This window comes from Halpernia sp. (genome assembly GCF_048269545.1).
GTDB lineage: Bacteria > Bacteroidota > Bacteroidia > Flavobacteriales > Weeksellaceae > Halpernia.
Window position 1 is genome coordinate 230,686 of the sequence record NZ_JBLXIJ010000002.1, and the last position, 115,343, is coordinate 346,028.

Annotated in this window: 113 protein-coding genes and 2 tRNA genes (2 of these 115 only partly in view); 55 read left to right on the top strand and 60 right to left on the bottom strand. The window is 30.7% G+C overall.

Annotated elements, in window-relative coordinates; genetic code table 11:
* The 12 genes from ACN0WB_RS04255 to ACN0WB_RS04310 all read right to left on the bottom strand — a co-directional run.
* On the bottom strand, window positions 1–287 hold the 5' end (the start) of the coding sequence (locus ACN0WB_RS04255; protein WP_417429178.1) for a glycosyltransferase family 2 protein. 643 nt of this gene lie to the left of the window's left edge; only the first 287 of its 930 coding nucleotides appear in the window; its start codon is at window positions 285–287; the stop codon falls past the left edge of the window.
* Window positions 288–304: 17 nt separating this feature from the next.
* On the bottom strand, window positions 305–1,474 hold the full coding sequence (locus ACN0WB_RS04260) for a glycosyltransferase family 87 protein (protein WP_417429180.1): 1,170 nt from the start codon (window positions 1,472–1,474) through the stop codon (window positions 305–307).
* 12 nt (window positions 1,475–1,486) lie between these two features.
* Entirely contained in the window at window positions 1,487–2,299 is an 813-nt protein-coding gene (locus ACN0WB_RS04265) for a 2,3,4,5-tetrahydropyridine-2,6-dicarboxylate N-succinyltransferase (RefSeq protein WP_417429182.1), read from the bottom strand.
* 26 nt (window positions 2,300–2,325) lie between these two features.
* Window positions 2,326–2,859: a C40 family peptidase gene (locus tag ACN0WB_RS04270; RefSeq protein WP_417429184.1), complete on the bottom strand. Its 534-nt coding sequence runs from the start codon at window positions 2,857–2,859 to the stop codon at window positions 2,326–2,328.
* A gap of 137 nt (window positions 2,860–2,996) precedes the next feature.
* Window positions 2,997–3,070: transfer RNA gene (locus tag ACN0WB_RS04275), tRNA-Ala, on the bottom strand.
* Between the two features lie 114 nt (window positions 3,071–3,184).
* Entirely contained in the window at window positions 3,185–4,594 is a 1,410-nt protein-coding gene (locus tag ACN0WB_RS04280; protein ID WP_417429186.1) for a TolC family protein, read from the bottom strand.
* 16 nt (window positions 4,595–4,610) lie between these two features.
* Window positions 4,611–7,757 carry an efflux RND transporter permease subunit gene (locus ACN0WB_RS04285; RefSeq protein WP_417429188.1) on the bottom strand — a complete coding sequence of 1,049 codons (3,147 nt, stop codon included), beginning with the start codon at window positions 7,755–7,757 and terminating at the stop codon, window positions 4,611–4,613.
* Window positions 7,757–8,983, bottom strand: a complete 1,227-nt coding sequence (locus tag ACN0WB_RS04290) for an efflux RND transporter periplasmic adaptor subunit (protein WP_417429189.1) — start codon at window positions 8,981–8,983, stop codon at window positions 7,757–7,759. Before ACN0WB_RS04290 ends, ACN0WB_RS04285 begins: the two co-directional genes overlap by 1 nt.
* Before the next feature lie 86 nt (window positions 8,984–9,069).
* Window positions 9,070–9,546 (bottom strand): GbsR/MarR family transcriptional regulator, encoded by a 477-nt coding sequence (locus tag ACN0WB_RS04295; RefSeq protein ID WP_417429192.1) that lies wholly within the window; start codon window positions 9,544–9,546, stop codon window positions 9,070–9,072.
* 109 nt (window positions 9,547–9,655) lie between these two features.
* Window positions 9,656–9,895, bottom strand: a complete 240-nt coding sequence (locus tag ACN0WB_RS04300) for a DUF2007 domain-containing protein (RefSeq protein WP_417429740.1) — start codon at window positions 9,893–9,895, stop codon at window positions 9,656–9,658.
* 52 nt (window positions 9,896–9,947) lie between these two features.
* Window positions 9,948–11,282, bottom strand: coding sequence for an L-lysine 6-transaminase (lat, locus tag ACN0WB_RS04305; protein WP_417429194.1), 1,335 nt, complete (start codon window positions 11,280–11,282; stop codon window positions 9,948–9,950).
* Window positions 11,283–11,450: 168 nt separating this feature from the next.
* Entirely contained in the window at window positions 11,451–13,001 is a 1,551-nt protein-coding gene (locus ACN0WB_RS04310; protein WP_417429195.1) for an aldehyde dehydrogenase family protein, read from the bottom strand.
* A gap of 331 nt (window positions 13,002–13,332) precedes the next feature.
* On the opposite strand from ACN0WB_RS04310, the gene ACN0WB_RS04315 reads away from it, so the two are divergent.
* Entirely contained in the window at window positions 13,333–13,488 is a 156-nt protein-coding gene (locus ACN0WB_RS04315) for a hypothetical protein (protein WP_417429197.1), read from the top strand.
* 72 nt (window positions 13,489–13,560) lie between these two features.
* Window positions 13,561–14,352, top strand: a complete 792-nt coding sequence (locus tag ACN0WB_RS04320; RefSeq protein WP_417429199.1) for an HNH endonuclease — start codon at window positions 13,561–13,563, stop codon at window positions 14,350–14,352.
* A gap of 46 nt (window positions 14,353–14,398) precedes the next feature.
* Here the strand turns inward: ACN0WB_RS04320 and ACN0WB_RS04325 are convergent, their stop codons facing one another.
* From ACN0WB_RS04325 to acs, 10 genes are all read right to left on the bottom strand, one after another.
* A complete protein-coding gene (locus ACN0WB_RS04325; RefSeq protein ID WP_417429201.1) occupies window positions 14,399–14,926 on the bottom strand; it encodes a GNAT family N-acetyltransferase in 528 nt (175 codons plus the stop codon).
* 116 nt (window positions 14,927–15,042) lie between these two features.
* Window positions 15,043–15,474 (bottom strand): hypothetical protein, encoded by a 432-nt coding sequence (locus ACN0WB_RS04330; RefSeq protein ID WP_417429203.1) that lies wholly within the window; start codon window positions 15,472–15,474, stop codon window positions 15,043–15,045.
* A 184-nt stretch (window positions 15,475–15,658) separates the two neighbouring features.
* Complete coding sequence (locus ACN0WB_RS04335) at window positions 15,659–15,913, bottom strand: acyl carrier protein (RefSeq protein ID WP_417429205.1); 255 nt, start codon at window positions 15,911–15,913, stop codon at window positions 15,659–15,661.
* Between the two features lie 6 nt (window positions 15,914–15,919).
* Entirely contained in the window at window positions 15,920–17,194 is a 1,275-nt protein-coding gene (locus ACN0WB_RS04340; protein WP_417429207.1) for a beta-ketoacyl-[acyl-carrier-protein] synthase family protein, read from the bottom strand.
* Entirely contained in the window at window positions 17,184–17,627 is a 444-nt protein-coding gene (locus tag ACN0WB_RS04345; RefSeq protein WP_417429209.1) for a 3-hydroxyacyl-ACP dehydratase FabZ family protein, read from the bottom strand. Before ACN0WB_RS04345 ends, ACN0WB_RS04340 begins: the two co-directional genes overlap by 11 nt.
* Entirely contained in the window at window positions 17,628–18,419 is a 792-nt protein-coding gene (locus ACN0WB_RS04350) for an SDR family oxidoreductase (RefSeq protein ID WP_417429212.1), read from the bottom strand.
* Complete coding sequence (locus ACN0WB_RS04355; protein ID WP_417429214.1) at window positions 18,413–19,465, bottom strand: type III polyketide synthase; 1,053 nt, start codon at window positions 19,463–19,465, stop codon at window positions 18,413–18,415. Before ACN0WB_RS04355 ends, ACN0WB_RS04350 begins: the two co-directional genes overlap by 7 nt.
* Window positions 19,462–20,175 carry a methyltransferase domain-containing protein gene (locus ACN0WB_RS04360; protein WP_417429216.1) on the bottom strand — a complete coding sequence of 238 codons (714 nt, stop codon included), beginning with the start codon at window positions 20,173–20,175 and terminating at the stop codon, window positions 19,462–19,464. The genes ACN0WB_RS04355 and ACN0WB_RS04360 overlap by 4 nt, the downstream gene beginning before the upstream one ends.
* A complete protein-coding gene (locus ACN0WB_RS04365; RefSeq protein WP_417429218.1) occupies window positions 20,175–21,314 on the bottom strand; it encodes an NAD(P)/FAD-dependent oxidoreductase in 1,140 nt (379 codons plus the stop codon). Before ACN0WB_RS04365 ends, ACN0WB_RS04360 begins: the two co-directional genes overlap by 1 nt.
* 26 nt (window positions 21,315–21,340) lie before the next feature.
* Window positions 21,341–23,248, bottom strand: coding sequence for an acetate--CoA ligase (gene acs / locus ACN0WB_RS04370; RefSeq protein ID WP_417429220.1), 1,908 nt, complete (start codon window positions 23,246–23,248; stop codon window positions 21,341–21,343).
* Window positions 23,249–23,489: 241 nt separating this feature from the next.
* Between acs and ACN0WB_RS04375 the strand changes: the two genes are divergently transcribed.
* From ACN0WB_RS04375 to pheA, 9 genes are all read left to right on the top strand, one after another.
* Window positions 23,490–24,377, top strand: a complete 888-nt coding sequence (locus tag ACN0WB_RS04375) for an aspartate carbamoyltransferase catalytic subunit (RefSeq protein WP_417429222.1) — start codon at window positions 23,490–23,492, stop codon at window positions 24,375–24,377.
* 29 nt (window positions 24,378–24,406) lie between these two features.
* Entirely contained in the window at window positions 24,407–25,495 is a 1,089-nt protein-coding gene (locus ACN0WB_RS04380) for a carbamoyl phosphate synthase small subunit (RefSeq protein ID WP_417429224.1), read from the top strand.
* Window positions 25,496–25,497: 2 nt separating this feature from the next.
* The gene (gene carB / locus ACN0WB_RS04385) at window positions 25,498–28,683 is read left to right on the top strand and encodes a carbamoyl-phosphate synthase large subunit (protein WP_417429225.1); all 3,186 of its coding nucleotides are present in this window, start codon (window positions 25,498–25,500) and stop codon (window positions 28,681–28,683) included.
* 134 nt (window positions 28,684–28,817) lie between these two features.
* Window positions 28,818–30,359 carry an ABC transporter permease/substrate-binding protein gene (locus tag ACN0WB_RS04390; protein ID WP_417429227.1) on the top strand — a complete coding sequence of 514 codons (1,542 nt, stop codon included), beginning with the start codon at window positions 28,818–28,820 and terminating at the stop codon, window positions 30,357–30,359.
* Between the two features lies 1 nt (window position 30,360).
* A complete protein-coding gene (locus tag ACN0WB_RS04395) occupies window positions 30,361–31,002 on the top strand; it encodes an ABC transporter ATP-binding protein (protein WP_417429229.1) in 642 nt (213 codons plus the stop codon).
* Between the two features lie 101 nt (window positions 31,003–31,103).
* Complete coding sequence (locus tag ACN0WB_RS04400; RefSeq protein WP_417429231.1) at window positions 31,104–32,147, top strand: bifunctional transcriptional activator/DNA repair enzyme AdaA; 1,044 nt, start codon at window positions 31,104–31,106, stop codon at window positions 32,145–32,147.
* A 209-nt stretch (window positions 32,148–32,356) separates the two neighbouring features.
* Entirely contained in the window at window positions 32,357–32,719 is a 363-nt protein-coding gene (locus ACN0WB_RS04405; protein ID WP_417429233.1) for a nuclear transport factor 2 family protein, read from the top strand.
* Between the two features lie 63 nt (window positions 32,720–32,782).
* On the top strand, window positions 32,783–33,385 hold the full coding sequence (locus tag ACN0WB_RS04410; protein ID WP_417429235.1) for a DUF2911 domain-containing protein: 603 nt from the start codon (window positions 32,783–32,785) through the stop codon (window positions 33,383–33,385).
* Between the two features lie 46 nt (window positions 33,386–33,431).
* The gene (gene pheA / locus ACN0WB_RS04415; protein WP_417429237.1) at window positions 33,432–34,271 is read left to right on the top strand and encodes a prephenate dehydratase; all 840 of its coding nucleotides are present in this window, start codon (window positions 33,432–33,434) and stop codon (window positions 34,269–34,271) included.
* A gap of 35 nt (window positions 34,272–34,306) precedes the next feature.
* Here the strand turns inward: pheA and ACN0WB_RS04420 are convergent, their stop codons facing one another.
* Window positions 34,307–35,584, bottom strand: a complete 1,278-nt coding sequence (locus tag ACN0WB_RS04420) for a replication-associated recombination protein A (protein WP_417429239.1) — start codon at window positions 35,582–35,584, stop codon at window positions 34,307–34,309.
* A gap of 114 nt (window positions 35,585–35,698) precedes the next feature.
* Here ACN0WB_RS04420 and yidD point away from each other — a divergent pair, with 114 nt between their 5' ends.
* From yidD to ACN0WB_RS04435, 3 genes are all read left to right on the top strand, one after another.
* On the top strand, window positions 35,699–35,920 hold the full coding sequence (gene yidD, locus ACN0WB_RS04425) for a membrane protein insertion efficiency factor YidD (RefSeq protein WP_417429241.1): 222 nt from the start codon (window positions 35,699–35,701) through the stop codon (window positions 35,918–35,920).
* A gap of 15 nt (window positions 35,921–35,935) precedes the next feature.
* Window positions 35,936–36,805 (top strand): prolipoprotein diacylglyceryl transferase, encoded by an 870-nt coding sequence (gene lgt / locus ACN0WB_RS04430; protein ID WP_417429243.1) that lies wholly within the window; start codon window positions 35,936–35,938, stop codon window positions 36,803–36,805.
* A 73-nt stretch (window positions 36,806–36,878) separates the two neighbouring features.
* The gene (locus ACN0WB_RS04435; protein WP_417429245.1) at window positions 36,879–37,865 is read left to right on the top strand and encodes a DNA topoisomerase IB; all 987 of its coding nucleotides are present in this window, start codon (window positions 36,879–36,881) and stop codon (window positions 37,863–37,865) included.
* Here the strand turns inward: ACN0WB_RS04435 and ACN0WB_RS04440 are convergent.
* On the bottom strand, window positions 37,862–39,361 hold the full coding sequence (locus ACN0WB_RS04440) for an NAD(P)H-hydrate dehydratase (RefSeq protein WP_417429247.1): 1,500 nt from the start codon (window positions 39,359–39,361) through the stop codon (window positions 37,862–37,864). The genes ACN0WB_RS04435 and ACN0WB_RS04440 overlap by 4 nt on opposite strands.
* A 217-nt stretch (window positions 39,362–39,578) precedes the next feature.
* Here ACN0WB_RS04440 and mscL point away from each other — a divergent pair, with 217 nt between their 5' ends.
* A complete protein-coding gene (gene mscL / locus ACN0WB_RS04445) occupies window positions 39,579–39,953 on the top strand; it encodes a large conductance mechanosensitive channel protein MscL (RefSeq protein WP_417429249.1) in 375 nt (124 codons plus the stop codon).
* A 70-nt stretch (window positions 39,954–40,023) separates the two neighbouring features.
* Here the strand turns inward: mscL and ACN0WB_RS04450 are convergent, their stop codons facing one another.
* The gene (locus ACN0WB_RS04450; protein ID WP_417429251.1) at window positions 40,024–40,983 is read right to left on the bottom strand and encodes a D-2-hydroxyacid dehydrogenase; all 960 of its coding nucleotides are present in this window, start codon (window positions 40,981–40,983) and stop codon (window positions 40,024–40,026) included.
* A 20-nt stretch (window positions 40,984–41,003) separates the two neighbouring features.
* Entirely contained in the window at window positions 41,004–41,405 is a 402-nt protein-coding gene (locus ACN0WB_RS04455) for a phosphoheptose isomerase (RefSeq protein ID WP_417429253.1), read from the bottom strand.
* Window positions 41,406–41,576: 171 nt separating this feature from the next.
* Here ACN0WB_RS04455 and idi point away from each other — a divergent pair, with 171 nt between their 5' ends.
* Window positions 41,577–42,086 carry an isopentenyl-diphosphate Delta-isomerase gene (idi, locus tag ACN0WB_RS04460; RefSeq protein WP_417429255.1) on the top strand — a complete coding sequence of 170 codons (510 nt, stop codon included), beginning with the start codon at window positions 41,577–41,579 and terminating at the stop codon, window positions 42,084–42,086.
* 9 nt (window positions 42,087–42,095) lie between these two features.
* Window positions 42,096–43,175 carry a glycine cleavage system aminomethyltransferase GcvT gene (gene gcvT / locus ACN0WB_RS04465; RefSeq protein ID WP_417429257.1) on the top strand — a complete coding sequence of 360 codons (1,080 nt, stop codon included), beginning with the start codon at window positions 42,096–42,098 and terminating at the stop codon, window positions 43,173–43,175.
* A 63-nt stretch (window positions 43,176–43,238) separates the two neighbouring features.
* Here gcvT and ACN0WB_RS04470 read toward each other — a convergent pair whose 3' ends face one another.
* Window positions 43,239–43,589, bottom strand: coding sequence for an arsenate reductase family protein (locus tag ACN0WB_RS04470; protein ID WP_417429259.1), 351 nt, complete (start codon window positions 43,587–43,589; stop codon window positions 43,239–43,241).
* A gap of 8 nt (window positions 43,590–43,597) precedes the next feature.
* Window positions 43,598–44,620 carry a Holliday junction branch migration DNA helicase RuvB gene (ruvB, locus tag ACN0WB_RS04475; RefSeq protein WP_417429261.1) on the bottom strand — a complete coding sequence of 341 codons (1,023 nt, stop codon included), beginning with the start codon at window positions 44,618–44,620 and terminating at the stop codon, window positions 43,598–43,600.
* A gap of 83 nt (window positions 44,621–44,703) precedes the next feature.
* On the opposite strand from ruvB, the gene hutI reads away from it, so the two are divergent.
* The 8 genes from hutI to ACN0WB_RS04515 all read left to right on the top strand — a co-directional run bounded on the left by hutI (window position 44,704) and on the right by ACN0WB_RS04515 (window position 50,455).
* On the top strand, window positions 44,704–45,930 hold the full coding sequence (gene hutI / locus ACN0WB_RS04480) for an imidazolonepropionase (protein WP_417429263.1): 1,227 nt from the start codon (window positions 44,704–44,706) through the stop codon (window positions 45,928–45,930).
* Window positions 45,931–45,935: 5 nt separating this feature from the next.
* Window positions 45,936–46,217 (top strand): 1,2-phenylacetyl-CoA epoxidase subunit PaaB, encoded by a 282-nt coding sequence (paaB, locus tag ACN0WB_RS04485; RefSeq protein WP_417429265.1) that lies wholly within the window; start codon window positions 45,936–45,938, stop codon window positions 46,215–46,217.
* Between the two features lie 94 nt (window positions 46,218–46,311).
* On the top strand, window positions 46,312–47,061 hold the full coding sequence (paaC, locus tag ACN0WB_RS04490; RefSeq protein WP_417429267.1) for a 1,2-phenylacetyl-CoA epoxidase subunit PaaC: 750 nt from the start codon (window positions 46,312–46,314) through the stop codon (window positions 47,059–47,061).
* Window positions 47,062–47,186: 125 nt separating this feature from the next.
* Entirely contained in the window at window positions 47,187–47,663 is a 477-nt protein-coding gene (gene paaD, locus ACN0WB_RS04495) for a 1,2-phenylacetyl-CoA epoxidase subunit PaaD (RefSeq protein WP_417429269.1), read from the top strand.
* A 62-nt stretch (window positions 47,664–47,725) separates the two neighbouring features.
* The gene (locus ACN0WB_RS04500) at window positions 47,726–48,526 is read left to right on the top strand and encodes an enoyl-CoA hydratase/isomerase family protein (protein WP_417429271.1); all 801 of its coding nucleotides are present in this window, start codon (window positions 47,726–47,728) and stop codon (window positions 48,524–48,526) included.
* A gap of 98 nt (window positions 48,527–48,624) precedes the next feature.
* Window positions 48,625–49,755, top strand: a complete 1,131-nt coding sequence (locus ACN0WB_RS04505) for a 3-hydroxyacyl-CoA dehydrogenase NAD-binding domain-containing protein (RefSeq protein WP_417429273.1) — start codon at window positions 48,625–48,627, stop codon at window positions 49,753–49,755.
* Window positions 49,756–50,013 (top strand): hypothetical protein, encoded by a 258-nt coding sequence (locus ACN0WB_RS04510; RefSeq protein WP_417429275.1) that lies wholly within the window; start codon window positions 49,756–49,758, stop codon window positions 50,011–50,013. It begins immediately after the preceding gene.
* Window positions 50,014–50,041: 28 nt separating this feature from the next.
* The gene (locus ACN0WB_RS04515) at window positions 50,042–50,455 is read left to right on the top strand and encodes a PaaI family thioesterase (RefSeq protein ID WP_417429277.1); all 414 of its coding nucleotides are present in this window, start codon (window positions 50,042–50,044) and stop codon (window positions 50,453–50,455) included.
* Between the two features lie 62 nt (window positions 50,456–50,517).
* On the opposite strand, the gene rny is transcribed toward ACN0WB_RS04515, so the two are convergent.
* The 6 genes from rny to ACN0WB_RS04545 form a co-directional block, all read right to left on the bottom strand.
* Entirely contained in the window at window positions 50,518–52,083 is a 1,566-nt protein-coding gene (rny, locus tag ACN0WB_RS04520; RefSeq protein ID WP_417429279.1) for a ribonuclease Y, read from the bottom strand.
* Window positions 52,084–52,332: 249 nt separating this feature from the next.
* Window positions 52,333–52,620, bottom strand: coding sequence for a cell division protein ZapA (locus ACN0WB_RS04525; RefSeq protein WP_417429281.1), 288 nt, complete (start codon window positions 52,618–52,620; stop codon window positions 52,333–52,335).
* Entirely contained in the window at window positions 52,620–52,922 is a 303-nt protein-coding gene (locus tag ACN0WB_RS04530; protein ID WP_417429283.1) for a hypothetical protein, read from the bottom strand. Before ACN0WB_RS04530 ends, ACN0WB_RS04525 begins: the two co-directional genes overlap by 1 nt.
* A gap of 140 nt (window positions 52,923–53,062) precedes the next feature.
* Window positions 53,063–53,848: a porin family protein gene (locus ACN0WB_RS04535; RefSeq protein WP_417429285.1), complete on the bottom strand. Its 786-nt coding sequence runs from the start codon at window positions 53,846–53,848 to the stop codon at window positions 53,063–53,065.
* Window positions 53,848–54,573 carry a bifunctional demethylmenaquinone methyltransferase/2-methoxy-6-polyprenyl-1,4-benzoquinol methylase UbiE gene (ubiE, locus tag ACN0WB_RS04540; protein ID WP_417429741.1) on the bottom strand — a complete coding sequence of 242 codons (726 nt, stop codon included), beginning with the start codon at window positions 54,571–54,573 and terminating at the stop codon, window positions 53,848–53,850. Before ubiE ends, ACN0WB_RS04535 begins: the two co-directional genes overlap by 1 nt.
* Before the next feature lie 141 nt (window positions 54,574–54,714).
* Window positions 54,715–55,284 (bottom strand): hypothetical protein, encoded by a 570-nt coding sequence (locus ACN0WB_RS04545; protein WP_417429287.1) that lies wholly within the window; start codon window positions 55,282–55,284, stop codon window positions 54,715–54,717.
* A 182-nt stretch (window positions 55,285–55,466) separates the two neighbouring features.
* Between ACN0WB_RS04545 and ACN0WB_RS04550 the strand changes: the two genes are divergently transcribed.
* Together ACN0WB_RS04550 and ACN0WB_RS04555 are read left to right on the top strand one after the other, a co-directional pair.
* Window positions 55,467–56,543 (top strand): 3-oxoacyl-ACP synthase III family protein, encoded by a 1,077-nt coding sequence (locus tag ACN0WB_RS04550; protein WP_417429289.1) that lies wholly within the window; start codon window positions 55,467–55,469, stop codon window positions 56,541–56,543.
* Window positions 56,543–57,748, top strand: a complete 1,206-nt coding sequence (locus ACN0WB_RS04555) for a metallophosphoesterase (RefSeq protein WP_417429291.1) — start codon at window positions 56,543–56,545, stop codon at window positions 57,746–57,748. Before ACN0WB_RS04550 ends, ACN0WB_RS04555 begins: the two co-directional genes overlap by 1 nt.
* A gap of 294 nt (window positions 57,749–58,042) precedes the next feature.
* Here ACN0WB_RS04555 and ACN0WB_RS04560 read toward each other — a convergent pair whose 3' ends face one another.
* Window positions 58,043–58,999, bottom strand: coding sequence for an NAD-dependent epimerase/dehydratase family protein (locus ACN0WB_RS04560; RefSeq protein ID WP_417429293.1), 957 nt, complete (start codon window positions 58,997–58,999; stop codon window positions 58,043–58,045).
* A 130-nt stretch (window positions 59,000–59,129) separates the two neighbouring features.
* Between ACN0WB_RS04560 and ACN0WB_RS04565 the strand changes: the two genes are divergently transcribed.
* From ACN0WB_RS04565 to ACN0WB_RS04600, 8 genes are all read left to right on the top strand, one after another.
* Complete coding sequence (locus ACN0WB_RS04565; protein WP_417429295.1) at window positions 59,130–59,615, top strand: GNAT family N-acetyltransferase; 486 nt, start codon at window positions 59,130–59,132, stop codon at window positions 59,613–59,615.
* Window positions 59,616–59,742: 127 nt separating this feature from the next.
* Window positions 59,743–60,084: a 30S ribosomal protein S6 gene (gene rpsF, locus ACN0WB_RS04570; protein WP_417429297.1), complete on the top strand. Its 342-nt coding sequence runs from the start codon at window positions 59,743–59,745 to the stop codon at window positions 60,082–60,084.
* Between the two features lie 26 nt (window positions 60,085–60,110).
* Window positions 60,111–60,413, top strand: coding sequence for a 30S ribosomal protein S18 (gene rpsR, locus ACN0WB_RS04575; RefSeq protein ID WP_090078945.1), 303 nt, complete (start codon window positions 60,111–60,113; stop codon window positions 60,411–60,413).
* Window positions 60,414–60,478: 65 nt separating this feature from the next.
* A complete protein-coding gene (rplI, locus tag ACN0WB_RS04580; protein ID WP_417429299.1) occupies window positions 60,479–61,009 on the top strand; it encodes a 50S ribosomal protein L9 in 531 nt (176 codons plus the stop codon).
* A gap of 153 nt (window positions 61,010–61,162) precedes the next feature.
* Window positions 61,163–61,849: a DUF4197 family protein gene (locus ACN0WB_RS04585; protein WP_417429300.1), complete on the top strand. Its 687-nt coding sequence runs from the start codon at window positions 61,163–61,165 to the stop codon at window positions 61,847–61,849.
* A gap of 21 nt (window positions 61,850–61,870) precedes the next feature.
* Entirely contained in the window at window positions 61,871–62,422 is a 552-nt protein-coding gene (locus ACN0WB_RS04590; protein ID WP_417429302.1) for a ferritin, read from the top strand.
* 45 nt (window positions 62,423–62,467) lie between these two features.
* A complete protein-coding gene (locus ACN0WB_RS04595) occupies window positions 62,468–62,773 on the top strand; it encodes a DUF493 family protein (protein ID WP_417429304.1) in 306 nt (101 codons plus the stop codon).
* A 9-nt stretch (window positions 62,774–62,782) separates the two neighbouring features.
* Entirely contained in the window at window positions 62,783–63,676 is an 894-nt protein-coding gene (locus ACN0WB_RS04600; RefSeq protein ID WP_417429307.1) for a TIGR01777 family oxidoreductase, read from the top strand.
* Window positions 63,677–63,688: 12 nt separating this feature from the next.
* Here the strand turns inward: ACN0WB_RS04600 and arsC are convergent, their stop codons facing one another.
* From arsC to ACN0WB_RS04620, 4 genes are read right to left on the bottom strand one after another with little or no spacing between them, the layout of a single operon-like run.
* On the bottom strand, window positions 63,689–64,039 hold the full coding sequence (gene arsC, locus ACN0WB_RS04605; protein WP_417429309.1) for an arsenate reductase (glutaredoxin): 351 nt from the start codon (window positions 64,037–64,039) through the stop codon (window positions 63,689–63,691).
* Window positions 64,040–64,044: 5 nt separating this feature from the next.
* Window positions 64,045–64,659, bottom strand: a complete 615-nt coding sequence (locus ACN0WB_RS04610) for a deoxynucleoside kinase (protein ID WP_417429311.1) — start codon at window positions 64,657–64,659, stop codon at window positions 64,045–64,047.
* Between the two features lie 35 nt (window positions 64,660–64,694).
* Entirely contained in the window at window positions 64,695–65,453 is a 759-nt protein-coding gene (locus ACN0WB_RS04615) for a hypothetical protein (protein ID WP_417429313.1), read from the bottom strand.
* Window positions 65,454–65,483: 30 nt separating this feature from the next.
* A complete protein-coding gene (locus ACN0WB_RS04620; protein WP_417429315.1) occupies window positions 65,484–66,506 on the bottom strand; it encodes a glutaminyl-peptide cyclotransferase in 1,023 nt (340 codons plus the stop codon).
* A 112-nt stretch (window positions 66,507–66,618) separates the two neighbouring features.
* Between ACN0WB_RS04620 and ACN0WB_RS04625 the strand changes: the two genes are divergently transcribed.
* Entirely contained in the window at window positions 66,619–67,833 is a 1,215-nt protein-coding gene (locus tag ACN0WB_RS04625; RefSeq protein WP_417429317.1) for an acetyl-CoA C-acyltransferase, read from the top strand.
* A 21-nt stretch (window positions 67,834–67,854) separates the two neighbouring features.
* Here the strand turns inward: ACN0WB_RS04625 and ACN0WB_RS04630 are convergent, their stop codons facing one another.
* The 5 genes from ACN0WB_RS04630 to ACN0WB_RS04650 all read right to left on the bottom strand — a co-directional run bounded on the left by ACN0WB_RS04630 (window position 67,855) and on the right by ACN0WB_RS04650 (window position 75,848).
* On the bottom strand, window positions 67,855–68,241 hold the full coding sequence (locus ACN0WB_RS04630; protein ID WP_417429319.1) for a DUF1398 domain-containing protein: 387 nt from the start codon (window positions 68,239–68,241) through the stop codon (window positions 67,855–67,857).
* 194 nt (window positions 68,242–68,435) lie between these two features.
* On the bottom strand, window positions 68,436–68,876 hold the full coding sequence (locus ACN0WB_RS04635; RefSeq protein WP_417429321.1) for a VOC family protein: 441 nt from the start codon (window positions 68,874–68,876) through the stop codon (window positions 68,436–68,438).
* A 40-nt stretch (window positions 68,877–68,916) separates the two neighbouring features.
* Entirely contained in the window at window positions 68,917–69,441 is a 525-nt protein-coding gene (locus ACN0WB_RS04640) for a hypothetical protein (protein ID WP_417429323.1), read from the bottom strand.
* Window positions 69,442–69,445: 4 nt separating this feature from the next.
* Complete coding sequence (locus tag ACN0WB_RS04645) at window positions 69,446–69,901, bottom strand: DUF1569 domain-containing protein (RefSeq protein ID WP_417429324.1); 456 nt, start codon at window positions 69,899–69,901, stop codon at window positions 69,446–69,448.
* Window positions 69,902–69,950: 49 nt separating this feature from the next.
* Window positions 69,951–75,848, bottom strand: coding sequence for an alpha-2-macroglobulin family protein (locus ACN0WB_RS04650; RefSeq protein ID WP_417429325.1), 5,898 nt, complete (start codon window positions 75,846–75,848; stop codon window positions 69,951–69,953).
* Between the two features lie 18 nt (window positions 75,849–75,866).
* On the opposite strand from ACN0WB_RS04650, the gene ACN0WB_RS04655 reads away from it, so the two are divergent.
* Genes ACN0WB_RS04655 through ACN0WB_RS04665 form a run of 3 tightly spaced genes read left to right on the top strand, consistent with a single transcriptional unit; the run spans window position 75,867 to window position 77,998 of the window.
* Window positions 75,867–76,628 carry a hypothetical protein gene (locus tag ACN0WB_RS04655; RefSeq protein WP_417429327.1) on the top strand — a complete coding sequence of 254 codons (762 nt, stop codon included), beginning with the start codon at window positions 75,867–75,869 and terminating at the stop codon, window positions 76,626–76,628.
* Window positions 76,629–77,708, top strand: a complete 1,080-nt coding sequence (recF, locus tag ACN0WB_RS04660) for a DNA replication/repair protein RecF (RefSeq protein WP_417429328.1) — start codon at window positions 76,629–76,631, stop codon at window positions 77,706–77,708. It begins immediately after the preceding gene.
* Window positions 77,705–77,998, top strand: a complete 294-nt coding sequence (locus tag ACN0WB_RS04665) for a hypothetical protein (protein WP_417429330.1) — start codon at window positions 77,705–77,707, stop codon at window positions 77,996–77,998. Before recF ends, ACN0WB_RS04665 begins: the two co-directional genes overlap by 4 nt.
* Before the next feature lie 9 nt (window positions 77,999–78,007).
* Here the strand turns inward: ACN0WB_RS04665 and mtgA are convergent, their stop codons facing one another.
* Together mtgA and ACN0WB_RS04675 are read right to left on the bottom strand one after the other, a co-directional pair.
* A complete protein-coding gene (gene mtgA / locus ACN0WB_RS04670) occupies window positions 78,008–78,652 on the bottom strand; it encodes a monofunctional biosynthetic peptidoglycan transglycosylase (protein WP_417429332.1) in 645 nt (214 codons plus the stop codon).
* A gap of 61 nt (window positions 78,653–78,713) precedes the next feature.
* A complete protein-coding gene (locus ACN0WB_RS04675) occupies window positions 78,714–79,760 on the bottom strand; it encodes an ABC transporter substrate-binding protein (protein WP_417429334.1) in 1,047 nt (348 codons plus the stop codon).
* Between the two features lie 47 nt (window positions 79,761–79,807).
* Here ACN0WB_RS04675 and ACN0WB_RS04680 point away from each other — a divergent pair.
* From ACN0WB_RS04680 to ACN0WB_RS04690, 3 genes are all read left to right on the top strand, one after another.
* Window positions 79,808–79,881: transfer RNA gene (locus ACN0WB_RS04680), tRNA-Arg, on the top strand.
* A gap of 76 nt (window positions 79,882–79,957) precedes the next feature.
* The gene (locus ACN0WB_RS04685; RefSeq protein ID WP_417429336.1) at window positions 79,958–80,113 is read left to right on the top strand and encodes a hypothetical protein; all 156 of its coding nucleotides are present in this window, start codon (window positions 79,958–79,960) and stop codon (window positions 80,111–80,113) included.
* 14 nt (window positions 80,114–80,127) lie between these two features.
* Window positions 80,128–80,829 carry an ABC transporter ATP-binding protein gene (locus ACN0WB_RS04690; protein ID WP_417429338.1) on the top strand — a complete coding sequence of 234 codons (702 nt, stop codon included), beginning with the start codon at window positions 80,128–80,130 and terminating at the stop codon, window positions 80,827–80,829.
* 138 nt (window positions 80,830–80,967) lie between these two features.
* Here ACN0WB_RS04690 and purF read toward each other — a convergent pair whose 3' ends face one another.
* The 6 genes from purF to purB form a co-directional block, all read right to left on the bottom strand.
* Window positions 80,968–82,449 (bottom strand): amidophosphoribosyltransferase, encoded by a 1,482-nt coding sequence (gene purF, locus ACN0WB_RS04695; protein ID WP_417429340.1) that lies wholly within the window; start codon window positions 82,447–82,449, stop codon window positions 80,968–80,970.
* A 37-nt stretch (window positions 82,450–82,486) separates the two neighbouring features.
* Complete coding sequence (purC, locus tag ACN0WB_RS04700; RefSeq protein WP_417429342.1) at window positions 82,487–83,206, bottom strand: phosphoribosylaminoimidazolesuccinocarboxamide synthase; 720 nt, start codon at window positions 83,204–83,206, stop codon at window positions 82,487–82,489.
* Between the two features lie 18 nt (window positions 83,207–83,224).
* Window positions 83,225–83,926, bottom strand: coding sequence for a DUF3307 domain-containing protein (locus ACN0WB_RS04705; protein WP_417429344.1), 702 nt, complete (start codon window positions 83,924–83,926; stop codon window positions 83,225–83,227).
* Window positions 83,923–84,531, bottom strand: a complete 609-nt coding sequence (locus ACN0WB_RS04710; RefSeq protein ID WP_417429346.1) for a SatD family protein — start codon at window positions 84,529–84,531, stop codon at window positions 83,923–83,925. The genes ACN0WB_RS04705 and ACN0WB_RS04710 overlap by 4 nt, the downstream gene beginning before the upstream one ends.
* Before the next feature lie 117 nt (window positions 84,532–84,648).
* Entirely contained in the window at window positions 84,649–88,338 is a 3,690-nt protein-coding gene (locus ACN0WB_RS04715) for a phosphoribosylformylglycinamidine synthase (RefSeq protein WP_417429347.1), read from the bottom strand.
* 55 nt (window positions 88,339–88,393) lie between these two features.
* Window positions 88,394–89,821 carry an adenylosuccinate lyase gene (purB, locus tag ACN0WB_RS04720; protein ID WP_417429349.1) on the bottom strand — a complete coding sequence of 476 codons (1,428 nt, stop codon included), beginning with the start codon at window positions 89,819–89,821 and terminating at the stop codon, window positions 88,394–88,396.
* 165 nt (window positions 89,822–89,986) lie between these two features.
* On the opposite strand from purB, the gene ACN0WB_RS04725 reads away from it, so the two are divergent.
* Together ACN0WB_RS04725 and ACN0WB_RS04730 are read left to right on the top strand one after the other, a co-directional pair.
* Window positions 89,987–91,576 (top strand): GMC family oxidoreductase, encoded by a 1,590-nt coding sequence (locus ACN0WB_RS04725; protein ID WP_417429351.1) that lies wholly within the window; start codon window positions 89,987–89,989, stop codon window positions 91,574–91,576.
* Between the two features lie 67 nt (window positions 91,577–91,643).
* A complete protein-coding gene (locus ACN0WB_RS04730; RefSeq protein WP_417429353.1) occupies window positions 91,644–93,005 on the top strand; it encodes an aldehyde dehydrogenase in 1,362 nt (453 codons plus the stop codon).
* A gap of 235 nt (window positions 93,006–93,240) precedes the next feature.
* On the opposite strand, the gene ACN0WB_RS04735 is transcribed toward ACN0WB_RS04730, so the two are convergent.
* The gene (locus ACN0WB_RS04735) at window positions 93,241–93,825 is read right to left on the bottom strand and encodes a thioredoxin family protein (protein WP_417429355.1); all 585 of its coding nucleotides are present in this window, start codon (window positions 93,823–93,825) and stop codon (window positions 93,241–93,243) included.
* A 72-nt stretch (window positions 93,826–93,897) separates the two neighbouring features.
* On the opposite strand from ACN0WB_RS04735, the gene ACN0WB_RS04740 reads away from it, so the two are divergent.
* Genes ACN0WB_RS04740 through ACN0WB_RS04750 form a run of 3 tightly spaced genes read left to right on the top strand, consistent with a single transcriptional unit; the run spans window position 93,898 to window position 96,304 of the window.
* Complete coding sequence (locus ACN0WB_RS04740) at window positions 93,898–94,773, top strand: lysophospholipid acyltransferase family protein (protein WP_417429357.1); 876 nt, start codon at window positions 93,898–93,900, stop codon at window positions 94,771–94,773.
* 4 nt (window positions 94,774–94,777) lie between these two features.
* Entirely contained in the window at window positions 94,778–95,740 is a 963-nt protein-coding gene (locus ACN0WB_RS04745) for a glycosyltransferase family 2 protein (RefSeq protein ID WP_417429359.1), read from the top strand.
* Between the two features lie 6 nt (window positions 95,741–95,746).
* Complete coding sequence (locus ACN0WB_RS04750) at window positions 95,747–96,304, top strand: 3'-5' exonuclease (RefSeq protein WP_417429361.1); 558 nt, start codon at window positions 95,747–95,749, stop codon at window positions 96,302–96,304.
* 63 nt (window positions 96,305–96,367) lie between these two features.
* Here ACN0WB_RS04750 and apaG read toward each other — a convergent pair whose 3' ends face one another.
* The 7 genes from apaG to glgB all read right to left on the bottom strand — a co-directional run bounded on the left by apaG (window position 96,368) and on the right by glgB (window position 107,076).
* Window positions 96,368–96,757, bottom strand: coding sequence for a Co2+/Mg2+ efflux protein ApaG (gene apaG / locus ACN0WB_RS04755; protein ID WP_417429363.1), 390 nt, complete (start codon window positions 96,755–96,757; stop codon window positions 96,368–96,370).
* 94 nt (window positions 96,758–96,851) lie between these two features.
* Entirely contained in the window at window positions 96,852–98,087 is a 1,236-nt protein-coding gene (odhB, locus tag ACN0WB_RS04760) for a 2-oxoglutarate dehydrogenase complex dihydrolipoyllysine-residue succinyltransferase (protein ID WP_417429365.1), read from the bottom strand.
* A 58-nt stretch (window positions 98,088–98,145) separates the two neighbouring features.
* Window positions 98,146–100,944 (bottom strand): 2-oxoglutarate dehydrogenase E1 component, encoded by a 2,799-nt coding sequence (locus ACN0WB_RS04765; RefSeq protein ID WP_417429367.1) that lies wholly within the window; start codon window positions 100,942–100,944, stop codon window positions 98,146–98,148.
* 239 nt (window positions 100,945–101,183) lie between these two features.
* Window positions 101,184–102,218, bottom strand: coding sequence for a polyketide cyclase (locus tag ACN0WB_RS04770; protein WP_417429369.1), 1,035 nt, complete (start codon window positions 102,216–102,218; stop codon window positions 101,184–101,186).
* A 116-nt stretch (window positions 102,219–102,334) separates the two neighbouring features.
* Window positions 102,335–103,603 carry a glucose-1-phosphate adenylyltransferase gene (locus ACN0WB_RS04775; RefSeq protein WP_417429371.1) on the bottom strand — a complete coding sequence of 423 codons (1,269 nt, stop codon included), beginning with the start codon at window positions 103,601–103,603 and terminating at the stop codon, window positions 102,335–102,337.
* Window positions 103,604–103,617: 14 nt separating this feature from the next.
* Window positions 103,618–105,024 carry a glycogen synthase gene (locus ACN0WB_RS04780; protein ID WP_417429373.1) on the bottom strand — a complete coding sequence of 469 codons (1,407 nt, stop codon included), beginning with the start codon at window positions 105,022–105,024 and terminating at the stop codon, window positions 103,618–103,620.
* Window positions 105,025–105,042: 18 nt separating this feature from the next.
* Window positions 105,043–107,076: a 1,4-alpha-glucan branching protein GlgB gene (glgB, locus tag ACN0WB_RS04785; protein WP_417429375.1), complete on the bottom strand. Its 2,034-nt coding sequence runs from the start codon at window positions 107,074–107,076 to the stop codon at window positions 105,043–105,045.
* A 202-nt stretch (window positions 107,077–107,278) separates the two neighbouring features.
* Here glgB and ACN0WB_RS04790 point away from each other — a divergent pair, with 202 nt between their 5' ends.
* The 8 genes from ACN0WB_RS04790 to ACN0WB_RS04825 form a co-directional block, all read left to right on the top strand.
* Complete coding sequence (locus tag ACN0WB_RS04790) at window positions 107,279–108,391, top strand: alpha/beta hydrolase (protein ID WP_417429376.1); 1,113 nt, start codon at window positions 107,279–107,281, stop codon at window positions 108,389–108,391.
* A complete protein-coding gene (locus ACN0WB_RS04795; protein WP_417429378.1) occupies window positions 108,384–109,802 on the top strand; it encodes a leucyl aminopeptidase family protein in 1,419 nt (472 codons plus the stop codon). Before ACN0WB_RS04790 ends, ACN0WB_RS04795 begins: the two co-directional genes overlap by 8 nt.
* Before the next feature lie 108 nt (window positions 109,803–109,910).
* Entirely contained in the window at window positions 109,911–111,116 is a 1,206-nt protein-coding gene (locus ACN0WB_RS04800; protein WP_417429380.1) for an ATP-grasp domain-containing protein, read from the top strand.
* 15 nt (window positions 111,117–111,131) lie between these two features.
* A complete protein-coding gene (locus tag ACN0WB_RS04805; protein ID WP_417429382.1) occupies window positions 111,132–111,845 on the top strand; it encodes an alpha/beta hydrolase-fold protein in 714 nt (237 codons plus the stop codon).
* 35 nt (window positions 111,846–111,880) lie between these two features.
* A complete protein-coding gene (locus ACN0WB_RS04810; RefSeq protein WP_417429384.1) occupies window positions 111,881–112,855 on the top strand; it encodes an ATP-grasp domain-containing protein in 975 nt (324 codons plus the stop codon).
* 38 nt (window positions 112,856–112,893) lie between these two features.
* Window positions 112,894–114,000, top strand: coding sequence for a carboxylate-amine ligase (locus tag ACN0WB_RS04815; RefSeq protein ID WP_417429386.1), 1,107 nt, complete (start codon window positions 112,894–112,896; stop codon window positions 113,998–114,000).
* Between the two features lie 45 nt (window positions 114,001–114,045).
* Complete coding sequence (locus ACN0WB_RS04820; protein ID WP_417429388.1) at window positions 114,046–114,882, top strand: type 1 glutamine amidotransferase; 837 nt, start codon at window positions 114,046–114,048, stop codon at window positions 114,880–114,882.
* A gap of 3 nt (window positions 114,883–114,885) precedes the next feature.
* A protein-coding gene (locus ACN0WB_RS04825) for a hypothetical protein (RefSeq protein WP_417429390.1) crosses the window boundary here: on the top strand, window positions 114,886–115,343 show its 5' portion. It continues 721 nt past the right edge of the window; only the first 458 of its 1,179 coding nucleotides appear in the window; its start codon is at window positions 114,886–114,888; the stop codon falls past the right edge of the window.

Below are 115,343 nucleotides of genomic sequence, written 5' to 3' on the forward strand. Positions count from 1 at the left end.
TCTCCGTCCATAGATATTACAGCGTTTCCTGTGGCAAAATCTACACCTGCTTTTACGGCAGGTTGATGTCCGAAATTACGCGAAAATTCTATGTATTTTACTTCTTCAAATTCTGTGGAAAGTTGTTCTAAAACCAATTGCGTTTTATCCCGACTTCCATCATTAACGAAGATAATTTCAAAATTGTAATTCTTTAATTTAGAAAAAATATCCGAAATTTTTTGATGAATAATCGGTAGATTTTCTTGTTCATTAAAAGCGGGAATTACGATTGAAATTTTTTTCATTTAATGACTTTAAAAAATTAATTTAAACTATAATCTTTACTGAAATCTTTTACCAATAATTCGTAAATTACCCTGAACCAAACGATTACACAAGGTAACGCTTTCAAAGAATATTTTTGAATATAATTTTCTTTGATAAATTTCGGAAATAAATCTGAAGTGGAAAAACAAGTTAAAATTAAAACAAAAAATAACAAAAATATAACGAATGGTGTTTTTTCTTTTTGAATAATGAACCAAATCATAACACCTGTAACTGCGATAATAAACGTGGGAGATTCTGAGCTGGAACTAAATAAAACTAAAAATAATAAAGTAGAACACAAAATCATTAATTGAAACGCAACTTCTTTATATTGTTTAATTCTGAGATAAGGTAAAGCAAAAATCACAATTCCCGGGAGAATAAAATAAAGACTCGAAATACTTGCGTCGCCTAAAATTCTACGTACAATTCCCATAATGGAGAAATCCTGCATCGAAGTCAATGACTCATTTTCAAGATTTTTACCAGTTAAGGAAATATACCAATCGTTGTAAGATTGCAAACCAAAATGCACGTTTGAATACAACATTGGCAAAATTAAAAATACAATGAAAATTACCACAAATGAAATGATGAATTTCATCTTGTTCTTAATAAAGAAAAAGCCAGAAAGTCCGACGATTCCGTAGATTTTAACAAAAAACCCAATTAAAATCGCCAAAGCAGATTTTGTTTCCTTATTCTCATAAATGTAAACCATTGATAAAACGAGCAAACCAGTTAATGCGATATTGAACTGAACGCTTAAAGCAGCAGTGATAAATTCTTGCAAACAAAGCCAAGCCACGAAAGATTTTTTAACGTTTGAAATCGGTAATTTGCTCAATGCAAAAACAAAAACAAGTGCATTTGCAACATTCCAAAGTGGCATTCCGAGCCAATCTGGTAAAAGCGCAAAAGGTGCAATTAAAATTCCAAAAAATACACCATAATGATTGGCATCAAAAAATAAATCTGGATGTTGCTGAAAAATATTTTCTTTTTTCAAACTGCTTAGAAAAACATTTTTAAACAATAAATAATTATTATAGGCTTGTGGACCACGGAAATATTTCGCCAAAGCCGAAACGAAAGAAAGCAAAAGATAAATCCCAAAAATAATTTTAGGATTTGAAATCAATTTTAAGAATTTTTCTTTCAAAATAAATTCGTTTTAAACAGCGACGTTATTTTCACGCAAAGCATCATTCAGAGAGGTTTTCTTATCGGTCGATTCTTTTCTTTTCCCAATAATCAAAGCGCAAGGAACTTGAAATTCTCCCGCGGGAAATTTCTTGGTATAACTTCCAGGAATGACAACAGAACGTTCCGGAACATAACCTTTCGTTTCAATTGGTGAATCTCCTGTAACATCAATAATTTTAGTGGACATTGTAAGACAAACATTCGCGCCTAAAACTGCTTCTTTTCCAACACGAACGCCTTCCACAACGATGCAGCGAGAACCTATAAAAGCGTCATCTTCTATAATGACGGGCGCTGCTTGAAGGGGTTCTAAAACGCCTCCAATTCCAACTCCACCGCTTAAATGAACATTTTTACCAATTTGTGCACAACTTCCAACAGTTGCCCAAGTGTCGACCATTGTTCCAGAATCTACATAAGCACCGATATTTACGTAAGAAGGCATTAAAATTACACCAGAAGCAATGAAAGATCCTTCTCTTGCAACTGCATGTGGAACAACACGAACACCTTTTTCAGCGTAACCTTTTTTCAACGGCATTTTATCGTGAAATTCAAAAGGACCAACTTCAATTGTTTCCATCTTTTGAATTGGGAAATACATTACAACAGCTTTTTTTATCCATTCATTTACTTTCCATCCGTTTTCTGTAGGTTCTGCCACGCGCAATTTTCCTTCATCTAAAGCTTTTATCACTTCACGGACTTTTTCTTGACTATCAGAGTTTTTTAACAATTCTCGGTTTTCCCAAATATTTTCTATGTTTTCTTGTAATGACATTTAGTTTTAGTTTTTTATTTAATTAATTATAGAACTCTTCTCGCAAAAAGAAAGGCTTTGTTCCAGTATTTTTCATTTAATGAAGAAATTATAACTCCTTTGGAAGTTGAGGCATGAATAAATTTTATTTCGCCGTCATTTCCAATATCATGAACGATTCCAACGTGCGAAACTTTAGATCCACCAGAAGTTGCAAAGAAAAGCAAATCTCCGGGTTTTACTTCATAAACTGAAACTTCTTGCCCACTTTTGGATTGATCTTCGGAGCGCCGTGGTAAATTTTGATTATTATCATCATAAACTTTTTTTGTAAAACCTGAACAATCAAAACCTGAACTGTTATTTCCACCATATTTATAAGGTGCACCGATATATTTCTCAGAATCTTTTAAAAGTTCCTGTCTTTGTGAATCTAATAAGCCTCTAAAATTTGAATTAAAATTTTTTAAACCTTCTGCTCTTACAACTGATTTTTTATAGGACGTTTTTTTAGCGACTTTTGAAGAGCCACAAGACGCGAAAATCAAAATGAATGGCAAAAGCAAAAATATTTTCTTCATTTACATAAATAGTTTTTCAAATTTAGTGAAAATTTAATTTTAATGGAATCTCAATGATTAATAATTATATAGTTCTAATTTTAGAAATGAAATTTAAATTAATAAAAAAACGCTCCAAAATAAATTGAAACGTTTCGTGGAGAATATCGGAATCGAACCGACCACCTTTTGACTGCCAGTCAAACGCTATAGCCAAATGAGCTAATCCCCCAAAAATTATTTGCAATAATAAAGAAAAATTTTTAATTTTTTAAATGTGAAGTTGTAAAGTTGTAAAGTTTAGAATTAAAAAAAATTAGAAATTAATAATAATTCAAAACAAAAATTATTTCCAACCACCGCCTAAAGCACGATATAAATCAATATTTGCTTTCATTTTAGTATATTGTGCATTAGAAATATTGAGTTCTGCTGTTAATAAATTTACACTTGCATTAATGACTTCTAAATAATTTGCAAGTCCGTAGTTTACCAATTCTTTGCTGTAATCTACAGATTTTTTGTAAGCTTCTTTCTCCTGTATTTTATATTCTATAAATTTATCTTGAGAATTGTAGCGTTTTAAAGCATTAGAAACTTCTTGACCTGCATTAAGAAAAGTTTTTCTAAAATTTAAATAAGCAATTTGTTTATTTGCTAAACTGACTTCGTATTGCGTTTTAATCTGTCTTTTATTTAAAATCGGTTGTATTAAACTTCCTACAAAATTTGCAAAAAGTGAATTCGCACTAAAAAATTTATCAAAATCTCCACTTTGGAAACCGCCGGTTGCGCTTAAACTAAAATTTGGATAAAAAGAAGCTTTTGCTGCATTTGTTAATTGAAAAGCATTTATTAATTGAAATTCTGCTTGTTTTACATCGGGACGATTTGCTAATAATTCTGATGAATATCCAATTGAAATATCTTTCGGAAATTGTGGTGTTTTAGAATTGGCTCTTTCAATTTTTTGTGAAGGAATTCCCAACAAAATACAAGTAGAATTTTCTAAAATTTCTATTTGCGTATCTAAATCAACCAACATTGCTTTTGCATTAAAAACCAAAGCTTCACTTTGTTGAACGGCAACTTCTGTTAAATTCCCCGCAGTTTTTAAAGCTTTAGTAGTTTCTAAATTTTTATTTCTTAAATCTATAGTTTCTTGAATGATTCTTTTTTGCTCATCTAAAGTTAAAAGTTGGTAATAATTTGAAGCAATATTTGCAACCAATTCACTCTTAATACTTTTGTGCGCTTCCACAGTTCCCAAATAAGAAGCTAATTGAGCACGTTCTTGAGCACTTAATTTTCCCCAAACATCAATATCCCAATTCATATTTCCAGAAAATTGAAAATTATCATTAAATTTTCTATTTCCAATAATTTGTCCAAAACTTGAGTTTAAAGATTGCGTCTGTAAAGTATAAGTTGGGCCAGCTGAAAGTGTAGGTAAATAAGCGGCTTTTGATTGTTTCACAAAAGCTTCAGAAACCAAAATATTTTGAACAGCAATTCTTACATCTAAATTATTTTCTAAACCTTTTGCAATATGCTTTTGTAAAATTGGATCGGTAAAAAAATCTTTCCAAGAAATTTGTGCAATTGTTGAACTATCTTTTGGTAACAAATCTGTACGGAAAATATTGTCATTAAATTCTGTAGAACGCACATATTTATCTCTCGTAGCACAGGAAGAGACTATAATTGCAGCGAATGCAAGAATAAAAAATGGTTTTATATTAGAAATAAATTTCATTTTATTTTTTTTAAAATTATTCAGCTAAGTTTAATTCTTCTCTTTTAATCGGTTTAATTTTTTCTTGAATAGTTTGAAAAATTACAAATAAAACCGGAATGGCAAATAAACCTAAAATTGTCCCAATAAATAAACCTGCTGCAGCGCCAGTTGCAATAGAACGATTTCCTACAGAACCAATTCCAGAAGCAAAAACCAAAGGCATCATACCAAAAATAAATGCAAAAGAAGTCATTAAAATTGGGCGTAATCTTGCTTTTGCAGCATTAATGGCCGCCAAAGAAATACTTTCACCATGATGTCTTCGTTGGACCGCAAATTCTACAATTAAAATCGCATTTTTCGCTAATAATCCGACGAGCATAATTAAAGCGATTTGGAAATAAATATTATTTTCTAATCCCGCTAAACTTTGACCAATATAAGCTCCAAAAACTCCGAGTGGAAGTGAAATTACAACCGTAAGTGGAAGTACATAACTTTCATATTGCGCGGCTAAAATAAAGTAAACAAATACTAAACTTAAAGCAAAAATTAAAGCCGTTTGTGAAGTTGAATTTATTTCTTCACGTGAGAGCCCAGTAAATGCAATAGTATAAGCAGGCGGTAATTTTTGCTCCGCAACTTCTTGTACCGCTCTTATTGCATCGCCCGAACTATAACCTTCGGCATTGCTTCCTGTGACTTGAACAGAAGTAAATAAATTATATCTACTTACAGATTGTGGTCCAAAAGTACGTTCAAAAGTCACAAATTGAGAAAGTGGCGCCATTTCGCCAGAACTTGATTTTACATAAATACTGCTTAAACTTTCTATGCTATTTCGAATATCTGGTAAACCTTGGACGATTACACGAAATTGTTTTCCATATTTTGTAAAATCTGCTGCATAAATTCCGCCGACGTAACCTTGCATTGTAGCTAAAATATCATCTACAGAAACACCACTTTCTTTTGCGCGTGGAACATTAATTATTAAAGTGTATTGTGGAAATTTAGTATTAAAGGAAGAAGTTGCAAACTCAATTTCAGGTCTTTGTATTAAAGCACTTAAAAAAGTTTGTGTATTTTTATCTAAATCTTTTAAATCTCCACCAGATTTATCTAATAATTCTAGTTGAAAACCAGAACTTGAGCCATAGCCGGGAACAGAACCAGGTTGAAAAAAAACGATTTTCGCACCAGAAATTCCAGAAGCAGCGCCAAATAATTTCTTAGTGATATTTTCGATAGATTGTTCTGAATGTTTTGCGCGTTCCTTAAAATCTCCTAATTTAATAAAACCTAAGGCTGAATTACTTCCGTTTCCAGAAAGAAAACTTCTGCCTGTAGAAATTGTCATTCCCGTTACTCCTGGAACTTTTACCACTTGTTTTTGCAATTGTGCAACAATGTCATAAGTTCTTTCCATAGAAGAACCAGCAGGAAGTTCAATATTTGCGAAAATAATTCCACGGTCTTCTTTTGGAACAAAACCAGCAGGCATTGAAGAATTTGCCCACCAAAATAATAATCCTGTAACTCCGAAAATAATTAAAGTCACCCATTTGTGTCTTAAAAGAAAGACGAAACCTTTTCCATATTTTCTTGTAGTAGTATTAAATCCTACATTAAATTTATAAAAGAATTTTTGAACAAAATTTTTGTCCTGATAAGCTTTATCATGTTCATTTGCTTTTAAAAATAAAGCACATAAAACTGGACTTAAAGTTAAAGCATTAACTGCAGAAATTAAAATTGCAATAATTAAAGTCACACCAAATTGCTGATAAAAAACACCAGTTGGACCCGTAATAAAAGTTACAGGAATAAAAACCGCAGACATTACTAAAGTAATTGAAATAATTGCTCCTGTAATTTCATCCATCGCAGTTATTGTAGCAACTTTCGAATCTTTAATACCGTGTTCTAATTTTGCATGAACTGCCTCAACGACGACAATTGCATCATCTACAACAATTCCAATTGCTAAAACCAAAGCAAAAAGTGTTAATAAATTTAAAGAATATCCAAATAAATTTAAAAAGAAAAAAGTTCCGATAATTGAAACCGGTACAGAAATGGCCGGAATTAAAGTAGATCTTAAATCTTGTAAAAATATAAATACTACAATAAAAACTAAAATAAAAGCTTCAAATAAAGTGGTAATTACTTTCGCAATTGAAGCATCTAAAAATTCATTGGTATCAAAGTTTACAACATAATCTACGCCTTGAGGAAAAGATTTTTTAGCATCTTTTAAATAAACTTTAATATTATTAATAATATCTTGCGCATTTGAACCCGGTGTTTGGAAAATTCCCATACTTACAGAAGGAAAACCTCCGCTGCGACCAATTCCAGAATAAGATAAAGCATCTAATTTTACTTTTGCTACATCTTTTAATCTGAGAAATTGTCCGTTTCCTAAAGCTTTTAAAATAATATCGTCGTATTGACCTTGATCACTAAATTTCCCACTGTATGTAATTGTGTATTCAAATGAACTTCCACTATTTGAACCGATTTGTCCCGCTGCAGCTTCTCTACTTTGAGAATTAATTGCGGAAGTTACATCGCTTGGAACTAAGCCGTATGATGCCATTTTTGCAGGATCTAGCCAAATTCTCATGGCGTAAGTTTTTCCACCAAAAACATTGGCGTCTCCTACTCCATTTACTCTTTTAAGACTTGGAATAATGTTTATATTTAAATAATTCTGCAACCAAACATCATCTAAATTTTTATTTTTAGTGTAAAATGTAAGATACATTAATGCACTACTATTTTGTTTCTGAGTAATAACGCCGGATCTCACCACTTCACTCGGTAAAAGTGGTGTTGCACGAGCGACTTTATTTTGAACATTTACGGCGGCAATATCTGGATTTACACCTTGCTTGAAAAATACAGTAATTCCCGCAGAACCGTCGTTTCCTGCAGAAGATTGAATATAATCCATTCCTTCTACTCCATTGATTTGTTCTTCTAAAGGAATTACAACACTTTTCATTACTGTTTCTGCGTTGGCTCCGGAATAATTTGCGGAAACACGAACTGTTGCAGGAGCAATATCTGGATATTGAGTAACAGGAAGTTTATTTAAACCCAATATTCCCAAAATCACAATCATGATTGAGATTACGGTAGATAAAACAGGTCTGTTTATGAAATTTTTTATCATTAGAAAATTGGTTTTATAGATTCTACCATTTCATCCATTTTCACCGGTTTTTCTTTAATTTTTGTTCCAGATTTTAAACCTGTAAAACCTGAAGCAATAATTTTATCACCTTTTTTTAATCCAGATTTTATAATTGCATAATTATTTACTCTGTCTTGAAGTTGAATCACAGAATTTACTGCAGAATCTTTTTGAACTTTATAAACATAAACCAAACCTTGCTCTTCATAAGTAGAAGATTCTGGAATGACTAAAACATTATCGTAATCTTTGGGTAATTTTATTACGCCGCTGTTTCCGTTGCTTAATAATTTTTGAGCATTTGGAAATTTTACTTTAAATTGAATGGTTCCTGTTTGTGGATCAACTTGACCAGTTACTGTTTCAATTCTACCTTTTTCTCCATAATTACTTCCATTGGCTAATTCTAAACTTACCATTGGTAAATTTTTTAATTTTTCTGAAACCGTTGCGCCTTTAGAATTTTCTAAAAAATCAAAATATTGCTTTTCATTCATGGTGAAATACGCGTAAATTTCTGAAGTATCTGAAATAGTTGTAAGTGGAGTTGGATCAGAAGGACCAACTAAACTTCCCACTTTTAGAGGTAATTTGCCCACAGTTCCGCTAATGGGCGCACGAATTATAGAATAATCTACATTTGCAACAGCCCCTTTATAATCAGCTTGCGCTTGAGATTTTCCTGCTTCCGCTTGCATTTTACTAGCTTTTGCTTGTTGCAATTGCGCATTTGCTTTGGCTAAATTTGCGTATGCTGTTTGTAACTGAACATTACTAATAATATTTTTTTCCACTAATGGTTTGAGTTTATTTACTTCTACTTGAGCTGCATTTACTGAAGCTTGAGCTGCATTAATATTTGATTTTGTAGCTTCTACATTAGCTTTTGCAGCAGAAATTCCAGATTTTGCAGCTGCCGCATTTTCTGATAAAACATTGGTTTCTAAGCGAAATAAAGGTTGTCCTTTAGTTACAAATTGTCCTTCATTAACCAAAACTTGCGTAATGTAACCTTGGATTTTTGCACGAACATCGTTATTGGTTTTCCCTTGAATACTTGCTGGAAAACTTTGATATCCAGTTAAATTCTTAGTTTCAACTTGTACAACTGGGTAAGTTTGTGGACCCATATTTTTCTGAGCTTCCTTTTTCTTACAAGAAGTAATGCTCAAAAACGCGAGTAATAAAATTAAATAAGGTTTCATATGGAATATTTACTTTTTTAATGCTTATATTAAGTGGTCTATTTTCCTCAAAATTTGATGAAAATTAATTAATGGAGATTTAAATATTATTGGTATAATTTTTTTAAGGTTTCACTACAACTCATAATATTTGTTTTCAATAGGTCGCTGTAAATGTTCAGTTTGTTAATATAATTTTCAGTTTTTTCGTCTGGTTTTTTATTTTGATTAAATAATTTTAAATCTTCCAAAATATCCATTTCATTTTCTAATCTGTCAAGTAATCGACTAAATCGAATTTTTGCATATTCTGGATTTAAAATAAAAAACCGTTTTCTTTCATCTATTTTATTTAAAACTGTAATATGTTCACCTTTGAGAAGTAAATCTAAATTACAAGAAACAGAGCTTTTGCTCGCTTTTAAAACTTCTACTAATTCTTCAAAAGTAATTCCCTGTATTTCAAAATCAAAGGTAAGATAGGCGTATATTTTGGCAGCCAATGGTGTCAAATGATAATTTGTTGTATAAAAATTGACCAACTTGTGATAAAGTTTTTCGTCTATTTCTAAAGTTTTATCCATTTAATAATAATTCAAGATGCAAAGCTATAAATTTAGTTCTAAACAAAACGAACCAAATTGATAAAAAAAAAGCAACTCTTTAAGTTGCTTTATCTATTAGTATTAAAAATTATTTTTGAATATCCAAATCTGTTTCTTTTAAATACGCATCAATAATTTTAAAAGCTTTCTGCTCATCTGATAAACTTACCATTACTTTAAGATTATTTGCAGTAGGTGTACTTAAAAAAGTAAGATAGCCGTTTTCCGCAGTTGCTGTTATATTTTGCTCTTCTAATTTAGATTTTATTAATTGTATTTCTTGTTGATTGCTACTTTCAAAAACTGAAACTCTCGTCATTTCTTCCATCATATTCTTTTTTATTCAGTTCAAATTTACAAAAAATAATCACTAAACTGTATTACATTTTTTCTAAAACTTTTTCAATTTTATCTAATGCTTTCTGTAAATCTTCTTTAGAAACGTTTAAATGGGGTCTAAAACGGATGCTTTGAGTTCCACAAGTGAGAATGATTAAATTATTTTTGTACAACTCAGATTGGAAACTATTTCTCATTTCTGGCGTTGGTAAATCAAAAGCACACATCAAACCTCTTCCTCTTGCATTTGATATTAAATTCGGGAATTTTTGCTCAATTTTAATCAAACTATCTAAAAGAAAAACGCCCATATTTCTTGCATTCTCTACGAGATTCTCTTTTTCTATTACTTCTAAAATTAATTGCAAACGCAACATATCTGCAAAATTTCCACCGAAAGTAGAATTAATTCTGGAACTTTCTTTGAAAACATTATTTGGAATTTCATCTAATTTTTCTTTATTCGCTAAAATTCCACAAACCTGAGTTTTTTTACCAAAAGAAATAATATCTGGCGAAATGCTAAAATGTTCATAAGCCCACATTTTCCCAGTCAAACCAATTCCAGTTTGAACTTCGTCAAAAATTAAAAGGATTTCATTATCATCACAAATTTTACGAAGACCAACAAAAAATTCATCTCGGAAATGATTATCGCCACCTTCTGCTTGAATTGGTTCAATAATAATACACGCAATTTCATCTTGATGCATTAGAATCGCTTCTTCAATATTTAAGAGTGCAAGATTTTCTTGTTCAATAGTTTGATTTAAATTTTCTTCGTTTAAAGGGAACTGTAATTTCGGATTGATAATTCTAGGCCACGGAAACTTAGGGAAATATTCATATTTTCTTGGATCTGCTGTATTTGTTAAAGACAAAGTATAGCCACTTCTACCGTGAAACGCTTGTTTAAAATGAATACAAACTCCCGCTTCTTTATCAATATCTTTTTCGAAATTTTTCCGTGTTTTCCAATCGAATGCAGCTTTCATAGCGTTTTCTACCGCCAAAGTTCCACCAGAAATGAAGAAACAATATTGCAGTTCTTTAGGAATGGCAACTCTTTCAAAGACTTTCATGAAATCTGCATATTCTTGCGAATAAACATCAGCTAAAGTGGGCTTATTTACAATTAGTTTTCCTAACCAAGCTGATTTTTGCATCACATACGGATGGTTATAACCAATTGCGGTAGAAGCAAACATTGAAAACATATCCAAATATTCGGTTTGCGTAACAGAATCGAAAATGTATGAGCCATGAGATTTTTCAAAATCCATCACAAAATCAAATCCATCGGCGAGCATATGTCGCGAGAGAATTTTTTTTACATTATTAGTTGTGTCTGGTTTTGAAGCTATTGCGTCGTTCATATTTTTTAGTTGTAAAGTTGTAAAGTTGTTGAGTTGTAAAGTTATTGAGTTGTAAAGTTTTGACTGCTGCAAAGTTTGTTTAGTGTAAAAAAAATTAGTCTGTTAAATTTTCAATCTTATTTTAAATTTCACATCAAGACGACTTTACATCTTTACAACTCAACAACTTCACAAATCAAATTTAATTCCTTGTGCAAGTGGTAAATTATCTGTGTAATTAATGGTATTTGTTTGTCTTCTCATATAATATTTCCACGCATCAGAACCACTTTCTCTTCCGCCGCCTGTTTCTTTTTCGCCTCCAAAAGCGCCGCCAATTTCTGCTCCAGAAGTTCCTATATTTACGTTTGCAATCCCACAATCTGAACCTGAAGCAGATAAAAATGCTTCTGCTTCTTTTAAATTATTAGTCATAATTGCAGATGATAAACCTTGTGGAACACCGTTTTGTAAAGTGATCGCTTCTTCTAAAGTTTTATATTTAATTAAATAAAGAATGGGTGCAAAAGTTTCGTGTTGTACAATTTCAAAAGAATTTTCAACTTCTGCAATGCATGGTTTTACATAACATCCAGAACTGTAATTTTCGCCTTCTAAAACGCCACCTTCAACGATGAAATTTCCGCCTTCTTTTTTACATTTTTCAATTGATGATAAATATTGATTCACAGAATCTTTGTCAATTAAAGGTCCAACGTGATTATTTTCATCTAAAGGATCGCCAATTTTTAATTGTCCGTAAGCTTTTACCAAACGATTTTTCACTTCTTCATAAACTTCTTCATGAATAATTAATCGTCTTGTAGAAGTACATCTTTGTCCGCAAGTTCCTACTGCGCCGAAGACTGCGCCAATTATTGACATATTTAAATCTGCATCTTTTGAAATAATAATTGCATTATTTCCGCCTAATTCTAAGATTGATTTTCCAAATCTGTTCGCAACTGTGGAAGAAACTTCTCTTCCTACTTTGGTGGAACCTGTGAAAGAAATTAAATTCACATTTTTATCAGCGGTCATTTTTTTACCAATTTCGTGGCTTCCGACTAATAAATTAGAAATTCCTTCCGGATAATTATTTTCTTTTAAAACTTCTGCAATAATATTTTGACAAGCAACACCACAAAGTGCTGCTTTTTCTGAAGGTTTCCAAATTGTAACATTTCCGCAAATCCAAGCAAGAGCAGTGTTCCAAGACCAAACTGCAACTGGAAAATTAAAAGCGGAAATAATTCCCACAATTCCGAGCGGATGATATTGTTCGTACATTCTGTGTCCTGGTCTTTCGGAATGCATTGTGAAACCGTGCAATTGACGCGAAAGTCCGACAGCAAAATCACAAATATCTATCATTTCCTGAACTTCACCGAGACCTTCTTGCAAAGATTTTCCCATTTCGTAGGAAACCAATTTGCCTAAATCTTGTTTTTTCTCGCGCAATTTATTTCCAAATTGACGAACCAATTCTCCTCTTTTTGGCGCTGGAATTTTTCTAAATTCTAAAAAAGCGGTTTTTGCTTTTTCTAAAACTTGGTCATAATCTTCCGAACTGGACATTTGCACTTTTGCAATTAATTTTCCATTGGTTGGTGAAAAACTTTCGATGGTTTCGCCGTTTGCGAAAAAATCTGATCCAGTAGAAGAACCTTTATTTTCTGAGTGAATTCCTAAATTTTTTAAGACAGTTTCCATATCTGTGGAATGCGAACTTTGGGACATTTTTTAAGTTTTGATGTTTTGCTAAGTTAAAGATAATTGGCTAATTATGCAATTTGTAGGCACTTTTCCCTAAATATTTAAAGAATTTATTATTTAAAAATATTCATTAGAATGTTGATATTTAAAAAAGTATGGATTAAAAGTTTTAATGGCATATTTTTAGAAATTATCTTTAGAAAATTCAAAAATAAGTACTTTAAAAAGTGTTAAAAACTGTTAAATTTTTATTGAAGAAATTTTACACTCATAAATATTGAGAATAATATTTAGTACAAAAGTGAATACCAAAATTATTTATTTGCTTAAATTTGAAAAAAGGAAATTAATAAAAATGGAAGAAAGTCCAAAAAATAACAGAAACGAAAAACTAAAATCCTGGTTTAAAAAAGTAGGGATTTTAGGTGTGATTTTCTTTACTTTGAAAGGTTTGCTTTGGTTGGTTGTGATTTATTTTGGTGCAGATTTTTTGAATGGATGTGGGAAATAAATTAATTCAATTTTGAAAAATGTTCTTTATATTTGAAAGTTATATAAATCCTTAATAAATATTTATTCTTAAATGAAAATATCAGAAGAATTAACTCCACTTGCTTATGAAATTTCTAAAAAAGTTTATAATAAAGAAATTTCATTCAGTGATGGACAGAAAATTATTGTTGGAGATAAGAGAATGAATAAAAATTCAGCAGCTGATTATATAAATGATTTCAGATGCTTAATTGATGGTAAAAGATTTACAAGAACTTTAAACGCATTTTCAATGAACTATTTTTTAGAAAATATTCTTGAAGATTATGGCAATGAAGCTCTTGAAAATTCATTAAATGCTTTATTACAACATATTGAATATTATGAAGATATTCAAAAAGTAACTATGCATAAAATGAGAAATATTTATGACAATTTTTCAAAAAATATTTTCATAGAAAACCTTGACGAAAAAGAACAGGAAGAAATAATTAAAGAACTTAAAACAGAAAATAAAAGTAAGGCAGAAATTTTAAAAGAACTTTTAAATCTTAAAGAATCTGAACAACAAATTGTAATTATTAAAGGAAAAGCTTACAAACGAGATAATAAAACTATCGCTCAAATAAAGTTTTTAAGAGACTTTTCTTGTCAATTCTGTGGTCAATCAATTCTAAAAAAAGATGGAAGTAAATATATTGAAGCCGCACATATTAAACCAAAACATTTAAAAGGTAAAGAATGTTTAGAAAATATAATATTGCTTTGTCCTAATCATCACAAAGAATTTGATTTAGGTAATCTTAAAATAATTATTCATACGAAAGAAAAATTGGAAGTAATTGTTAATAATGTAAATTACAAAATTAACTTTGAATTATAAAAGGCTTCTACGTTCTAAACAACTTTATGATAAATCAAAATAAAATTTAATCCCAATCTTCTTTCCCAATTCTATACAAAACATTCATTTTAGAATCTTCTCCAAAATAAGCCACATCCAATTCTCCTATATTTTTTGCACCGAGTTTTTCCATCGCTCTTCGAGAACGGAAATTTTCACTTCCAACATGGAAATTAACGGAATCTACAAACTGAAAAATATAATCGAGCATTAATTTTTTAACTTGTGAATTGTAATTTTTGCCCCAAAAGTTTTTACCATAAAAAGTATAACCAATAAAAATGGAATTATCTTCCGCATTAAAATCATAAAAACGCGTACTTCCAATTATTTTATTAGAAGGTTTATCTATGATCACAAAAGCACCTTTACTTTCTAACGCACCATTAAAAAAATTCTCAAAAACTTCTCTTTTGTAGCGGTTTTTATTCGGATGTTGGTTCCAAACTTCTTCGTCTGATGCTTGTAAAAATAAATCTTCAAAGTCGCTTTCTTTCAAAGGTTTTAATAGAACATTGTCATTTGATAATTCTTGTTGAACGGAAAAATTCATAAGTGAGAATTTAAAATATTTGGTAGAAAATTATTTTGCGTTTACGAATTTAAATAAAAAAAGCCGAGTAAAAACCCAGCTTATAATATTTTTGAAAAATTTAATTAGATGTTTTATTAATTTAATAAAATACCTTGGTTTAGGTTTAAAAATCTAGAAGAAGCCACAGAAGGCATAGAATAAACTTCCGCTTTTGCTCTTGTACTCACAATTTTTTTCAAATAATCTAAAGATTTAGCTTCTTCAATATCTACATTGCTTAATTCATAAATGTGAACTGCAGCGTGATCTGTGAAGATTTCTTTTGCAATTGCTAATTGTCCTTCATTTTTAATTGCAACACTTGCAATTAATTTATCTGTTTCGTAAGTGTTAAATTGTGGTGTTCTTCCACCAAATAATCTATCCCAAAAGTTTTGTTTTTCTTCTCCTTGTTGGTTTAAATAAACTATATAATCTTCGTTTTGAAATCCTGAGTTTTCTAAATTTTGGGCTAATTTTTTTGCGTCTTTTTGTGTTGGAAATAATCCAATAATAATTGTTGTCATAGTGTTAATTTTTTAATTGTTTTTAACACTGCAAATTTACGACCAAATAATGAATATTTTGTTAATATTATTTATATTAATGAATAATTGACAAAAATCATAAATTATATTATTGATATAGCAATTAAAGTTTTTAAACGCAGACTTAAAATGAGACAATGTGACATTCTGAAAAACAAAAAAATTAATTCGTCACAATTTTTTCATTAATTACTTCAAGCGCAGCTTTTACATTGGTAATTTTTTCCATAGAGCTATTATCAATTTCAATATCAAAAACTTCTTCTACATCTAAAATGACATCAACTAAATTTGCCGAATTAATATTTAAATCATTAATGAAATTGGTATTTTCCGTTAAATTATTGAGTGCATCTTCGTTTTTCACGTAAGGTTTAATAATGGTTTTAAGTTTCATTAAAATTTCTTCTTGCTCCATAATTTTTTATTTGTAATATTTTTTAAAGATAATACATCCATTTACATCGCCAAAACCAAAACTTACTTTTGCAGCAATATTGATTTCAGTTGAAATTAATTTTGTAGGGATTTTATCTTTATTTATTAAATTTTCAATTTCTTGTTTTAAATCTTCACAATTAATATTTGGTGCGACAAAATTATGATACAATTGCAAAACTGTCGCTACAGATTCTACACTTCCTGCCGCGGAAAGTGAATGACCAAGCAAACTTTTTAAAGAATTAATGTAAGGAAAATTACTCCCTTTTCGATTAAGTGCTTTTGTTAAATTCTCAATTTCCAGCGCATCTTTTGAAGTTGCGGTTAAATGTCCGTTGATATAATCTATATTTTTAGGTAAAATTCCACTTTCAAAAATCGCATCTTTTACACATTTTTGAACGGCTAAAGAATTCGGCGCAGTCATACTTCCATCGCCTCTTTGTCCGCCAGAATTGAGATTTCCGCCTAAAATTTCACAATAAATTTTTGCATTTCTTTCTAATGCAGAATCCAGACTTTCTACTACAAATGCACCTGCTCCACTTCCCGGAACAAAACCTGCAGATGTTTCGCTCATTGGTCTTGAAGCTTTTTCAGGATTTTCATTCGATTTAAAATTACAAACTTTAATCGCATCAAAACCTGCCCAAATGTAAGGTCCAGAATCACTTGTACTTCCTGCTAAAATTCGTTTTGCTTTTCCTAATTTTATTCTATCAAAAGCCATTAAAATCGCTTCTGTTCCAGTTGTACACGCAGAAGAATTTGTTGTAACTTGATTTCCTAAACCTAATTTTCCTCCTAAATAAGCAGAAATTCCGCTGTTCATAGTTTGAGAAACTGCGGTGCTTCCTAATTTGCGAGTTTGTAAATCATCAATTTTATAAATACTTTCTCTGAACTTTTCTATTCCAGAAGTTCCCGCTCCGAAAATAGTTCCGCTTTCCCAATCTGGATTTTTTTCATTTGATGGTTCTAAACCTGCATCTTTCCAAGCGTCTAAACCTGCAATGACGCCGTATAAAATTCCTGTTGAATTGAAATTTCGTAATTCTAAAGGTGTAAAATAATCTAGCTTTTTTTCTTCTGAAATTTCTGGTGCTCCAGAAACTTGACAAGAAAATTTTAAATCTGCGAGTTGTTGGTTAAATTTAATTCCAGAAGTTCCGTTTTTTAAGGATTCTAAAAAGGTTTCTAAATCGTTTCCAATTGGAGAAACAACGCCCATTCCGGTAATTACAACTCTATTTTCCATTTATATTTTCTTTAATAAATCCAGAAATTACACCTTCGCAAACTGTTTCATCTTTTTCATTTTTCATTAAAACTTTACATTTTAATTTATTAAATCTAAAATATATTTTCTCAGAAATCACAGTTACTTTTTCATTTGGAAAAACAGGTTTTAAAAATTCAATTTCTGTGGAAGATAAAGCGACAGAAGCTTTTTCATTGATGTCTTTAATTAAATAAATCCCCAAACAAACCAAACCAATTTGCGCCATACATTCCGTTAAAATTACACCCGGAGTTACAGGATAATTTTTAAAATGTCCTTTAAAAAAATCCATATTTTCATTGAAAATGAAATTTCCTTTTACTCCCTTTTCATTAAGAGTTACAATTTCATCTACAAACAAAAAAGGTTTGGAGTAAGGTAATTTTTTTAAAATTTCTTCTGATTTCATTTATTGCAAATGTTCTCCACCATCGACTGGAATTACGTTTCCGGTTATCCAAGAAGCTTCATCTTTGCACAAAAGTGAAACCACCTTTGCGACATCTTCTGGTGTTGTTAATCTTTTATTGGGATTTCTTTGGATTGAATTTTTAATTAAATCTTCACTTCCAGGAATCATTTTTAATGAACGAGTTTCCGTAACTCCGGCTTGAATGCAATTACATTTAATTCCAAACGGCGCAAATTCTAACGCAATACTTCTGGAAATCGCTTCTAATGCTGCTTTTGCAGCGGAAACTGCCGCGTAAAATTTCCAAGGTTTTGTGCTTCCTTCGCTTGTAAAAACAATGATTCTACAGTCTTTTGCGAACAAATTATTTTTAAATAAAAGTTGCGTCCAATCATACAAACTCACCGCCATTGCTTGAAAAGTGATTTGAAAATCATCAGAATTTAAAACTTGATTTTCATCAGAAACCATTGCTTTCAAGTTTCCTTTTGCAATACTGTGAATCAAAACTTTTATTTTTGATTTTTCTCCTAAAATTAACTTTAATTCATTAATTATATATAATTGACTATCAATGTTCAAAGCATCTAAATTAAAATTTAAAAAAGAAATATTTTGAGATTTTATTTTATCAAATTCTTCTGAAATTTCTATCATTTCTGAACGAGAATTTCGATGAACAATACAAATATTAAATCCTTCAAGCGCCAATTTTTTCGCAGAAGCTAATCCCAAACCGGAACTTCCGCCTAAAATTAATGCCCAATATTTTTGATTTTTTTCTACCATTCTAATAAAACTCTTTGTGCAGAAAACCCGGGTCCGAAACTTAACATTAAACCTTTTTCTCCCTCTTGTGGATTCTTTTTCATAATTTCTTCTAAAACATAAAGTACAGTTGCACTCGACATATTTCCGTATAATCTTAAAATTTCTTTAGTTTCATCAATATTTTTGCCCAATTCTTTAAACATTTCTTCTACCATTTGCACGATTTTTTTTCCTCCTGGATGAAAAATTAAATAATTTATATCTTCAATTTTTAAATTTTCTTTGGCTAAAAATGGATGGATTATTTCTGGAAAATGAGTCGCAATCGTATCTGGAACTTCAATATCAAGAATCATTTTTAAACCAGAATTAGTAAGTTGAAAACCCATCATTTTTTCCTTATTATAAAAATGATACATTTCTTCAGCTAAAATTTTTGGTCCTAAATCTTCTTCGTAAGAACTCAATAATGCGCAAGATGAACCGTCGCCGAAAATTGCTGCACTTACAATATTTGCCATCGAAAAATCTTCCAATTGAAATGTTGCAGTCGGCGCTTCAACTGCAATTAACGCAGCTCTTTTATTTGGATTGGCTTCTAAAAATTTTTTTGCGTAAATAATTCCTGAAACTCCCCCTGCACAACCCATTTCTGTGACTGGCAAACGAACAATATCTTGTTTTAAATTCAGTTTATTGATTAAATAAGCGTCCAAAGATGGAATCATAATTCCAGTGCAACTTACGGTAATAATATAATCCAAAGTTTGCGGTTTCCAATTGGCTTTTTTTAATGCTTTTTCTAAAACTTTTTCACCTAAATTAATAGCTTCTCGAACGTAAATATTATTTTTTTCTTCAAAAGAAGTGGCGGTGAAAACTTCGACTGGATCCATAATGGAATACCGTTCATCAACAGCTGCGCCTTCAAAAATTTTTTTTACTTTTCTACGAAAACGTTCGTCTTGTGAAATCAACCATTGGTCTAAAAAGGGCAAAACTTCTAAAGTTTTACGCGAATGTTTTGGTAATTGTTTGGCGACAGAAACTATTTTTACACTCATATTTTTTTAATAATCCATTGAAAGCGAAACGCCCATTTCCATTTAATACTGTAGTTTTTTAAATTTAATTTCTGCGAGAATAATTCTAAATCTGGTTTTTTAAAACCTCTCAAAATAGAAATTAAACCATCATTTGCTGTCATTCTTTCTAATCTAAAAATAAAAATTATTATTTGAAAAAGTCGATAAGCTAATTTACTTCGTTGCAAATCATTTACCACAATTCCTTTTTTAACCAAATTAAAGATTTTTTTTAAAATTTTTAAAATTTCATCATCTTTAAAGTGATGTAAAGTAAGCGTAATTAGAGCGATATCTATATTAATTTTAGAAAAATCGTAAAGAAAAATATCTTCTGCTAAATAAGTAATGTTTTTATAATTTTTGGAACAATTTTCTGCGTGTCTTATCGTCGCTTGGTTTGCATCAATGCCGATTAATTTAAAATTTAAATTCTGTTTTTTTGCAAAATCAGAAAGCATTCGAACCATATCTCCGCTTCCGCAACCGAAATCTAAAATAGTAATTTCAGTATTTTTCGGAACATTTTTTAGCAAACATTTTACGCCATTTAAAGTCACAGAATTTCCACCTAAAAGTTGATTAATTTTTGCAATATCATCTAAAGCTGTAACTAAACCTTGATTATCCATGGAAAAATCGTCCATAGATTCTTCTAAATCTGTTCTGTAAGTTGTGTTTAAAGCCATTATTTTGGAAGGGGAATTTCTTTCCCGTGTGTTTTTTTAATTATTAAAGGAAGTAAAAATGGAAAATAAGTAATTGCTTTGGTTAAAATTTCAGACAAGAAAGAATGTTCAAATATCTTGCCCAAAAGTCGCCCAAACTTTAATCTGCTTTTAAAATTTCCATCCCAATTTTTAGAATAATTATTTTCCATTTTTTTACGAGAAATTTTCTCATTTAAAAATTCTGCGACTTCTTCTGAAGCCAATTTTGCACTGTGAATCGCCATTGCCATTCCGTTTCCGCATAGTGGATGAATTAATCCCGCGGAATCTCCAATCATCAGAATATGATTTTCTACATTTTCTTTTTCATCAAAACAAATCTGACTAATTGTTAAAGGTTTGTCAAAAACCATTTCAGAATTTTGTAAAATTTTCTTCAAATGTGGATTTTTTTGAACCACTTTTTGCTGAAATTCTTCGATATTTTTAAATTTTTTGAAAGATTTAAAATCAGTTAAATAGCAAATATTAAGTAAATTATTTTCCACTTTTGAAACGCCGCAATAACCGCCTTTAAAATTGTGCAAACCAACTAAATCATTTGGGAATTCTCCGTTATAATGCGATTTCACAGCAAGCCAAGGTGATTTTTTATTTAGGAATGAACGTTTCATATTCAAATCTAAATTGGACCTTTTACCGAAACTTCCTAAAACCACTTTTGATTTTAAAACCTCACCATTTGACAAGATGATTTCAAAAAAATCCTCTTTAAATATAATTTCATTTACTTGTTCCTGAATAATTTTACAATTTTGCGAAATTGCTTTTTGATACAAAGCAAAATCTAAAGAATAACGGCTGATTCCAAATCCACCAAGAGGAAGTTTAGAATTAATCATTTTTCCCGATTCCGATGAAAATTGCAAATCGGTAATGTGTGTTGGTTTTAATTTTTCAATTTTAATATCCAACCATTTAAAATAAGGTAAAACTTCATTTGAAATATATTCGCCGCAAACTTTATGTTTTGGATATTCATTTTTTTCAATAACAATTACTGAAAAACCTAATTTAGTCAAATGAATTGCGGAAGTTAATCCCGCTAAACCACCACCGATTATTAGGATTTGGGAGTTTTTGGTAGAGTTTATCAATTTTTGAAAGTATGTGTATGTAAAAATTAGACTTTTTGATCTTTAATTTCATCCACAATTTCAGGATTCAGCAAAGTAGAAGTATCACCAAAATTACTAAAATCTCCTTCTGCAATTTTTCTTAAAATTCTTCGCATAATCTTTCCAGAACGCGTTTTTGGAAGAGCAGAAACAAACTGAATTTTATCTAATTTCGCAATTGGTCCCATTGTTTCAGAAATCACATTATTAATTTCTTTTTTCAAATTTTCTCTATCCCGGGTTTCACCAAAATCTTTTAAAATCACAAAACCATAAAGCGCACTTCCTTTTATATCATGAGGATAACCAACAATCGCTGATTCTGCAACAGCTGGATGAAGATTTATACTGTCTTCAATTGGCGCAGTTCCAAGATTATGTCCGGAAACGATAATCACATCATCTACTCTTCCTGTAATTCTATAATAACCAACTTCATCGCGCAAAGCTCCGTCTCCACTAAAATATTTTCCTGGAAAAGCGGAGAAATAAGTATCGATATATCTTTGATGATCGCCCCAAATTGTACGCGCAATTCCCGGCCACGGAAAACGAATACATAAATTTCCATCCACTTGATTTCCGGTAATTTCATTTCGTTTATCATCCATCAAAACTGGCTGAATTCCAGGTAATGGTAAAGTGGCATAAGTTGGTTTTGTCGGTGTAATAAAAGGAAGCGGAGAAATCATAATTCCGCCCGTTTCAGTTTGCCACCAAGTATCAACAATTGGGCATTTTCTTTTTCCGACGTGATCATTATACCAATGCCACGCTTCATCATTAATTGGTTCACCTACAGAACCAATAACTCTTAAACTTGATAAATCATGTTTTTCAATCCATTCATATCCTTCTTTTGCTAAAGCACGGATTGCAGTTGGAGCGGTATAAAACTGTGTGATTTTATGTTTTTCGATAACTTCCCAAAAACGATCTGGATTTGGAAAAGTCGGAACTCCTTCAAAAATAACTGTTGTTGCGCCATTTACTAAAGGACCATAAAGAATGTATGAATGTCCTGTAACCCAACCAATATCTGCAGTACACCAATAAATATCATTTTCTTGATAATCAAAAACATTTTTAAAAGTATAAGATGTGAAAACCATGTAACCTGCAGTAGTATGTAACATGCCTTTTGGTTTTCCTGTAGAACCAGAAGTATAAAGAATGAAAAGTGGATCTTCTGCATCCATAATTTTTGTTACAAAATCGGGTGAAGCTTTTTGATATAAATCATCAAGCCAAATGTCTCTATTGTCATTCCAATGGACTTTACAATTTGTTCTTTTTACCACTAAAACTTTTTCTACTACAGGTGTTTTTTCTACAGCCTTATCGATAATAGTTTTTAAATCAATAGATTTATTTCCACGGTAACTTCCATCAGAACAAATAATCAATTTCGCACCACAATCATTAACTCTTGAAGCAACTGCAGTATCAGAAAAGCCAGCAAAAATTACAGAATGAATAGCGCCCATTTTTGCACAAGCTAACATTGAAATTGCTAATTCTGGAATCATAGGTAAATAAATACAAACTCTTTCACCTTTTTTAACACCCAATTCTGTTAAAACATTTGCCATTTTGCAAACTCTTTTATGCAATTCTCGGTAAGAAATATATTCTGCGACTTCTTCAGGATTATTTGGTTCAAAAATAATGGCTGTTTTATCGCCGCGCTCGTTTAAATGTCTATCTAAACAATTTTTGGTGATATTTAATTTGGCATTTTTAAACCATTTAATTTCAGCTTTTTCCATATCATATTCCACCACTTTGCTCCATCTTTGGTACCAAACAAAATTTTCATCAGCTATTTTATCCCAGAATTTTTTAGGGTTTTTAATTGATTTTTTATATTCTTTAAAATATTCCGGAAGGTTCTGTATATGGTAATTTGACATTGTGAAATTTTAATTATTAAATTTAAGATTATAATTTTAATTAAAAAAAAGATATCAACATAAATTAAATTTATTCCAAAATTATTTTTTCAATCCTCAAAATATCTGTACTTTTGTACCCAATGAAAATAAAATTTCCATTGAACGATTTTATAGAAGACGGTTTTTCCGTTTCAAAATATTTTTTTTAATTAAACGAGACTTTTTTAGTTTCGTTTTTTTTTGTTTAAAATTTAAAAATATGGTGACTTTAGAAAATCTTAGCAAAGAAAAAATCTTATCAATCCTTTCTTTAGCAAATGAATTTAAAAATGGTTTAACATTAAAGCCCCAATCTAAAATATTTGCTGCAAATCTCTTTTTTGAAGATAGTACAAGAACAAAAATGAGTTTTGAAATGGCAGAACGCAAACTTGGTTTTGAAGTAATTCCTTTTGATGTTTCAAAAAGCTCCGTCAACAAAGGCGAATCACTTTACGATACTGTAAAAACATTGGAAAGCATTGGTTTAAATCTATTAGTCATTCGTCATTCTCAAAATAAATTTTATGAGGAATTAAAAAATATAAAAATTCCGATTATCAATGCAGGAGACGGAACGGGAAATCATCCAAGTCAAAGTTTATTAGATTTAATGACTATTCAACAGGAATTTAAAAATTTTGAAAATTTAAAAATTGGAATTATTGGCGATGTAAAACACAGCAGAGTTGCACATTCACTTTCTGACGCACTTCGGAAAATGGGTTCAAAAGTTTATTTTTCTGGTCCAGAAGAATGGTTTGAAGAAGCAAATTTTATGAATGATACTTACAGAGATTTAGATGAGTTGATTCCGATTGCAGATGTTTTAATTTTTCTAAGAATTCAACATGAAAGGCACGGTTTAGCAAAATTTGAAGATGTTGATTATTTAAAAAAATATGGTTTAACAAAAGAGCGTGAGCAAAAAATGAAATCTACTGCGATAATTATGCATCCCGCTCCGATAAACAGAAATGTAGAAATGGATACCGATTTGGTAGAATGCAAACGTTCGAGAATTTTTAAACAAATGGAAAACGGTGTTTTTGCAAGAATGGCAATTTTAAAAATTTCTTTAGAAGAAAAAGGGATTGAATTCAAATAGTAATAATTATAAATTTTATAAATATATAAATGAAAAAAATATTAATATTAGAAACTGGAGAAATTTTTAAAGGAGAAAGTTTTGGAAATTCTGAAAATGTCTCTGGTGAAGTAGTTTTTAATACAGCAATGACTGGTTATCAGGAATTAATTTCTGATCCCTCCTATTGCGATCAATTGGTTTGTATGACTTATCCGTTGATTGGAAATTACGGAATCAATCGTGATGATTTTGAAAGTATTGAACCCTCAATTAAAGGCTTAATTGTAAAAGAAGTTTGTGATTTTCCGTCAAATTTTCGCTCACAAATGACATTAAAAGAATTGTTTGAGATAAAAAATATTTCAGGAATTTCAGGAATTGATACTAGAAGATTGACCAGAACCTTAAGAAATCACGGCGTTGTAAAAGGTAGAATTGTAGAAGAAAATGCAAAAATTGAAACTGTTATTCAAGAATTAAAAAAAGAAAAATTCTCTACCAATGAAGTAAAAAAAGTTTCCACGAAAACCGCTTATGCAAATCCTGGTCGTGGATTGAAAGTTGTTCTTGTTGATTTTGGTTCTAAATTAGGAATTTTAAGAGAATTAGGACAAAGAGATTGTGACGTTACAGTTGTTTCTTACAATACAATTGCTGAAGATATTTTACTCTTAAATCCAGACGGAATAATGCTTTCCAACGGACCGGGAAATCCAGAAGATAATCCAATTGCTATAAAAATGATTCAAGATTTATTGGGAAAAATTCCCATTTTCGGGATTTGTTTGGGTCATCAATTAATTGGTTTGGCTTGTGGCGCAAAAACTTTTAAATTAAAATTCGGACATCGTGGTGGAAATCATCCAGTTTTAGATTTAAAGAAAAATAAAGTGGCGATAACTTCTCAAAATCATGGTTATGCAGTCAATCAAGAATCATTAAAAAACACCGAATTAGAAGAAACACATATTGCTTTAAATGATAAAACCAATGAAGGTTTAAAACATAAAATTCATCCGTGTTTTTCTGTACAATATCATCCCGAATCCAGTCCAGGACCAGAAGATGCAAATTATTTGTTTGATGAGTTTATCATACTCATGGAGAAATTCAAAACTAAAAAATTATTAAAATAAATATGGCTAAAAGAACAGATATAAAAACAATTTTAGTAATAGGAAGTGGTCCAATCATTATCGGTCAAGCTGCAGAATTTGATTACGCGGGAACGCAAGCTTGCCTTTCTCTAAGAGAAGAAGGTTATAAAGTAATTTTAGTCAATTCCAATCCAGCTACTATTATGACCGATGTAGAAATTGCAGATAAAGTTTACATCGAACCAATTTCCTTGGAATTCGTGAGTAGAATTATTCGAAAAGAACGTCCAGATGCACTTTTGCCAACTTTAGGCGGACAAACTGGATTGAATATGGCAGTAGAATTACAAAATTCAGGAATTTTAGAAGAATGCAAAGTAGAAGTTTTAGGAACTAAACTTTCGGCAATCAATCAAGCCGAAGACCGGGATTTATTTCGAAATTTAATGAAAGAATTAAATGAACCCGTTCCAGATTCTGAAATTGTTCACAACGTTGAAGAAGCTTTGGAATTTGCTCAAAAAATTGGTTTTCCATTGATCGTTCGTCCAGCTTTCACAATGGGTGGAACTGGAGGTGGAATTGCAAATAATGAAAAAGAACTGAAAGAAATTACAGAATTTGGTCTAAAATATTCTCCGGTTCGACAATGTTTAGTTGAAAGATCTATTGCAGGTTACAAAGAAATAGAATACGAAGTAATGCGAGACAAAAATGACAATGCAATTGTGGTTTGTAATATGGAAAACATCGATGCAGTAGGAGTTCACACCGGAGATTCTATTGTTGTTGCACCTTCGCAAACACTTTCGGACAGAGAATATCAAATGTTGCGTAATTCTTCTTTAAAAATAATTCGTGCTTTAGGAATTGAAGGTGGTTGTAATGTTCAACTCGCTTTGGATCCGCATTCTTTTAATTATTTCATCATCGAAGTAAATCCCAGAGTTTCACGGTCATCAGCTTTAGCGAGTAAAGCAACTGGATATCCAATTGCTAAAATTGCTGCAAAAATTGCAGTCGGTTTAACATTAGATGAAATCATGAATCCCGTAACAGGAACTTCTTACGCTTGTTTTGAACCTGCATTAGATTATGTTGTAACCAAATTTCCGCGTTTTCCTTTTGATAAATTTGAAACTGCAGACAGAAGACTTTCTACCCAAATGAAAGCAACGGGAGAAGTAATGGCAATCGGTAGAAATTTCGAGGAATCTTTGCAAAAAGCCATTCGTTCTTTGGAAACTGGTTTAAGACATATTGGTTTAAAATCAAAAGATGCAGCAGCATTAACCGATGAAGAAATTGAAAGAAGGATAAAAGTTTGTGATGATGAAAGATTATTCATTATTGGTGATGCTTTGCGAAGAGGTTATGATTGGGAAAAAATTGTAGAATGGAGCAAAATTGATAAATTTTTCATCTGGAAAATCAAGAAATTAATTGATTTTGAAAAAACGATTTCCGAAAATAAATTCGACAAAGAAATTTTACTGGAAGCCAAAAGACTCGGTTTTTCAGATATGAGTATTGGATATCTTTGGGAAATTTCCCAACACGAAGTTTTCAATTTCAGAAAAGAAAACGATTTGATGCCAGTTTACAAAATGGTCGATACTTGCGCCGCCGAATTTGAAAGTGAAACACCTTATTTCTACGGAACCTATGAAGAAGAAAACGAAAGTATTCCATCCGAAAAAGAAAAAATCATCGTTCTCGGTTCTGGACCAATTCGGATCGGACAAGGTGTAGAATTCGATTATGCCACAGTTCATTCGGTTTGGGCAATCAAAGAATTAGGTTATGAAGCAATTATCATTAACAATAATCCTGAAACTGTTTCCACGGATTTTTCTATTTCTGATAAATTGTATTTTGAACCTTTAACGGAAGAAGATGTGATGAACATCATCGAATTGGAACGACCAAAAGGTGTTGTAGTGCAATTTGGTGGACAAACCGCAATTAACTTAGCCGACAAATTAGAAGCGCATGGAGTGAAAATTTTGGGAACTACGTTGGAAGATTTGGATAGAGCCGAAAATCGAAATAAATTTGAAGCAGCTTTGCAGGAAATGGGAATTCCGCAACCTTTGGGAAAAACGTGTTTTACGAAAGAGGAAGCATTGGTTATCGCGAATGAAATCGGTTTCCCAGTTTTGGTTCGTCCGAGTTATGTTTTAGGCGGAAGAGCGATGGAAATTGTGTATGACGATGCGGAACTTGCTCATTATATGACGAATGCGGTGAAAGAAAATTCTGAACATCCGATTTTGATTGACAGATATTTAACCGGAAAAGAGGTAGAAGTTGATGCCATTTCTGATGGTGAAACCGTTGTAATTCCCGGAATTATGGAGCATATCGAAAGAGCCGGAGTTCATTCTGGAGATTCTATTGCGGTTTATCCGCCGCAAAATATTACCGAAAAACAAATCGCAACTTTGGTAGATTATACCGAAAGATTGGCGAAAGGATTGAATATTATTGGTTTAATGAATATTCAATACGTTTTATTTGAAGGTGAAGTTTATGTGATTGAAGTGAATCCGAGATCAAGCAGAACCGTTCCTTTTTTATCTAAAATTACCGAAATTCCGATGGCGAAATTGGCAACTAAAGCCATTCTCGGTAAAAAATTAAAAGATTTAGGATATAAAAATGGTTTGGCTCCCGTGAAAGAAGGCGTTTTCGTGAAAGTTCCTGTTTTCTCTTTTTCAAAATTAACTAGAGTTGATATTTCTCTCGGACCAGAAATGAAATCCACCGGCGAAGTGATGGGAAAAGATTCTACACTGGAAAAAGCGTTGTACAAAGGTTTAATCGGTTCTGGTAGAAAAGTTCCGCTTCATGGTTCCATTCTTTTCACCGTCGCAGATAAACATAAATCTGAAGCGTGCGAATTAGCAAGAAGATTTCAAGAAATTGGTTTTCAAATTTGGGCAACTGAAGGAACTTCAAAATATTTTGAAGAAAATGGTGTTCGCACCAAAATCGGTTACAAAATTGAAGAAAATCCAGAAATTAATTTGATAGATTTAATCCAGAACGGAAAAGTTCAATACATTGTAAACACAATGACCAAAGGAAAACAATCCGAAAGAGACGGTTTTCAAATCCGCCGAACTTCAGTAGAAAATGGCGTTCCGTGTTTAACTTCAATGGATACGGTGGAAGCGATTTTGAAAGTAATTGAAAGTATGAGTTTTAAGATGGAAATGATGTAAAACAAATTTTTTTTTAAAAAAGGTAAACTTTTATAATTGAAAACGAGGGAAAAAATTCTCTCGTTTTTTTGTGGAATTGTATTGTTTTCATTTAAATTTGAAATTTTGTTTTACCTTGTATCAAATTATTTTTGATGAATATTTTGGACCGCCGAATTTATTATCTCCATCTTCTCGCAGAACATTTATTGCTTTCTTTGGGTTCACTTTTGGCGGTGACTTTTTTCGGAATTCTGATTGGTATTTTTGTTTTTTATTCTGCGAAGAGCAGGAAAGTCATTTTACCTTTGATCAATTTTTTATACACCATTCCGTCGATTGCAATGTTTGGTTTGCTCATTCCGATTGTCGGAATTGGTTTAAATAATGCGTTGATCGTTTTAATTTTATATGGTTTACTTCCCATTGTTAGAAGTACTTACAGCGGTTTGAAAGAAGTTCCCGCTCAATTAGTGGAAGCTGCTCAAGGTTTAGGTTCCAATCGTTTTCAGGTTTTTAGAAATATTTATTTTCCGCTCGCTTTACCTTCCATTTTATCGGGGTTAAGAATTACAGTTGTGATGATTGTTGCATTGGCTGGTTTGGCGGCATTGATCGGAGCTGGTGGACTTGGACAAGCCATTTTTCGTGGTTTAAATACGATGAATACTGGATTAATCGTTGCGGGTTCTTTGGGAATTTCGGTTTTTGCAATTTTAGGCGATCAATGGATTGGTCAGTTTGAAAAAGAAGAAAGTTTATTACGGGTGATCTCTAACAACGCCACTAAAAAACAGAAAAACAGGATTATTTTCCCCTCCGTTTTCGTTTTCATTTGCACGATTGCTGCTTTAATTTATCTCAATCCTTTCAATTCAAATAGTTCCGAAACCATTATTGTTGCTTCAAAACCTACGAGCGAACAATTTATTTTAGGAGAAATAATTTCACAACAAATTGAAAATAATACCGATATCAAAGTCATCAGAAAATTTGGAATCGGCGGCGGAACAACCAATATTCAACCTGCAATGATTTCCGGCGATTTGGATGTTTATGTAGAATATACTGGAACAGCGTGGTTGAATGTTTTACAAGAAAATTTGCCAGAAAATCATTTGATTAATTTTAATGAATTAGAAAAAAATTATCAAGAAAAATATAAATTAAAATGGCTCGGTTTATTGGGTTTTAATAATACTTACGGTTTAGCAATCGGAAAAAAGTATTCTCAAAATCAAAATATTTCTACTTATTCTGATCTTGCTATAAAAAGTCAGAACTTCACTTTCGGAGCAGAATTTGATTTTTTTGAAAGAAGCGATGCTTTTCCAGGCTTGAAAAAAATCTATCCTTTTCAATTTAAAAAATTAGAGGAAATGGATATTAATTTGCGTTACAAAGCATTTGAAGAAGGCAAAATAAATGCGGTAGATGTTTTCACGACCGATGCTCAAATTAAAAATTTAAATTTAAAAGTTTTAAAAGACGACAAAAATTACTTCCCAAATTATGAAGCAGGAATTGTGATTCGCCAGGAAATTGTTGAAAAATATCCAGAAATCGGCAAATTATTATTAAAGTTAAATGGCAAAATATCAACTGAAAAAATGCAGGAACTCAATTATCAAGTTGAAATTAAACAGAAAAGTCCGGCAGAAGTTGCTGCAAATTTCCTTAAAAGTTTAAAGAATTAAAATGGAAAACAATATGATCATTTCCGTTCAAAATATTGATTTCTCTTACGGCACTCAAAAGATTTTAGAGAACTATTCTGCTGATTTTGAGAAAGGAAGTTTCACCTGTATTTTGGGCGAAAGTGGCAGCGGAAAATCCACTTTATTGCGATTAATAAACGGTTTGTTGATTCCAGAAAAAGGCTTGGTGAAAATTGAAGATGAGGTTTTAACAACAGAAAATTTAATTCAAAAAAGATTAAAAATGGGTTACGTTTTGCAAGGAAATTCCTTATTTCCGCATCTTACCGTTTTTCAAAATATGGCGTATTGTTTAAAATTATTAAAAAAATCTGATACGTTTTGCAAAGAAAAAATCAGAGAATTGCTTCCTTTGGTTGGCTTAAAAGAAGATTTATTAAACAAATTCCCTGACGAAATTAGTGGTGGACAAAAACAAAGAGTCGGTATAATTCGCGCCATCGCACATAATCCAAAAATCGTTTTAATGGATGAACCATTTTCTGCTCTTGACAGTGAAACTCGTAATAAACTCCAGATTTTAGTTAAAGATATTCACCAAAAATTAAAGACCACATTTGTAATGGTCACACATTCCAAGCAAGAAGCAGAAATTTTAGGAACGAAGATTTTGCAAATGTAAATTCACAAAAAAAATACTTGTCCATTTTTCGGTTGCTAAATAATTTCCATTAAAATAAATTTGTTTTAAATTTAAATAATCAAATCCATAGATATATACAGATGAAATTGACCAATGAAATTATGTACCAAGCGTCATTAGAGAAAAACCCTGATTTTGAAGGTGTTTATTGGATGGCGGTGAAAACTACAGGTATTTTTTGTCGACCAATCTGCCGCGCTAGAAAACCAAAAAGAGAAAATGTAGAATTTTTTCTAAATACAAATGATGCATTAGAAAAAGGTTACAGACCGTGCAAAGTTTGCAAACCTTTAGAAAATTTAGATGCAACGCCGCCAGAAATTGAACAATTATTAAAAGAATTTTCCGAAAATTCTGATGTTAAAATTAAAGATTCAGATTTGGTGGAAAAAGGTTTAAATCCAACAAAAATTAGACGCTGGTTTATTAAAAACCATGGGATGAGTTTTCAGGAATTTCAAAGGAAATTAAATTTGAATGAAGCCTTTAAAAAAATTCAAGCAGGAGAAAATATTATAGAAACGGCATACAACGCAGGTTTTGAAAGTTTAAGCGGTTTTAATGAAAGTTTTAAAAACGTTTTCGGAGTTTCCCCAAAAAATTCTAAAACACAGAATATTATTGATTTAAAAAGAATTGAAACGCCAATCGGAACAATGTACGCCGCAGCGACAGGAAATGGTATTTGTATGCTTGAATTTACCGACAGAAAAAGTTTGGAAAAAGAATTTTTAGAATTATCAAAATCACTAAATGCAAAAATTATTATTGGAGAAAACGCTCATTTAAAATTATTAGAAAAGGAACTTTCCGATTATTTTGAAGGAAAATTAAAAAAATTCTCTGTACCACTTTCGCCTGTAGGAACGGAATTTCAAAAATCGGTTTGGAAAGTTTTAGAAAAAATTCCTTATGGAGAAATTTGGAGTTACAAAAAACAAGCACAGATTTTAGGCGATGTAAAAAAAGTTCGTGCAGTTGCAAATGCAAATGGTTTAAACAAAATTTCTATTGTAATTCCATGTCATCGCGTTATTGGAAGCAATGGAAAATTAACAGGTTATGGCGGTGGAATTTGGCGAAAACAGAAATTATTAGAACTCGAAAAAGCCATTTTATTTTGATTAATAAAAATTACTACATAACAAAAATTAAAGAAGTATACTTTTAATCACAAATGAGACAAAAGCGCAACTCAGAGAAATTAGAAAATGAAAAAATTGCAAAACACAATTCTATCACTTTTTGCAACCTTTTGAATTACTTAAAAATATCATTTTCTCTTTTGCCTCTTTTGCGGTGGAAATTTTTTGTAATTTACTAAGATAAAACAATGAATCCAGGAGAATTAAAAAACATTGCAAAACTTTGGTTTAAAGCATTTAACGAACATCATTTAGAAAATTTACTTTTTTTATATGATGAAAATGCGGAACATTTTAGTCCAAAACTAAAAATTCATGAACCAAAAACTAAAGGTTTGATTAAAGGAAAAGAGGCGCTGCGACAATGGTGGAAAATTTGTTTTGAAAGATTGCCGAGTTTGCAATACCATGTGAAAAAATTAACAGCAGATTCCGACCAAGTTTTTATGGAATATACTCGAAAAGTTGCGGATGAAGAAGATATGGAAATTGGTGAAGTTTTAGAAATTAAAAATGGGAAAATCATTTTTTCGAGAGTTTATCACGGATAATTTTAAAATTAAAAATTAGTTTTTTACTTTCTAAAAATTCTTATCTTTAACCAAATTAAAAAAATGAAAAAATTAATATTTTCCTTGTTATTTGCAGGGAGTTTATCTTTAACTGCGCAGAATTATTCGCTTCCGGCACTTAGTCCGAGACAAACTGTGGATCAACAATTATCCATTTCAAACATCAAAATAGATTATGGAAGACCGGCTGTGAAAGGCAGAGAAATTTTTGGAAAATTAGTTCCATATAATGAAGTTTGGCGTACAGGTGCAAATTCTTGTACAAAAATTACGTTCGGACAAGATTTCATGTTTGGTGGAAAACTAGTGAAAGCTGGAACTTATGGACTTTTTGTAATTCCAACTCCTACAGAATGGACCGTAATTTTAAATTCAGATTCTACACAATGGGGTGCTTTTTCTTTTGATGCTAAAAAAAATATTTTAGAAGTAAAAGCGCCAGTTCAAAAAATGGAAACAAAACAAGAATGGTTTAAAATAGATTTGAAAAATTTAAAAGCTAATTCTGTAGATCTAACTTTTATGTGGGATATGACGAAAGTGAGCGTTCCTATTATGGTTGCTCATCCAGAGGAAATTACCAAAATAATTAATCAATTAAAAGCGATTAATAAAGTAAAAGCAGATATTGGAAAAATGAAATAAAATTTTTAAAGCCGTTTTTTAAGCGGCATTTTTTTATTTTTGTTTTATGAAAATTGCTTATCTCGGTCCAGAAGCGAGTTTTACACAACTTGCAACTTCACAAATCTTTGATGATGAAACTTTAATTCCACACTCTAATATTTTAGATTGTTTTAATGCGGTGAAAAATGGCGACGTGGAAAAAGCAGTTGTACCCCTGGAAAATTCTATAGAAGGAACCGTTTCTATGACTTTGGATTATCTTTATGATTTTAAGAAAATATTTATAGAATCAGAAGTGGTAATGCCGATTGCGCATCATCTTTTAGTAAATAAAAATAATCCAGATTTTGATAAAATTATTTCTCATCCGCAAGCTTTGGCGCAATGTTATCATTTTTTAGATAAAAATTTTAAAAATTGTACGCGTAAAGATTTTTCTTCCACTGCAGCTGCTGCAAAATATGTTTCAGAAAATCCAGATAAAAAAATTGCGGCAATTGCAAATTCTTACGCCGCAAAATTGTATGATTTAAAAATATTGAAGAAAAATATTCACGATTTTGAACAAAATCATACAAGATTTATTGTTATTTCATTAGAAAAAAATCAATTAAAACTAAAGCAAAATTCTTTAGGTGAAAAATCTTCTTTGATGATAACTTTACCAGAAGATCATGCAGGAGGATTGCATCAAGTTTTGTCTGTTTTTGCCTGGCGAAAAATGAACTTATCAAAAATTGAAAGCCGAACATTAAAGACAGGTTTGGGAAATTATTTTTTCTATATCAATGTCGCAAGTGAATGGAATTCCGTTTTATCTGAAAATGCTCTAGAAGAATTAAAATCAATTGGCGCAAAAGTGCGATTTTTAGGACATTATGAGGAATATTTATTGAAAGATTAAATTTTTACTTTAGGCTTTAGGCTTTATACTTTTAACTAATACTTCCCTTTCCACTTCTTCTCCAAATCATCTTTTATTTTTTTTTCGGTAGAATTATTTCCAGGATTATAAAACTTAGTTCCCGAAATTTCTTCCGGTAAGAATTCGGCTTGCACAAAATTTCCCTCATAAGAATGAGCGTATTGATAATCTTTTCCATAATCTAAATTCTTCATTAATTTTGTCGGCGCATTTCTTAAATGAAGTGGAACAGGTAAATTCCCTGATTTTTTAACCAATGAAATGGCTTCATCAATCGCTTTATAAGTTGAATTACTTTTCGGCGAAACTGCGAGATAAACTGCACATTCACTTAAAATAATTCTGGATTCTGGATTTCCGATCACATTTACCGCTTGAAAACAATTATTTGCAATTTGTAACGCATTTGGATTCGCTAAACCAATATCTTCTGCAGCCAAAATCAACAATCTTCGCGCAATAAATTTCACATCTTCCCCACCAACTAACATTCTTGCAAGCCAATAAACCGCGGCATTTGGATCTGAACCGCGAATTGATTTTATAAAAGCCGAAATAATATCATAATGTTGTTCACCATTTTTATCATAAATCGCCATTGTTTCTTGCAAAACTGAAAGCACATCTTCATTATTAATTTCAATTTTTTTTGACTTTAAAAATTGATTTAAAACCAATTCTACAGAATTTATTAGTTTCCTTGCATCGCCTCCAGAATATTGTATAAAGGCTTCTTTTTCTTTTAAAATAAATTTCTTCTGATGCATTTCATTAAATTTATTTAAAGTAATTTCCGCCAATTCTTCTAATTTCTCATAAGTCAAAGATTTTAAAACATAAACCTGACTTCTTGAAAGTAAAGCAGAAACAACTTCAAAACTTGGATTTTCTGTAGTAGCACCAATTAAAACAATCCAACCTTTTTCTACCGCGTGAAGCAAAGAATCTTGTTGTGATTTATTAAACCTATGGATTTCATCAATAAATAAAATGGGTGATTTTCCTGAAAAAAGATTTTGCTTTTTTGCATCTTCAATCACTTCTCGCACATCTTTTACGCCGGAAGAAACGGCAGAAAGTTTATAAAATTTTCTTCCCGATTGCTCAGAAATGATTTCTGCTAAAGTTGTTTTTCCTGTTCCAGGAGGACCCCAAAAAATTAAAGAATTTAAAGAATCATTTTCCAACATTTTCCTAATCGTTCCAGATTTTCCGGTAAGATGTTCTTGCCCTAAAACTTCGTCTAAAGTTTTTGGGCGTAATTGTTCCGCAAGTGGTGTGTTGGAGTTCATTTTATAGAAATCTTGATCGATTATAAATTTAAGTTAAATGTAATTGTAAAAAATCAAATTTAATATAATTTAAACTATTTTTGCATTGTTTTGAAACCGACAATCAATAAAATTTTGACATTTCCTTTGGTAGTTTTAATAAAATTCTACCAATATGCAATTTCTCCATGGTTGCCAAAAAATTGTCGTTATGAACCAACTTGTAGTCATTATATGGTAGAATCGCTTCGAATTCATGGGCTTTTCTATGGATTTTATTTGGGAGTGAAAAGAATTTTAAAATGTCATCCGTGGGGAGGAAATGGTTATGATCCTGTTCCACCAAAAAATAATTAAAAAAATAAATCTAATATGTTCAATTTTTTAGTAACAACTTGGAATCCTTCTACGGGATTACATCTCGGTCCAATTACACTTCATTATTATAGTTTAATGTTCATTTTAGCTTTTGGTTTAGGATATTTTATTATGACCAAAATTTATAAAATTGATCATGTAAATGAAAAATATGTAGAACCACTTTTTACTTGGACGTTAATTGGGACAATTTTAGGTGCTAGATTAGGTCATGTTATTTTTTATCAACCGGAATTATTTAGACAAGATTTTTGGTCTGTATTTTTACCAATTCGTACAAAACCAGATTTTGCTTTTACAGGATTTTCTGGTTTAGCAAGTCACGGAGCAACTATTGCATTAATTTTTACCACACTTTGGTATTCATTTAAAATAATTAAAAAAAATCCGTTCTGGGTTTATGATAGAATTGGAATTGTAGTTGCACTTGGAGGTGCTTTTGTAAGAATCGGAAATTTTATTAATTCAGAAATTATAGGAAAACCTACGCCGCCAAATTCCCCTTTTGCAGTTCTATTTCCACAACAAAGTTCAGAATATGGAGCAATTGTTCCGCGTTACCCGACGCAATTATTTGAAGCTACAGGTTATTTTTTACTATTTGTTTTACTTTGGATTTTGTACCGATATACCAATAAAAAATATCAACAAGGTTGGTTGTTTGGATTATTCTTTATTTTACTTTGGGCGATAAGATTTTTCGTAGAATTTTTAAAAGAACCACAAGGTGATGAGTTTATTCATTTTGATGGATTAAATACAGGACAAGTTCTTTCTATTCCGTTTATGATTGCGGGAATTGTGATAATGTTCTATTCAAAATTTAATAAAATTACACCCGAAGAATCAGCAAAACCAGAATAATTTTATTACAATTTATTTATAATTGCCATTTTGGAATAATTTTTAGTACAATTATTTTTAAAATACTTAAAAAATGTATATTAGAAAAGGATGCGGAAGAGGATTTACATATAAAGACTTATTTGGCAAGACATTAAATAAAGAAACAAGAAAATGGATAGAATCTTTAGTAATTCCACCTGCTTGGAAAGATGTTGAGATTTCGGAAAATCCTGAAGATAAGATTTTAGTTACTGGTAGAGATGAAAAAAATCGAAAACAATACATTTATAATCCTAAATTTAGCAAGGAACAGAGTTTAAAAAAATTTGATAGAATTGTCGATTTTGCTGAAAATTTAGAACACATGCGCCGAGTTACCGGTCAACATTTACGCCAACGAAAATTGTCTCGGGAAAAAGTTTTAGCAACCATGCTTCGTTTAATGGATAGTGCCTATTTCCGACCTGGAAGTTCTAAATACACCAAAGAGAATAAAACTTACGGACTTACAACCATCCGAAGCAAGCATCTAATTGTAGAGAATGATGAACTTATATTTTCTTATACTGGTAAATCTCACAAAGATCAAGAACGTCACATTGTAGATGCGAAAATTGCAAAAATTGTAAAAGAACTCGATGAAATGCCTGGTTATGAAGTCTTCAAATATTTAGATGAAAATGATAAAATTGTTGATGTAAATAGCCAAGATTTGAATGATTATATTCATGAAGTAATGGGCGAAGATTTTTCAGCTAAAGATTTTAGAACTTGGGGCGGAACTATGATGGCTGCAATTGCATTAGATGAATTGGGCGCGTGTGAAGAAAAAGATCAAAAAGAACTTGATAAAAGAATAAAAGATGCAGTTGTAAAAGTTTCCGAAAAATTAGGAAACACGCCTGCTGTTGCGAAAAGTTCCTACATTGATCCACGAATAATAGAAGCTTACATTGATGGTAAAACAATGAGTTATTTCAAAAAAGAAATCGACAAAATGTTACAAAATTCTAACAATTTATCTGTGGAAGAATTAGGCGTTTTATGTCTTTTGAGAGGAAGGCTTAAAAAATCTTAAACTTGTAAATATTTAAAAACTTTCCCGATACTATTTATTAAATCTGAAGGCAACATTGCATTTTTAGAAAATTCTTCTGCAGCAAAATCTCCTGCTTTTCCGTGTAGCCAAACTCCAAAAATTGCTGCATTTTGCGATAAATAATTTTGACTTAAAAGCGAAGTGATAATTCCTGTTAAAACATCTCCACTTCCCCCTTTTGCCATTCCACTATTTCCGGTAATGTTGTAGAAAATTTTTTGTTTTGGAGTAATAATTTGAGTGTGATGGTCTTTTAAAACAATTATTATTTTAAATTTTTTTGCCATTTTCAAAGCTAAATTTGTAAGTTCAAAAGAATTTTCTGTGCTACCAAAAAGTCTCTCAAATTCTTTCGGATGAGGTGTAATAACGGAATTTTCTGGAATTATATTAAGAAAGTTTTTATTTTTAGAAATAATATTTAATGCATCTGCATCAATTACCAAAGCTTTTTTATAAGTTTTTAAAAATTCTAAAACCGCTTTCTCTGTTTCTACTTCTGTTCCTAAACCTGGACCAATTCCGCAAACCACATTTTTTGGCAGATTTATCTCACTTATTAAATTTTTTCCACCTTGAATAAACATTGCTTCTGGAGCGCTTGATTGCAAAATTTCGTAACCACATTTTGGTGCAATTGTAAAAGTAAGTCCATTTCCACTTCTCAGCGCAGCTTTTATTGCTAAAACTGCAGCGCCCATTTTGCCATAACTTCCTGCAATAATTACCGAGTTTCCAAAATTACCTTTGTTAGAAAAATCGTCACGTTTTTTGTTAATCGATTTTATCAAATTATCATCTATTATAAAACAATTTGTGGTTTCTCTTTCAATTAAATCAGTAGAAATCCCAATCTTTAAAATTTCAATTTTTCCACAATATTTTCCAGTTTCAGGATAAAGAAATGCTTTTTTCCAGAATTGAAAACTCAATGTTTTATTCGCTTTAAACACAGTAAAATTTTCGGGTGTTATTTTATCTGCAAACAACCCAGATGGAATATCTATAGCTATTTTAAAATTTTTTAAACTATTTAATTTTAAAATTAATTCAGAAGATTTTCCTTTAATTTCTCGGTTTAAACCAATTCCAAAAAGAGCATCAATTATTACAAAATCACTTTGAAAATTAAATTGCTCCAGATTGCTAAAATCATGAATACCAATTCCAGAAATCTGTTCTATTTTATCTAAATTAATTTGCGCATTTTCCGAATATTTGTCACATTCTTTATCTACAAAAACTTCAACATTAAAATTCTTTTCATATAACATTCTCGCCAGAGCAAAACCATCGCCACCATTATTACCATTTCCACAAAATATACAATAAGTTTTACCAGGTTTGCTGTTCTTTAAAAGTTGAAACATAACTTCTTCTGCAGCACGTTCCATCAATTGGATGGAAGAAATATTTTGTAAGAATATAGTTTCAGTTTCCAATTTTTTAATTTGAATACTATCAAAAATTTTCATAATAATTTTTTAGATGAAGGAAATTATCTAAGTGTAAAGTTAGGTTTAGTTTTATTAATTTAAAAGAAACCTTATAAACTACAAAAATCTATGCATAATAGAAATTTGTAAGTTTCTTTCAGAAGAATTTTTAAAACTTAAAAAGACAAATAAAAAATAATATTCTAACATTAAAATTTAAATGAATTTATTACTTTTACTAAAAAAACTTATAAAAATGGGAATAGTAAAAGAATTTAAAGAATTTGCGTTTAAAGGAAACGTAGTAGATTTGGCAGTTGCGGTAATAATTGGTGCAGCTTTTGGTAAAATTGTCAGTTCTTTAGTTACGGATGTCATTACACCATTATTACTAAATCCTGCATTAAAAGCAGCAGGCGCAGAAAACATTGCAAAATTATCTTGGAATGGTGTTACTTATGGAAATTTTCTTTCTGCTGTAATTAGTTTTCTATGTGTCGCGATTGTATTATTTATAATTATAAAAGCAGTAAATAAAACCAAAGCACCAGTGAAAGAAGCGGCTCCTGCGGGTCCGACTAAAGAAGAAGAATTATTGACAGAAATTAGAGATTTATTAAAAAATAAATAAAAATTAATCTTTTAATAAACAAAAATTCGGAATTTTTTTCCCGAGTTTTTTGTTTAAAATTTTAATTTTATTAGTGATTTTGCAAAATACTTGCAATTTGTTCGGCTAAAGAAATACCAATTCTATCTTGCGCTTCACTTGTAGAAGCTCCTGTATGTGGTGTGAGAGAAATTTTTGGATGTTTCAAAATAGCTTCGGAAGGAGTTGGTTCATTTATAAAAACATCTAAACCAGCGAATGAAATTTTTCCAGAATTTAATGCATCTAAAAGTGCATTTTCATCAATGACGCCACCTCTGGAACAGTTTACAATTGCAGCGCCATTTTTCATTAAAGCAAATTCTGCAGCACCAATCATGTGACCATTTTTTTGTGCAGGTACATGCAAAGTAATAAAATCTGCATGTTTAAAAATTCCTGATAAAGGTTCAGTTTCTATATCTACATTAATGAATTGATTGTTATAAAATTTTACTTTTATACTTGCTCTTCCAACTTGGTTGTCTGCTGCAATCACTTTCATACCAAGACCTAAAGCAATTTTCGCAACTTCTTGCCCAATTCTTCCCATTCCAATAATTCCAATGGTTTTCCCACGAAGTTCAGTTCCTGCTTCAAAAGATTTTTTAAGTTTTGCAAACTCTGTATTTCCTTTTATAGGCATTTCTCTGTTGGATTGCTCTAAAAATCTTGCCCCAGAAAATAAATGGGCAAAAACTAATTCTGCTACAGATTCAGAAGATGATGAAGGTGTATTTATAACGTGAATTCCTTTTGAACGGGCGTAATCTACATCAATATTATCCATTCCTACTCCACCGCGACCAATAATTTCTAAACTTGGACAAGCGTCAATTAATTCTTTTCGCACTTTTGTAGCACTTCTTACAAGTAAGGTTTTTATATTTTCTCTATTGATATATTCTGCTAAATTTTCTTGAGCCACTTTTTCTGTAATCACTTCAAAACCTTTTTCTTCTAAAGCCTCGATTCCAGAAGGATTGATTCCGTCATTTGCTAATATTTTCATGCGTGTTTTTTAATTAAATTTTAGTCTTTAAAAACTTGAATATTTACATTTTTTTCTACCATATCTGTGAATTTTCCTTTGTAGCGAGTTGCTTTTACTAAATGATTATCAATCCAATGGTAATTTCCTCCACGTGGTTTGCCACATAAAACACTGTGGTATTTAAAACCATTTTTATCTAACCAATCAATAGTTATTTGTTTTAAATCTTCCGTGCGCGAAGTAAAAAAGCAGATTTGATGGCCTTCATCATACCATTTATTTATGGTGTGAAGCGCGTCTTGATAAGGCTCACAATTTACCATTCTTTCGGGTTCTTCATTAGGTATATCATCTGTAATAGTTCCGTCAATATCAATTAAATAATTTTTTACACCGTCTTTTAAAGAAGGACTTACATGGTCTAAATAGTTTAACTCCATAATGTTATTTCAATTTGCAAAATTAGTTATTTTTTTGCAAATCATTTTCTCAATATTTATGCACAATCTTTAAAAAGGTTTTATCCGAATTGTTGAAATATTTTTAAATATTTAGTTTTAAATTAAAATATTATTACAATTATAATTATTAAATTTGGTGTCTTATAAATTATGGAAGAATTAGTAGTTTTAGTATCACCTGAAGACCAAGTTTTAGGACAAATGGAGAAAATGAAAGCGCACGAAACAGGTTTATTACACCGTGCATTTTCAGTTTTTTTGTTTAATGACAAAGGTGAAATGCTCTTACAAAAAAGAGCCTCTGAAAAATACCATTCACCGGAACAATGGACGAACGCCGTTTGCTCTCATCCAAAATTAAATGAATCTTATTTAGATGCGGCAAACAGAAGACTTTCCGAAGAATTAGGAATTAATACGGATTTGAAGGAAAAATTTAATTTTATTTACAAAGCAGAAGTTGGCAAGAATCTTTGGGAACACGAATTAGATCACGTTTTCGTTGGAAATTTTGAAGGTGATTTTAAATTAAATAAAAATGAAGTTTCTGAAATTCGTTATATTTCGTTGAAAGATTTGGAAAATGAAATGCAAGAAAAACCGGAAAATTTCACTGAATGGTTTAAAATTATTTTAAAAGAATACAAACAACATTTATAAAATACAAACATGAGTAAGACCGCTTTATACCATAAACATTTAGAATTAGGAGCAAAAATGGTAGATTTTGCTGGATTCGAAATGCCCGTTCAATATTCTGGTATTAATGAAGAACATTTTGCCGTTCGCGAAAAAGTAGGAATTTTTGATGTTTCGCACATGGGACAATTTTATATTGAAGGAGAAAATGCAAAAGATTTATTGCAATTTACTTGTACTAATAATGTTGAAAACTTAGAAAACGGAAAAGCACAATACACTTGTTTGCCAAACGGAAATGGCGGAATTGTGGATGATTTAATCGTTTACAAAATTGCTGACGAAAAATATTTTGTGGTTGTAAATGCTTCAAATATTGACAAAGATTTTTCTCATTTCACGAAATACAACGAGAAATTTGGTGCAGATTTAAAAAACGTTTCTGATGAAATGTCTCTGATCGCGATTCAAGGACCAAAAGCAACGGAAACTTTACAAAAATTAACCGAAACAAATTTATCCGAAATTCCTTATTATCATTTTGCAATTGGTGATGTTTTTGGCATTCAGGATGTTATTATTTCTAATACTGGTTACACAGGAAGTGGCGGTTTTGAAATTTATTTTAAAAACGAAAATGCCGTTGAAATTTGGGAAGCACTCACAAGAGCTGGCGAAGAATTTGGAATTTTACCTTGTGGTTTGGCGGCGCGTGATACATTGCGTTTAGAAAAAGGTTTTTGTCTTTATGGAAATGACATCGATGATTCTACTTCACCTTTAGAAGCAGGTTTGGGCTGGATTACAAAATTTGATAAAGATTTTGTGGACAAAGAATTTTTGGCAAAACAAAAAGAAGAAGGTGTTTCTAAAAAGTTAGTCGCTTTTGAAATGCAAGAAAAAGCAATCCCGCGACACGATTATGAAGTGGCAGATTCTGAAGGAAATATTATTGGAAAAGTCACTTCTGGAACAATGAGTCCAATGAAAAAAATTGGTATTGGTTTGGCTTATGTTACAAAAGATTTTTCAAAAGTTGGAAGTGAGATTTTTATTAAAATTAGAAATAAAGATATTCCTGCGAAAGTTGTAAAATTACCTTTTGTGTAAAATATATATATATATATTCAGTAAAATATAAAAGTCAAGTAATTCGCTTGACTTTTTTTATTTTTATTTATTAAAAAATTCATTTAGATTTTCAAGATTTTTCTTTTCATTTCCTACAAAAATTTCCTTATCAGTCACAAAAACCGGGCGTTTTAAAAAACTATAATGTTTTAAAATCAATTTTTTAAAATCATTTTCTTTTAAAGATTTTACGTCAATTTCTCTTGCTTTAATTTGAGTTGATTTTTTACTGAAAAGTGCTTCGTAAGAATTGGTGTGTTTATATAAATCTTCTAATTCTGCTTCTGTAATATTTTCAGATTTCAGTTCACGAAGTTCCCAATCTGATAAATCAAACTGAGTCATGATTTTCTTGCAAGTTCCGCAAGTTTTAAGATAAAATACTTTTTGCATAATTAATTTTAAAACAATTCATTTGGTCTTTTTGGTAAAGCAATATTCAAGTGTTTATAAGCTTTTTCCGTCACTTCTCTTCCGCGCGGCGTTCTAATAATAAAACCTTCCTGAATTAAAAACGGCTCATAAACTTCTTCCAAAGTTTCCGGATTTTCACCAATTGAAGTCGCCAAAGCAGAAATTCCCACTGGTTTTCCGCGAAAATTTTCTATCATGACGCGCATAATTTTATTGTCCATATCATCTAAACCAAATTCATCGACATTTAAAGAATCCAGCGCAAATTTTGTAATTTTTATTTCGATTTCGCCGTTTCCTTTTATTTCAGCAAAATCGCGAACTCTTCTCAAAAGTGCATTTGCAATTCTCGGCGTTCCTCTGCTTCTTCTGGCAATTTCTAACGCGGCATCTTCATAAATTTTCACGCCCAAAACTCGCGCACTTCGCTCGATAATTATACTCAACAATTCAATCGTATAATATTCTAAACGAGATTGAATTCCAAATCTTGCGAGCATTGGTTTTGTAAGCATTCCACTTCTTGTTGTCGCACCAATCAAAGTAAAAGGATTTAAACCAATTTGCACACTTCGTGCGTTTGGTCCACTTTCGAGCATAATATCGATTTTATAATCTTCCATCGCAGAATACAAATATTCTTCTACAATCGGCGAAAGACGGTGAATTTCATCAATAAAAAGCACATCGTTTTCTTCTAAATTCGTGAGCAAACCTGCCAAACTTCCAGGTTTATCCAAAATAGGACCCGAAGTAATTTTGCAACCAACGCCTAATTCATTAGAAATTATATGCGCTAAAGTTGTTTTTCCTAAACCCGGCGGACCGTGCAATAAAACGTGATCCAAAGCGCCGCCACGATTTTTCGCGGCAGCCACAAAAACTTCAATATTATCAAGAGTTTTTCTTTGTCCGACAAAATCTTGAAAACTCTGCGGACGGATTTTTTCTTCCTGAAATAATTCCTCGTCACTCAAGTTCTCTTTGTCTGGATGCAAAAAATCGGGCATTTAAAATTGTTTATTATCAAAGGTAATATTTTTAAAGAAATTCTTCTTATTTAAATATCTTAAAATTACTTAAATTAGCCACTATGAAATTAATTGGACCTTTTAAACAACTTATAACTTTAAGAAATTTGCCACTTCGTGGAAAACTTTCAGATAATCAATTAGAAATAATTGAAAATGGCGGTATTTTAATTGAAAATGATTTAGTTAAAAAAGTGGGTGATTTTGATGTCATTGCGAGCGAAGCGAAGGCGTCTGTTGAAATAATAAAGATAGACGGAGAACAAATAGCGCTTCCCTCTTTTGTAGATTCACACACACATATTTTATTTGGTGGAAATCGCTCAAACGATTTTGCGATGAGAAATGCAGGAAAAAGTTATCTTCAAATTGCTGAACAAGGGGGTGGAATTTGGAGTTCCGTTCTACACACAAGAGAAGAATCGAAAGAAGAACTTTTAGAAAAACTATTAAAAAGGATTGGTTTCCTTTTAAATCTTGGTATTTCAACTATTGAAATTAAAAGCGGTTATGGTTTAAATGTTGAAAATGAACTGAAAATGTTGCGCATTATTAAAGAAGCACAGACAAAAACGCCCGCTACTTTAATCCCAACTTGTCTTGCAGCGCATTTAAAACCGAAAGATTTTAACGGAACAAATGAAGATTATTTGAATTATATTTTAAAGGAAATTTTACCAAAAGTAAAGGAAGGAAATTTAGCCAAAAGAGTTGATATTTTCATTGAAAAAACGGTATTTCAACCAGAAGAAAGTAGAAGTTTTCTATTAAAAGCCAAAGAAATGGGGTTTGAAATCACAGTTCATGCCGATCAATTTACTTCTGGAAGTGGACGTCTCGCTGCAGAAATCGGTGCAAAATCTGCCGATCACTTAGAAGCCACAATTGATGAAGATATTGATTTTATTGCAAAATCAGAAACGGTTGCAACCGCGCTTCCAGGCGCAAGTTTAGGTTTGGGTGAAAAATTTACTCCAGCGAGAAAATTATTAGATGCAGGTGCGATTCTCGCAATTGGAAGTGATTGGAATCCTGGTTCTGCGCCGATGGGAAATTTAATTACTCAAGCTTCAATTTTAGCAACTTTTGAAAAACTTACTACTGCGGAAGTTTTGGCTGGAATTACTTTCCGAGCCGCACACGCTTTAGGTTTGAATAAAATTGGGAAATTGGAAGATAATTATACGGCAAATTTCGTAACTTTCAAAACAGATAATTTTCAAAATATTCTTTATAATCAAGGGAGTTTGAAAATGGAAAATCTTTACATTAACGGAAATAAAATTTAGATAAAATGGCAAATTTAGAAGTGTGGGAAGTTTTTATACAAACAAAACCTGGCTTATCTCATAAACACGCAGGAATTATACAAGCTGCAAACGCAGAAATGGCGCTGCAAAATGCACGCGATGTTTATACCAGAAGAATGGAAGGAACCTCAATTTGGGTAGTTCCAAGTAAATATATTGTGACTTCTGAAGGCGTGGATAAAGAAGCATTTTTTGATCCTGCGGATGATAAATTGTATCGTCATCCAACGTTTTACGAGATCCCAAATGATGTGAAAAATATGTAATATTAGTTGATAGTTTTCGGTTGACAGTTGATAGTTTTTTATTTAAAAATCTTTTAATTGCCGACAACTAACAACTGTAAACCAACAACCAATTATGAATTCACTTACAAACTATACCTTGAAACTCGCCGATGACACTTTAATTATGGGTCAAAGATTGGCGGAATGGTGCGGAAAAGGACCGTATTTAGAAGAAGATATTGCGCTCACCAATATTGCGTTGGATTATCTCGGACAATCGAATAATTTTTATAAATATGCCGCTCAACTTCAAGGCGAAGGAAAAACTGAAGACGATTTGGCTTTTCTTCGTGTTGAAAAAGAATATTTGAACGCACAAATGGTAGAATTACCAAATGAAGATTATGCGCAAACCATATTAAAAGTCTATTTTTTCTGCGTTTATCAGAAATTACTTTATGAAAAAATGAGTGATAGCGCAGATGAAACACTCTTTGCTTTGGCTCAAAAATCATTGAAAGAAGTAAAATACCATTACATTCACAGCAAAACATGGATGAATGTTTTCGCAAACGGAACCGATGAAAGTAAATCTAAAATAGAAAATGCTTTAGAAAATATTTGGGAATATACCGGCGGACTATTTGATGAAACTGAAGATGAAGAAAGTTTATTTAAACTGGATTTAATTCCTTCATCAAAAGAACTTTATGAAGAATGGAAATTATTAATTAAAAAAGATTTTTCAGAATTTAATTTAAATTTCTCAGAAAGTAATTTTATGCAAAAAGGCTCAAGAAAAGGTATTCATACGGAATATTTTGGATTTATCCTTTGTGAACTTCAATATATGCAAAGAACTTATCCGGATTGTGCGTGGTAATTTTTTGAGTTATGATGTATGAGTTATGAATTATTAAAATAATTATTTCAAACTTTTTCACTCTTTAAAAAGAATTAATATTGACTTTTAAGAAAAAACTTTTGTGACTTTTGTGGTTAAAAAATATGGTAAAAAGTAAAATAGATTTAATAAAACTTCTTTCAGAGATTCCAGATCCGGAAATTCCAGTAATAAATATTGTCGAATTGGGAATTGTTCGTGGTGCAAAAATGCTTTCTGAAAATGAAGTTGAAGTTATTATTACTCCAACTTATTCCGCATGTCCCGCAATGTTTAATATTGAAGAAGATATTATAAAATTATTAAAGGAACATCAATTAAAACCAAAAGTGACGACGCAAATGTTTCCAATTTGGACAACAGATTGGATGACCGATAAAGCCAGAGAAAAATTGCGACAATACGGAATTACACCGCCAGAAAAAGGTGAAAATAAAAATCATCTTCATATTCCCAAAAAATGTCCGCGTTGCGGTTCAGAAAACACTAAAGAATTAAGTAGATTTGGTTCTACACTTTGCAAATCGACTTATCAATGCAACGATTGTTTAGAACCTTTTGATTATTTTAAATGTCATTAATACAACTAAAAAGTTAAAAGTAAAAACAATTAATCATTCAATTATTTATCAATTATAGAAATATGTACACACAAATAGATACACGTTCACTTTTAGATGGGAAACTTCAAATTGCTTATCTAAATCAACCTGAAACTTACAATAGTTTAAATAAAAAAAGTTTACAAGAACTTCGAGATTTTATTCGAGAATGCAATGAAAGTGAGGTTGTTCGTTGCATCGCAATTTCAGGAAAAGGAAAAGCATTCAGTTCTGGTCAAAATTTAAAAGAAGCACTCGCAATGGAAGATGAATTGGAAGATGACAGAATTATTCAGCGAATGGTGATTGATTATTACAATCCTTTAGTAAAAGAAATTACAAATGCGAAAAAACCCGTAATTTCTTTGGTAAATGGAGCTGCAGTTGGAGCCGGTGCAATGTTAGCTTTGATTTGTGATTTTTCTCTTGCAGCAGAAAGTGCGTATTTTTCTCAAGCTTTTGTGAATATTGGATTAATTCCGGACACAGGTGGAACTTACTTTTTACCAAAACTTTTAGGAAGACAACAAGCTAATTATTTAGCATTTACTGGCAAAAAATTATCTGCAACTGAAGCAAAAAATTTAGGATTAATTGCCGATGTTTTTCCAGATGAAACATTTGAAAACGAAGCCCTCGAAGTTTTAACGCAGATTTCAAATTTACCAACAACTGCGATTGCGTTAACTAAAAAAGCATTTAATAAATCTTACTCTAATTCTTTAAAAGAGCAACTGGATATTGAAGGAATTTACCAACAAGAAGCGGCGGAAACTGAAGATTTCAAAGAAGGTGTTTCTTCATTTCTAGATAAGAGAAAACCAAATTATAAAGGAAAATAAACTTTAATGTAACAATATATCAATCTAACAGTTTAACCAATTATTTAAATTGTCATTGTTACATTGTTAAGCTGTTCCATTTATACATTAACTAAAATATGAATATAGGAATCATTGGCTCCGGAACCATGGGAATTGGAATTGCACAAGTTGCAGCGACCAATAATTGCAGCGTTTTTTTGTACGACCAAAACAGTTCGCAAACTGAAAAATCTCTTGAGGGTTTACAAAAAGTTTTAGCCAGATTGGTGGAAAAAAATAGAATTGATTTTGAAGAAAGTGAAAACATCTACAACAAAATTAAATTTTGCACCGAACTTAAAGATTTAAAAGACTGCGATTTAGTCATTGAAGCTATTATTGAAAATAAAGAAATCAAGCAGAAAGTTTTTGCAGATTTAGAAAAAATTGTTTCATCAGATTGTATTTTGGCTTCCAACACTTCTTCTATTTCCATAACTTCAATTTCTGCAGACTTAAAAAATTCTGAACGATTTTTAGGAATTCATTTTTTTAATCCGGCTCCTTTGATGCCATTAGTAGAAATAATTCCCGGACTTTTAACCGCAGAAAAATTACCACAAAAAGTTTATGATCTAATGAAGTCTTGGGGAAAAGTTCCTGTGATTGCGCAAGATATTCCAGGATTTATTGTGAACAGAATTGCACGACCATTTTACGGAGAAGCTCTACGAATTGTAGAAGAAAAAATTGCAACTCCAGAACAAGTTGATGAAGCAATGAGAAGTTTGGGAAATTTCAAAATGGGACCATTTGAGTTGATGGATTTAATTGGAATTGACATTAATTTTGCCGTTACAAAAACCGTTTATAAAGATTATTTTTACGACTCAAAATACAAACCAAGTTTGCTTCAACAAAGAATGAGCGAAGCAAAATTATGGGGAAGAAAAACTGGAAAAGGATTTTATAATTATTCTGAAAATTATCAAAAACCAAGTGTTGAAAAAGACGTAAAATTATTCGGCAATATTTTTATGAGAATTATCTCAATGTTGATAAACGAAGCCGTAGAAGCAAAAAGATTAAAATTAGCAAGTGATGAAGATTTAGAATTAGCGATTCAAAAAGGCGTGAATTATCCGAAAGGTTTACTCGCTTGGGGAAAAGAAATCGGTTATCAAAAAATATCTGAATCACTTCAAAATCTGTATGGAACTTATCAAGAAGAACGATACAGACAAAGTCCACTTTTAAAGAATTTATAGATGAAAATATTTAGTAAATCAAATGCAATTTCAGCTTTAAAAAAGACAGTATTTTTTACATTCGTTTTTGCGGCAATCAGATTGATGTGGAATTATTTCGATGAAACTGAAATGGATTTCACGAAATTTAAATTCTATCTTTTTTATATTATTTTATTTATTTTAATGTTTTTAATTTACTTTTTTACATCTAATTTTTACGATAAAACTTGGGGAGATTTGTATAGAAATTTCAAAAATAAAAAGATAAAACCGTAAGTAATTTTAAAGAAAAATAGACCACAAAATGACGCCACTCCAAACCGCACAATACCTTTTCAATCAAGACGCATTTTCACAATGGTTGGGAATCGACTTTATTGAAATTAAAGAAAAATATTGTTATTTAAAAATGCCAATTAAATCAGAAATGATTAATGGTTTAAAAACTGTTCACGGTGGAATTACTTTTGCTTTTGCAGATTCTGCATTGGCATTTTCTTCAAATAATGACGGAAATACAGCAGTTGCGTTGAATTGTGTAATTAATTTTACAAGCGCAGTAAAATTAGGGGATACACTTTTTGCCGAAAGTAAATTGCTCACAGAAACTAGAAAAACTGGAATTTATGATATTTTGATTAAAAATCAGAATGAAGAATTAGTTGCTAGTTTTAGAGGTACGGTTTATAAAATTAATAAAAAAGTGGTCGATTTGTAAAGTTTTACTAAAAAAGCGCCGATTTAAAATTAAATCAGCGCTTTTAAATTGTATAATGTTTGTTATCTCGCAATATTCACAGCTCTCGTTTCGCGAATAACAGTAATTTTTACTTGTCCTGGATAAGTCATTTCATTCTGGATTTTTTCAGAAATATCGTAAGACAATTGTGCGGCAACATCATCTGTTACTTTTCCGCTTTCAACCATTACACGAAGTTCTCTTCCTGCTTGAATTGCATACGCGCTGGAAACGCCATCAAAACTCAAAGCCGCTGCTTCTAAATCTTTCAACCTTTGAATGTAAGATTCTAAAACTTGTCTTCTCGCACCTGGTCTTGCTCCAGAAATTGCATCTGCAACTTGAATAATTGGTGATAAAAGTGACGTCATTTCAATTTCGTCGTGATGCGCTCCAATTGCATTTATTACTTCCGCATTTTCGCCCAATCTTTCCGCCCATTGCATTCCTAAAAGTGCGTGTGGAAGTTCAGATTCCTGTTCTGGAACTTTTCCTATATCGTGAAGCAAACCTGCGCGTTTTGCTAATTTTACATTTAAACCTAATTCTGCTGCCATTGTTGCAGCAATATTTGCAACTTCTCTGGAGTGTTGCAATAAGTTTTGTCCGTAAGAAGAACGGAATTTCATTCTTCCCACCACTTTTACCAATTCCGGATGAAGTCCGTGAATTCCTAAATCAATAACAGTTCTTTTCCCTACTTCAATAATTTCTTCTTCAATTTGCTTTTGCGTTTTTTCAACCACTTCTTCAATTCGCGCAGGGTGAATTCTTCCATCAGTCACTAATCTGTGCAAAGATAATCTTGCAATTTCTCTTCTAACCGGATCAAAACAAGAAAGTAAAATTGCTTCCGGAGTGTCATCTACAATGATTTCAACGCCCGTTGCAGCTTCTAAAGCTCGGATATTTCTACCTTCTCTACCGATAATTCTTCCTTTAATTTCATCGGATTCAATATTAAAAACAGACACAGAATTTTCAATCGCTTGCTCAGTTCCAATTCTTTGAATGGTTTGAATTACGATTTTTTTAGCTTCAGCTTTTGCATTTAATTGCGCTTCTGCCATTATGTTTTGAACATGCGCTTGTGCTTTAGTTTTGGCTTCCGCTTTCATTGCTTCTACCAATTCATTTTTCGCTTCTTCTGCAGAAAAATGCGCCACTTTTTCTAAAATTTCCACTTTTTGAGCAGTAATTTTATCCAGTTCTAATTGTTTTCTATCAATAATTTCAGATTTTTTATCATATTCTGAAACTTTTCGTTCTAAATCTTTTTCTAATTTCCCAGTTTTGCTGAGTTCGTCATTTAGTTTTTGTTCTTTGTCTTTAATTCTGTTTTCAGAATCTTGCATTTTCTTTTCACGACTCTGGATATTTGCATCGTGTTCCGCTTTTAATTCTAAAAATTTTTCTTTGGCTTGAATATGTTTTTCTTTTTTAATTGCTTCTGCTTGCATTTTACTTTTTTCCAAAAGATTATCTGCATTTTTCTGTGCGTCTTGCAATAAAAAATTAGCTTTCGCATTCAGCGCGCTTTTATTATATAAAAACGCTGCAATTGCCCCAAAAATCAGGCAAATTACACCGACTATAATTGTTGTCATTTATTTTTTAATTTATGTTAATGTTTGTAATATATTTATTATAATATTTTTTAAATAAAAAAGCCTACAATAATTCTTTAGATGTAGAGTAAACTCCTAATCGACACGTTTTGAACTCATTTTCCCTGTCTGTAATCCGAAGTAAATCGGCGCGCCATTCCGGGAACATTCGCTCGTTAATTTAATAGTGTTGAGTTTACCTTAATGTGTTAGAACTATTGTAGGCAGATTTTTGCGGAAAAGAACAATCTACTTTTCCAATCCTTCTAAAAGCTGATTTATTTTTTGCACCCGCTCTGTTGAAGTTTTAATATTTTCTTCTTTAGATAATCTTGCTACTTCTGCGTTGGTGCCCATTTTTAAAGCACACATTGCAATTGCATCTTGCTTATCTCTTACATCGAAGTTGGCTTCGAATTCTTTAATCATACTTTCAATCTGTTTTCCAACGCGCCGAAGTGTTTCTTCTTCTGCGGAGGGAACATTAAGCGGATAGGTTCTTCCTGCAATATTGATTGTAATTCTTCTTACATCCATTATAAACCGCTGTTTTGTAATTGCGCAATGCAGGTATCTACTTCTTTTACCAAACGATTAATGTGATTTTTCATCAACCGATTATGATCCGAATTCCCTGAAAGTGCTGAATAAAGTTTTATATTTTTCTGTTCTTCTGCTAATTCCTGATTTTTCTTGCGCTCTTCTTCGTATTTCTTTTTCATTTGCTCATACTCCAAACTAAGTTCTGTAAATTGTTCATGCAAATTTTTATAATTCTTATGAAGATTTAGAACTTTTTTTTCTAAAACCGAAAAATTATTTTCTAAGTCTTGGAGCATTTCAGGTTTTAATTCTAACTTTTAACAAAAATAGAAAATTTAAAATTCATAAACACTAAAATTGAATTCTTTTTGAATTTTAATTACAAAAAAGAGATTTTAAAATTAAAATCTCTTAAATAAATTATTGTAAAAATTTTCTACTCAAACTTCAAAACAAATAGAAACGCTCTAGTTTGCATTGTAGAAATTGCTGCAGCCCAATAAGGCGGCGTTCCGGGATTATCTGAAACCAATTCATTATTGGTAAAAAATGTACCACGAAAAGCGGGAGTTAATTTAAATCTGGAGAAATAAAATTGAATTCCAATTTCTGCAGTCCACCCAAAATTAGTAGAAGTACTTCTAAAAATTCCTTGTTGATTGTCATCTGTACTCGAACTATTGGATTGTAAATTCACAGAATAATTAATTCCAGCTGCTGCGTAAGGACGAGAATTGTACCATCGATCTCCGTGAAATTCTAACAATAAGGGAATATCTAAATAAGTAGATTTCACTTTTCTGTATTTATCTGCGTCCGTTAAAGCTAAAGGTGTAAATGGTGGATTTGTAGTTGTTCCAGCTGAATATTTATCATTTGATTGTGTATCAAATGTTAAATCTCTATCTACAAATTGCAAACCTGGTTCTAATCGCAAATCAAAATTGTCATTCAAACGCATTCTTCCAATTAAACCGGCTCCAAAACTGTAATTTGTTTTACTTTGAACCAAGTTTCTTTGTCCGTCAATTCCATATTTTGGATCTAAAACTATTTTATAATCATATTGATTTGCGTTTAAGAAAAAGCCATAACTCAGTTTTTGGTCATCTACTCCTTCCAAATTATCCATCCGATCTTTGGTACGAAACAATTGCGCTTCAAAAAAATTTGTAGCAGTAAACGCCGAGACAATTAATAATTTTAGAAATAATTTATTCATTATTTTGTGGCTTTGTAAATTGTGGCAACACCCAAAGTTAATTTTTTATATTCTACTTTCTTAAAACCTGTTTCAAGTAAAATATTTTTCATTTTTTCACCGAAAGGAAAAGCGTTTACAGAATCCGGCAAATAAGTATAAGCTCTTGTATCTTTTGAAACTAAGCGACCAATCTGTGGTAAAATATTTTTAAAATAAAACATATAAAATGGCGCTAAAAAACCTTCTACTTTAGAAAATTCTAAAATAAAAACACTTTTATTTTCTTTTACCACTCTTCTAAGTTCTTCCAATCCTTTATTTAAATTTTCAAAATTGCGCACTCCAAAAGCAACGCAAACTGCATCAAATTTATTATCCTCAAAAGAAAGATTTTCTGCATCTCCTTTTATCATTTCAATTTCGGAAGCTAAATTAATATTTTTAATTTTGGTAATTCCAACGTTGAGCATTTGTTGAGAAAGATCGAGCCCAATCACTTTTGCGCCTGTTTCTTTCTGAACTGTAATTGCTAAATCACCCGTTCCTGTTGCGACATCTAAAACTAGTTTTGGATGATCTTCATTCATCCATTTTACTAATTTGTTTCGCCAAAAAATATCAATTTTTAAAGATAAAACTCGGTTTAGTAAATCGTATTTTGGCGCAATGTTATCAAACATATCTTCTACTTCACGCTTTTTACCGGCATCTGTATTATAAGGAGTAACTGGTTTCAAATTTATTTTTTGTTTTTTTAATTTTATCGCAAAAGCGCAAATTTTTTATTATTATTTTTATTTAAGGCGCAATGACTTATTTTTCCGTTGAATTTTCGTTTTAACTACTTTTTATTTTGTAAAAGTTTATATTTAAAATCTTCAAAATTAAAATTTATAGATTGATTTATAATAATTAATAAAATCTTGTTTTCTGAAAATTTTTGTGCGAGATTCTACGTCTGCAATGTTTTTTATAATTTCATCAAAATCTTCATCTACATTATAATAAAAATCGTCAGTATAGATTTTATTAAAATGTTTTGCGCCTCCTAAATATTTTTTACCGTCGATATCTAGAACACTTTGTGATTTCAATAAAGAGTCTTTGTTTAAATTATAACCGTAATATTGTTGATAAATATAGTAATCTTGATGCGCAATATTTAATAATCCTCTGATTTTTTTCACCACAAAAGTAGAATCAAAAATGGGTTTTTTAGTAGCATCAAAAACAGCAATTTTATTATTACCTTTTTCTAAATTTACTTTTAGACGTTGTCCCGCTGCAATCACTTTTTCTGAATCATTATTAATTTTAAAATAGTAAGTATTTTGCGTAGGATTATCTACTAAATAATAATTTTGTTTGGCTAAAAAAAAGAAATAAATACCAAAAGCGAAAATTACCGCTAAAACCGAAATCACAAATCCTCTTGTAGCCGCATTGTTTTTCATAAGAATTTATTTATTGTTTAAAATTTTATGCAATCCTCGAAATATAAATGCATGTTTGCAAATTTTTCAATAGCGATTTCATATCTTCTAAAATAAAGATTTTGCAAATTTAATAATAATTTGTTTAGTTTTGATTTTAATATAAATTCATAACTTTGCTCCTCAAACATTTAGTTTAAAAAATGCCGAATACCATTATTATAGGTTCAGGAAGTCACATTCCTGAAAGAATTATTACAAAAGACCATTTTCTAAATTCAGAATTTTACTCAGACGACGGAGAACTTTTAACCAAAACAAATGCAGAAGTCATTGAGAAATTCGTAGAAATTACAGAAATTGAAAACCGACGGTATATAAAAGATGGAGAACATAATTCTGATTTAGGACACAGAGCGGCAGAAGAAGCTATAAAAGATGCAAAGATTAATCGAGAAGATTTAGATTATATTATTTACGCAAGTAATTTTGGTGAAGTTGATAAAAATGGAATGACCAATTTTATGCCGTCACTTTCTGCACGAGTAAAAAATAAATTGGGAATAAAAAACAGAAATTGTGTTAATTATGATATGATTTTTGGTTGCCCAGGATGGGTTGAAGCGATGATTTTAGCCGATACTTTGGTAAAATCTGGGAAAGCAAAACTGATTTTGGTTGTTGGAGCAGAAACTTTGAGCCGAGTTACCGATCCTTTTGACAGAAATAAAATGATATTTGCCGACGGAGCTGGAGCAGTTGTAGTAAAAGCAACAGACGAAAAAAATGTAGGAATAATTGCAGATAAAACAATTTGTGATAATGATTCTGAATTAATGTTTTTAGAAAATGCACCTTCTTTGAATAAAGCTTCAGATCAAAAAAAATTATACATCAGAATGCACGGCCGTAAAATTTACGAATATGCGCTGAAAAATGTTCCAGATGCAATAAAGGAAACGATTGATTCTGCAAATTTAGGAATTGAAGATATTGATAAAATTCTAATCCATCAAGCCAATGCAAAAATGGATTATGCGATGATTTCAAGATTATTCAAATTATATGGTAGAAAAGATTATGATCACGCCGTTTCACCAATGACAATTCAAGATTTTGGAAATTCTTCGGTTGCAACCGTTCCTACAATGTTTGATTTGATTAGCAAAGGAAAAATGAAAGACCAATCTTTTAAACCCGGTGGAAATATCGTTTTTGCTTCCGTTGGTGCAGGAATGAATATTAATGCAATTGTGTATAGATTTCCTTTAAATAAATAATGCAAAAAAGAATTTTAATTATTACAGGACTTCTTTTCCTGTTAGAGTTTTACGTTTATCAAGCATTCAAAACCCTTACAAATAATACTTGGCTTAGAATTTCTTACTGGGTAATAACCGTTTTAGTTTACGGACTTTTTCTTTATGAAGTTTTTAATTTTAAACGTTCAGACCAGGATCAACAAAAAATTCAAATTATTGCGTCTGTTTTCGTCATTTTTATTTTGCCGAAAATTCTAATAATTCTCATGTTATTTATTGAAGATATTATTCGATTATTTAATTTAGGAATCAGCTATGTAAGCTCCTCTCCTACACATTATCCTGAAAGAAGAAAATTTATTTCACTTCTCGGTTTAGGTTCTGCCGCTTTACTTTCTTATGCTTTTATTGATGGAATTATTTTTGGAAAATACCGTCATAATGTACGAAAAGTAAAAATTAAAATTGCCAATTTACCTGCAAGTTTTAAAGGTTACAAAGTCTTGCAAATTTCAGACGTTCACAGTGGAAGTTTTTTCCATCCAGAAAAATTACAACATGCGGTAGATTTAATTAATGAGCAAAACGCAGATTTAGTTTTATTTACGGGCGACATGGTAAATAATTTTGCTGAAGAATTTGAACCATTTGTTTCTTTGTTTAAAACCATAAAATCTAAGGATGGAAAACTTTCAATTCTTGGTAATCATGATTATGGAGATTATGCAGATTGGTTATCTCCAGAAGAAAAAGCGAAAAATATTCCGAAATTAATTGAATTTCAAAAGCAAGCAGGTTTTGAAATGCTTCGAAATGAAAATCGAATAATTGAAAAAAACGGAGAAAAATTATATATTATAGGTGTAGAAAATTGGGGCATAAAACCATTTCCACAATACGGCGATTTAGATAAAGCTTCGCAAGGAATTCCGCCAGAAGCGGCAAAAATATTAATGAGTCATGATCCAACGCATTTTGATTATGTTGTGAAAAAACATCCCTCAAATGTGCAATTGACACTTTCTGGACATACGCACGGAATGCAATTTGGAATAGATTTAAAAAATTATCGATGGTCTCCCGTAAAATATAAATACCCGAAATGGGCAGATTTATATGAAAGTGAAGACAAATATCTTTACGTAAACAGAGGTTTTGGTGTCATCGGTTATCCGGGAAGAGTTGGAATTGATCCGGAAATTACTTTATTTGAGTTGAATTAAATTTAACCACAGAGTCAAAAAGTTTTATTTTTTTAACGTCTAAATTATTGCGCTTTAAAGTCTAAAAAAATAAAACACTCTTAGTAAAATTTGGCATATTTTATAACACAAATTTCACAAAAATAATTTTTAAGCGACAAAAATAACACAAATTTGAAATCCTTAAAATTAGAAAAAAAGCTTTTATTAGAGTTTGTCAGTTTTAAATCGCAATCTTTGCGTTCATTGCGTGAAAAATCTTAGCGGCTTTGCGTGAAAAGTTTATATTTCTACAAAAACTATAAAATTAATTTATTATTTCTGAAGTTTCTTTCGTAAATTTTTCAGCATATTTTTCGTCATTTCAGAAATACCGAATTTATAATCTAAATCCCAATCTTTTTTTGCTAAAGAATCATCAATGGAAGCTGGCCAAGAATCTGCAATTTTTTGTCGGAAATCTGGCTCATAAGTAATTTCAAATTCAGGGATTTCTTTTTTAATTTCTGCTGCTAATTCTTCCGGTGTAAAAGACATTCCGCCTAAATTATAAGACGAATGAATGCTTAAATTTTCTTTCGGAGCTGCCATTAATTTTAAAGTCGCGTTAATTGCATCGTCCATATAAAGCATCGGCATTGCTGTATTTTCTGAGATAAAACTTGTATATTTTTTTTCTTCTAATGCTTCATAAAAGATTTCAACGGCATAATCTGTAGTTCCGCCTCCTGCAGGAGTTTTCCAAGAAATTAAACCAGGATATCTTATACTTCTTACATCTACTCTATATTTATCAAAATAATATTCACACCATTTTTCGCCCGCCATTTTAGAAATTCCATAAACAGTTGTTGGATTTAAAACAACATCTTGACCAACATTTTCTTTGGGAATTCCCTTTCCAAAAACCGCGATTGAACTTGGCCAAAATATTTTAGAAATTAAACCTTCTTTTGCAAATTCACAAAAATTAAGTAATGGTTCTAAATTTAATTTCCATGCAAAAAGTGGCTGTTTTTCAGACGTTCCAGAAAGTAGAGAAGCCAGATGATAAACTGTAGTGATATCATAATCTTTTATGACTTGCTTTACCAACTGCGTGTTTGTAACATCCATTCTTTCATAATAACCTGCAGAAGTTAAATCTTTTTGCCATCTGTCTAAACCAGAAGCAACTACATTTTCTGCGCTGTGTATTTCTACCAAACGATTGGTAAGCTCCGTTCCAATTTGTCCTAAAGCGCCTGTAATAAGAATTTTTTCTGTTGTCATATATTGTTTTATGCATCGCAAATTTAATAAAATTTAAGTTTCTAAAAAATAATGATAAGATTTAAATTAAAGGAATTTTTAAAAATTAATTAATCTTGATTTGCTACTTTTGAAATATAAAAATTAAAAAATGACAGACACAGAATTTACAATTAGAAAAGCCACAGAAAATGATGCAGAACTAATATTTAAATTAATTAAAAAACTCGCCGTTTATGAAAAAATGGAAAATGAGGTTGTAACAAGCATTGAAGAATTAAAGGAAAATATTTTTAAAAATAAATTCGCAGAAGTTGTAATAGGCGAAGAAAATGGAAAAGCCGTTGGTTTTGCTTTGTACTTTTTTAATTTCTCCACTTTTGTTGGAAAACCTGGACTTTATTTGGAAGATCTATTTGTGGAAGATAATTGCCGAGGAAAAGGTTTTGGCAAAAAATTGCTTTTACATTTAGTGAAAATTGCAAAAGAAAAAAATTGTGGCAGAATGGAATGGTCAGTTTTAAATTGGAATCAACCTGCAATTGATTTTTATGAATCTCTTGGTGCAAAAGGAATGAATGAATGGACGGTTTATAGATTAGATGGGAAAACAATGGAAAATTTATTAGAAAAATAATATTAGTTTAAAAAAAATTTCACCTATTATAATACTAAAATAATGGAATTATAGTTTTAATTTGCTTGTAATTAAATAATAATTCTTATTTTTGCACCTTGAAATTATTAACAACTAATTTACAATTATGAACAATTACGAAACTGTTTTCATTTTAACTCCCGTTCTATCTGAAGCACAGGTGGAGGAAGCAGTACAAAAATTTGAAGAATTATTGACTTCAAACAAATGCGAAATCGTTGCCAAAGAAAAATGGGGACTAAAAAAATTAGCATATCCAATTCAATTGAAAAAGAATGGATTTTACACTTTGATCGAATTTAAAGGCGAAGGAACTGTAGTTGCAGATCTTGAATTGGCTTTTAAACGTGACGAAAGAGTTATCCGTTATTTGACAACAAAATTAGATAAACACGCTATAGAATGGGCTGTAACCAGAAGAGCAAAAAGAAAATCTGCGAAAGCTTAATTATTAATCCTTAAAAACAAAAAGACATGGCAATAGATGATATGGCACAACAAGCCGCTGCAGGTGGCGAATCTGAAATCAGATTTTTAACTCCAATTGATATCAACACAAAATCTGGAAAAAAATATTCTAGATTTGAAAAATTTGGTATTAAATATGTGGATTACAAAGATCCTGATTTCCTTTTACAATTCGTAAACGAGCAAGGTAAAATCTTACCAAGACGTTACACAGGAACTTCTTTAAAATACCAAAGAAAAGTTTCTTCTGCAATTAAAAGAGCAAGACATTTAGCTTTAATGCCTTACGTAGCAGATTTATTAAAATAATATTTAACAAAAAAATTGTTGGTTGTATTTTTACACCTAACTTTTAAACTAAAATAAGGACAACAATGCAAATTATCTTAAAAAAAGACGTTGAAAACTTAGGTTTAGAATTCGATACAATCGATGTAAAACCTGGTTACGCAAGAAATTTTTTATTACCACAAGGTTATGCACTTTTAGCGACACCTAAAAACAAAGCTTCTCTTGCAGAAACTTTGGAAGCAAGAAAAGAAGAAGAAGCAAAACTAGTTGCATCTGCTAATAAAATAGTAGATCAATTGAAAAAGGTAAATTTGATTATCGAAACCAAAGTTGGTTCTGGAGATAAATTATTTGGTTCAATCAATAATGCAAATCTTTCTGAAGAACTTTCTAAAAAAGGAATTGAAATTGATAAAAAATACATCAAAATCCCTGGAAATACTATCAAAAGAACAGGTAAATTTACAGCGAAAGTAAGATTGCACAGAGATGTGGAATATGATTATAGCTTTGATGTAATTTCTGATGCACCACCTGTAGTAGAAAAACCTAAAGCAGCTCCTGCTCCAAAAAAAGCAGAAGTTTCCGAAGAAACATCAACAGAAGAAGCATAAGATTTAATTCTTATAAATATTTGAAACCGGTTTAATTAAATTTAAACCGGTTTTTTGTATTTAAATAAACAAATTATGAGTGTTTATTTATTTTATTTGAATATTTTAATTTATCTAATTGGCTTAATATTTGAATAAAAAACAAAAAACATTATGAAAGCAAAACACTTTATTATCGCTACAGTTGCTTCAGTTACACTTGCAACAACAACTACTTCTTGCGTCGCTTTAGCCACTTCAAGTTTTGGATTAGCAATTCTTAAAAAAGTACTTTTAGGAGGAATTACAAAAGGTTTAGATGTTTTTAGTGATAAAAATAGTTTCCTTGCTAATAATTTAATAGACCAAGCTTTACCTTCTCAACTTAGACAAGTGAATTCAACTTTAGAAAGTTTAGGATTAAAAAGTTTAGTAACTCAAGAGAAAGATTATATTGCACAAGCAGCTTCCTACACGGTGGGAGTTTCTAGACCAATTTTAATAAATGCTGTAAATAATTTAACAACTGAAGACGCGGCAAGAATTGCGCAAGGTGGTTCTGGAATTGCAACTCAAATATTAAGAGAGAAAACTGAGAGCCAATTAATTGCTGCAATTACGCCAAAAGTAGATGAAAAATTGAATCAATTTGGAATTGTAAAATCTATAAATACTGCTTTAAGTGGAAGTAATTTATTAGGTTCACTTTTTGGTCAAAATAATTCTCAATCTTTGCTAAGTGGCGGTCTAAGTCATTTAGCTTCACAACAATTGGTGAATGGATTATTTAATATCATTCAAAAACATGAAGAAGATAATTCTGTAGTTTTAAAAAATGCAATTAATCAAAATATAAAATAATTTTTAAATTTAATAAATATTATGAACACGAATAGACTTTCCGTTCCTATGCAAAATGCATTAATTAGCCAAATGACAAAAGAAGGACATGCGGCACAAATTTATTTATCATACGGAATTTGGGCAGATAATCAAGGTTACGGCGGAATTGCAAATTTTCTTTACAGACATTCTACCGAAGAAAGAAGTCACATGATAAAAATAATGGAATATATTTTAGAACGTGGTGGGAAACCTGTTGTAGAAGCAATTCCCGCTCCACCGCAAGATCCAAAAAATATTACCGAATGTTTTAATAAAGTTTTTCAGCATGAAGTAGATAATACAAATGCAATTTACAAATTGGTGAATTTATCATTAGAAGAAAAAGATTGGGCAACTTGGAATTTTGCGCAATGGTTTGTAAAAGAACAACTTGAAGAAGAGAAATTAGCATTAGATTTAATAGATAAACTTAAAATTGCAGGCGGCGATAGAGCTTCAGACGAATCATTATTTACGTTAGATAAAACATTAGGAGAAATGCCCGATGAAGAAACTTTAGCAAGAACAGCAAATACTGAAAATCCATAAAAAATTCCCTTCTGGGAAATTTTTCATGATAAAAATTATAAAACGATGAACATTGTAGGAGAAAACAACCACGAAAATCCCGAGTCATTTTATGCCTCATTAAAAGAAAAATTAGAACAAACACATGATTTCCCCGAAGAATATTTATTTAAATTTATCATCACAAATGATCAATCCAAATTAACAGAAATTTACAAGGTTTTTGATGGTATTAAATTTACGATGACTAACCGAGAAAGTAAAAACGGAAAATATACCGCTGCGAGTTTTAATGCTTTTGTATTAGACGCAGATCAAGTAATAAAAATTTACAAAGAAGTCGGTGCAATTGAAGGTGTAATTATGCTTTAATTTTATTTAATGAAAATATTAATTACAGGTGCAACTGGTTTAGTTGGGAAAGATTTAGTAAAAAATCTCCGAGCAAGAAATCACGAAGTAAATATTTTAGTTCGTAAAAAAACAGGTGCGGAAAATGAATTTCTTTGGAACCAAAAAAAGGAAGAAATTGATGAAAAAGCGTTTGATGGAATTGATTCTATCATTCATTTAGCTGGAGCAAGTATTGGCAAAAGATGGACAGAAGATTATAAAAAAGAACTCTACTCAAGCCGAATTGATACCGCACATTTTCTATTTAAAACCTGTAAAATATTAAATTTAAAACTTAAATCTTACATCACTGCTTCCGGAATTAATTATTACGGAACTTACACTTCAGATGAAATTTTAACAGAAAAAGACACCGTAAAAAATATTGATTTCTTATCCGAATTATCAATGGCTTGGGAAAATTCCGCAGATGAATTTTCTTCAATTTCTGATAAAAGTGTTTGGATAAGAACCGCGATGGTTTTATCTGAAAAAGGTGGCAGTTTTCCGATGCTGAGAAAATTGGTAAATTATAATTTAGGTTCTGCAGTTGGTTCAGGAAAACAATGGATGAACTGGATTCATTTGGAAGATCTCATCAATATTTATACTTTAGCTGTTGAAAATAAATCTATTTCTGGAAAATATAACGCCGTTGCAGACGAAATTCCAACCAATAAAGATTTTATGAAATCTCTTGCAAAGTCAGAAAATAAACTTTTTCTTCCCTTAAATGTTCCAGATTTTGTACTAAATTTAGCACTCGGGGAAATGTCAGAAATTATATTAAAAGGAACTCGAGCGAGTAATGAGAAGATAAAAAATACAGGATTTTCTTTTAAATATTCAAATATAAATCAAGCTTTCGAAGACTTAATTTAATTAATTGATATTTTACTTTCCAATAAAAAATTTTACATTTTCAATAGGTCTTCCAATCATGGCAATTTTACCTTTAATTAAAATTGGTCTTTGTATTAAATTAGGATGATTGTATAGAACATCAACTAATTCATCATTTGTAATTGTTTCTAAATCTAAATTTAAGTCTATAAACTCTTGATCATTTTTTCTTACAATTTCGGAAGGTGCGCAATTTAATTTTTTCAAAACGGTTTTTAATTCCATTTTAGAAAGTGGATTTTTAATAAAATCTACAATTTCAAACTGTACATTATTTTCATCCAAATGTTCTAAAATTGCCCTTGATTTTGAGCAGGAATTGTTATGTAAAACCTTAATCATAATTTCTAAAATAAACCGTTTAATTCTGCGTCTATACGCTCTAAAATGAAACCAAAATCTTCAGGATTTGCTACGAAATCTAAATCATTTACATCAATCACAAGTAATTTTCCTTCGTTGTAACTTGTAATCCATTTATCGTATTTTTTATTTAATTTTTGCAAATAATCAATACTCATTTCCGCTTCATAATCTCTTCCTCTTTTTGCAATTTGTTTTACCAAAGTTGGGATTTCTGCTTTTAAATAGATTAGCAAATCTGGTGCCGAAACAAAACTTTTCATTAAGTTGAAAACCGTGTTGTAATTGTTAAAATCACGCTCAGTCAACAGGTTCATTTCACTTAAATTTTCAGCAAAAATGTAAGCATCTTCATAAATCGTTCTATCTTGAATCACGCTTTTCCCGCTTTCTCTAATTTCTTTCACCTGCCGAAATCTACTTCCTAGAAAATAAATTTGCAATGCAAAACTCCACTGCGACATATCTTTATAAAAATCATCCAAATAAGGATTATGATCTACGTCTTCAAACTGCGCTTCCCAACCGTAATGTTTTGCTAACATTCTGGTTAAAGTGGTTTTGCCTGCGCCAATATTTCCCGTTACTGCAATGTGCATGTGTAAATTATTTAAGAGTAATAAAAGTGAAAATTTTATTGTTTTTCAATTTTGTAAATATAAAGTTTGTTTTTTAGGATTGCCAAAAAATCTTGAGAGTTTTTTTCCACAATTTTTGCGTCAGAATCATTAAATATTTGTTTGAATGGTGAGGAAGAATTCCATTTATAAATTTTATTTTTCCCGATAATAAAGAAATCTCCATTTTCTCTTTGCAATTTTCTGCCTTCTTCAATCTTAGTTTCAAAAATTAAATTGTTCTGAAAATCATAAACCAAAAAATGATTTTCTTTTAATAAATAAATATAGTTTTTATAAACCATTAAATCTTTAATACCTTCAAAACTAAAGTTTACCAAGTAAGAATTTTGAATATTTTTATCCCGAAACCGATATTTAATCAATCTTTTAGTACTGTCTTCTAAAAGCCAAACGTATTGCAAATCTGCACCAAAAGCCATTACAACTGATCCAAAATTTTCCCGAAAATTTATCTTCTGAATTTCAACTAAATTTTCATCAAACAATCTCATTTCCTGCGCATTTTCAGAAAAAGCAAAAATACTAAGCGGATTTTGTACCGATTGAATTTTAAACGGAACTGTAAACATTATTTTAGCTTGTTGTAAACCCGTAGAATCATACTTTGTAAAACTAAAATCTTTGTTTTTATAAAGATAAATATCGCCGTAATCATCAGCGAAAAAATCTTGTGTATCTCTTAAATTCAGAGAATCAAAAGATAAATTTTTCTGTGCCGAAATGGAGCAGAAAATGAAAATTAAAAAAAACAAATAGCTTTTAATTTTTCTCAATTTAATTTACTATTTAATTTTAACCTCATAAATTTTACTCCAATTTTTTCCAGTAACCAACATATTTTCACCTTTAAAAGTAATTCCATTTAAAACAGAATCTTCATCCACTTGATTTTCTTTAGAAATTTCTGTGAAATCAAATTTGCCAATAACTTCGCCATTTGCAGGATTTATTTTCAAAATAATTGGTTTTTGCCACACGTTTGCGTAGATAAATCCATCATGATATTCTATTTCATTTAATTGGTCGTAAGCTTGTGTATTTCCTGCTACAGAAATGTATCGCAACACTTTTGATGGATCTGTAAGACTAAGAAAATAAATATTTTTTGTTCCGTCAGTTGCAATTAAATCTTTACCATCAAAAGTAATTCCCCATCCTTCTCCCATCATATTTGGATAAGGAAATTCTCCCAATAATTTTAAAGAATTTTTGTCATAAATAAAACCTTTTTTATTTTGCCAAGTGAGTTGGAAAACTTTATCTCCTGCAATGGTGCAACCTTCAGAAAAAACATCGTCTGATTGTTTGGTTTCTACAATAGGTGTAGTTGTTCCCAAAGTATATTTTAAAATTCTAGATTGCCCTTTTTGTCCATCAGATTCATAAATAATATTGCCATCTAATTGAAATCCTTGTACAAAACTTTTTGGATCGTGTGGATATTCTTTAATTATCTCATAAGAAATATTTTTTTCAGGATTTTTTGCAAATACATTTATTGTCGCATCTTGGGTAATTATTTCACCATTTTTTTTCTTAATATTATAAGTAATATCATTGTCTCCCAAAGTAAAATAATTTGGATCTACTACTAATTTATCTAAATCTTTATCGCCAAAACTAATGGTAATACTTTCTGCATTATCTATTACATCTTTTGGTAAATTTAAAGAATCGCCAAAATGATAACCTTTACTTTCCATAGAAAGACTGTAATTATTTAAAGAATTTAAAATTTCTTTATCCTTATTACACGCCGTCAATAAAACCAGAGAAAGCAGTCCGCCAATTACATATTTTTTCATTTTTTAATTTAATAATTGGCTCAAATTTACAAAATTCTGTCATTTAAATGTATTCCGCAGAAACTAAATGAAATCGTAAAAAATCCTTAAATTGCAGCTGAAGAAATATTACATGAAAAACGCATATATTATAGACGGAACACGTTCTGCGATAGGAAACTTTAAAGGAAATTTAGCTGCCTTAAGAACTGATGATTTACTAGCGCAAGTTTTAAAAAGTTTAATGGAAAAAAATCCAGAAATTCCGTTAGATAAAATTGATGATGTCATTATTGGTTGTGCAAACCAAGCCGGAGAAGACAATAGAAATGTGGCAAGAATGGCTTTGCTTTTGGCAGGAATTCCATTTTCAGTTCCGGGAGAAACAATAAACAGATTATGCGCTTCTGGAATGAGCGCAATTGTGCAAGCTGCAAGAGCGATAAAATCTGGAGAAGGCGATTTATTTATTTCGGGTGGAGTTGAAGGAATGTCGAGAGCGCCGTATGTAATTTCTAAAAGTTCTTCTGCTTTTGGAACTGATTCTAAAATGTTCGATTCCAGTTTTGGATGGCGTTTTGTAAATCCCAAAATGGCAGATTTATTTGGCGTTGAAGCAATGGGAAATACAGCAGAAAACTTAGCAGAAATCTATAAAATTTCACGTGAAGAGCAGGATAAGTTTGCATTATATTCTCAGCAAAAAGCTACAAAAGCACAAAACTCGGGAAGATTGGCTGAAGAAATTTGTGATATAAAAATTCCACAAAGAAAAGGCGACGATTTAATTATTAAAGAAGATGAATTTATAAAACCAAAATCTTCAATGGAAATTTTAGGGAAACTTCGTCCCGCATTTAAAAAAGAAAATGGAAGTGTAACGGCGGGAAATTCTTCAGGTTTAAATGATGGCGCAGCTGCAGTTTTAATTGCTTCAGAAGATGCTGTAAAAAAATACAATTTAAAACCTATGGCGAAAATTGTAAGTTCCGCAGTTGTAGGTGTAGAACCACGAATTATGGGAATTGGACCAGTTGGCGCAACAAATTTAGCGTTAAAAAGAGCAGGTTTAACTTTAGACCAAATTGATGTAATTGAATTAAATGAAGCTTTTGCTGCGCAAAGTATCGCGGTTTTAAAAGAATTAAATTTAAAAAGTAATGATCCGCGTGTGAATATTAACGGCGGCGCAATTGCACTCGGACATCCACTCGGAATGAGCGGAACAAGAATCACTTATTCTGCAGCTTTAGAATTAAAAAAATCTGGTAAAAAATATGCTTTAGCAACAATGTGTATCGGAGTTGGGCAAGGTTACGCTGTGATTTTAGAAAATGCAAATTTGTAAAAAATCTTTAATTTTCTAGAATTAAATAGAAGGAATATTTTCTGTTAAAACTTGTTTTCCAATTTTGTCATAATAAGTACAAGTCATTTTATCTAAATCTACAATCCAATTATCTACGCCATTTTCCGCACAATCTTTGCAAAAAGTGGAGAAATCTGTTTTGCCATTTTGATGCATTTTTAAACGTTCTGTAAATTTTTCTTTATTAAGTGAGTTAGAAATTATCAAATCTTGATTTCCATCGACAGAAATATTTTCATTTTCAGCATCAAAATATTCTGAATGACCATCTGTAACTAAAGTAATAAAATTTGCAACTCCTATTTTTTTAAATTCGTCCACTAAAATTGGAAAATTACCTTGACTTTTAATTTGGGCTTGATGAATTTGATCTGAATTAAATTTCATTTCTAAATGTTTTTAAGAATTTATTATGTTGAAAGACTATTTTGAAAGTTGAAAGAATAAATAAAACTTCGATTTTAGCCCCGATTGCAGCGGCATCCTTTTTCTTTTTGCGGAAGCAAAAGAAAAAGATATAGCGAAAAGCGGGAATCAACTTCGGAAAAATTAATAATTTTCTTGCTCCTAAAAATTTGAAATTATTTCATTTTTTCAGGATCGTCATAATTGATCATCCAATCGACACCGAACTTATCTTTCCACATGCCGAAATAAGCGCCCCAAAACGTGTCCGCTAAAGGCATCGTCACATTTCCGCCATCAGATAATTTATTGAATAAATCGGTGGCTTCATCGCGAGAATCTGCATTAATGGATATTGAAAAATTATCACCATGTGAAAAACCCTGAGTTCCTGGGAAAATATCACTTCCAAATAAAATAGTTTCCTTTGAAATTTCTAATCGAACATGCATTATCATTTTTTTTTGCTCTTCAGATAAAGGCGGATTTCCTTCTTGTGGCGGCATATCGCCAAAATAATTAATATCTGAAAAGTCCTTTCCAAAAGCGCTTTTATAAAAATCGAATGCGGCTTTGCAATTGCCGTCGAACATAAGATAAGGATTTACTATTGCCATTTCTTTTATTTTAAATTATTGGATTTTATATTAAAAAACTTTATCTAAAAATTACTTTGTCAATATCGTTGTGATTAAAATTCCCAAACCAAATTTGGTAGATTTCAGTTTCATCTTCTTTTAACTCGCCTTTAAAAGTTACAGTCGCACCACTTTCAAATTTATTAATATCTTTTTCGGTTTGTATTCTAATTTTTCCTTTAAAATCGCCGGTAATTTTATCATCTTTCTTTTCATTAAAATTAAAATCGCCAAAAATCAAAACTTCTTCTGGATAATTTCTAACTCCAAATACTTCTTTAAATATAATTTCACCTTCAAATTTTGTGATGGTTTTATTAAAATCAACTACGCCGATCACAGAATATCTTTCTGGTTTTTGCAAATTCTTTTTTACGAACTCAAATTTTATTTTAAATATTTTTTCTTTTTCTACTTTTCCTTCGTAAAAAGTATCAAAATTGATTATTTTACCAGATAAATCATCGTTTCTGTAAGGGAATGCTTTCTGAACTTGTGCGAACAACCCGTTTGAAATTAGAATAAAAATAAAAAAATATTTCATCTAATTAAACGCCAAATTGTTCTAAATGGTGATTCAGATGTTTCGCAAACATATTATTCCATTCGTGGGATTTTAAAATTCCGAAACTTGCACTTTCTTTTCCTTCAAATGCTTCAAAACCTAATTGTTGCGTTTTTTGTATAAAACCAATTAATCTTTTTTTTTCTTCATCAAAATTTTTGCATTCTTTAATGACAAATTGCGGTCCAGTTGGTGAGTTTTTTGGATAAGATTTATCGCTAATTACTTTTGGTTTTACAAATTTTTTCAAAATGAATTTTGCAATTCCGCCCGGTTTTTTATGTTTTTCGGGTTCATAAACCAATTCATAAGAAACATTGCAATGCGACAACATTTGATCAACACTCATTTTGCCCCATTTTCTCTGAGTTTCAGAAGTTAGATTGTTAATTCTATCAATATAATTTTGCGCATCTTTTGCGTCAAAAACGTTTTGCATAGTTTTTTTTAGTTTTATCAAATTTAAAAAATTATTATCGGATTAAAAATTATTTCTCCGAAATCTCAATCTTTGTTCCTTTTGTATGCGCATTCATTTGCGGCGCGTAATAATTTTGCAAAGTTGTAATTCCGTTTGAGAATTTTCCGGCGGCGTTGCAGATATAATCATACTCAAAAACATATTTTCCTTTCGGCATGTATTGAATGTAAAAGTTTGTGGAAGCATCTTTTGTACTTTGATAATAACCTAAATTATTTTTCCATTCATAACCTGAAATCACATTTAAAGGTTCAAATCCCGCAGCTCTCATATCTTTTAAATGAATAAATTCCATACTTCTATCGGTGTTTAAAATCATTCTTACCGTCACTTTATCACCAACTTTTAAAGGCGAGTTTTCATTAATTTTTTGCAATTCTTCGCCATTTACGGTTTTTACTTTTTTGTATAATTCTTTGGTAATAGAAATATAATATTCAGAAGATTTTATTTTATCAAGATCTTCATAATATTGCCAAAATAATCCGCCTTGAATAATTCCTGCGCCAGGTTTTGTGATTGTTACTGTTCCTAATTTTTTATCTAAAACAGCAGTTTTAACCGTGGATTTTACATAACCTGTTGCTTTCACATCTGGATTTTCTAATTCTTTTCCGCCCCAAATTATGGTTGCTTTATCAGATTCTGGCGAAGTCCAAGATTTTCCTGAATTTAAAATCGTGAAAATTACTTCTGCCGTTCCACGCGAACTTCCCCAAGAATTCACTTCTTTTTGAGTGATGAGCCAAATTTTCATTTCTTCAATAAAATTTTCATCGTTTGGCGTCAATTTATTAAACGCTTCCAACGCACCTGCTTGATTCACTACTTTTGATGAAAACCAACCCCAATCATTTAAGTTTTGTTTCCAATAAATTCCCTGCGTTTCGCTTTCTGTAGAAGTTTCTTTTAAATAAGTTAGGAATTTTTTAGAAATATCTTTCATTCCATAATCATCAAATAAAATCGCCAATCTGTGCAATCCAAAGAAAGTAAAATCAGTGATTTTTTCAGTTTTCGCTTTAGAAATAACGGCAGTTTTCAACGGTTTTCCTTTTGCATTTAATGGATAATCTTTTTCCCAATAATTTCTTGTATCGAGATAATCCAAAACGTAATTATTCACGACCTTTTTATCAATTTGACCATATCGATTAACTTCAGAATCGACGTAATTCACCAATTTTGAAACCATTTCTTTTTGTTCGGAAGATTGGTAATCTTTTACATTTCCTTTTAGCCAAACATTGATTCTACCTAAACTTTTCAAAATATAAAGCGACGTAGAATAGGAACTCGGATAACCGGAATACCAGGAAAATCCACCGTCTGGATTTTGCAATTTCTGCAATTCTGACCAATCATCATTAATGGAATTTCTCATCGTATTTGTATCAAATAATCTGGCGATTTTCTGCATTTGTTCTTCTTCATTTTTACTTGCCAAAACCCACGGCGTTTCCTCTAAAAGCAATTGTTTTAATTCTTGGTTTTTCTCCAAATTCGATTTCAATAAACCTTTACTTTGATATTCTTCAAAAACAGTTTTCAGTTTAGGATTGGCTTTAAAAATTTCACTTGCCAAAACATCTGCAAACCACTTATTGAAAACAACATCTGCCGAATTATTCTGGTCGTTTTTCAAACTTGGTAAAGCGAACATAATTTCCCAAATCGGATTAGTTGTCAATTCCAAAGTATTAGAAAAATTCTGAACAGTTGAAGAATTATTTTTAGTTAAATTTTCGAGGCTAAAAGTTTTCATTTGTCCTTCCTTCACAAAAATTGGAACTGAGTCTGTAACCAACATTCTGTTTGGTAAAACCGCAATTGCTTTTTGCTCGCCATCAGAAAAATCTCCCGCTTTTGCGACAATTTTTATAATAATTGATGATACATTATTTGGGACTTTTAAAGTCCAGTTTACAACAGAATTTCCGTTTTCTTTTAAGTCAAATGATTTTTGAGTTTCATTTAAATTAAATTTAGAAGAAATATCTTCATTTGTAAAAGCGTCTAAAATCTGCAACTGCGCTACTCCACTCAAAGGTTTATTTACCAAACTAGAAAGTTTAGATTGTAAATTCAGTTCATCGCCTTCACGCAAAAATCTCGGATAATTTGGCGTTACAGAAAATTCTTTTTGGGTTACGACAAATTTTTCTAAAGTCGCACTTCTCGCATCTTTTGTATGCGCCAAAAACATCAATTTCCATTGCGTTAATGCTTCTGGAGAAGTAAATTCAAAAGATACATTTCCATATTTGTCAGTCATCAAATTAGGATAGAAAAACGCGGTTTCATTTAAATTTTGACGAACTGGAATATTTTCTAAGTTTTCTTGTTTATTGTTATAACCAACTACAACAACTTCTTCAATATTCTTATTATTTACGGAGTCTTTCTGTGCAGAAATTGGTGCAGATTGCATTTTTGCTTGACCTCTTATTTTAACACCTGCAACTTGACCTTCTAAAGCCATTGAATAATTGCTATAAACAATTCCACCATCAAACCAATTAAAACCAGGTTTTGAGATATAATAATTCTGTAAATATGGAATTCTTTTGCTGTAATTTTTCTGGTTTAAACCTTCATTGATGTCAAAATTAATCACTTTAAAATAATGATTTTGAAGAGTTTGCCAATTGTAAGAATTAACTGCAAATTTATCCAAAGACATATCGTACATATTTGCTAAAACTTCTGCGTTGATCTTTTCTTTATCATCACCTAAAATTTTAACCGTCCATTTTTCTTTTTTGCCGGGTTCTAATTTATCGCGAAAAGTAACGGTTTCAATTCTTAAAGATTTTTTATCAGATGCGATTTTTAAATTAACCGACTGCGTTTGAACGTCATTAAAAGCGACTAACTGAAACTGAACATTAATTTGATCAATACTTTCATCTTTCGGAAAAGCAAGGTCATATTCTAAAACGCCGTTTCTAAATTTCTTTTGTTCCGTAAAAGTATCATCTTTTCCATTTTGTACAAAAACATTTACCAAAGCGTCTGGAATTGCAGAATAAACATAGATTTTCGCTTTTTCATTTCGTTTAAATTCTGCTTTTGGTTGAACTACTTTTAAGAAAGGTTTCTGCGAATCTGAAAGAAATTTTTTATTAAAAACCTCAAAAGTTTTTTCAGTTTTAATGGTATCTTTTCCTTCAATATTATAAAGTTCGAGTTTGTATTTTCCGGGTTCTAATTTTCCTAAAACTAATTTCCCATCTGTCATTGACTCCGTCGAATCCTTTGGATTTCCGAGGAACGAGGAATCTTTTTTTTGAGATTTTTCACTTTGCTTCGCGTCGTTCAGAATGACAGATTCCGTAACAATACTTTCCACTTTGTCTTTCATTTCCGATTTATCAAAATAATCATGCGGAAATTTTTGGATAAATTCTTGTTTAGAAAAAATTGGTAAATCTTGAACTGAACTTGTAAAATTGTTCCGAATTACACGGTTTTCAGAACTCAGTTTTGATAATTTTAAATGATACGATTTTTGTAAAACTTGGTTATTATAATTTTTAGTTTGAACTTTTATTTTTAAATCTTCATCAGAAAAAATATTAGGAATTGCTGCAACTTCAATATAATGCGAAACGGAAGAAACTTTAAAATTCTCTGTCGCAGATTGCGTTTCTCCATTAATATCCGTCACAAAAGCATTTATTTCATAATTATCAATTTGAATTCCTTCTAATTTTTCATCTTTTTTCAAATCTAATTTAATGCTAAACTCTCCTTTTTCATTGGTTTTAACTTCGCCTAAAATTGAGTTTTCATTATCATTTCCACGAGGAAACCAAGAAAAATAGCGCCATCTGATATTTTGTTTTTTTATTTCATAATTTACAGTTGCATTACTTAAAACAACACCAGAAAACATCGTGGCTTTTCCTTTCAATTCCACAGTTTCTCCATATTTATATTCTCCTTTTATAGGTTCAAAAGTGACTTCAAATTTTGGTCGTTTGTATTCTTCAACTTGGAAATATTTTGTTGCATCTTCATTTTCACCTTCCACATTTAAATTAAATTGTCCATTTAATTTTCCATTTGGCAAAATAAAATTTCCATTATAGGAACCAAAATTATTTGTAGTGAAATTTTGAACCGAAACTTCATCACCATTTGCATCTTCCAAAGTAATAGTTTGCTTTAAATTAGCTGCAACAGATTCATTATCATTTTGCAATTTTGTATTTATCACTTTGAAATAAACAGTTTGTCCTGGTCTGTAAATAGCACGATCGAGAAATATTTGAGTTTTAAATTGAGTTTCAATCGGTTTTGTTTCTCTGTAATTATTCCCATAAACTGAAATTAAATTAAAATCATTCGTTTGAGAATCTCGAACTAGATAAGTTCTATAATATTGATTGTTTTTTGTGTCTAAAAATTTAAAATTTCCATCAGAATTGGTTTGAACTTCAGATTTTACAATTTTCTCATTATCTTCAATTTCATAAATTTCTAAAGGATGTTTTTCTACCGACTTTCCATTTTCTCGATTGACTAATTTTAAAGTATTCGCAGAAAATAATTCTTCATTTTTATTCTGAAATAAAATTCGAGAATTGGTTGAAATAAAAGAAAATTGATCTTCGATGTGATTATTCACAACATATTCTACCAAATAAATTCCCGCAGGTAAAGCTTTCATTTCCAATGAAGTCGTGTGATTTTTATAATCTTCTGTTTTAGGTAAAGTGAATTTTTCTTTTCTAATTAAAGATTTTTTTACTTGTGCAAATAAATTTTTATCGTAACTATTTTGATTGTATTTCAAATAATTATAAAAGTCCGACTTAACTTCATAAATATTTAAAGAAAATTCATTTACATTTTTTGCAGTTGCAACCACGTGAATTGGTTGGTTTGCTTCGGTGTGTTTTTCATATTTAAATGTTAAAAAAGGCTGTAAAATTTCTTCCTTTTGATTTTCAATATTTTTTAAAAATTTAGATTTAGGAAACTGAATTTCTGTTTTCTGAATCCAACTCAGAGCTGTTTTAAAATCTTCTTTTTGAATATAATTTTGAATAATTTCCTGCGCAACTAAAACTTTATAATCTCCATTCTCTGGCGAATTATAAAGCGTTTCTAATTGTTCTAATTTATTTTTACAATGAGAAAAATTACAAGAATAATTTAGTTTTTGATGCTGAAAATACAGTCTTGCATTCCCTTGATTATCAGTAATTAAACCATCATAAGTTTTTAAAATATCAGTATTATTTTCTACTAATTCATTTTTAGTAAAAAAAGAATTATTTTGTAAAAACTGAATTTTATTTACGGCATTCCAATCAACTATAGTTTGAAAAAATTCTAAATCTTTTGTTTCAGTAAAAATACTTTTATAATCCTTCATTTTAATATTTTGCAATGAAGTTTTATCTTTTTCTAAATTATGAAAATAAGTGTTTAAATAATTTTTAAAATCCAATTTACTCCAGGTTTCAATCTGTGAAAAATCCTGATTATTTACATTGGTTCTTTGGTTAATTTTCCATTGGTTTTGGCTATAATAATCTTGAAAAAATTCACCCAACAAAACTTTAAAAACGAGTTCATCATTTCCTTTTAAAGAAGAATCTAAACTTTCTAATTTTTTAAAAAATAAACTAGCCGAATTATTTTTAGTATCATCATTGGTTCGATTTAAAATACTAAATTCAGCTTTTAAAGAACGAATTAATTGAACAGCATTTTTATCTTTCATAGATTCTTTTTGAATTTCTAGAATGATTGGTAAATTAGATTTATAAAGTCCTTTCTCATAATTTTCTTGCACTTTTTCCCATTGCAAATCGTATTTTTCTTGACTTAAAACAAGGGAAAAAGTAAGTGATAAAAGTATTACACAGAAAACTTTGGTAAGTATTTTCATAAAGATTATTTTTGACAAATGAATGTTTTAAATTTAAGCAAAAAATATATAATAGATAGTCAACTCTACGTTTCTGTAATGGGAACTTCTTTTGCAATATTTTTCATGCTTCATCAAAATATATTCCGTTTTCCAACAGTTTTATTAATCTTCATCACTTATTTCAGTGGATATATTTACACCAAATATCAAGGAAATAAAAAAATCCTTCTTAAAGTGCTTGTTTTCAATTGTATTTGTGGATTAATTTCTATTTTTTTAATTTTTTATGACCATCATATTGAAAAACTTTGGAGATGGGCAATTATTGTTTTTATTGGACTTTTATACGATAGTTTTTTCTTAAAATATTTCATAAGGAAAATTCCGCTTTTTAAAGTTTTTTATGTGGGTTTAACTTGGGCTTTAATTAATGGATGGTTAATTCAACCAGAAATGCATTTTCCGATTTTTTTTATCACTTGGCTTTTTATTACAGCTTTGGTTTTGCCTTTTGATATTCGAGATATGAAGGAAGATGTTGTGGTTACTTTTCCACAATTAATTGGTGTTGAAAATACCAAAATTTTAGCATATTCATTGGTTTTTCTTGCAGTTTTAATTTCAATATTTTATTTAAATATTTCATTTTCAATTCCATTTTTTCTCACCACAATTTTTACTTTTTTTCTTATTTATTTTTCCGAAAACACAAATAAAGAAAGTTACTTTTCTTTTTGGGTAGAAAGTTGTAGCGGATTACCGCTTTTATTTCTTTTAATTTTAAAGTATTTTTGGTAAATGGTAATTCAAAAACTTTCATTAATCAATTTCAAAAATCATTCTTCAAAATCTTTTGATTTTTCACCACAAATGAATTGTTTTGTGGGAAATAATGGCGCAGGAAAAACCAATATTTTAGATGCACTTCATTATCTTTCGGTTGGGAAAAGTTTTTTAGGAAATACAGATTATAATTCTATTAAAAAAGATGAAGATTTTTTCAGTTTAGAAGCAGAAATTGAAGGACAAGAAAAAACAGATATTTTAAAAATAATCTTACCAAAAGAAGCCAAAAAATCCATCAAAAAAAACGATAAAAGTTACGATAGATTATCAGATCATATTGGTTATTTGCCAAGTGTAATGATTTCTCCGTACGATTCTAACTTAATTTCAGACTCTGGAGAAAGCAGAAGAAAGTTTTTAGATGCAATGATTTCTCAGACAGATTCTGGCTATCTTTTTAGCTTAATTCAATATCAAAAAACACTTCAACAAAGAAATGCATTATTAAAAGATTTTGCCAAAAATAGATATTTTGATAATGAAAGTTTAGAAATTTACAACGAACCTTTACCAAAATTTGGAACTGAAATTTTTCTCAAAAGAAAAGAATTTTTAACAAATCTATCACCTTTTGTACAAGACTATTATAAAATAATCAGCGGCGGAAAAGAACAAATTAAAATCATTTATCAATCTGATTTAGAGCAAAATAATTTTAAAAATTTATTAGCACAAAATTTAGAAAAAGACAGAATCTTAACTTACACTTCAAAAGGAATTCACAAGGATGATTTGGTTTTTCAAATGGATGATTTTTTAATTAAAAAAATTGGTTCTCAAGGTCAGCAAAAATCTTTTTTAATTGCTTTGAAATTATCTCAAATGAACAGAATAAAAAATTTAACTGGTAAATCTCCTATTCTATTGTTAGATGATATTTTTGATAAACTAGATGATTTGCGTGTTTCACAACTGATAAATTTGGTAAATCAAGAACATTTCGGACAAATTTTTATAACTGATACAAGCAAAGAAAGAACTGAATTCGTAGTAAAAAAAATAAATGAAGAAAGCAAAATATTTGAGTTGTGAAAAAGAAAAACCGAGAATTTCAAAGTTCAGATTTAGTAAAATCTTTCGCCAGAATTTATGGTTTTGAAGATAAAATAATCGCGATAAAAATTAAAGATTTTTTAGAAGATTATTTGGATGAAAATCTATTTTCAGAAATTGATAGCGTTAATTTAAAAGAAAAAATTCTTGTTATCAGAATAAAATCTCCACTTTTAAAAAATGATTTCAGAATGCGAAAATCATTTTTTCTGAAAAAATTTCAACATTTAGAAGGCGAAGAAAAAATTTCAGATTTATTGATTTTATAAACTGAAAAATTATTTTAAAACCACATTATTCATTTGCCGCATAATCCAATTATGTTTCCGGGAAAGATAAGAAGAAGGATGATTTGGATCGTATTCTTGCGGGTTTGGAAGAATTGCTGCAATCCATGCCGCTTCACTTTTAGACAAATTTTTTGACGTTTTTTTAAAATAATATTGCGACGCAGCTTCCACACCAAAAACACCACGTCCCATTTCTATTGAATTTAAATACCGTTCAAGAATTACATCTTTTCCCCAAACCAATTCAATCTCAAAAGTAAAAAACGCTTCAAAACCTTTACGAATCCAACTTCTTCCTTGCCAAAGAAAAATATTTTTTGCTGTTTGCTGTGAAATTGTACTTCCACCGCGCACAGATTTCCCCTTTTCATTGTGTTTCAACGCTTTTTCAATTGCATTATAATCAAAACCATTATGAATAAAAAACTTTTGATCTTCGGCTGCAATGACGGCTTTTTTTACATTTTTACCCATTTCATCGAAAGAAATATAATCTCTATCTAATTTTCCATATTCTATTAAACCACCGATTTGGGTAATTGTAATGGGCGGATTAAAAAATTTTCCCCAAATAATAAAGAGAATATTTGCAAGAACTAAAAGGTAAATTATCCGTTTTATAAATTTCCACATAGATAGAATTGAAAAGCAAAAATAAAGAAAATTAGTTAAGAAAAATTTTGAAAATTACTTGCTAATTAAGTTTTTTCATATAAGTTAATGTGTAATTTTCCAGTAGTTTCGGATGAAAAATTTTAATATAATCCTTTAAAACCAAATCTGCACGAACTACGCCACTCTCAAAATAATCATTAGATTTTCCAATGATTTTTCCAGTTATAGAATAGAGGTTTCCTAATTGATAAACATTCATTTTTTGGTAAGAAGAATTAATTTGCAATAATTCATTTTTATCCAAATGATTTCCCACATTTACCCAATATTTCGCATCTTTGGATTTTGCAAAAACTTCTTCAAAACTCAATGGAATTCCCTTTGTTTCGGTATTGTTTGCTAAAATATAATCTGCATTTGCATCTTTTATAAATTGTGCTAAATTGGATTTTCCTCCGGCTAAAAACCATTCATTCCCGTACATTTCATTGACTAAAACTTTTGGTTTTTCAGTAGATTTTAAGGCTAAATTTTTTAAATTTTTATAATTATTTTTTACTTCAGAATAGACTTTTTCACTCAATTTTTCTTCGCCCAAAAGCGCTCCAAAAACTTTAATATAAGCCGATTTTTCTAAAGGATTTTGTTCTAAATATTCATTAAAAAAGATCAATTTAATTCCATTTTTGCGCAAAAGATTATAAGTATTTTCGAAGTTGGGAACATAATTGGTGAAAACAACATCAGGTTTTAAAGCAATAATTTTTTCAATATCGTATTTCTGTTCATTTCCTACATTTTGAATTTTGCCAGAATCAATTAAATTCTTAATTTTTTCACTGTAAATATATTCTGGACTAGAAACTCCGATGATTTTATTTTCCACATTTAAGGCTTCAAAATATCCCAATAAACTGGAATTTAGCAGAATTATTTTTTTAAAAGGTAAATCAGAATTTTTTATTTGATAATTAAATTTCCCTGATTTTAAATTAAAAAAACCTTTATCTTTTTGATAACTAACATTTTGAGAAATATAAGTCCAATCTTTTGTAGGAATTTCTTTATTTTGTTTACAAGAAAAAACCAGAAGTAGTGAAATAATTATAAAAAAGTAGTTTTTCATTTCCCAAAGAAAATAAAAAAGTATTATATTTGCAAACCGATAAAACGGGCCTCGTGGCGCAACTGAATAGCGCATCTGATTACGGCTCAGAAGGTTACTGGTTTGAATCCAGTCGAGGTCACAAGAAAGAAAATCAAGTAATTGGTTTTCTTTTTTTTTATATAATATTTTCTTAGATTTACTTCAAATTTAAAAAAATGGAAACTCCAAATAAAAATAAGCCGCCAAAAGCTTTAATAGCAATTGTTGTGATTATTGGATTAATGATAATAGGCTACCTCATTTTAACTTTCTTTTTTCCGGAACTTTTTCATCAAATGAATACGGGCGAAGTAGCACCCGTAAATAATTAATTTTCATGATTTAAATGGTGATAGAAATTAAGAATCTGACTAAGAAATTTGGATTACAAAATGCTTTAAACTCTGTAAATATTGCAAGTTCAGGTCATGAAATTATTGGACTTTTGGGTCCCAATGGAGCTGGAAAATCTACTTTGATGAAAAGTATTGTAGGTGCCATAAAAATTGATGAAGGGCAAATTTTATTTGATGGAGAAGACATTACTTTAAATGAAATCAATGTAAAGAAAAAAATTGGTTTTTTACCAGAAGATAATCCGCTCTACAAGGAAATGTATGTAAAAGAATATTTAAATTTCGTGGCACAATTACATCAAATTTCTAAAGAAAAAGTGCAGAAAGTAATTGAAAGCGTGGGAATTACGCCAGAAAAATCTAAAAAAATTCATCAACTTTCCAAAGGTTATCAGCAAAGAGTTGGGATTGCGCAAGCAATTATTCACGAGCCGGAACTATTGATTTTGGATGAACCAACAAACGGTTTAGACCCCAATCAAATTGTAGAAATCCGGAATTTAATTCAAGAAATTGGCAAAGAAAAAACGGTAATTCTTTCAACCCATATAATGCAGGAAGTGGAAGCAATTTGTACCCGAGTTATTTTAATTGATAATGGAAATATTATTCAAGATTGTCCTATTTCTGAATTTAAAGCAAAATTTTCTAACTTGGAAGAAGCATTTCAAAAATATACTTCAAAAAATTAACCCCAATCAAAAGATTGAGGCTAATTTTTATTTTCACTATTTGTGTTTGTGTATAATAGTCTTTTATTTTTATAAATAATTAACTAAATTCAAATATATTAAAATTTTTTTTTAGTATAAAAAAAAGTGTTGTTTTTATTAAAATAAAATGCTTTCTTCACCCTTTTTTACAGGATAAATTTCGGTGAAACAACCAAAACAATGACTTGGTGATCCTAAAATTTCAATTAAATTTTCTACGCTTAGAAACTCCAAAGAATCAACATCTAAATAATTTTTTAATTCTTCTGCGGACATATTTGCAGAAATTAATTCATCTTTTGAAGGCGTATCAATTCCCAAAAAACAAGGTGCAATAATGGGTGGAGAAACACTTCTAAAATGGATTTCTTTTGCGCCACATTCTTTCAAAATTTTTACTAACCGTTTTGCTGTAGTTCCTCGCACGATAGAATCATCAATTATTACAACTCTTTTCCCTTTAATTTCAGAAATAATTGGATTTAATTTTAAATTGACAATTCTTTCTCGCATTTCTTGTGTAGGAACGATAAATGAGCGCCCTATGTATCTATTTTTAATTAAAACTGGGCGAAAAGGAATTCCACTCGCTTTAGAAAAACCAATAGCTGCGGGAACGCCAGAATCTGGAACGCCAATTACAATATCTGCTTCTACAGGCGCTTGTTCCCAGATTTTTTCACCAGATTTCTCTCGAATTTCATGAACATTAATATTTTCTAAAATAGAATCTGGACGCGCAAAATATATATATTCAAAAGAACAGATTTTATTTACACAGTTCTCTTTTACCATGAAAGATTTTAAGCCACTTTCATTTTCACTGGTATAAACAATTTCACCTGGCAAAATATCTCTCACATATTGTGCACCAATAGCATCTAAGGCGACACTTTCAGATGCGCAAACAAAAGTTTTTTCATCAATCGCACCTAAAACTAAAGGTCTGATTCCATTAAAATCTCGAAACGCAAAAAACTTATTTCGCGTCATTCCTACTACAGAATAAGCGCCTTCTATTTTCTCCATTGTTGCTTTTATAGCACCTCGTAAACCTAAATCTAAATGTTTTTGAATTAATCTTAGAATTACTTCGGAATCTGAAGTGGCACGAAAAACAACGCCTTCTGCTTCTAATTCTTGTTTTAATTGATTTGCATTTGTGAGATTTCCGTTGTGGGCTATGGAAAGAATAATTTGGTCATATTCATTTTTAGCAAAAAAAGGCTGAAAATTATACTTTTTTTTGTCACCTGCTGTTGTATATCTTGTGTGTCCAATCACAGAATTTCCCATAAAAGTTTCCGGTTCGCGAATACTTTTAAAAAAGTCTAAAACCAGACCTTCTTCTTTTAAATTAAAAATTTTTCCTTGTTTCATTACAGAAATTCCACAAGCTTCTTGTCCACGATGTTGAAGTGCAAATAATCCAAATTGAGAAAGAGAAAAAGTGTCAATTGCCTTTTCTGAATACAAACCAAAAATCCCGCATTCTTCGGAGGGAGAATCTGTAGAATCTTTTTTTAAGATATTTCTAGCGTAAGCTCTATTTTTAAATTGATTTAAATAGTCTTCTTTATATTTTTTATGAAGTGACATTTTATTTATGTTTTTTAAACCCGAAACGGTTCAAATTTTATTTATTTAATATGGTTTTAAGACGGTTGAAGATTTCTACATAAGCTTCGGTAACATCTCCTAGATCACGTCTAAATCGATCTTTGTCTAATTTTTTCATGGTTTCTTTATCCCAAAGTCGGCAAGTATCGGGAGAAATTTCATCTGCTAAAATAATTTTTCCATCGGGAGTTTTACCTAATTCAATTTTGAAATCCACCAGAATAATATTCATTTTATTAAATAATTCTTTTAGAATTTCATTTATCTTCTCGGTTAAATCATACATTTTTTCTAATTCTTCTTGTGTTGCTAAACCTAAGAAAATAGCATGAAAATTATTGATTAAAGGATCACCTAATTCATCTTTTTTATAGCATAAATCAAAAATTGTAATTGGTGATTTTATACCTTCTTCAACGCCCAAACGTTGCGCCATACTTCCGGCTGAATAATTGCGGACAACCATTTCTATTGGAATTATTTCTACTTTTTTCACTAATTGTTCACGTTCTCCTAATTGTTTTATAAAATGAGTTTCAATACCTTTTTCATTTAAATACTCAAAAATTAGTGTTGTAATCGCGTTATTCATTTCACCTTTTCTAGCAAAACTTCCGCGTTTTTGGGCATTGAAAGCGGTTGCATCATCTTTAAATTTTACAATGACTTCATCATTTTTTTCTGTTGCGAAGATTTGTTTTGCTTTTCCTTCATAAAGCATTTCTCCTTTTTGCATTTTTTTTATTTATTTAATTTAAAAAATATTGACTAAAATTCCTGTTAAAATGGCTAATCCAAAACTTAATAAAGTTCCGATTAGAACGTATTCTGTGAGTTTTCTTTGTTTGGCTTCTGCTAAATCACTAAATCTGAAGACCGATTTTGCAGCAATCATAAAACCTACACCTTCCCAATGATTAACAATAATAAAAACGAAAACTAAAAGACGCTCTAAAATCCCAATATATTTTCCTGCATTTACGAGAGAATCTGTTTGCAGTTTACTGTGTTCAATGGTAATTGGTGACCAAGAATTTAATAAAATTTTGATAATAACTGAAGTGGGAACACTTAAAAATACGGCTACAACGATATATTTTAATGTATTTGGATTTGCTAAAAAATCGAAATTTATTTCTTTAAAATAAAAACTAATAGCAATAATAACTGCGATGTGTAAAAACTGATCAATAAAAAACCATCGTTTTTTTGTCTTTTTATTTTGGAAATACAATTTTGAAACGTCTATTAAATAATGCGAAACACCGACAAACAAAGCGATGTACCACAAACTTAAATCCCAAAGAAAAATAAAAGTTAGAACGGTATGAATTAAAATATGGAAATAAAGATAATTGCTTTTTGCTTTTTTGCGTTCTTTTTCTTCCACCCATTTATTTGGTTGAAAAAGAAAATCTCCTAATAAATGAGCTAAAATTAATTTTAAAAGAATCATAATTCTGCTAATTTTTTTCTGAAATATTGGTCTGTTTCCATAATCAAATCATAATTTGCTCTTTTAAATCTCTGACTTACTGATGATTGCGATATATTTAATTTTTTTGCTAATTCTTCCTGTGTAAGGTTTTTATTATCTAAAAGTTCAAAAACCGTCTCCGCAACTGGCGGCGTCCATTTATCCATTGTTTCAGAAGCCCATCTAAAAATTAAATTTAAGTCATCATCAAATACTTTTGTACCTGAGTTTATTTTCAGATTAATTTTTTCTTTTTTTAAATTATCCAATGTACGTCCGGAATTTACAAATGCACTTCCATTTGATGTTGAAACTTTATCCATTTTTACATCTCTATTACCAATTCCAACAGACATTCGAACATCCAAATTTTTTATCATTTTAATCTGTGATTTTATTCTTAAAATTATTAAAAAAGCCTCTTCTGCATTTTCTAGAAAGTATTGAAATTCATCACCACGATAAATTTCCCATTTTTGCGGATTTTTAAAGTCTGTCCCAATAGCTAATTTCAAGGCACTTTGCCATATTTTAGGATTCTTTTTTTGAGAATTTATAATATCTCCTGTTATTACTGCGTTCATAATTCAAAATTACAAAAAAATATAACACTATTACCTTATAATCTAAATTATAATTAAAATCACTTATATTTTGTTTTATAATACAATTCGCTTATAATAAAAAATTTCCTTTTTTTATTATTTAAAATAATTCACTCCATTTTTAAAAATATTATGATAATTAGCGGACGGAATATTTTTCATTAAACCATCCGAAAATCTTTCTGGATGACCCATTCTTCCGAATATTTTTCCACTTTCACTCGTAATTCCTTCAATTCCAAAAAGCGATTGATTGGGATTAAACGGCATTCCGTGCATTAAATTTCCTTCAAAATCTACATATTGAGTTGCAATCTGCCCATTTTTATACAGATTTTCTATCACTTCTTTTAATGCCATAAAACGACCTTCACCGTGAGAAACAGGAATTGTAAAAATTTTATCTTTCATTCCGTTTAACCAAGGTGATTTTTCATTAATAACTTTCACATTTACCATTTGAGAAATATGTCTCCCAATGGCGTTATGAGCCAAAGTTGGTGCATTTTCATCTAAATTTTTTATTTTACCAAAAGGTAATAATCCAGATTTTACAAGCGCTTGAAAGCCATTGCAAATTCCCAAAAGCAAACCATCTTTCTCTAAAAATTCATGAACAGCATCTTTCATTTTGCTATTCTTTAAAATATTCACCATAAATTTTGCAGAACCATCTGGTTCATCGCCTGCGGAAAATCCACCCGAAAAAACCAAAATTTGCGACTGTTTAATTTTCTTTATCCAGTTTTCGATAGATTCTTCCATCGTTTGATGAGTCAAATTAACGAAAGGCAAACTCTCCACTTTTGCACCTTCTTTTAAGAAAGCGTTTTGAGTTTCATACTCGCAATTTGTACCTGGGAAAATTGGGGCGAAAACTTGCGGCGTTCCAATTTTATGTGAAATGATATTAATTGATTTTTGATTAATTCCTTCTAAATTTTCATCTAAATTAATAATTATTTTTTCTCTTTCAATGATTGGGAATAGTTTTTCGAAAGTAGAATTATTTACTTCAAGTAAATTTTCAATATTAAACTCTAAATAATTGATTTTCAAAATTAAATTATTTTTAACCTCTCCTATTACTTTAAGTAAATTAAAATCTAATTCTTCTGTACTTTCAATTAAAAAGCTTCCAATATTTTTAGATAAAAGTAAGTTTTCATCTATATTAATTTCCGCCCCTAAAAGATTCCCAAAAGACATTTTTGCTAATGAAACCGCAACTCCGCCATCTTTAATAGTTTTAACTGAAACAATTTTTTTATTGCAAATATTTGCATAAATAAAATCAAAAATTTCAATTAATTGAGCATAGTTTGGTAAGCCATTCTCATCAATTTCTGCGTTAAAATGATAGATGAAATTTCCTGCTTGTTTAAATTCTGGCGAGATAATATTTTCTATATTTCCATTTGCACAAGCGAACGAAATCAATGTAGGTGGAACGTTTATGTTTTGAAAAGTACCGCTCATAGAATCTTTTCCACCAATTGCGGCTAAGCCTAATTTCATCTGCGCATTGTATGCACCAAGCAAAGAAGAAAGCGGTTTGCCCCACTTTTCAGGATTATTTCCTAATTTTTCAAAATATTCTTGAAAACTCAAACGGATATTTTTATAATTTCCGCCCATGGCCACAATCTTCGCAACGCTTTCTACCACGGCTAAACTTGAACCAATTAATGTGTTTTGAGTAAAAATTTCAGCGTCAAAACCCCAACTTGCGAGTGAAACTGTTTTCACATTTTTCGCGTTTAATACTGGCAAAGTCTGCACACTTCCCTCCATTTCAGTGTTTTGAAATTTCCCACCCAAAGGAAGCATCACTGTCGTTCCACCTACAGTAGAATCAAACATTCCTTGCAATCCTTTTTGTGACGCAACATTTTTATCAATTAATTTTTTATAAAAATTCTCTTCATTAAATGGTAAATTATTTAAGTTAATTTCCTTTAAATGAGAAACTTGTGCGCTTTGTTTCTTGGTACAACCATTGGTTTCTAAAAATGCTCTGCTCAAATCAACGATTTTTTTATTTTGCCAAAATATCTGCATTCTTCCACTGTCAGTTACTTTTGCAACTTCATTTGCAACTAAATTTTCGGCTTTACAAAGTTTTAAAAATAGATCTTTATCTTTTGCGTCAATCACAACCGCCATTCTCTCCTGCGATTCTGAAATAGCGAGCTCTGTTCCATTTAAACCTTCATATTTTAAATGCAAATTATCAAGGTTAATTTCCAGTGAATCAGCAATTTCACCGATTGCAACAGAGACTCCTCCTGCACCAAAATCGTTACATTTTTTAATTAATTTCGTGACTTCTGGATTACGAAATAAACGCTGAATTTTCCGTTCTTCAACGGCATTTCCTTTTTGAACTTCGGTGGAAAGTTGATGGATTGCATTTTCGTCTTGCTCTTTTGAACTTCCCGTTGCGCCACCTACTCCATCTCTTCCAGTTGCACCTCCCAAAACAATGATTAAATCTCCAGTTTCTGGTTTTTCCCTCCGAACCCAATCTTTTGGAACTGCACCAACTACGAAACCAACTTCCATTCTTTTGGCTTTGTAACCTTCATCATAAATTTCATTAACCAAAGTTGTGGCTAAACCAATCTGATTTCCGTAGGAAGAATAGCCATTTGCGGCTTTTTTAGAAATAATTCTTTGTGGTAATTTCCCAGCCAAAGTTTCAGAAACAGGCTCTAAAACATTTCCTGCTCCAGTTAAACGCATTGCTTGATAAACAAATGCTCTTCCCGACAAAGGATCGCGAATTGCACCGCCAATACAAGTTGAAGCACCGCCGAAAGGCTCAATTTCAGTGGGATGATTGTGTGTTTCATTTTTAAATAACAAATACCACGGCTCTTTTTTGCCATCATATTCCACTTCAATTTCTATCGTACAAGCGTTGATTTCATCAGTAATTACCAAATTATCTAACTGCCCAGTTTTGTGGAAATATTTTCCACAAACGGTTGCTAAATCCATTAAAGAAATAGGTTTTACTTCTCTTCCAAGGAATTTTCTTTTTTCTAAATAATCATTAAAAATAGAATTTAAAACATTAGAAAAATTTCCATTAAATTGAATATCGGTCAATTCGGTTTCAAAAGTCGTGTGACGACAATGGTCGCTCCAATAAGTATCGAGAACTTTTAATTCAGTTTCTGTTGGATTTCGATTTTCTGATTTAAAATAATTTTGAATAAATTGCAAATCATCCAAACCAAAAGAAAAGCCATGATATTCATAAAATTCCTCTAATTCCCTCGAATTATACGAATTGAAACCATTGTAAATTATAATTCCGTCTGGAATATTTTCGGTTGGAATTTCAAAAATATCAAGATTTTTTTCCTGGGATTCTACTTTATTAATGAAGTTTTCTTTAATTTTAATTAAATCTTTTTCAGTAACATTTTGAAGTTCAATTAATTTCCCACTTCGGATTTTCACATTATTATTTCCTGTGAGCAAAGCGCAGCATTGCTTGGCAGAATCGGCTCTTTGGTCATATTGCCCTGGTAAAAATTCCACTGCGAAAAAGGCGTTTTTTGTAGGATTTTCAAAGTGCAAAATATCGGTAACTGAATCGCTTAAAGTGTTTTGTGCAAATTCATTAAAATATTTTTCATCGATATTAAAAACATCATAAATATTGTAAACTTTCACATTAGAAATCGATGGAACAATATTTTTAATTTCAGACAAAGTAGATGCACTTTCTACATCAAATAAACCTTTTTTCTCTACGAAGATTCTTTTATTCATTTGCTTTTTAGCATTTAATTTAATTAAAAAATGCAGCCCAAAAGACTGCAATATTTTATACTTTAAGTTCTGATTTTAAATCAATTAAGTCGCGATACTTGTCCAACACTGGATTTATTTCATTCTTAATAAATTCCTCCGTTTGGATGGGAGCAAAGCCGATGAATTGTTTCGGATCTAATCCATTTTTCAATTTTGACTTATCCAGTTTTAATGAACTATCATTTAAAATTCTTTCCAATAAATCATTTTCTAGACCTTGTTCTTTAACTTTTTTACTGGCTTCCATTGAATGAACACGGATAATTTCGTGAATTTCTTGCCGATTTCCACCGGCTTTCACTTCTTCCATTATAATATATTCCGTTGCCATAAAGGGCAATTCTTCCTGAATATGTTTATTAATTCTGTTCGGATAAACCACCAAACCATTCATAATATTATTCCAAATTAATAAAATGGCATCAACTGCTAAAAACGCTTGCGGAATGGTTAATCTTTTGTTTGCAGAATCATCCAAAGTGCGCTCAAACCATTGTGTGGCGGCAACCATCGCAGAACTTGTGGGTAAAGAAATAACGAATTTTGCCAACGCACCAATTCTTTCGCTGCGCATGGGATTTCGTTTGTAAGCCATTGCTGAAGAGCCGATTTGACTTTTCTCAAACGGTTCTTCAATTTCTTTTAAATTCTGTAAAAGCCTTAAATCATTAGAAAATTTATGCGCAGATTGTGCAATATTTGAAAGTAATGAAACTACTTTTGCATCAATTTTTCGATCGTAAGTTTGTCCAGAAACACCGAAAACATTAGAAAATCCAAATCTTTTTGATAATTCTTTATCTAAAAATTTAACTTTGGAATAATCACCGTCGAAAAGTTCTAAAAAACTCGCAGCAGTTCCAGTAGTTCCTTTCACGCCGCGAAAACGCAAAGTATCAATGAAAAATTCTAGTTCTTCAAAATCTAAAAGTAAACTTTGAAGCCATAAAGTAGCGCGTTTTCCAACTGTTGTCAATTGTGCCGGTTGGAAATGTGTAAAACCAAGCGTTGGTAAATCTTTATATTCTAAAGCAAAAGTTGAAAGTGCTTTCATCACTGAAATCACTTTAGTTTTTAAAATTTTTAAACCGTCACGAATTTGAATTAAATCTGTGTTATCGCCTACAAATGCGGAAGTTGCTCCTAAATGAATAATGCCTTGCGCAGAAGGAGCGACATCACCAAAAGTGTGAACGTGCGCCATTACATCATGTCGGAATTTTTTTTCATAATCCGCAGCTACGTCGTAATCTATGTTTTCAATATTATTTTTGAGGTCGGAAATCTGCTCGTCGGTGATATTTAAGCCTAAATCCTTTTGAATTTCCGCCAAAGCCACCCAGAGTCTTCGCCAAGTTTGAAACTTGTTGTCTGGTGAAAAATTAAAAAGCATTTCTTCACTTGAATAACGCTCTTCAAGTGGGTTTTTATAAGAATTCATTTTAAATTTTTAATGACACAAAAGTAAGTTTTTAGAATTGAAAATAAAAGCCAAACTAACGTAAATAATTATTTTTTTTAAATATTATTTGAAGCCTATCAAATAAAGAAAATATTTAAAAATTTATTGATTTTTAGTAGTAAATTTAAAGATTAGATTTAAAAAATGAAACCAGATTATATTATTATCGGCGCAGGATCTTCGGGAAGTGTTATTGCGAATCGTTTAACTGAAAGCCCAGAAAATTCTGTGTTATTAATTGAAGCCGGTGGAAAACCAAGTTTTTTTTCAAAAATTCCTGGTTGGTACAGTTTACTGAATAACAGCAAAATGGATTGGGCTTTTTCTACGGAGCTTCAAAAATTTGTGAATAATCGGAAAATTTTTATTCCTAGAGGGAAATCTTTAGGCGGTTGTAGCGCGACAAATGCGATGGCTTATGTGCGTGGAAATTCTAACGATTATGATTCTTGGAAAGAAATGGGAAATGAAAGTTGGGATTACAAATCGATTTTAAAATATTTCAAAAAATCTGAAAACAACCACTCCTTTAATGATGAATTTCATGGTAAAAAAGGTGAATTAAATGTGTCATTAAGAAAAGAATATCATAAATCCACTTATGCTTTTATTGAAGCTTGTAAAGAAAATGGATTAAATTTTAATGAGGATTATAATGGTGAAACGCAAGAAGGAAGTTCATTTTTACAATTTACGATTGATAAAAACATCCGTCAAAGTACATACGAAGTGTTTTTAAAACCGATTTCTTCCAGAGAAAATTTAGAAATTAAAACCAATTGTTTCGTAAAAAGAATATTAATTGAAAACGGAAAAGCAATCGGCGTTGAAATTTGGACGGGAAAAAATTCTTCAGAAAAAATTATGTGCAATAAAGAAGTCATTCTTTGCCAGTCGCCACAATTATTAAAAGTTTCCGGAATTGGGCCAAAAGCGGAATTGAAAAAATTTAATATCAATTTAATTAAAGATTTACCCGCGGTTGGCGAAAATCTAAAAGACCACGTTTGGACAGGAACGAGCGATTTTAGTAAAGAAAAAGGTTTAAATAATATCATCAAAAAAACGGGTTTCGTAAGCAACTTATTTCAATATTTTAGAAAGAAAGAATCTTCGCTAAACCATTCTATCATTGAAACTACTTCTTTTTTTAAATCTTCCGAGGATAAAGAAATCCCAGATTTACAATTTCATTTTTCGCCTTTACACATGGGAAATGATTACAAGTCTGATATGTACAATCCGTTTTCGCTGCCAAAAACTAATGGACACACGATTTTGGCGATATTATTGCATCCGGAAAGTTCTGGTTCTATAAGATTAAAATCTTCTGATAGTCGGATTGTACCAATTATTCAGCCCAATTTTTTATCCAAAGAAAATGATTTAAAAAGATTAGTAATTGGTTTAAAAAAAGCAATGGAAGTAATGGATTCAAAAGAATTTGATGAAGTGAGAGAAAAGAAAATGAATTGGCCGCCGAGAAATTCTACGGATGAAATTTTAACGGAACATATTAAAAAAACGCTGGAAACTTTGTATCATCCTGTCGGAACTTGCAGAATGGGAAATGGCGAAAATTCTGTGGTAAATGATAAATTGCAAGTTCACGGCGTAGAAAATCTTCGCATTGCGGATGCTTCTATAATGCCCGATATTATTACTGGAAATACGAATGCGGCGTGTATTATGATTGGTGAAAAAGCTGCGGATATGATTTTAAATAATAAATAGACGAATGATTTTTATTAATTTAAAATAATTTTAGATTAAATTCTCATCAAATTTTAAATAAAAAATAATGGATTTTCAAGAAATATTAGATAGTCAGAAAAAATTTTTTCGAACTCAAAAAACAAAAGATATCAAGTTTCGAAAAGATAATTTGGAAAAATTAAAAAAATTGCTTTCAGATAATGAGAAACTTTTATTAGAAGGAATTTACAAAGATTTTGGTAAATCGAAATTTGACACCATTTTAACGGAAATTTCTTTTGTGAAAAAAGATATTGAGTATTATATAAAAAATTTAAACTCACTTTCAAAACCGAAAAAAGTTTGGACAAACATTGTTAATCAATTGGGAAGCAGTAAAATTTATCCCGAACCTTTAGGAAATACATTTGTTATTGGAGCGTGGAATTACCCTTATCAACTATCACTTTCGCCGATGGTTGCAGCAATGGCGGCAGGAAATACCTGTATTTTAAAACCGAGTGAAATTGCATTTTATTCTTCCTCTGCGATGGCAAAAATTATTAATGAAAATTTTCCATCAAATTATTTATTCGTTGCGGAAGGCGGCGTTCCAGAAACTACAGAATTATTAAAATTAAAATTTGATAAAATATTTTTCACTGGTTCTACAACCGTTGGAAAAATAGTTTATGAAGCGGCTGCAAAAAATTTGACACCAGTAACTTTGGAATTAGGCGGAAAATCGCCTGCAATTGTGTCTAAAAATGCAGATTTAGATATTGCTGCAAAACGAATCGTTTGGGGAAAATTTTTAAATGCCGGACAAACCTGCGTGGCGACAGATTATATTTTGGTTGAGAATACTGTAAAAGATGAATTGATTAAAAATATTAAAAAATATTTAGATAAATTTCAATATACAGAAGGTTCTGAGCAATACACACAAATTATTAATGATAGAAATTTCGATAGATTAGTTAAATTAATCGATGAAAATAAAGTGATATTTGGTGGAAAAACTGATGCTTCAAAACGTTATATAGAACCAACCTTAATGGGAAATGTAAATTGGGACGACGCGGTAATGCAGGAAGAAATTTTCGGCCCAATTTTACCGATTTTAACTTACACAAAATTTGAAGATGCTTTAGAACAAATTTCTGAACAAGAAAAACCTTTGGCGGCGTATTTATTTACCGATAATTCTGCAGAAAAAGAGCTTTTTACGAATCGAATTTCTTTTGGAGGCGGTTGTATCAACGAAACCGTGATGCATTTAGGAAATGACAATTTACCTTTTGGCGGCGTAGGAAGTTCTGGAATGGGACATTATCACGGGAAATTTGGATTTGATGCTTTTTCACATCAGAAATCTATTTTAACTAAATCAACTTGGGGCGAACCGGATTTAAAATATCCACCGTACACGGATTCTAAATTGGATTGGATTAAAAAATTAATATAAACTTTTTCAAATATCTCTCGCAGATTTTAAATATCAAAAAAAGGAAGATTTTAGTAGCCTTTGGAGTTTCAGAACTTCAGAATTAAACCACAAAAGTAACAAAAGTGAGATGTTATAAAAGTTTCAAATGTTAATTTTTAAAGTTCTTAAAAGATTTTTGATTTCGTCAAAATTCAAAAAAGTCCCCGAAAATAATAATTCTCGGGGACTTTTTATATTTTAAATTTACATTAAATTAGGATTTCGGAGCAAAATCTGAAAAGAATTTTTTCACTTTTTCTAAACTGTAACCTTTTCCGTCCTCCAAAACTGCGCTGTCTTGTGTGTGAATTTGTTTTCCATTTTGGTCTAAAACGATGAAAACCGGATATCCATATTTTGCACCTGGATTACCATATTTTGAAAAAACTTTCTCATTTTTATTTTCTGGAGAATAATTCAAGTGATAATAAACATAATTCTCATCCACCAAATTTTTTAATTCTGACGTGGTTTGCACATATTTATTAAATCGTAAACACCAAATACACCAGTTTCCACCGGCTTGGATCATGACATTTTTATTTTCTTTTTTAGCTTGTGCAACAGCTTCTGCAATTTTTTCTGTAGCATTTTCCTCTGGATGATAAGGTTTTGGTAACGCAGCCAATTCTGCTTTTGCTGCAGCAATTTTCTCAGCCTTTATTGTTGCACTATCTTTTACTATTTTAGAACTATCTTGTGAAGTGGATTTAGAATTATCTACTTTGCTTTTTTGACAAGATGACAATGTGAAAGAAATCAAAGATAGACTACAAATTAATATTTTAAAATTTTTCATTTTTTTTTTGTAAATATAAAACTTTTAGACCAAATATTATTTAAGCGTAATGTTTAACTTTGCAAATTAATTATGAAATTTTTATTTAAATTACTTTTACTTATTTCCCGTTTTCCATTGCGAATATTGTATTTATTTGCTGATGTTCTTTTTTTTACAAGTTATTATGTTGTTGGATATAGAAAGAAAGTGGTAACTCAGAATCTAATTAATTCATTTCCAGAAAAATCAAAATCTGAAATAAAAAATATTAAGAAAAAATTCTATCTTAATTTTTCGGATTATATCGCGGAAACAGCAAAATCTTTTACTATTTCGGAAACGGAATCAAAAGTTAGGATGCAACATCTAAACAGAGATATTTTTCAACAAGCAAAAATTGAAGGAAAAAATGTTATCTTATTAGCTGGTCATGTATTTAACTGGGAGTGGTTCAATGCTTTAACCACAATTGTTCCACAAGAACACAGTCATCCTGTTTACAGAAAAGTGAATAATAATTTTTGGGAAGAAAAAGTAAAAACCATTAGAAATAGTTTTGGAAATAAAGCCATAGAAGCTAAAGAAGTGATTCGACATATTTTACGAAATCCAAATGATGGCAATTCAATTTATATGTTTGTGGCAGATCAGACGCCACATTCCAGTGAAGTGAACTACGGAATTAATTTTCTAAACCAAGCAACTCCAGCTTTTATTGGTTATGATAAATTAGCCACTCGTTTGGATTTGGTTTTTGTTTACTGTGAAATGAAAAAAGTAAAACGCGGTTTTTATCAAGTCAATTATTATAGAATATTTCCCGATGGTGAAAAATTTCAAGAGTTTGAAGTGGTTAAAAAATTTCATAAACTTTTAGAAAATACAATAAATAAAAGACCAGATAATTGGCTTTGGTCGCACAGAAGATGGAAATACAGTGATTTAATTAAAAAATTAGAAAATTAATTAAATGAAAATCAGTATTGCAATTTTAAATTGGAACGGTAAATCTTGGCTTGAAAAATTTTTACCAAATGTGATTGAAAATTCACAAGAAGCAGATATTTTTGTGATTGATAATGCGTCAAATGATGATTCCGTTGTTTACTTAAAAGAAAACTTTCCGAATGTTTCAGTTATAAAAAATTTAGAAAATTTAGGTTTTGCAGGTGGTTATAATGAAGGTTTAAAAGAAGTTACGAATGAAATTTTTTGCCTTTTAAATTCAGATGTTGAAGTTACGGAAAACTGGTTGCAACCGATATTGGATTTATTTAAACAGAATAAAAATATTGCTGCAATCCAACCAAAAATTTTAGATTTTAATAGAAAAAATTATTTTGAATTTGCAGGAGCAGGAGGTGGATTAATTGATAATCTTGGATTTCCGTATTGCAGAGGAAGAATTTTTGAAGAATTGGAAGAAGATAAAGGACAATATAATGATGAAACTGAAATATTCTGGGCTTCTGGTTGCGCTTTTTTTATAAGAGCAGAAGATTTTAAAAAAATGAATGGTTTTGATGAACGTTTTTTTGCGCATCAAGAAGAAATAGATCTTTGTTGGAGATTAATAAATGACGGAAAAAAAATCTATTATTGCGGAAAATCGGCGGTTTATCACGTCGGAGGAGGAACTTTAAATAAACAATCTGCACAGAAAACCTTTTTAAATATTAGAAATAACTTGAGTATGTTGCTCAAAAATTTACCAAAAAAATCTCTAATTTGGATTTTGCCTTTTAGAATGGTTTTAGATGGTTTTGCAGGAATTTATTTTGGTTTAAAGAATGGTTTCTCTCATTTCACTGCGGTTTTGAAAGCACATTTTGGGTTTTATAAACAATTTAATGGAACGCTTAAAAAACGCGGTAATTTTCAAACTGAAAAATATTATCAAACTAAATGGCTCATTTTTAAACATTTTTTCTAATTAAATATGATAGATTTTTGCGCCATAGATTTTGAAACTGCAACAAATGATAGAAATTCTGCTTGTGAATTAGGAATTTGTATTGTCGAAAATGGACAAATTATTGAGACTAAAAATTGGCTTATAAAACCACCAAGTTTTCCTTATTTTAATCCGTATAATATTGCAGTTCATGGGATTCAACCAAGTGAAGTTGCAAATGCACCAACTTTTGCAGACATTTGGTATGATGTGGAAGAAATGATGTACGGAAATTTAATGTTGGCTCATAATGCAGGTTTTGATGCGGGAGTTTTGAGAAGTTGCTTGGATTATTATGGAATCTTTAAACCAAAATTAAATTATTTATGCAGTATTTCTATTGCTAAAAAATCTTGGAAATCTCTGCCAAAATATGGTTTAAAAACGCTTGCAGAATTACACAATATACAATTCACACATCACAGAGCTGGAGCAGATGCGGAAGTTTGCGCAAAAATTGCTCTTCTTGGATTTGAACGTTTGTTACTTACAAGAAACGAAGAAGTTAATGAGAGTTTTAAGAAAAATTTGAAAGTTCTTTAAATTTTTTTAGTAAAACTTTAAATATTCTCTCGCAGATTTTACAGATTTAAAAAAAATAGAATTTTAATTACTTAAAACTTCAGCTAATAAATTAAATTTCGGAATTATTATTTCCAAACTATTTTCAGATTCTAAATCGGTAATAAAATAATTTCCAGACATTGTTCCCACTCCAGATCTTAGAATAACATTTGAAAAATAAGAAAAACTTTCACCTGGTAAAATGGTGGGTGTTAAACCAATTATTCCATCGCCTAAAACTTCCGTAAAACCAAAACCAACATCATAAATAATCCATTGTCTGCGGTTTATTTTTACAGTAATTTCAGAATTATTTATAATTTCAATATTATAGCGAAACACAAATCTATTTTCTGAAGGAAAACTGTTTTTAACATCGTATTCTGGTTGAACATTAATGGTAATTCCGTGGGTAGTTTTTGTGTACATCATTGTCTTTTTAAATTTAAAGCAAAAAGCCCGCCTTTTTTAAAATAAAAAAATCCCAAAAAATAATTGGGATTTTAAAAATATTTAAATTAAAATTTTATAATTCTAAAGCTTTTCTTTCGTCTCCATTCATTAAAATTTCAACTGGATTATCAATTCCTTCTTTTACCGCAACTAAAAATCCTACAGATTCTTTACCATCAATAATTCTATGATCATAAGACATTGCAACATACATCATGGGACGAATAACCACTTCATTGTTGATTGCCATTGGTCTTTGTAGAATATTATGCATTCCCAAAATTGCAGATTGTGGTGGATTTATAATCGGCGTAGACATCATGGAACCGAAAGTTCCACCATTTGTAATGGTAAAAGTTCCGCCCGTCATTTCATCCACTGTGATATTTCCGTCTCTCGCTTTTGTTGCTAAATCTTTGATTGATGCTTCAATATTTCTAAAAGACATATTTTCTGCATTTCTCACCACAGGAACCATCAAACCTTTTGGTCCAGAAACTGCAATTGAAATATCACAAAAATCATAAGAAACCATTTGATTTCCGTCAATCATTGAATTTACTTGCGGATACATTTGCAAAGCTCTTACCACAGCTTTTGTAAAGAAAGACATAAAACCTAAACCAACGCCATGTTTTGCAGCGAATTCTTCTTTATATTGTTTTCTAATTCTAAAAATTTCACTCATATCAACTTCGTTAAAAGTTGTCAACATTGCAGTTTCGTTTTTAACGGCAACCAATCTTTCTGCTACTTTTCTACGCAACATAGATAATTTGGAAGTTGTTTGACCACGCGATCCTGCGTTGTGAGAAATTCCCATAGATGCAACAGAAGCTTGTTCTGCATCATTTTTGGTAATTCTTCCATCTCTCCCACTTCCAGAAACTTGAGAAGGATTTACGCCTTTTTCATCTAAAATTTTGCGAGCAGCCGGAGACGGTGTATTTGCGGCGTAAGATTTATTTTCAACTTTCGCAGGTTCCGATTTTTTTTCTTCAACTTTTGGTACTTCAGTTTTGACTTCTGATGTTTTTTCAGGAGTTTTTACTTCTCCAGAAGGTTTTGCAGCATCTCTATCAATTAAACAAACTACTTGTCCAACTGCAACCACATCTCCTTCTTCAGCTTTTAAAGTAATTACTCCACTTTCTTCTGCGGGTAATTCCAGAGTTGCTTTATCAGAGTCTACTTCTGCAATTGGTTGATCTTTTTCAACGTAATCGCCGTCTTTCACAAGCCAACTTGCGATTTCAACTTCAGTGATAGATTCTCCCGGCGACGGAACTTTCATTTCTAATATAGACATTTGTTTATTTTTTAGAGTTCTTTTTTATTAAATTTAAGCCAATGCAAAAATAAAAAATTTATGCGGTTAATGGTTTTTTAGTTGGTGCATCGTGTGTAGAAAAAACACGATTTATAATATCATTTTGTACAATTTCAAATTTTCTGTGACTTCCAGGAGCTGGACTTCCACTTGGAATTGGAGAAATAACCTGAATATTTTGATCTCGGAAATGTCTTAACATAAAACTCCAAGCTCCCATATTTTCTGGTTCTTCTTGTGCCCAAATTAATTCTTTTCTGTTTTTATATTTATTTAAAATTTCATCAATCTTATTAGTTTGCAAAGGATAAAGTTGTTCAAAACGCACTAAAGCTATTTTTTCATCATTTATCTCTTCTTTCTTGGCTAATAATTCATAATAAATTTTACCAGAGCAAAATACCAATTTTTCTATCTTGTCGGCGTTTGCAGAAGCATCATCTAAAATAGGTTGAAATTCTCCAGTTGCTAAATCTTCAAAAGTTGATATTACTTTCGGATGTCTCAACAAAGATTTCGGTGTCATCACAACCAAAGGTTTTCTAAATGGGAATTTTTGTTGTCTTCTCAATAGATGGAAATAATTCGCAGGAGTGGTACAATTTGCGACAATTATATTTTCATTGGCTGCTAAAGTTAAAAATCGTTCTAATCTTGCAGAAGAATGCTCCGCTCCTTGTCCTTCAGAACCGTGTGGTAAAAGCATAACTAAACCATTTTGACTTTTCCACTTATCATCTGCCGCGACCAAATATTGGTCAATAATAATTTGCGCACCATTGGCAAAATCCCCAAATTGTGCTTCCCAAATTGTTAAAGTATTTGGTGAGACCATTGCATAACCGTAATCAAAACCTAAAACAGCATATTCAGAAAGAAAGGAGTTATAAATATCAAATTGTTGGTTTTCTGCAACATGTTTTAACGGCACATATTCCTCTTCCGCATCTTCGGTTTTTACAACTGCATGTCGGTGAGAAAAAGTTCCACGTTCAACGTCTTCACCAGAAATTCTAACATTATTTCCGTCGGCTAAAAGTGTTGCATAAGCCAAAAGTTCACCTTGCGCCCAATCTAAAGTGTCGGTTTCTACTTGTTTTAAACGGTTGTCAAATAACCGGGAAATTTTCTTAATAAATTTTTTATCACTCGGTAAAGTGGCGATTTGTATAGCTAATTTTTTTAATTTTTCAATATCAAATTTTGTGTTATAAACCTTCAAAACATCGCCGGATTTATCGATTGGATAATCTTTCCAATCTTCTTCCATAAAAACGTCCATCGTATTTCTTTCGATTTGTTTTGAAGCATCAAAATTCTCATCTAAAAGTGCTTTAAACTCATGTTCCATTTTATCTAAAACCTCTGTAGAAAGTGTTTTATTTTCAATGAGTTTATCTTTATAAATCTCTCTTGGATTTGGATGTTTTGAAATTAAGCTGTAAAGTTGTGGTTGTGTAAAACGCGGTTCATCGCCTTCATTATGGCCATATTTTCTATAACCTAACAAATCGATATAAACATCTTTTCCAAATTGTTTACGGAAGTCTGCTGCAAATCTTACGGCGTGAACAACAGCTTCTACATCATCTGCATTTACATGCATTACGGGAGAATCTGTCACTTTTGCAATATCTGTACAATAAGTAGAACTTCTTGCATCAAGATAATTTGTAGTAAATGAAACTTGATTATTCGTTACAATATGAACAGTTCCGCCAGTTTTGTAACCTTCCAAATTCATCATTTGCGCCACTTCATAAACAATTCCTTGTCCTGCAATTGCGCCATCTCCGTGAATAATTATTGGTAAAACTTGGTTAAAATCACCTTTAAATTCATGATCCACTTTTGCACGACAAATTCCTTCTACTAAAGCTGCGACAGTTTCTAAATGTGAAGGATTAGGCGTCAAATTAATCCTTACTTCTTCTCCAGATTCTGTTGTGATTTTTTTTGAGGCTCCTAAATGATATTTTACATCACCAGAAAAAACATCTTCTTCAAATTCTTTTCCTTCAAATTCTGAGAAAATTTGTTTGTAGGATTTTTGAAAAATATTGGTTAAAACATTTAATCTTCCACGATGCGCCATTCCAAGAACAACTTCATTTACACCGAGTTTAGAAGCACGAGAAATCAGTTGATCTAAAGCGGGAATCAAAGATTCATTTCCCTCCAAAGAGAACCGTTTTTGACCTACAAATTTTGTGTGTAAATAACTCTCAAAAGCTACGGCTTGATTTAATTTCTTTAAAATTTCAATTTTTTCATCTTTGGATAAATCTGCCTGATTCTCATTTTTCTGAATCCAATTTCGAATATATTTCTTTTCTTCTACATCATGAATGTGCATATATTCTACACCAATGGAATCGCAATAAATCTTTTCTAAATGATTAATTAAATCTTGTAAAGTAGAAGGTTTGCTCATCCCAGTTTCTGTAGCACAATTGAATACCTTCTGCAAATCGGAACTATTTAAACCAAAATTTTCTATATCTAAATTTGGAAAATAAACTCTCCGTTCTCTTACGGGATTTGTTTTGGTGAATAAATGACCACGACTGCGATAAGCTTCTATAAGATTAATAACAAGAAATTCTTTTCTAATATCTTCTGGCATTTCGCCGGATTTGTAGTTTTGAGCTACATAATTTGAAGGTTGTGAAACTGAAGATTCAGATTCTTCATTATAATTCTCTAGTGCAAAATCAAAACCTTGAAAGAAAGATTTCCAAGAAGGTTCTAAAGAATCTGGGAAAGTTAAGTATTGTTGATACAGATCATCAATGAGTTGAGCGTGTGCAGCATTCAGGAATGAAAATTTGTCCATTTAGTTACAGATTAACTGTTTTTTTATTGATACTTATTTAATGTACAAATTTAACAAAAATAAGTGAATATGGAAAGTTTAAAGCAAGTTAAAAATACCTAAAATTATAGAGAATTTCCTTAAATTCAGACATTAAAATGGATAATTCTTTATTAAAAAATTTTAAATGAAAAAAACTTTACAAGAAAAAAAAATTGATCTTAGTAAAACAAGATATTGAATAAAAAAAATCTCATTCTCTATAATATCTCCAAAGCCAATTTCAAAGTTACTTCTCCACTTTCTGAAGGAGGTTCTAAAAAAGTTTCATAAAGTTGACCCGTTTTTAATTCTTCTTTTTTTGCTTCTGCAAATAATTTTTTCAAACTATTTATTCTGCCTAGATAATTTCCTTTATAATAAATAATTAAATATTTTTTGGGAGTCAAATATCTGTAAATGAAATTATTATCTGTAACATTTATTTTTTTGGAAAGTGGAAAACCATAATAATAAGACACTTCTTTGTCTTTTAAACTATTTGGATCAGTAATTAAAACGGGCGTTCCAAACTCATCTTCCTCTTTCTGAAGATCGGTTTGGAGGAAGTTTTTTACTTTATTGTGATTTAAAATAATGTTTTTTAAGAGTGCATCTTTTTTATTTGAAGAACTTACATTAACGCCCAAAAGAATACTATTTCCTTCATTTTCAACCATTATACTGTCAAATTTAAGACGTGACATTTGTATTTCTTTATCCACTTTATTGCTTAAAAGATTAGAAAGATTGACCAAACTATTATTTAAATTATCTGTAAAATCATCTTCAGAAACCACATGAAAGGGCCGACTCATAATCGGAATTTTAGGTGTTTTTAGAAGATATGTAATTACTGTTTTATCTGTTGCAATTTTTTTAAATTTAACTTCCAAAATGAAAGGATTTACATTGGTTTCGGTGTAAAGATAATAACGAATAGCGCGGTTTTCTTCAGAAAATTTTATAAATAAATCGCCTTCTCGTTCATTTTTTTCATTATAATAAGTTAAGCCGCTATTTTTACCTTCATAAGGTGTAAAAAATGAATAGTGGTAATTTTTATGTCCTTTAAAAAAGGTATTCCATTTGGTGAAGTTTTGTAAATTATTAAATTGTGGAAATAATTTTTCTACGGAATAATTCAGTTCTTTTTTGGAACTAAAAGTTTTAGAATCTTCCATATAAGAAGCAGAAAAATAATACGCTGCAAAAGCGAAAATGCCAAAAAATACCGCGAACTTAAACCAGCGCATTAATTTATTTTTAAGAATTACAAGATAAAATAATTACCTTTTTAGATTGTTGCAAAGATATTATTTTTAAAAAAAATGAGCTTAAAGACTTAAGCTCATTTTTGTGAGATTATGGATTAAAAAATCTCCGTGTTGTCGTGGATAATTGCGCCCTTTTTTATGACAACAATTCCATCTTTCACAGAATGGTTTTCAAAATCGCCATCTGATAAATGTTTACCACCAATGATTTTTACATTATTTCCAATATGGCAGTTTTTATCTAAAATGGCTTGTTCTATATGAGAATATTCTCCAATTCCCATATTTGGGATTTGGTTTTCGCCATTTTTTATTTTAGTTTCTTCGCTCTCATAATAATCTGCACCCATCATATAACAGTTTTTCAACGTTGTTCCACGTTGTATTCTGGAGCGATTCCCTATCAATGAATTTTCTATTTTATCTGCTAAAATTATACATCCATCTGCAAAAATGGTTTTGCTTACAAATGAGCCATTTATTTTAGAAGGAGGCAACATTCTTGCGCGAGTGTAAACCGGTGAGGAAGAAAATAAATTAAACTGTGGAAGTTCTCGTGTTAAATCCATATTGGCTTCGAAAAAAGATTCTATCGTTCCGATATCCGTCCAATAACCATCAAATTGATAACTTAATAATTTGTGATGACCGATTGCATTTGGAATTAATTCTCCACCAAAATCGTCTCCTGAATCTTCCATAAACATTTCCTTTAAAACCTTTTTAGAAAACACATAAATTCCCATGGATGCTAAATATTCTTTGCCAGAATTTCTACTTTTTTCTGAAACCTCACTTTTCCAATTTCCGAGTTGATCTTCATTTGGCTTTTCTATAAAGGAAGTAATATTACCTTCTTGATCCGATTTTAATATTCCAAAACCCGTTGCATCTTTTGCATTTACAGGAATGGTTGCAATTGTAATATCTCCACCATTTGCGCAGTGAAAATCTATCATTTCTCTGAAATCCATTTGGTATAATTGATCACCAGAAAGTATTAGAATATAATCGTAATCGTATTTTTCCAAATGCTTCATAGATTGACGTACAGCATCCGCTGTTCCTTGATACCATTCATCACTTTCCACATTTTGCTCCGCCGCTAAAATATCTACAAAACCTTTACTAAAAGTATCAAAATGATAAGAGTTTTTGATATGAGAATTTAAAGAAGCCGAATTATATTGTGTTAAAACAAGGATTTTATTATAGCCAGAATTCAAACAATTTGAAATTGGAATATCTACCAATCTGTATTTTCCCGCAATTGGAACAGCAGGTTTTGAACGAGAAAATGTGAGCGGAAATAATCTGCTTCCTCTCCCACCTCCTAAAACTATGGATATAACTTGGTGTTTCATATTTTTTCAGTTTTTTAATTCTTATATAAATCTACATATTTCTGAGCAGATAATTCCCAAGAAAAATCTTTTTTCATATTGTTTTCAATAAGATTTTTCATTAAATCTTTTTGGCTGTAAATATGTAGCGCTCTATCTATATTATGAATAATTGCATCTACTGTTGCATCTCCAAAATTTATTCCAGAGCCTCCTGTGGAAATATCTTCTACAGTATCTTTTAATCCACCAATATACCGAACAAGTGGAATTGTTCCGTACCTCATCGCGTACATTTGATTTAATCCGCAAGGTTCTACACGAGACGGCATCAAAAGGAAATCTGCGGATGCATAAATCTGATGTGAAAGATATTCTTTATAACCCAAATCTAAAGCAAAATTGGTGAAAGTATAATTCAGATTTTGTAATTCTTCTTCTAAATGACTATTTCCAGAACCTAAAATAATAATATTAAATGCACCATGCATTTGCTGAATTCCTCTTTGTACCAATTCTGGTAATAAATCTGCACCTTTTTCTGTTGCAAATCTTCCTATAAAACCAAATAATGGTAAATCTGGATTTATACTATAAGTCTCACAAAGTACTTTTTTATTTTTTAATTTTCCGGCGACCGCATTTTTTAAATTAAAATTAAAAGATAACATTTCGTCGGTTTTTGGGTTCCAAACTTCTGTGTCAATTCCATTTATAATACCAAAAGCTTTTTGATTTTCCTGTTGAACTAAACTTTCTAAACCTTTAAAATTTTGAAATAATTCTTGCAAATATCCGCCAGAAACTGCTGTGAAAGCGTGACAACATTTTATCATACTTGCAAGTGGATTTATATAACCATTCCAATCTAAAAGTCCCCATTTCCAACCATCAAAATGCGGAAAATAATTACTCATTTCCCATTTCATTTGTCCTTGATATTCGCCGTTGTGAATTGTTCCGATAGTTTTTACGCCTTTTAAAAAATTAAATTCTGGGCAATTTTCAATCATAAAAGGAACTAAACCGGTGTGATAATCATGACAATGTAAAATATCTGGGCGAATCTGCATTGCGCTTAACCAATGTAAAACGCCATGTTGAAATGCTAAATATTGTTGACTTTCATCCCAATATCCATAAACATTATCTCTATCCAATAATCCAGGAATCCTTACTAAATATAATTCAAAACCCAAAGAATTATTTTTTTCTTTCATTACTTGAACTTGATACATATTGAAAGATTGATGAATCCAACCATCAAAAACCACTTCAAATTCATGTTCGTAGAAAAAACTTTTATTATACCACGGCATTACAACTTTTGCATCGACGCCTTTTATTTTGTTTTGATATTTTGGCAAAGCTCCTACAACATCAGCTAAACCGCCCACTTTTGCAACCGGATAACATTCCATTGAGAGATGATAAATAGTCATAAATTATTTCTTTATAGGTTATACGGTTTTTTTTACAATAGGTTTTGATTCAACTCTAGCTTTGGTTTTTACACTCACTTTTTTAACAGCTGCACCTTTATCTTCAGTTTTCTTTTCAACCAGTTTTTTCTGATTTTTTTTCTTTAGTATTTTTTTTTGTTTTAAAATCACGACAGATAAAGCAGGTAATTTTAAGATTATCGCATTTTCACGGTTCATCCAATGTTCATCTTCTTCGTCCACAATTTCTGCAACTATTCCACTTCCACCATATTTTTCGTCATCCGAATTTAAAATCACTTCCCAAAAAGTGCCTTCATTTACGCCAATTTTATAATCGAAAACGCGCGGTGTTAAATTTAAAACAACCATTATTACTTCTTTATCATGCTTGCTTTTTCTTAAATAAATGTAAATTGAATTATCTTCATCATTCGCTTCCACCCATTCAAAACCAGAAACATCAAACTGATTTTCATAAAGAGCAGGTTCATTTTTATATAATAAATTTAATTCTTTTACAAATTCCTGAACGCCTTTATGAACTTTGTGTTCAAGTAAATGCCAATCAAGAGATTGTGTAAAATTCCATTCATGCGTTTGTCCAAATTCATTTCCCATAAAGAGCAATTTCGCTCCGGGATGTGTAAACATATAACCAAACATGGCGCGTAAATTTGCAAATTTTTGCCATTCATCTCCCGGCATTTTATAAATTAAACTGCTTTTTCCATGAACAACTTCATCGTGTGAAAGTGGCAACATATAATTTTCATTATACATATACATTGACGCAAAAGTCAGTTTGTGATGATTGTATTTTCGGTTTATTGGATCATTTTTAAAATATTTCAAAGTATCGTGCATCCAACCCATCATCCATTTCATACCGAAACCAATTCCACCGTGATGAACCGGTTTTGTTAAAAGAGGAAAATCTGAACTTTCTTCTGCAACAGTCATTACATCGGGAAAATCTTTATAAACCGCAGTATTAAAATCTTGAAGAAATTTTTTTGCTTCTAAATTTACATTTCCTCCAAAAATATTTGGTTCCCATTCTCCGTCATTTCTGGCGTAATCTAAATATAACATTGAAGTTACAGCATCAACGCGCAAACCATCTGCATGAAAACGATCGAGCCAAAAAATCGCATTTGAAATTAAAAAAGATCTTACTTCTGGCCTTCCATAATTAAAAATATAAGATTTCCATTCTGGGTGAAAACCTTTTCGCGGATCTTCATGTTCATATAAAAAAGTACCATCAAAACAATGCAAACCATTTGCATCTCCAGGAAAATGTGATGGAACCCAATCTAAATAAACACCAATATTATTTTCATGTAATTCATTAATTAAAAACATTAAATCTTGTGGTGAACCAAAACGTGAAGTCGCGGCAAAAAATCCAGTGATTTGATAACCCCAACTCGGGTCATATGGATATTCCATCACCGGCATAAATTCTACATGTGTGAAATTCATTTCCTTTAAATAAGGAACCAAACGTTCAGCAATTTCACGATAATTAAAAAATTGTTCTGGATCATCTGTTCCACGCATCCAAGAACCAAGATGAACTTCGTAAACTGAAATTGGTGCAGATAAATTATTATGTTTGTAGCGGTTTTCCAGCCAATCTTCATCTTTCCATTCAAACCAAGTTGAAGTAATTACAGAAGCAGCTTGAACATTTTGTTCCCAACTAAATGCAAATGGATCACCTTTTTCTAATAAAATATTTTCCTTTGTTAAAATGCCATATTTATAAACTTCACCCAATTTCATTTCAGGAATAAAACCTTCCCAAATACCGGATTGATCCCATCTTGGGAAAAGTGGATGACTGTAAGAATTCCATTGGTTAAAATTTCCTATTACTGAAACCATTTTTGCAAACGGTGCCCAAACTGAAAAATAAATTCCCTTTTTACCATTTAATTCTGCTTCATGGGAACCAAATTTCTCGTAAAGTCGAAAATGTTGTCCTTCCTTAAATAAATAAATATCATGTTCGGTAAAAAGTGAAAAAGGTTCTACTTCGTGCATATTTATAATTAAATTGGATTGCTTTTTAATTCTAACAAACTAAAATAGGAATTAATATTCTTAATTCATCAAAAAGAGACAAAAAATTTTAGAAATAAGTTTCAAAATAAAAATTATGAATAATATTTAGGAAAACATCAGAAAAGAAAGATATTTTTTTAAATTTAGCAAATGAAAAAAGAAATAAAGAAATAATCTATAAATGCAGTTCAATTTAGAGACATCAGATGATGATGATCGCATTATTTATTTAACGGGAAACTTCAATAAATGGAATCCAAAAGATGAGAACTTTAAGCTTAAAAAAGTAGAAAATTTTAAGTATAATTTAATTCTAAACGACGCGGATTTACCAGAAAATATTGAATATAAATTTACAAAAGGGGGATGGGAAAATGTAGAAATAGATATTTATGATAACATTCAACCGAACCGGAAAGTAAAAAAATCTGAGAAAAAAACAGAAGATTTTGTTGAAAAATGGCGCATCAATTGGGGTCCTTTTAAGAAAGAATTTTTCCCGATTGCAGAAGTAGTGTCAGAAAAATTTTACATTCCTCAATTAGAAAAATACCGCAAAATATGGGCGCTTTTACCTCACGATTATTACACTTCCGAAAAAAAATATCCTGTTTTATATCTTCAAGATGCGCAGAATTTATTTAATGAAGGCGCAGAATTTGGTAATTGGGAAATAGATAAAAAACTGGCGCTTCTCGCAGAATATCATCGCGGAGATTTAATCGTAATCGCCATAGAACACGGAAAAGAGGAAAGAATTAAAGAATATATTTTTGATAATGATTCGGTTATTAAAAATGCAGAAGGAAAAAAATATATTCGTTTCATTACAGACACTTTAAAACCATTTGTGGATGAAAAATACCGCACTAAAAAAGACCGTGAAAATACTGGAATTGGAGGAAGTTCTTTGGGTGCATTAATAAGTATTTACAGCGGATTTCTTTATCCAGAAGTCTATTCCAAATTAATGCTTTTCTCACCTTCACTCTGGGTAGAACCACAAAATAATTTCCCGATGCTGAACTTTAAACATGCCTTTAAAATGAAGATTTATCTTTATGGTGGCGAAGAAGAAGGTTCTAAAATGGTAAACAGAATTAAAGCATTTTCACAATATTTAGAAAAAGGAGAACTCGATAAAGTTTTCGATTTTGAAACAAAAATCAATATCAATCCAGAAGGGAAACATCAGGAATTCTTTTGGTCTCAAGAATTTCCACGAGCTGTAGAATGGCTCTATTATGATTCTTTAGAAGATCCAACTAAAAAAATAAAAAATAAAAATGATTAAAATAAGTTCAGATTCAGAAATAAATTTTACTCAAAAATTTCACTTTATTAGTGAAAAAGATTGGGAAACAATTCAGAATAATTATCCGAAAAATACAAGTCATTTTTTTAATGGAAAGAAAAAAGAAATTTTTGCGGTAAATACAGAAAATTCAACCATTTATTTAATAGGAACTGGAGCTGTTTCAGCAGACATTGATTATCAAGAAATTGGGAATAATTTTTCACAATCTCAAAAGAAAAATTTACAGGCAGTTTCAACAGAAATAATTTCTGAAAATCTCACTTTTAATCAAAATTTAGAATTAGTAAAAGGTCTATTTTTGGGCACTTATAATTATCCTTTTAATTCTGAACATCCATTTTGGCAAGAGAGTTTTTCATTAAATATTAAAAATTTAACTAATGAAGAAATTGTAGAAATCATTTCTAATGTTAATTCAATTTGCAAAGGACAATTTGCATGTATGGATTGGCTGAATAAACCTGCAAACTACAAAAGAGCGCCACTTATTACTGATTTTCTTAAAAAAATATCCAAAGAATATAATTTTGATTTGGAAATTTTAAATAGAAAAGAATGTGAAGAAAAAGGTTTGAGAGCTTATCTTTCTGTGAACCAAGGAAGTGCGGAAGAAGCGGCATTTTGTATTTTAAAATATTCAAATCTAAATGCTAAAAAAACAATTGGATTGGTGGGAAAATGTGTGGTTTTTGACACCGGTGGAATTTCCATAAAAGCCAGTACAAATCTCCATTATATGAAAAGTGATATGGGCGGAGCAACTGCAGTTATCGGAACTTTAATTACCGCTGCAGAAAGAAAATTACCAATAAATATCACTGCAATTTTACCCATTACAGATAATGCGGTTTCAGGAAAATCTTATTTACCAAGTGACGTAATCACCGCTTATAACGGAAAAACTATAGAAGTAATTGATACCGATGCAGAAGGAAGAATGACTTTGGCGGACGGACTTTCTTATATGGTGAAAAATTATAATCCAGATATTTTAATTGATTTGGCGACTTTAACAGGAAGTGCCGTTCGGATTTTAGGAAATACTGCAGCAGCACTTTTCGGAAATAATGAGATTTTAATTAAAGATTTAGAAATTTCTGGAAATTCTACCAATCAAAAATTATGGAATTTACCAATGTGGGACGTTTGGAAAGAAATGCTAAATTCTGATGTTGCAGATTTGAAAAATCTTCCTTCTTCGCCAGTTGGAGGTTGTATAACTGCAGCAAAATTTTTAGAAAACTTTATAGAAAATCATCCCAATTGGGCGCATTTAGACATTGCAGGAGTTGCTTTTGGAAAAGTAAATTACGCTAAAGAATATGCAGCAACAGGATATGGTGTTCAACTACTTACAAATTACATAGAAAAAGTGTGTAAAGAATAAAATTTATCATTTCTCTGAATGCAGTGAATTTTCTTCAATTTTTCTTGTGTTTTAGTTGCTTTTCTAAATTAAATATTCTAAAATTGTATAAGATTAAAAATTTAGGATATGGAGAAGATTTTTGTTTGTATATCTTGCTATTATAAAGGCGGTGACTTTTTAGAAGAATTAAAAAGATTAGGAAATAAAGTTATTCTCATTACTTCTGATAATTTAAAATCTAAAGATTGGCCCTGGAAATCAATAGACGAAGTTTATTATATGACCGAAGTAAAACATGGCGGTTGGAATTTAGACTATTTAGTTCAAGGTTTTAGTCATTTAATGAAAATACACCAAATTAATGCAGTAATTGCTTTAGACGATTATGACGTAGAAAAAGCAGCAATGCTCCGAGAGACTTTTAGAATTCCGGGAATGGGACAAACTACACACCGTTATTTCCGAGATAAATTGGCAATGCGACAAAGAGCTAAAGATTGTGGAATTAATGTTCCCGAATTTTGCTCCGTTTTTAATGATGAAAAATTAACAAATTTTTGTGATAAAAATCCTTCTCCGTGGGTTTTAAAACCACGTTCTGAAGCTTCTGCAAGCGGAATTCAAAAAATAAATTCTAAAGAGCAACTTTGGAATTCCTTAGAAAAATTAGAAGAAGAACGGTATTTATTTTTATTGGAAAGTTTTAAACCTGGAAAAGTTTTTCATGTCGATAGTTTGGTTTATGACAAAGAAATAATTTTTACTTCTTGCGCTCAATACCTTTCTCCACCAATGAATGTTGCACATGATGGCGGCGTTTTTCGGACAAAAACTTTAGGAAGATATTCTGAAAAATACAAAGCATTAGAAAGAGAAAATAAAAAAGTTCTGCAAAGTTTTGGCTTAATTAATGGCGCAACTCACACAGAATTCATTTTGGGCGATGATGGAAAATGGTATTTTCTTGAAACTTCTTCAAGAGTTGGAGGAGCACATATTCCAGATTTAATTGAGGCATCAAGCGGTATAAATATTTGGCATGAATGGGCTAAAATTGAAGACTCCCTTTTAAGAAGTAAAAAATACGATTTGCCAAAACCTACAGGATTTTACGCAGGATTAATTGTATCTTTAGCTAAAGAAAAACATCCAAATACAAAAGAATTTGAATGCGAAGAAATTTATAAATTCTTAAATTTAGATTATCACATCGGAATTGTTTATAAATCCGATAAAGAGGAAATGATTAAGCAAAGATTAGATGAAGGCGCAACTCAAATTTTAGATCATGTTTTAAATATTATTCCGCCCCAAACTAGACCAACAAGTTAATTTTAAAAATATTTTATGCCAAGAATAGAACATATAGATTATTATTCTCATCTTTTAGGAATAAGTTTAAAACTGGAAATTACCGGACATTTCGGCTATCCAATTATTATGTTTCCCACTTCCAAAGGACAATACACACAAAACCATGATTTCCATTTAAACAGCAGTATTAATTGGTTTGTAGATAATGGAAAAGTGAAATTATACAACATTGAAACTTTTGATGAAATTAGCCTTTACAATAAATCTATTTCTCCAAAAGAAAGAATTCGTAGATATGAACTTTATGTGCAATTTTTAATTCAAGAATTTATTCCTTATATTCAAAAAATACATCAAACACATCGCGTTGCAGTTGCAGGCGCAAGTTTCGGCGGTTATCACGCAGCAAATTTCGCATTCAGATTTCCCGATGTTGTTTCGCATTTATTCTGTCTTTCCGGCGCTTTTACAATAAGAGATTTTATGGATGGTTATGAAAGTGAAAAAGTCTATTTTAACTGTCCAAGAGAATTTGTAATGAATGATGAAGCTTGGAAATACAAACACATGCACATTGTTTTAAGCACTTCAGATCAAGATATTTGTTTGGAACAAACCCGGGAAATGGCAGGAATTTTAGCACAAAAAGGAATTAATCATTGGTACGATGAACAAAAATGGATTGGTCACGATTGGCCACTTTGGCGAATGGTTTTCCCAACATTTATTGGAAGATTTTTTTCTTAAATTAAACAACATCAAATAAAACTAAAAGAAATATTATGGCAAAAAAGGCAGATAAAACAGTAAAAAAAGTCGGAATTTTATTCGGAATGGAAGATACATTTCCTTGGGCTTTTATTGACAAAGTGAATGAAATGGGAAATGGCGAAGTTGTAGCCGAAGCAGTAAATATTGATAAATGTGAACAAGGCGCAGATTCTGGTTACGCCGTAATTATTGATAGAATTTCGCAAGACGTTCCTTTTTATCGCGCTTATCTTAAAAATGCAGCTGTAAGTGGAACTTATGTTATTAACAATCCATTTTGGTGGAGCGCAGATGAAAAGTTTTTAAATAATGCTTTGATGACGAAAATTGGAATTCCACTCCCAAATACAGTTCTTTTGCCCTCAAATGATCGACCAACAAATACAACAGAAACTTCATTTAGAAATTTAAAATTTCCACAAGATTGGGAATATATTTTTGAATATATTGGTTTTCCAGCGTATATGAAACCGCACGATGGAGGCGGTTGGAAAAACGTTTATCGTGTAGAAAACCCAGAAGATATGTGGGAAAAACTGAAAGAAACTGAGCAACTTGTGATGATGTTACAAGAAGAAATTATTTTTGATGATTATTACCGCGTTTATTGTTTGGGTAAAAAATATGTACATATAATGCCTTATGAACCCAGAAACCCACATCATTTAAGATATGTGACAGAATCTAAATATTCTGGTCAGAAATTAAAAGATATTTTAAAAGTAATTCATGATTATACTTTAAAAATGAATGAACATTTAGGATATGATTTTAATACAGTAGAATTTGCCGTAAAAGATGGAATTCCTTACGCCATAGATTTCTGTAATCCAGCTCCAGATGCAGATAAAAACTCTGTGGGTGAAGAAAATTTCGCATGGATTGTAGAACATTCTGCAAAATTAGCAATTGAAAAAGCCAAAGAATATGTTCCTGGAAAAGTGAATATTTCTTGGGGAGATTTTGTCAAAAATTCCGCCAAATAAGGTTAGAAATTTTTAGGCTTTAATTAAAACTCACACAAATGAATCATACTTTCACAATCGGTATTGAAGAAGAATATCAAATAATTGATGTAGAAACCCGAAATTTAGTCTCACATGTTTCTAAAATAATTGAAGGCGGAAAAGCCGTTCTTAGTGAAAATCTCAAACACGAGATGCATGAATCTATGGTGGAAATGGAAACAGGAATTTGCCAAAATATTAAACAAGCCCGACAAGAATTAACTGATTTGAGAAGGCATTTAATTAAAACCGCACATGAACAAAATTTGCGCGTTTCTGGTGGTGGAACTCATCCTTTTTCAAATTGGGAAACCAATACCATTACAAAACATGATCGATATGATAAAATTGTAGATGACATGGGAGATGTTGCTCGCGGAAATTTAATTTTTGGTTTACACGTTCACGTTGGAATTCCAAATCGTGAAGAAGGTGTAAAAATTCAAAATGTAATGCGTTATTTTTTACCTCACGTTTATGCACTTTCCACAAATTCGCCTTTTTGGATTGGAAGAAATACGGGTTTTAAATCTTATCGACAGGAAATTTTCGTGAAATTCCCACGAACAGGAATTCCAAGTTTTTTTAATAGCGCTGCAGAATTTGATAGCTACGTGGATCTTTTAGTAAAAACAAAAACGATTGATAATGCGAAGAAAATTTGGTGGGATTTACGCGTTCATCCATTTTATCCAACTATAGAATTTCGCATTTGCGACATGCCTATGAGATTAGATGAAACGGTTTGTCTTGCTGCAATTATGCAATGTTTAGTAGCAAAAATTCACAAACTTCATCAGCAAAATTTAAGTTTCAGATCTTACCGAAGATTGCTTTTAAATGAAAACAAATGGCGTGCTGCAAAAGACGGAATTAACGCACGTTTAATTGATTTCGGCAAAGAAGAAGAAATTCCATATGTTGATTTATTAAAAGAATTATTAGAATTTATTGATGATGTTGTAGATGAATTAGATTGTAGATGTGAAGTAGAATATGCATGGGAAATTATGAAAAATGGAAGCGGTGCAGATCGCCAATTGCGCATTTACAAAGAAACTGGGAGTTTAGAAAAAGTAGTAGATTATATGATTACAGAAACTGAATATGGTATAAATTTCTAAAAAATTTCAAAAAATCGTATTTTTACACCAAGAAAAAATGGAATTATGCAAGAGATAAGAATGGCTTTGCTTGATATGAATTACAATCACGTCAATCAAGGTATGAGAAATATTAAAGAAATTTCCCAGCGTTTTAAAGATAATAATGAGAACACAGTAAACATCACTTATTTTGATGTTCGATATAAAAATGAAATACCAAATATTAAAGATTTTGATATTTTTATTTCTTCGGGTGGACCGGGAAATCCACATCAAGAAGGTTATGAATGGGAAGCAAAATATTCTGAATTTTTAGATCAGCTATGGCTTCATAATAAAATAAATTCACAGAAAAAATTTGCATTTTTAATTTGTCATTCCTTTCAAATTGCTTGCATCCATTGGAATTTAGGAAATATTTGTAAAAGAAATTCTTATTCATTTGGAGTAATGCCAATTCATAAAACAGACGAAGCCAAAAATTATTATTTATTTAAAAATTTACCCGATCCTTTCTTCGCAGTAGATTCCAGAGCTTATCAATTTGTAGAACCCAATATGAAACGGTTTGAAGAATTAGGTATGGAAATCATGGCACTTGAAAAATTGCGACCACACATTCATTTGGAACGCGCTGTAATGGCGATAAAATTTTCAGAAGAAATCTTCGGTACACAATTTCACCCAGAAGCAGATCCTTTTGGGATGATGGAAAATCTAAAAGAAGAAACCAACAGAAAAGCAATGATTGAAAATTATGGTATGGAAAAATATTTAGAAACCATTGATAGAATGAACGATGATGACAAAATTATTTTAACTCAAGCTCAAATTTTACCTAGATTTCTAAACTTTGCTGCATCACAAATTTTAAAAAAAGTTAGTTTAGCAAATCATTAAATTATGATAAAAAAATACCGTGATTTATTTAATTCTGAATTTACTCCAGAGAAATATAAAGATGTTCATCAACAATTATTAGAAAAATCTGGTGTAGAAATTGGTTTCCGTTTATCAGAAAGTCCGATTTTTTTACCAAAATCTTTTCAGGAGAAATTATTAGACGCTTCTAATTCTATCATTAAGCAAGTAAAAAAAATGTCTTCGGAAGATTTGGATAAAGCAATTCCCGATAATTGTAGAGTTCCGAATGACACTTCAAAACCACATTTTTTAGCAATTGATTTTGGAATTTGTAAAAATAATGAAGGCGAAATTGTACCACAATTAATTGAACTTCAAGCTTTCCCTACTTTGTACGCATTTCAGAAAGTGTATGATGATATAGTGACGGAAGTTTATCCATTTTTGAAAGAAGTGAAAAATCCTCCGAGTAAATCTGATTATGCAGATATTTTAAA

Coding starts and splice junctions, on each gene's coding strand:
- ACN0WB_RS04265 (WP_417429182.1), bottom strand. CDS start 2,299: ATGTCATTACAAGAAAACATAGAAAATATTTGGGAAAACCGAGAATTG.
- ACN0WB_RS04270 (WP_417429184.1), bottom strand. CDS start 2,859: ATGAAGAAAATATTTTTGCTTTTGCCATTCATTTTGATTTTCGCGTCT.
- ACN0WB_RS04280 (WP_417429186.1), bottom strand. CDS start 4,594: ATGAAATTTATTTCTAATATAAAACCATTTTTTATTCTTGCATTCGCT.
- ACN0WB_RS04285 (WP_417429188.1), bottom strand. CDS start 7,757: ATGATAAAAAATTTCATAAACAGACCTGTTTTATCTACCGTAATCTCA.
- ACN0WB_RS04290 (WP_417429189.1), bottom strand. CDS start 8,983: ATGAAACCTTATTTAATTTTATTACTCGCGTTTTTGAGCATTACTTCT.
- ACN0WB_RS04295 (WP_417429192.1), bottom strand. CDS start 9,546: ATGGATAAAACTTTAGAAATAGACGAAAAACTTTATCACAAGTTGGTC.
- ACN0WB_RS04300 (WP_417429740.1), bottom strand. CDS start 9,895: ATGGAAGAAATGACGAGAGTTTCAGTTTTTGAAAGTAGCAATCAACAA.
- lat (WP_417429194.1), bottom strand. CDS start 11,282: ATGAACGACGCAATAGCTTCAAAACCAGACACAACTAATAATGTAAAA.
- ACN0WB_RS04310 (WP_417429195.1), bottom strand. CDS start 13,001: ATGTCCCAAAGTTCGCATTCCACAGATATGGAAACTGTCTTAAAAAAT.
- ACN0WB_RS04315 (WP_417429197.1), top strand. CDS start 13,333: ATGGAAGAAAGTCCAAAAAATAACAGAAACGAAAAACTAAAATCCTGG.
- ACN0WB_RS04320 (WP_417429199.1), top strand. CDS start 13,561: ATGAAAATATCAGAAGAATTAACTCCACTTGCTTATGAAATTTCTAAA.
- ACN0WB_RS04325 (WP_417429201.1), bottom strand. CDS start 14,926: ATGAATTTTTCCGTTCAACAAGAATTATCAAATGACAATGTTCTATTA.
- ACN0WB_RS04330 (WP_417429203.1), bottom strand. CDS start 15,474: ATGACAACAATTATTATTGGATTATTTCCAACACAAAAAGACGCAAAA.
- ACN0WB_RS04335 (WP_417429205.1), bottom strand. CDS start 15,913: ATGGAGCAAGAAGAAATTTTAATGAAACTTAAAACCATTATTAAACCT.
- ACN0WB_RS04340 (WP_417429207.1), bottom strand. CDS start 17,194: ATGGAAAATAGAGTTGTAATTACCGGAATGGGCGTTGTTTCTCCAATT.
- ACN0WB_RS04345 (WP_417429209.1), bottom strand. CDS start 17,627: ATGAAATCAGAAGAAATTTTAAAAAAATTACCTTACTCCAAACCTTTT.
- ACN0WB_RS04350 (WP_417429212.1), bottom strand. CDS start 18,419: ATGGTAGAAAAAAATCAAAAATATTGGGCATTAATTTTAGGCGGAAGT.
- ACN0WB_RS04355 (WP_417429214.1), bottom strand. CDS start 19,465: ATGAGTGTAAAAATAGTTTCTGTCGCCAAACAATTACCAAAACATTCG.
- ACN0WB_RS04360 (WP_417429216.1), bottom strand. CDS start 20,175: ATGGCTTTAAACACAACTTACAGAACAGATTTAGAAGAATCTATGGAC.
- acs (WP_417429220.1), bottom strand. CDS start 23,248: ATGTCAAATTACCATATACAGAACCTTCCGGAATATTTTAAAGAATAT.
- ACN0WB_RS04375 (WP_417429222.1), top strand. CDS start 23,490: ATGGTGACTTTAGAAAATCTTAGCAAAGAAAAAATCTTATCAATCCTT.
- ACN0WB_RS04380 (WP_417429224.1), top strand. CDS start 24,407: ATGAAAAAAATATTAATATTAGAAACTGGAGAAATTTTTAAAGGAGAA.
- carB (WP_417429225.1), top strand. CDS start 25,498: ATGGCTAAAAGAACAGATATAAAAACAATTTTAGTAATAGGAAGTGGT.
- ACN0WB_RS04390 (WP_417429227.1), top strand. CDS start 28,818: ATGAATATTTTGGACCGCCGAATTTATTATCTCCATCTTCTCGCAGAA.
- ACN0WB_RS04395 (WP_417429229.1), top strand. CDS start 30,361: ATGGAAAACAATATGATCATTTCCGTTCAAAATATTGATTTCTCTTAC.
- ACN0WB_RS04400 (WP_417429231.1), top strand. CDS start 31,104: ATGAAATTGACCAATGAAATTATGTACCAAGCGTCATTAGAGAAAAAC.
- ACN0WB_RS04405 (WP_417429233.1), top strand. CDS start 32,357: ATGAATCCAGGAGAATTAAAAAACATTGCAAAACTTTGGTTTAAAGCA.
- ACN0WB_RS04410 (WP_417429235.1), top strand. CDS start 32,783: ATGAAAAAATTAATATTTTCCTTGTTATTTGCAGGGAGTTTATCTTTA.
- pheA (WP_417429237.1), top strand. CDS start 33,432: ATGAAAATTGCTTATCTCGGTCCAGAAGCGAGTTTTACACAACTTGCA.
- ACN0WB_RS04420 (WP_417429239.1), bottom strand. CDS start 35,584: ATGAACTCCAACACACCACTTGCGGAACAATTACGCCCAAAAACTTTA.
- lgt (WP_417429243.1), top strand. CDS start 35,936: ATGTTCAATTTTTTAGTAACAACTTGGAATCCTTCTACGGGATTACAT.
- ACN0WB_RS04435 (WP_417429245.1), top strand. CDS start 36,879: ATGTATATTAGAAAAGGATGCGGAAGAGGATTTACATATAAAGACTTA.
- ACN0WB_RS04440 (WP_417429247.1), bottom strand. CDS start 39,361: ATGAAAATTTTTGATAGTATTCAAATTAAAAAATTGGAAACTGAAACT.
- mscL (WP_417429249.1), top strand. CDS start 39,579: ATGGGAATAGTAAAAGAATTTAAAGAATTTGCGTTTAAAGGAAACGTA.
- ACN0WB_RS04450 (WP_417429251.1), bottom strand. CDS start 40,983: ATGAAAATATTAGCAAATGACGGAATCAATCCTTCTGGAATCGAGGCT.
- ACN0WB_RS04455 (WP_417429253.1), bottom strand. CDS start 41,405: ATGGAGTTAAACTATTTAGACCATGTAAGTCCTTCTTTAAAAGACGGT.
- idi (WP_417429255.1), top strand. CDS start 41,577: ATGGAAGAATTAGTAGTTTTAGTATCACCTGAAGACCAAGTTTTAGGA.
- gcvT (WP_417429257.1), top strand. CDS start 42,096: ATGAGTAAGACCGCTTTATACCATAAACATTTAGAATTAGGAGCAAAA.
- ACN0WB_RS04470 (WP_417429259.1), bottom strand. CDS start 43,589: ATGCAAAAAGTATTTTATCTTAAAACTTGCGGAACTTGCAAGAAAATC.
- ruvB (WP_417429261.1), bottom strand. CDS start 44,620: ATGCCCGATTTTTTGCATCCAGACAAAGAGAACTTGAGTGACGAGGAA.
- hutI (WP_417429263.1), top strand. CDS start 44,704: ATGAAATTAATTGGACCTTTTAAACAACTTATAACTTTAAGAAATTTG.
- paaB (WP_417429265.1), top strand. CDS start 45,936: ATGGCAAATTTAGAAGTGTGGGAAGTTTTTATACAAACAAAACCTGGC.
- paaC (WP_417429267.1), top strand. CDS start 46,312: ATGAATTCACTTACAAACTATACCTTGAAACTCGCCGATGACACTTTA.
- paaD (WP_417429269.1), top strand. CDS start 47,187: ATGGTAAAAAGTAAAATAGATTTAATAAAACTTCTTTCAGAGATTCCA.
- ACN0WB_RS04500 (WP_417429271.1), top strand. CDS start 47,726: ATGTACACACAAATAGATACACGTTCACTTTTAGATGGGAAACTTCAA.
- ACN0WB_RS04505 (WP_417429273.1), top strand. CDS start 48,625: ATGAATATAGGAATCATTGGCTCCGGAACCATGGGAATTGGAATTGCA.
- ACN0WB_RS04510 (WP_417429275.1), top strand. CDS start 49,756: ATGAAAATATTTAGTAAATCAAATGCAATTTCAGCTTTAAAAAAGACA.
- ACN0WB_RS04515 (WP_417429277.1), top strand. CDS start 50,042: ATGACGCCACTCCAAACCGCACAATACCTTTTCAATCAAGACGCATTT.
- rny (WP_417429279.1), bottom strand. CDS start 52,083: ATGACAACAATTATAGTCGGTGTAATTTGCCTGATTTTTGGGGCAATT.
- ACN0WB_RS04525 (WP_417429281.1), bottom strand. CDS start 52,620: ATGGATGTAAGAAGAATTACAATCAATATTGCAGGAAGAACCTATCCG.
- ACN0WB_RS04530 (WP_417429283.1), bottom strand. CDS start 52,922: ATGCTCCAAGACTTAGAAAATAATTTTTCGGTTTTAGAAAAAAAAGTT.
- ACN0WB_RS04535 (WP_417429285.1), bottom strand. CDS start 53,848: ATGAATAAATTATTTCTAAAATTATTAATTGTCTCGGCGTTTACTGCT.
- ACN0WB_RS04545 (WP_417429287.1), bottom strand. CDS start 55,284: ATGAAAAACAATGCGGCTACAAGAGGATTTGTGATTTCGGTTTTAGCG.
- ACN0WB_RS04550 (WP_417429289.1), top strand. CDS start 55,467: ATGCCGAATACCATTATTATAGGTTCAGGAAGTCACATTCCTGAAAGA.
- ACN0WB_RS04555 (WP_417429291.1), top strand. CDS start 56,543: ATGCAAAAAAGAATTTTAATTATTACAGGACTTCTTTTCCTGTTAGAG.
- ACN0WB_RS04560 (WP_417429293.1), bottom strand. CDS start 58,999: ATGACAACAGAAAAAATTCTTATTACAGGCGCTTTAGGACAAATTGGA.
- ACN0WB_RS04565 (WP_417429295.1), top strand. CDS start 59,130: ATGACAGACACAGAATTTACAATTAGAAAAGCCACAGAAAATGATGCA.
- rpsF (WP_417429297.1), top strand. CDS start 59,743: ATGAACAATTACGAAACTGTTTTCATTTTAACTCCCGTTCTATCTGAA.
- rpsR (WP_090078945.1), top strand. CDS start 60,111: ATGGCAATAGATGATATGGCACAACAAGCCGCTGCAGGTGGCGAATCT.
- rplI (WP_417429299.1), top strand. CDS start 60,479: ATGCAAATTATCTTAAAAAAAGACGTTGAAAACTTAGGTTTAGAATTC.
- ACN0WB_RS04585 (WP_417429300.1), top strand. CDS start 61,163: ATGAAAGCAAAACACTTTATTATCGCTACAGTTGCTTCAGTTACACTT.
- ACN0WB_RS04590 (WP_417429302.1), top strand. CDS start 61,871: ATGAACACGAATAGACTTTCCGTTCCTATGCAAAATGCATTAATTAGC.
- ACN0WB_RS04595 (WP_417429304.1), top strand. CDS start 62,468: ATGAACATTGTAGGAGAAAACAACCACGAAAATCCCGAGTCATTTTAT.
- ACN0WB_RS04600 (WP_417429307.1), top strand. CDS start 62,783: ATGAAAATATTAATTACAGGTGCAACTGGTTTAGTTGGGAAAGATTTA.
- arsC (WP_417429309.1), bottom strand. CDS start 64,039: ATGATTAAGGTTTTACATAACAATTCCTGCTCAAAATCAAGGGCAATT.
- ACN0WB_RS04610 (WP_417429311.1), bottom strand. CDS start 64,659: ATGCACATTGCAGTAACGGGAAATATTGGCGCAGGCAAAACCACTTTA.
- ACN0WB_RS04620 (WP_417429315.1), bottom strand. CDS start 66,506: ATGAAAAAATATGTAATTGGCGGACTGCTTTCTCTGGTTTTATTGACG.
- ACN0WB_RS04625 (WP_417429317.1), top strand. CDS start 66,619: ATGAAAAACGCATATATTATAGACGGAACACGTTCTGCGATAGGAAAC.
- ACN0WB_RS04630 (WP_417429319.1), bottom strand. CDS start 68,241: ATGAAATTTAATTCAGATCAAATTCATCAAGCCCAAATTAAAAGTCAA.
- ACN0WB_RS04635 (WP_417429321.1), bottom strand. CDS start 68,876: ATGGCAATAGTAAATCCTTATCTTATGTTCGACGGCAATTGCAAAGCC.
- ACN0WB_RS04640 (WP_417429323.1), bottom strand. CDS start 69,441: ATGAAATATTTTTTTATTTTTATTCTAATTTCAAACGGGTTGTTCGCA.
- ACN0WB_RS04645 (WP_417429324.1), bottom strand. CDS start 69,901: ATGCAAAACGTTTTTGACGCAAAAGATGCGCAAAATTATATTGATAGA.
- ACN0WB_RS04650 (WP_417429325.1), bottom strand. CDS start 75,848: ATGAAAATACTTACCAAAGTTTTCTGTGTAATACTTTTATCACTTACT.
- ACN0WB_RS04655 (WP_417429327.1), top strand. CDS start 75,867: ATGAATGTTTTAAATTTAAGCAAAAAATATATAATAGATAGTCAACTC.
- recF (WP_417429328.1), top strand. CDS start 76,629: ATGGTAATTCAAAAACTTTCATTAATCAATTTCAAAAATCATTCTTCA.
- mtgA (WP_417429332.1), bottom strand. CDS start 78,652: ATGTGGAAATTTATAAAACGGATAATTTACCTTTTAGTTCTTGCAAAT.
- ACN0WB_RS04675 (WP_417429334.1), bottom strand. CDS start 79,760: ATGAAAAACTACTTTTTTATAATTATTTCACTACTTCTGGTTTTTTCT.
- ACN0WB_RS04685 (WP_417429336.1), top strand. CDS start 79,958: ATGGAAACTCCAAATAAAAATAAGCCGCCAAAAGCTTTAATAGCAATT.
- ACN0WB_RS04690 (WP_417429338.1), top strand. CDS start 80,128: ATGGTGATAGAAATTAAGAATCTGACTAAGAAATTTGGATTACAAAAT.
- purF (WP_417429340.1), bottom strand. CDS start 82,449: ATGTCACTTCATAAAAAATATAAAGAAGACTATTTAAATCAATTTAAA.
- purC (WP_417429342.1), bottom strand. CDS start 83,206: ATGCAAAAAGGAGAAATGCTTTATGAAGGAAAAGCAAAACAAATCTTC.
- ACN0WB_RS04705 (WP_417429344.1), bottom strand. CDS start 83,926: ATGATTCTTTTAAAATTAATTTTAGCTCATTTATTAGGAGATTTTCTT.
- ACN0WB_RS04710 (WP_417429346.1), bottom strand. CDS start 84,531: ATGAACGCAGTAATAACAGGAGATATTATAAATTCTCAAAAAAAGAAT.
- ACN0WB_RS04715 (WP_417429347.1), bottom strand. CDS start 88,338: ATGAATAAAAGAATCTTCGTAGAGAAAAAAGGTTTATTTGATGTAGAA.
- purB (WP_417429349.1), bottom strand. CDS start 89,821: ATGAATTCTTATAAAAACCCACTTGAAGAGCGTTATTCAAGTGAAGAA.
- ACN0WB_RS04725 (WP_417429351.1), top strand. CDS start 89,987: ATGAAACCAGATTATATTATTATCGGCGCAGGATCTTCGGGAAGTGTT.
- ACN0WB_RS04730 (WP_417429353.1), top strand. CDS start 91,644: ATGGATTTTCAAGAAATATTAGATAGTCAGAAAAAATTTTTTCGAACT.
- ACN0WB_RS04735 (WP_417429355.1), bottom strand. CDS start 93,825: ATGAAAAATTTTAAAATATTAATTTGTAGTCTATCTTTGATTTCTTTC.
- ACN0WB_RS04740 (WP_417429357.1), top strand. CDS start 93,898: ATGAAATTTTTATTTAAATTACTTTTACTTATTTCCCGTTTTCCATTG.
- ACN0WB_RS04745 (WP_417429359.1), top strand. CDS start 94,778: ATGAAAATCAGTATTGCAATTTTAAATTGGAACGGTAAATCTTGGCTT.
- ACN0WB_RS04750 (WP_417429361.1), top strand. CDS start 95,747: ATGATAGATTTTTGCGCCATAGATTTTGAAACTGCAACAAATGATAGA.
- apaG (WP_417429363.1), bottom strand. CDS start 96,757: ATGATGTACACAAAAACTACCCACGGAATTACCATTAATGTTCAACCA.
- odhB (WP_417429365.1), bottom strand. CDS start 98,087: ATGTCTATATTAGAAATGAAAGTTCCGTCGCCGGGAGAATCTATCACT.
- ACN0WB_RS04765 (WP_417429367.1), bottom strand. CDS start 100,944: ATGGACAAATTTTCATTCCTGAATGCTGCACACGCTCAACTCATTGAT.
- ACN0WB_RS04770 (WP_417429369.1), bottom strand. CDS start 102,218: ATGCGCTGGTTTAAGTTCGCGGTATTTTTTGGCATTTTCGCTTTTGCA.
- ACN0WB_RS04775 (WP_417429371.1), bottom strand. CDS start 103,603: ATGAAACACCAAGTTATATCCATAGTTTTAGGAGGTGGGAGAGGAAGC.
- ACN0WB_RS04780 (WP_417429373.1), bottom strand. CDS start 105,024: ATGACTATTTATCATCTCTCAATGGAATGTTATCCGGTTGCAAAAGTG.
- glgB (WP_417429375.1), bottom strand. CDS start 107,076: ATGCACGAAGTAGAACCTTTTTCACTTTTTACCGAACATGATATTTAT.
- ACN0WB_RS04790 (WP_417429376.1), top strand. CDS start 107,279: ATGCAGTTCAATTTAGAGACATCAGATGATGATGATCGCATTATTTAT.
- ACN0WB_RS04795 (WP_417429378.1), top strand. CDS start 108,384: ATGATTAAAATAAGTTCAGATTCAGAAATAAATTTTACTCAAAAATTT.
- ACN0WB_RS04800 (WP_417429380.1), top strand. CDS start 109,911: ATGGAGAAGATTTTTGTTTGTATATCTTGCTATTATAAAGGCGGTGAC.
- ACN0WB_RS04805 (WP_417429382.1), top strand. CDS start 111,132: ATGCCAAGAATAGAACATATAGATTATTATTCTCATCTTTTAGGAATA.
- ACN0WB_RS04810 (WP_417429384.1), top strand. CDS start 111,881: ATGGCAAAAAAGGCAGATAAAACAGTAAAAAAAGTCGGAATTTTATTC.
- ACN0WB_RS04815 (WP_417429386.1), top strand. CDS start 112,894: ATGAATCATACTTTCACAATCGGTATTGAAGAAGAATATCAAATAATT.
- ACN0WB_RS04820 (WP_417429388.1), top strand. CDS start 114,046: ATGCAAGAGATAAGAATGGCTTTGCTTGATATGAATTACAATCACGTC.